This is a genomic window from Clostridium sp. (genome assembly GCF_050717535.1).
Classification (GTDB): domain Bacteria; phylum Bacillota; class Clostridia; order Clostridiales; family Clostridiaceae; genus Clostridium_AD.
Genome location: NZ_JBOITM010000079.1, coordinates 1 through 82721 on the forward strand (window position 1 = coordinate 1; position 82721 = coordinate 82721).

Sequence of the window (82721 nt, forward strand, 5' to 3'; positions counted from 1 at the left end):
ATCTTTCACTCCATCTATCTGCTACATTTACACCACTTGTTTTGAATAGTTTTGGGCTTCGTTTTGTATTGCAAACTTACCCACAAGCATATGCCTTATATGTAGTTTCTGTTCGTCAGACCAGAGTTTGGCCGCCGACTTCCTTCAGATTATCTGAGTAGTAGGATAATCTGAATTATCCGAGTAATACCCTTGTCTTAAGCTATGCACTTGGCACTATTAACCCGCGCTAGGGACTTTCACCCATTAGATTGCACCCATGCCGGGCGCACAACAATAAAAAAAGATTATACTTCACCAAGTATAATCTTTTTTTCCTCTTCACTAAATTGAAAATAATCATATAAATAATTTTCGTCCTTGCCCTTAAAATCAATCATAATTGGCATGCATAATTTCATTAAATTATTTGGATAATACTCATAAGCATCTTCACCCAGTTTTTTTGCAAATGTTTTAAAGTAAAATTCATAGATTTTACTATTTAATAAATACAATAAAAAATCATAAGTAAAGGGTACATCCTCCTTTAATATCAATGCATAAACATCAGCACTAAAATAACTTCCCTTGTCAAGGGCAAATCTATTACTACTGGCTTTAAATGGGAATACTATTTTTTCACCTTCAAATATGTTTTGCTTTCTGCCCCATTGAAGCTCATACCATTTCCTAATACCTCTTTGACATTCTCTTCTTTTTAATAGTTTTTCCCTATGCAACCCAATATGAGCTATTGCATTAGTATATTCTTTTGGGCTATGGATTAAATCTGAATATATTATATAACTATCTTCTCTTGAAACCAAATTTTTTTCTATATAACTACTTTTAATCCATGGTTTTACTATATTTTTTTCTATGTTTTCGCTTATAACAATATCATTTTTCATTACAAAAGCTTTATCACACCCTGTTATTATGCCTTGATAACTATTACACATATTACTTAGATGAGTAAAACTTCTTTCTTCAATTTTATTTATTATATTTCTCTCTTTTTCATCTATTAAAATCCAACCCTTGTTATTTAATTTGTTTTTATTAAGAAGAAAACTATTATATTCATTCCCATTTTTCAGAAATACACTATTGTAAAATTCTTTTCTGTTTTTGCCTTTTATGTTTAATGGTTTCACAACTTCAATTTCACTATTCTCATCTTGATTATTTGTTATAAACAAAATTACTGGATCTATCCCTATATTTTTAAATGGTCTTATACCATAAAAATCAATGATTTTGTCTATAGTACATATATCTTTTAAAACCTTCCTCAAATCTTCTCCACTTGGTGATTCTAAAAAGTATCTTGAAGTAATAAAAGTCAACTTTCCACCCTTATTTAAGTCTTCTAATGCCTTTTTAAAAAAACAATAGGATAAATCTCCTTTATCTCTATACACTTCCCTATACCTAATTTTCAAATATGAGGCATATTCCTTATCTATAGATTTTTTACCAACATAGGGTGGATTTCCTATGAAAATATCATATTTGAGTTCATTTTCATATAATAAAAAATCAACATTTAAAATATTACTACATATTCTGCCCTTACTTAAATCATATAAATCTATAGTTAGGATTTTTACAGCTATATCGTCAATATCAAAACCATATAAGTTATGTGCTATTATATGTTCATCAATACTTTGATGGTCTAAATTCAATCCATTTTTCTCATTTATTTTGTTTAAATTATCCATAAATAAATTTCTAAGAAGTTTAAAACAGCAAATTAATATATTTCCTGTACCACAAGAGGGATCCACAATTTTTATATAAGGATTCTCTATTATCTGCTTCGCTTTTATAGTTTTCTCTACCATATAAGAGGATATTGGTCCTGGAGTGTAAACTGTACCTTTTTCTTTATTATTTTTAATAAACTCATAATAAGCTTCACCAAAGCTTTTCTGATGTGTGAATTCTATTTCCCGTTTATAATTTTCTAATGCAGTTATTTTAAACATATCATCTATTGGACTTAAAATGATATTATATAATTCACATATTTTTTGTTTGAACAAATCCAACATTTATTATTCCCCACCTATCTGAAACTTAAAAGTCTTTTAAAGTATATCATAAATGCCCACTATGGTGAACTATATAGTACTTAATTTATTTTCATATACCTAATAGTAAATCATCATTTTCTATTATTAAATGTCAATAAAAAACTGCGAACTCATAGTTTTTACATACTGAAAATTCACAGTTAATTATATTTTATTAAACAACTCTTACATGCTTTCATTAACAATAGATAATATTTCATCTCTTTTTATTCTTCCTTTTTTTACTAATTCATCACATTTTGTTTTAATCTCGCGTTTATAAGTTTCATCTTTGAGACTAGAGAGATTTATTTTAACATTCAAAATTGCACTTTCAATGGATGCTTGAAGCATTAAAGCAGAAACTCCAGCATCTGATATTGCATTTTTATTACCTAACTCTGCTGCAGTTTTAACATATCCATATATTTTGTATGATTCCTCTGCAACACTTAAAGGAATTTCCAATGCCTTTTGATATCCTTCTTGAATTTTTGCGCTTCTTACTTTCTTTTGATCTTCTGTTTCCTTTGGAAGTTTAAAAGCTGCCATTAGAATTAAAAAGAACTCTGTATCTTTGTTCATTAGCTCTAAAAATTTGTCCTCATGCATAAGACATTGCTCTAAATCTTTGTCCACAAGCATTTTATCTTTATCGCTATATTCATTGTAAGCCTTCTTACCTACAGTTAAATTGAACACCATAGCACCTAATGCACTGGCCAGTGATGCACCAAGAGCCGCAACACTTCCACCTCCTGGTGCAGGCGAATTCGAACCTAACTCATTAATAAATTTTTTAACAGTTTTTTCATCTAACATGCTGTATTCTCCTTTCTCAAAACGCAATTCGTTTATTGTTTTAATTTAAACTAATACCTTAACCTTTTGTTCAACTCTTTCAACAATAGAACCATCTGCAATTAAATTAGTAACCTTATCTAATTAATATACATAACTTTATCACTTTCAATAAAATCCACATTTTCCCGTACAACTTTATAAGCTTCCTTTGTCCCTAACCCTAGTGTATATCCTTCCCTAAAGTCTATAGCTTGGCAGGCTTCCATAATCTCAGTTGCTAAAACTCTTTGAACATTTTCAATAATATCTCTACCTTTTCTTGCTGCTATAGTTCCCATACTTACGTGATCCTCTTGATTGGCAGATGAGGGAATAGAGTCAACGGAAGCTGGATGTGCTAAAATCTTGTTTTCAGACACTAAGGCTGCTGCAGCATATTGAGTTATCATAAACCCAGAGTTTAAACCACCTTCTTTTACCAAAAAAGCTGGTAAATCATTTAATTGGTAATTGATAAGTCTCTCCAGTCTTCTTTCTGAAATACTTGCCATCTCAGCCATTGCTATTCCTAAAAAGTCAAAACTTATTGCCATAGGTTCAGCATTAAAATTCCCTCCAGAAATGACATCTCCCTCTTCCGTAACTATTGGATTATCTGTAACTGAATTAATTTCAATTTCAACCTCATTTTCAACGTATTTTAATGCATCTTTGCTTGCACCATGAACTTGAGGTACACACCTTAATGAATAGGCATCTTGCACTCTAATCTCGCCTTGAGAGGTTATAAATGTACTTCCCTCAGTAAGATTCAGGATATTTTTAGCTGTTTGAATCTGACCCTTGTGAGGCCTTATGTCATGTGTCCTAGGATCGAAGGCATCTTTTACACCCCGTAGTGCTTCTATGCTTAATGCTGCAGCAATATCACTTATTTTCAATAGATTTATACTATCATATACTGCTAGCGCACCCACTGCAGTCATAACTTGTGTTCCATTAATAAGTGCCAACCCTTCTTTAGCTGTAAGCTCTACAATTTCTATATTTGCTTTTTTCATAGCTTCTTTTCTTGGCAAGATATTCCCTTCAAATTCCGCTTCTCCATCTCCAAGCATTGGTATAACCATATGAGCTAATGGAGCTAAATCTCCTGATGCTCCAAGTGATCCCTTTTCAGAAATTATTGGATTTACGCCTTTATTAATCATTTCTATTAATGTTTTTACTGTACTTAGCCTTATTCCAGAATATCCTTTTGCAAGAGCATTTGCCCTTAGTAACATTATAGTTTTTACAATTTCATTTGAAAAACACTTTCCCGTTCCACAAGTTGGAACAATAACTTTAAATAAGTTATAAATTTAATTATTCTCTTGTTAATATAAATACAGACATTAAAATCAATATACTTCCAATTACAATCCTAGCTGATATAGACTCCCCTAAAATTAGTATTCCTAATGTTAATGCAACAATAGGTTCAATTGTGCTAAAAATTGACGCCTTAGATGGACCTATAATTCTGACTCCCTCTAAAAATGCCATTAGTGCAACTACCGTAGATATTAATGCTAATAATAAAATTGCTACCATTGCATAAAAAGATATATGCATATTGAAATTACTAGTAGAAATTGCTGCTATAAACATTACAACTGCGGACGCACATGAGATATAAAATGTTAAAACGTAACTGTTAATACTCCTAAATTCTTTATGAGATGCACCTAGCACATATAATGAATATAGCACTGCAGCTATACCTGCCAGTATTACCCCTAATAAATTGAAAGTATCACTCCCACTATCAATTAAAATAAAAATACCTATTGTGGAAATAATCAAAGATATGATTTTTCTAGTGTAGATTTTTTCTTTATAAAACAAATATGAAAATAAAGTAACAATAGCAGGATATGTATAGAAAATCATAGTTGCCATTCCAATACTTATATAATTATAGGACATAAATAAACTTGTGGACGTAAATGCAAATCCAAACACACCTATTATTAGCACTAAAATTATTTGTTTTTTAGCTAATTTAAGTGATATTCCTTTAGATTTCAAATAATATAAAAGCATAATTGCTGCAAAAAAAAATCTTAAAAATAATGTGGTATATGTATTAGCACCTCCTCTATACGATAATTTTGCAAGTATTGGCATAATACCAAAAGAAATAGCAGATAAAACAATATATAAAATTCCTTTTGTTTTTTCCAAAGTAATCCCCCCATTTTAATAAAAGATGCATAAAATAATAATCTCATGCTTTTAAATTGTATCATCTTTATATTAAGTTTTCATCTTTTAATCATAAATTTATAATTAATATTATTAAAGCGCTTAAAAACCCTAGGCCTGCATGCAGACCTAGGGTTTTTAAAAATCAACCAAAACCTTTTTTAAATACTTCTAAGAATAAGCATTATCCCATGTATTTAAAAACACAAAATCACTGACAGCTTTTTTATCATTATGTTCTTTACTTTCAGCAATTTCTCCAATAGGTGTCATGGCAACTACTTTGTATTTTTGTGGAATGGATAAAGTGCTTTTAATGATATCTTCATGGATTGCAGCAATCCAACATGTTCCATATCCCTCATTAGTAGCTGATAAAACAAAATGTTCTAAAGCTATGGCACTATCCACTAAATAATACTCTTTGTTTTCTACTTGGCCAGAATCATTAGGATCTGAAACTATAACTACAGTCATTGGTGCATCTAATATTGACTGAGCTGCAGAATTATCCTTATTAATTATAGACTTTGAAATTTGTTCTAATTTCTCTTTTTCATCAACTAGAATAAGCTTATAAGAAGTATTGTTTTTCCATGAAGGGGCCATCATTGTTGCATTAATCATTCTAGCTAATTTTTCATTATCTATTGGGGTATTCCTAAATTTTTTAATACTTTTCCTTGTTTTAACTACATCATAAAATTCCATAAAATCACACTCCTTTAATTTTAGTATGTGTAATTTTCAAACAAAAAATGTAATTATTTTTTTATTATATTTTTATAAATTTTTAGATAACTTTCCCAAAACTTTTCTATGGTGAATCTTTTTACAACTATATTATATAAATTTTCACCTTTTCCTTTTAAATTATTCACATCAAAATAGGCTGCTTTCATAGCATTATAAATACTTTCATTACTTCGGCTTTCTATTTTATATCCACTATTTACATCCAATATACACTCTAAATCTCCAACCTCAGTATAAATTGTGGCTTTCTTTACAATTCCTGATTCTAAAACAGTTAACGGTGGTGCTCCACCCTCACTTAAAGAAGCCAAAACACTAACATTAGAACAATTTATATAGTCTATAGGGTTTGTTACATTTCCAACCATAATAACTTTATTTTCTAGTTTTAAATCCACTATTAATTTTTCTAGCTGGGGTCGCAACTCCCCCTCACCAACTAAAAGCAATTTTACATCATCAAACTGGAGTGTTAATTTACTAAAGGCCAGCATTACTCCCCTATGGTTTTTTATAGGATGTAATCTTGCAACCATAGCATATACAAAATCCAGTTGGTTTAATTTTAAATTATTTCTCATATCTTCTGCTGAGGTCACAATATCAATTTTCTTTATATCTATGCCGTTGTTTACAACCGCTTTATTTCCTTTAAATTTTTTTTCCTCTAATAACTTCTTTAAATTATTGGATACACAAATATAATTATTAAAGCTCTTTAACCCCTTAATACTAAGAGGAGTAAAAATATAATATTTTATTTTATTATTAAGAAAATCATATCTAAAATCACTGTGAACTACAGCTACTGTAGGTACCTTTATTTTTCTTTTTAAAATTAAATGCATTAAAAATGGTTTTGCTCCATGAAAATTTACTATACTTATGGAATTATTGTTTATGAATTCAATAAGTTCCATATTATTAAGCTTTTTAGTGAAAAGTTTATATCCAATATCCATAGCTTTAACTTTTGAGTAAAGTGGACCTTCTCCTACACAGCCAATTATATTTTCAAAATTACTATTACATTTATTGCATATGTTTAATACGTGGTTTCCACCCCCTCCATTGTCATTGCCAGATATGATATGTAAAACTTTAATGTGGCTCGCCTCCTCATACTCATCTTTATATTTATTCTCGCTTGTACTTATCCTTTAAAACCATTAAAATAAACTTAGGTATAGATACCAATCTTTTAATTCTAAAGGGCTCTTTTACAACCCTATATAACCATTCCATTCCTATATTTATCATCCATTTTGGTGCCCGCTTAAGGTTACCAGCTATAATGTCAAAACTTCCTCCAACTCCCATAAACACACTGCATGGAAGTCTGTCCATATACTTTGCTATGAATAACTCTTGCCTTGGGCATCCCATTGCGACAAATATTACTTTAGGACTAACTTTTTCTATTTCCTCCAATAATTCTTCACAGTTGTCCAAATCGAAATATCCATCATGACTGCCTAAAACATTTAATTTCCGATATTTGGTTTGTAAATTAATATTACACATATCAACTGTTTTCTTTGTAGAACCTAACAAATATATCCCAAGGTTTTCCTTTTCACATTTTTTCACTAAACAATCCATGAGCTCTATACCCGCAATTTTTTCTTTCACAGGTTGCCCTACTATTTTTGAACATATTACAGTGCTAATTCCATCTGGAATAATGATAGAACTTTCACTAGTGAAATTGTCTAGCAAGATATTATTTTGTAGTCCGCTGTTTAGAACCTCTGGATTTCCTGAAACAATATGTACTTTTTCAAAATTATTTATACTCCTCAGTAATGCTTCTATGTTGTCATTAAAAATTTTATATTGAAAAATCATTGTTGTCATAAAACTCCTCCAAATAATCTACTTTTTTTTAAAAACTTCAGTATATATAATGTTTAAACTAACTATTTTTACAATTATTAATAAGCTCCTTCTTTTTTAAATACAGATAACACTGTTAAAAAGAGAATCTTTATGTCAAATACCACAGAGAAATCCATAATATATTTCAAATCATAAAAAATAGTTTTTCCCAGTTCAATTTCTCCTCTTCCACTAATCTGTGCAAGCCCAGTAATCCCTGGTAAAACTAGAAATCTTTGACGATAGCTTTCTGGATAATAATTAACTACTTCTGGTATTTCAGGTCTCGGGCCTACGAGACTCATTTGTCCAAACAAGACATTAAAAAGTTGTGGAATTTCATCTAAGCTACTACGTCTTAAAAAGTTCCCAAGCTTAGTTATTCTATTGTCAGACTTACTTTGAAATACAAAATTTTCTAAATCATTTGGATCTATATTGAGTTCTCTTTTACTTTCAGCTTGAACTATCATAGTTCTAAATTTAAAAATAGTAAAATCCTTACCATCCTTACCAACTCTAACTTGTTTAAATATAGATGGTCCTTTAGAATCTAATTTAATAGCAATAATAATAATTAAATATATAGGTGATAATATAATTATACCAAGCATTGATAATATTATATCCATTAATCTCTTGAGAGTGAATTGAAACTTTTTATTCTCAATGTATATTTTCTTGTCTATATTTATAGTGTTACTATTATTCATCGTTTATTCCTACCTTCTCCTGCATATTTAAGTGAGATATCAATTTTTTTACATTTATTTGTACACTAATAATATCATATTTTATTATTTACAACAACTATCATAACATCAGTGGTCACATCAAAATAATCTCATGTTTTTTTACGAAATACAACAGACTAGACAATTCAAAAGGGGTATATCAAAGTAAGACATACCCCTTCTGAATTATAATTAAATTTTAATGTATGATTCAAAATTTAATCACATCTTTGTATACTTCCAATAATTTTTTTGAAACACAGTCCGGTGAAAACTTAAGCTTTATCTCAGCAGATATCTTTTCTCTATCAAATATCATATTATTTTTATATATATATACCATGGCTCTTACTAATGCATTAAAATCATCCACTGGAATCATACAGCCATTCTTTTCATGAATAAATACTTCAGGTCCACCACATTTAGTAGCTATTACCGGAACTCCAGAGGCTAAGGCTTCAATATAAGCAACTCCAAAGGTTTCAGAACGCGAAGCTAAGACAAAACAATCAGTACTTTTTAGCTTTTCCGTAATAACTTCCCTAGAACACATACCCATAAGTACAACTCTGTTCTCTAAGCTATGCCTTTTTATAATGCCTTCTAATTTAGCTCGCTCCTCACCTTCCCCAAATATTGTTAAGGTCACAAGAGGTAAATCATGAAAAGCAGTATAAAATGATTCAATGGTCAAATCCATTCTTTTCCCATAATTTAAATTTCCAATTGATACAAAATTAAATGTCTCGCCTTCTCCTCTTATTGCACAGGTGAATAAGTCAGTATCAACAATATTAGGAACATACAGTACTTTTTTATTAAATTTATCTCTTATACCATTTGCAAGCGCTGGGCTTACTGCAATGACAGCATCAGCTTGTTCATATGCCACTTTAGCAATGCTTAAAAGTTGTTTCTCTATTACTGGCTTATTAATAAGTGAAGAATGTTCAGTTATTACAAGAGGAACATTTATTTGTTGTTTCAGTTTCACTGCTGCATAACCTAAATCAGTAAAATGTGCATGAAGTATATCTGGTTTACCCACTTCTTTTAATATAACTTTATAAAGAATACTCAGACCTATACTAGTAATTTTGTACAAAATTGCTTTAGGCAGCCTTCCTCCAGGAATGTTTATCACATAAACATTAACACCATCTATTTCATGTCGTTCCATCCCCCATTTACGCCACCGTCTTATGGAGCGCATATCGATTGCGGCAAAAACCACTTTTGAGCCAGCTTTAGCTAATGCCTTAGCCTGGTCAAATTCAAATATACCATTCATCTTATATTTATTTGTTGGAAATCCCCGCGATATGATCATGATATACATTATATTTTACTCCCCTCATATATTCCTTTAGGGCGATTGTTTAACAATGCTTCTACAGTAGCTAATAAGAACCAAAAATAAGTTGTCGCTTTAGGTACAAAAAATAAATTGTCAAAAAAATTCATAAATAGAAAAGCAACCATACCTGCCATTACACCCATGTAAAATGGTTTATAAAATCTATCTTTAGTTGTATTATACAATTTTTTCACTCTACATAGAGCTGTTGTCACTATTCCTAAAAAGGAGACAATTCCAATTATACCAAGTTCACTTTGCACCTTCAAATATGAATTATGACCTGGGTAATTTTGATATTCTTGATATTTCAATTCTTTATATTTTTTTATATATTCATTATATCTAGTAACAAAATTTCCATTACCAACACCAAAAAGTGGATGTTCCTTTATCATCATTATAGCTGTTTTCCAAAGTTTAATTCTTGATTCATCTTGAGATAAATTAGTAACATCCTTAAGTCTTTGAAAAACAGAAGGAATGAAAAACATTAAAATATTAAAGCCACCAAGTGCAAAAATCAACTTAATACTATAAATTAGTGCAAGTACTAATACCCCAAGCCCAAAGCCTAAAAATGCATTTCTAGAAAGTGTCATCAATAAATTAGTAAGTAATAATATTGAAAGAAAAGTATACACTATTTTTTTATATTTATTTTTTTCATAAATGCAGAGCATAATCACTGGAAAAATTATCAATATTAAATAGGCACCATAAGTATTTGGATTAAATAGTGTGGAAGCAATCCTTATACCTGTTCCAAAGGCGCTTGGTTTTGTAAATTTTTCAGTAAGTCCAAACCCTGTAAAATGCTGATAAATCCCTATACAACTTAGTATAAGGGAAGTAAATATATAACATTTTAATAAAGTTTTTATTTGCTTCTTATTATTAAATTCATATTTTATAATAAAATACATAAAGATATAGGTTATAAACCTAGCACTTTCGCTTAATGCTAATGTTTTGTCTACAGCATACATAGTAGATACTAGCATTATAGCAAGAAGTATTGCTATAAATATACTTAGTTTATCTGTAAAAAAATTTACAATACCATTGATAAAATTTTCTCTACATTTTTTAGAAACAACTATACTTATTATGTAGACAAAAATCATTAATGCTAAAATTAAATCAGTGAAACCTATTCCATTAAACATAATATCATCTGGAATTAAAGGTAATAACATAATATAAACGCATGTTAATATAAATAGTGTTTTTTTATAAAACTCCACTTTAACTCTCCCATCTCATTTCAAAAAATACAAAATCATCTTGATGATTTTGTATTTTTTTCAACGGCTTTATTAGATCTCAAACAGTAAAATACTATTAATCCCTCTAAAAATCCAATTCCATAGCTTAAATGTAATATCAAGAAGGCTGTTATCATTCGAGGTACATACTTAAATTTTCCACCCGAAGCTTTTAGTGAAAATGTAATAGCACCTAATAAATACACTATTAATTCTGTTAAAAATAGATATCTAGCTACCTTAAAGAATGGACTTACTATAGTACCTAAAATTAAGCTTAGAACAAATAGTAATGGAATTAAATGTCTTACTGCTGCTGGCTTTTTATGTTTTTGAATAACTCTAACTTTCCAAAAGCCATACTGAAAATATTGTGTCCAAAGCTTACCAAAAGATCCCCTCGTATAATAGTGAGATATTATATTTGGAGCTAGAAGTATCTTATTACCACTCTTTGATATTCTAAAATTCAATTCATCATCTTGATTGCGTACAAGCTCTTCGTCAAAATATCCTATTTCATCAAATATACTTCTTCTATAAGCGCCAAAAGCAACAGTGTCCACAAGCTGTTCTTTTTCTGAAAATCTAAACAATGCATTTCCTACACCAAATGGCGAACCCATAGAGAAAGATATGGCCTCTGCCATACTATTTTCACTAATATTTATGATCCTTCCACCTACGCAAGCAATATCAGAACCATTTAATTTTTCTACGCAAATTTTGATATAATCACTATCCATATAGGCATGAGCACCAAAAATTACAATTATCTCCCCCGAAGAGGCTTTTATTCCTAAATTCATTGCTGTAGGTGCTACTCTTTTTTCATTTACCACTAATTTTATCTGCGGATATTTAATATGATATTCTTTTATTATCTTTTGAGTGTTATCATCTGAACATCCATCACAAACCATAACTTCAATATTATCTATATCGTAGCTTTGATCTATTATAGATTGTATACATTTTCCAATATGATTTTCTTCATTTCTGCAAGGAATAACTACAGAGACTTTTACATTCCCTTGATCATCCATTTTATCTCTCCTTATTGCTCTTGTGCTAATTATTATTTACCAAAGCTAAACTCCTAAAGTATAATATTTTTAAGTCAGTTTTTCATTTAGGCAATCTTCTTTGTTATTTATTTCTACTATTGCAAATATTAACCACATAATTAATGTTCCTGTAATTACACCTTTATGATCAAATTCATTTCCTGTTAACACTGAATAAATCATATATATTATAATTGTAGCAAAAACGCCTCTGTTTTCACTATAATTTTTGAAAATAACCTTTAATCGATTTATAATTATAATAAGAAATAAAATTGAAGTTATTAATCCAAACTCCACCGCAATTTGAAACCATAAATTATGTGCATTTTCCATAGCATAATTTGCAACAGGTGCATTTATCCTAAAAGATTCTGGAAAAACTAAATATGCATTCATAGCAAATTTTTTATATAATTCTGCAAAAGTTGCTCCCCCTGCACCAAAAGGATATTTAATTACAATTATACAGCTTGCAATAATTGCTTGCAATCTTGCCATTATAGATTCATTCTTTAATATATCCACACTTACTTGCCCTCTTTGAAGTATAAATGTGATAAGCCATTTTGATGAAATTAAAAAAGCTATCCCAAAGAAATAAAATATTTTCTTGTACTTTTTACTTATTAACATGATAAAAGTTACTATAATAAAACAAAGCCAAGCGCCTCTAGTAAATGTAATAAATAGTGCAATCATGTTTATAAATAAGGAACCATATACAAATATTTTTTCCTCTTTACTAAGTTTTCTATATAATACTAATTCTAAAACTATTGGTACAATCAAAAGTATTATGCCAGCACCTATATTTACATTGTGATATCCAAAAGTTATAAGATTTCTATTACGCATTACATCTCCTAAACTCATCCTGTTTGTAATCACTTGAGAGAATCCATAAAAGCAGCTGAAATCTATACTTACTATTAATGCAAAATAAATTTTTTTTACATCTTCACTTTTAAAATTAGCTAAAATGATAAACATAAACATAACTGGTACAAAAATTGATATATATGTACTACTTAAGCTTGTTAATATATGTTCTGAAAATATATTACTATTAGTTGCAAGCAATACAAAAATTATAATCAAAAATATGAATTTACTGCTGTGTGATTCTTTATTATATATTTTACGTTTAATTAATTTCCCGATTTTTTTTATATTTAATATAAACATTATAGCAATATAAATACTTTCATAGGTTACTTTTATAAACAACACATCAAAATAAACAACCTTTCTTGCTGTAACAAATATTGGAAAAGATACTATAAATAAAAGCAAAGATTTTTTCATGTCAATGGATGCATAATATAAATCAAATATTAACATCGCAGTGGCCAGTGAAACCATTCCAGAATCCTTTATTCCAATTTTCTTAAATAAAACAAAAAAAACTATTATAGATATAACGATTATACTGCATAAAATAATATAATTTTTTCTTGAAAATTCTTTTATACTCATATAATTTTTCTTTAAAAATTCTTTAATATTCATCTTGTTCTCCTTACTACCTAAATTTAGCTAATTACTTAACTGAAAATATGATAACTTATTATTCCCTAAATTCACTAAAATCAAAAGAATAATTATCTTTCATGAATTTACAGTACCCAGCATAATTTGTATTCAATTTCTTTATAACAATATCTACCTTTTGTTCTCCCCTAATAGCATCATAAAATAATTGTCTTGTTACTTTTTCTTTGTAACTTATGAAAGAAGTGGGATCGAATAACTCATTTCTAAAATTCTTACCATTATTATATTCTTTATAAATGTCATTTTCTTGAACTTGTTTATCCATAAAAATCGGAAGTGCCTTTTTAGTAGCTAACACTTGTTTATTTATTTCAGGCTCTAGAAAAAATTCATAAACTTTTTTAATAGCAGCTTTATTTTTATCTTTGTTTTCTACGTCACTATTTACTACAAGACAACTATAATCCTCTGTATAAAAGTAATTTTGGGAATCCTTTAAATCTATCTTTGGTAAATTGGATATACCCATATGAAAATTAAGGGGCATAACATTGTCAAAATAGTTTTTATCTTCAAAAGTGCTAATTATCATAGCAGTCTTTTGCGATGCAAAATCTCTTCTTAAATTCCCTTTATTTTTATCAGCAAACTCTTTATCGAGTAAACCTAATGAATACATCTTACTATAAATATTTAAAATATCCTTTGAATAATCAAAATTATACTTTCCTGTTTTGTAATCCCAAAAGGTTGTATAAATACTACCTTTATTTACACTCATTTCACCAATGGCTATTTGAAGTTCTCCAATAGTAGTAGCAGGGAATTCAAAGGGGACAACATTCGGGTATGCTTTTTTAATTTTTATACCATAATTCAATAATTCTTCAAATGTTTTAGGCTCTAATTCTGGCTCTATTCCAGCACCTTTTAACATTTCCTTGTTCCATATTAATTTTACATTATTACCTAGTATTTTCACTCCCATTGGTTTTTTCTTATAATATAAAAAATTTTCCATACCAATTTTGTCAATATCCAATCCAAACTGCTTCATATCCATTATTCTATCATATTTATATAAATCAGAATATCCATACTCGAAAATATCAGGTTTATCTGATGTAGCTAATGCCGTTTTTAATAAGTTATCATAACTTTTACCCTCTACTTTGAGATTTATAAATATATTGTCCTTATTTTCATCATTATACCTATCTATCTGATTTCTCCTGGTTTCTACCTCTGTGGAGTCTTTTAACCATACGCTTACTATAGTTTTGCCTATATTTTCATCATTTTCTACCATTTTTCTATTGTCTTCAACTAATTTAAATTTATAAGCATAAGCCATTCCTAAAAAAACCAATACCAGTACTATATAAACTTTAAACTTAAAAGGAAATTTTCTCAAAATTATCATCCTCTTTCTTTTTTAAAATATTGTTAAACTATTGTCTCTTTTTTAATGCCTTAAAAGATAGTATAAACTCTAACTCTTTCACTTTTAATATTACAAGGGAAATGGTATAACATACAGCCCCTATTACAGTAACTAAAAGCATCTTAACTACTAATAAAACAGTACTATCCCTGGGAATAAATGTGTTTATATATTTGTAGGATATACTTACTACTAAAATCATAAAAGCACCTGAAATAAGTGATTTAACAAGCACCTTTGTGATTTTTATAAATTCCACATTTTTCATTTTAACTTTTAATTCTACAAGCATAACTAGGGCCACAATGGTAACTGAGATTGTGCTTGCCAGTGCAAGTCCAACAACTCCAAATCTAGGTGCAAGTATCACTATTAAAATAAGGTTTAGAATAATTAATACAAAACCATTAATCATCGGAGTTATTGTATTTCTTGTAGAATAAAATACTTTACTTAAAATATCAATTAATGAATATCCCAAAGCTGAAAAAGCTAAATATTTTAAACATAATGCTGTGGTCAAAGTTGCAGCAGCATCAAACTTCCCATGTTCAAGGGTCAATTTCACTACTGGGGTACTTAATGCTGCCAGGCCAAATACAAGAGGTACTGCAACAAGAATTACAACATTTACAGATTTAACAAATAGATTTTCAAAACCCTTGTGGTCATTTTGTGTAAATTTTTCTGTAAGCATAGGATAAAATACTGTTGTCAATGAAATAATAAACACTTGATTAACCAAGGTACTTAGCTTACTTGCATAATCTACAACAGATATACTACCCACAGGCAGCCTTGATGCATAATTGGATGCCACTATAACATTAATCTGGTTTACTGCGGTGCTAATTATTGTGGGTATAGCTAGCTTTAACATTTTTCTTACATTTTCGTCTTTAAAATTAATATACATTTTATATTTATAATTTGGCATAAATGGTCTCTGTACAATGGTTTGTGCTGCTGAACTAATAAGAAAAGCAATTACAGCTGCAATAATTCCATACTTATAAAACACGACAATTCCTATAATGACCACAATACTAGAGACTATTCCAGTAAGTGCTGGTTGAAGAAATATACCATAAGACTGCAAATACCCTGTATATAATCCACTGGCAGTAAGAAAAATGATAGAAGGCATAGCTATTTGTGTCATAGTAACCGTCTTAGCTATTTCAGCTCCTTTAAATCCACTTACCATTGTTTGTGTTAGCTCCGTAGAGAAAACCATCCCGAGTAATACTAGTATAAAAGAGAATGCAAAAAGAATATTTAATATATTATTAAAAAATTCATTAGCTTTCACAGTATCATGCTTTACTCTTGCAAAAATCGGTATAAAGCTTGTGGTAATTGCTGCGCCAACACTTGCATAAAATATATATGGTACTCGAGTTGCTATTTTGAATATATCTGATTCTATACTTGCTCCAAACTGAGCTGCAATTACAAATTCTCTGACTGTACCTATCAGTTTACTTAGAATAAGAATTAAAGCAATCATAGCACTATACTTGGCTACATTTTTTGTTTTAGTACTCATTTAATTCTCCTCGCTATTTACTGTAAAAATCATGTATTAACTGTTAGCCTTAATAATTACTTAATCTTAGAATTATCTTGTAGTATATCTTTATACAAATTAATCAGATTTATTTTTTCAGCTTCCCAAGATAGTGAATTTTCAACTATACATCTGTTATTTATCCCAATCTGCCTTGTTGCTTCAATATTTTTTACTAACTCGTGAATCTTGTCTGCCATTTCTTTAGGTTTCTTTGGATTTACAAATATAGCATTTTTCTCAAATGCTTCCACCCAATATGGAAAATCAGACATCAATATAGGTAGTCCACATGCCATATATTCATAGGCTTTTACTGGCGAACTTTTTATATGATTAAGAGTTGGGTAAAGTGTACAAAGACCCAAATCTACACTTTTCATGTACGAGTAAACTTCTTTAACTGGCTTAAACCCCAAGAAATTCGTATATTTCCATCCTTCCAGTCCTTCACACTCTTTTTTAAATTCAGGATCATCCCACTTACCTAAAATTAATAATTCTACTTCACCATTTAAGTAATTAACTGCTTGTATAATCTCCCTTATACCTCTTATTTCAGTAAGTCCTCCTGCATAAAGCATAGTAAATTTTTCGCGTTTTACTTCTAACCGCTTGCTTTCATCTATTATAACTACAGAAGGTAAATTTCTTAATAGTGTGGTTCGCTTATTCATATAAAACTTTTGAACTATATCATCGGTAACTGTCACCACACCATCAAAATATCTACATGCCCACTTTTCAAAAGCATTAAATAATTTAGAAATTATCTTTCTAATAAAAAGACTACCAAGCCAATCTTTATTCATAATTTGTGCTGGTACATCTTCATGAACATCATATATTACTTTTTTTCCTGATAATTTTAGTTTAAGTCCTAAAAAAATCAATTCTGGATCATGAAAATGATAAATCTGAGCATTTATTTCCTTTGCTTTTTTTAATGCAATTCTTTTTTTAGTTACAAATCTATATAACCGACCACTCTTTTGAGGAAGTGGAATAACATGCACACCATCTATCTCTTCTTCATTATCATGAGGTGCTATTAAATATACCTCATACCCTTCCCTAGCAAGTGTTTTACACTCTTTGTGAAAAATTCTAACATCAGCTGATGGATGAACTGTAGTAATATGACATACTTTTATAGGCATAATTAAATCCTCCATAATACTTAGATAAAAAAATATACTATTTACTCAAATAGAATATAATAGCATCTTTAATATTCTTAATTAATTTGCTTCTATTCATTATATTTTATACTCTATGGTATTTCATTCTTTATTTTTTGTAAAACTTTGCTTCATTAATAGTCGAAATAAAGCAACTCTTATTATATAATACATATTTAACATATGCAACTTATATATGTATCACAACTATTGTGAAAAAATCAAATTTAATACGTAGAAATACCCTGTAGTGTAGCTTTTATATTTGGTCTACACTATAGGGTACATTTTAAAGTAGCCTACTAAAACATACTTTCTCTTATTGATTTTTAAGTAGTTGTTCCTTAGGAACATCTCTAAACACTTTAGCAGGATTTCCAACTACAATTTTGCCTGCTGGCACGTCTTTTGTAACTACACTACCTGCTGCTACAAAACCATCTTCGTGTATAATTTTACCTGGGAGGATAACTGCTCCGGCTCCAATTCTTCCACCTTTTTTAATTGTTACCCCTTTAAATTTTCCAAACCGTTCTTTAGAACGAGCTGCATAATTATCATTGGAAGTTGTAACACAAGGAGCAATAAATACATTATCACAAACCTGCGAATAAGCTGTTAAATATACATTAGTTTGTATTTTGCAGTTAGACCCAACTGTGCAAAAATTTTCAATAGTAGTTCCACGACCAATAATTGTTTTAGATCCTACTGTAACATTTTCTCTTATTACAGCGGTGTCAGCAATAAGTGTTTTGTCACCAATGACGCAACCACAATAAATTATTACCCCTGCACCTATAAGACAGCCCTCGCTTATTTTAGCTGGAAGCAATTTTTCCTCATTCTTAAAAATACTGTTTACGGACCTCATCGGCTCCTTACCTATTACTGTATTATCATCTATTCTAACATTGCTACCAATAATAGTACCTACGTGTATAACTACATTACTGCCTATAATACAATTAGAACCTATAACTACTTCATCATCTATTACTACAAAATGTCCCATTGTTACATTGTTTCCCAATTTACTTTTCTCTGATATATAATTCATGAAAATAACCTCATTTCATATAATATAGCTAAAACTATTTTTTCATTTGCATAGTTGAAAAATCTCCCATTGGGAATTTAACTGGAAGTCCTGTAAGTCTTGATTTATAAGCTGCAAGTATAATAGACATACCTTTTTTACCTTCTTCTCCATTTATAAGAGGTTGTCTATCCATATTTATAGCATCTATCATGTCTTTATATAGTGGTGTGTGTCCAAAGCCATAAACCGAATCTGGGTCTCCCTTTTGATTACTTAATATTTCCTGCTCATTATCCACGTTATCTGCAAATTTCCAAGTTTCTATAGAATTAACCGCTAGTCCTCCTATACAAACTGTACCTGTTTCACCAAAAATGCTTAAGGTCTCTTCTAAATTTTTAGGATATACACAAGCGGAACCTTCAACTATACCTATAGCTCCATTTTTAAATCTTATCATTATTGCCCCAAAATCTTCAGCTTCTATATCATTAATAAAAGTATCACACTGAGCATAAACAGTGTCTATTTCTCCACCCATCATCCATTGCAACAAATCAATATTATGAATACATTGATTCATTAGTGTACCACCGTCCAGTTTCCATGTTCCTCTCCAAGGAGCTTGCTGATAGTATCCCATATTTCTATTCCAAAGGATTCTAGCTGTACCGTTAACTAATTTCCCAAATCTATTTGAATCTACAGCAGCTCTTAGCTTTTGTATTGGTTCATTAAATCTGTTTTGGTGACTAACACAAAGTTTTACATTATTTTTTCTTGCACACTCAATCATTCTATCTGCATCTTGAATAGATAATGCCATTGGTTTTTCTACAAGTACATGTTTGCCCTTATTCATGCAATATATAGCTATTTCTGGATGATATCCGCTTTCAGTAGATATAGAAACCATATCTATATCAGTACTCTCAAGCATTTCTTTATAATCTATATAAACTTTTACATCTACATTTTCCCCTAGTGCTTTTATGTACTCAGCTTTTTTAGCCATAGCATTAGCTTCTACCACATCACAAACTGCAACTAGCTGAATTTCAGATTTGTTTTGAGTTATAGCCTCTACATGTTTGTAAGATATTCTTCCACATCCTATTATTGCTACTCTTAATTTTTTCATTTGAATTCCTCCTTGATGATTTTCATATAATTTTGGCATGCAATATCATAAAATAGTTTACAATGTTTGCATGCCATAATTTTATTGCAGTTACTATTAAAGTTTATTGATCTTTTCTCTATTGTTTACAACATGCTTTGTAGCATTTCTAGTATCATATAATAAACTAGCTTCAGCTACAATTTTTTCATAATCATAAGAGCTATGATCCGTTGTTATTATTACTATATCTGCATTTGCTATTTCATTTTCCCAATTTACTGTTACATATTCTTTGCCCTTATGAGTAAATTTAGGAATAAATGGATCATCTATTATAATATCAGCACCATTCTTTTCTAATTGCTCAATAACCTTTAGTGTTGGTGATTCTCTCATATCATCTATATCTTTCTTATAAGCTGCACCCATAAGAAGTACTTTTGCTCCGTTTAGTGCTTTTTTCTGACCATTCAAAAGTTTCATGACATTTTCAAGCACAAATTCTGGCATATAATCGTTAATTATACCTGAAGCTTCTATTAATTTTGTATGATAATCAAACTCTTTTGCTTTCCATTCTAGGTAGAATGGATCAAGTGGTATACAATGTCCTCCAAGTCCTGGACCTGGGTAGAATGGCATAAACCCATAAGGCTTAGTTTTAGCTGCATCTATAACTTCCCAAATGTCAATGTTCATTCTTTTACATAAAATTGCCATTTCATTTGCTAATGCTATATTTACATTTCTAAAAGTATTTTCCAGAATTTTTTCCATTTCTGCTACCGCTGGAGAAGACACTTCCATTATATCTCCCTCTAGCACACTTCTGTATAACATTCCTGCTACCTCAGTACAGTCTTTTGTACATCCTCCAACTACCTTTGGAGTATTTTTTGTGTTAAATTGTTTATTTCCTGGATCAATTCTTTCTGGAGAGAAAGCTAAGAAAAAATCTACTCCACATTTTAAGCCTGATTCTTCAAGTATTGGTTTTAATACTTCTTCAGTTGTTCCTGGATATGTAGTGCTTTCCAGTACTACCAGCATTCCTCTATGTAAATACTTAGCTACACTTCTAGTTGAATCTACTACATAAGATAAATCTGGTTGTTTATATAAATCTAGTGGTGTAGGAACTGCGATACATACTGTATCAACATCCTTAACAAAACTAAAATCTGTAGTAGCTTTTAGTTTTCCTTCTTTTACTAATTTAGCTAAATCTGTATCTACAATATCTCCAATATAATTAATTCCGTCATTTATCATTTGAACCTTTTGATCTTGAACATCAAAACCTATTACTTCATACCCTACTTTAGCCTTTTCTACAGCTAGCGGTAATCCCACATAGCCCAGTCCAACCACACCTAGTTTAGCTGTTTTATTTTTTAATTTTAATAATAACTCATCTTTTAATTGAAACATTTTGTTACCTCCTATAACCTTAAAGGTCTAATATAATACTTTAATTTATATCTTTTTTGCGATGTTAGATTTTTTTTAATAATTTTCATAAGACAATTTAAATAAAATAATATCGCAAAGTGTTAATTTTTTTAGTCCGGCTTTCTTTTATAAGTTGGAACTTTTTCTTCCATTAAAGCAAATACAGCATCTTTGTCTTTTCCAACTACAATTTTAAAATCCTCAATAGATTTTTCAATAAAATCTATATCATTTCCTATAGGCTTTTCAACATAAATTTTATTATGAGAAGTGGATGTTAATGCTACCTCATCCATCAGAAGTTCTTCATATAGTTTTTCTCCAGGCCTTAGTCCAATAAATTCAATTTTTATATCTACATCTGGTTCAAGCCCTGAAAGAGTTATTAAATCTCTAGCTAAGTCAACTATTTTCACAGGTTCTCCCATATCTAAAACAAATATTTCTCCACCTTTTGCCATACCTCCAGCTTGAATAACTAATTGTGCAGCTTCTGGTATTGTCATAAAGAATCTATTTATTTCAGGGTGCATTACAGTTACTGGACCTCCATGAGCTATTTGCTTTTTAAATAATGGTATTACTGAACCATTGCTTCCTAAAACATTACCAAATCTTACAGCCACATACTCAGTATCACTAATTGTGTCAAAGGCTTGAATTATGAGTTCACAAAATCTCTTGGTAGCTCCCATGATGTTTGTAGGATTTACTGCCTTATCTGTACTAATTTGAACAAATCTTTTTACACCAGCTTCATGACTACATTTTACAACGTTATAAGTTCCTATTACATTATTCTTAATAGCTTCTGCTGGGTTATTCTCCATCAGTGGCACATGTTTATGAGCCGCTGCATGGAATACTACATCAGGTTTATAGGTTTCAAAAATTTCTTTTAATCTATCAATATCTCTAACAGATGCAATGATAAACTCTTTATTTAACATAGGAAACTCATAGTTAAGCTCCATTTGTAAATCGTAGGCATTGTTTTCATAAATATCTAGAACTATTAATTTTTTAGGATTAAACTTAGCGATTTGCCTGCATAGTTCGGATCCTATAGAACCGCCACCACCTGTAACTAGTATTATTTTTTCTTTAATATATTTATCAATGTCTTCAGTATTTAATTTAATTGCTTCTCTTCCTAAAAGATCCTCAATATTAACATCACGAAGCTCGCTAATGTTTACTTTCTCGTCTACAATTTCATAAATACCAGGAATTGTTTTTAACTTGCATTTAGTCCTTTTGCAAATGTTCAGTATTTCTGTTTTAGTTTTAAAATCTGCTGAAGGCATAGTAATAATTATTTCCTCAACGGACTCTTCCTTGCAAATTGAAATTATCTTATCTCTACCACCTAATACTTTAATACCGTTAATTATTTTATCATTTTTTAATTTATCATCATCGATTAATCCAACAACATAATATTTTAATTCACTATGCTTACTAATCTCTTTTACTAGCATTACGCCTGCATCTCCGGCGCCAACAATAAGAATGTTTATGTTCTTATCACACTGTTTATTTTCTCCTTTTTTTTGCTCTGATATTCTGTATATAATTCTAATTCCACCCAGGGTAATCACACATAGAAGCCAAAATATAATATGTACAGTAAAAGGGAATCTATAATAGTGGCTTTTAAATAAAATATGACTAACTAAATAGCTATAAATCACAAACACTATATTGGCCAGGGTTATTGAATATACTATAGAAAATAATTCTGAAATGGATGCGTATTTCCATATACTTCGATACAATCCAAATATCATATTAAATCCTATTATTAAAATCAACACTGGGATAATTGAAATTTTAAAAAATTCAAGGTCTTTTATAGGGATATTAAAATCAAATTTCAACAGTAAAGTTAAATATAACGAAGCCAAAATACAAATAATATCCACCGCAAAGACCCTTTTATCCGTTTTCATGAAGTTCACATCCTTTATTTAGTTTTAAACCCTTTGCTATTCCCTTAATCATTTTACCTCATTTCAAAAATTATTCAACATATTTCTTCTCTTCTATTATTCAGTATCTTTGCATATATTATTATATCCTAAAACCTTGTTTTTGTATAATTTAATGGAGTTTATTAACTATTTATTTATAATTCCCACAAAATGTAGATATTTAATGTAGATAAAATTAAAAGGACCTAGCAATTAATAATTAACTAGGTCCTCTTTATTTTTATTAATAACAAATTCAGGATATTAAAAATTTTTCATCTTTCATACTTAATTAGACTATTTTTTATCATCATTACATTCATTGTAGATTTCTTTAAACATATCGTTGTTCTTGATAGTTAAAAGATAATTCATAAAAGTTTTTTTAAGATCATCTCTTTTAAGCGCTTGTTCAACAGTAGCTTCTAGAAAACCTTCTTTGTCGCCTACATCATATCTTCTACCCTGAAATTTATAAGCATACATATCTTCCTCTTCTATTAAAGTCTTTAGTGCATCTGTAAGTTGTATTTCTCCACCCTTTCCAGGCTTCGTATTTTCTAAAATATCAAATATTCTAGGTGTTATTATATATCTCCCTAGTATTGCTATATTAGATGGTGCTTCGCCTGAATTAGGTTTTTCAATAACATCTTTAACTTTATAAACTCTATCATCTATTGCAGTTCCATCAACTATACCATATTTAGAAACTTCACTTACAGGTACCTCTTGAACCCCTAAAATTGAAGTCTCGTATTCACTGTAACAGTCTATAAGTTGTTTAAGACAAGGAATCTCACTATCTACTACATCATCACCCAGCATTACAGCAAAAGGTTCATTACCAACAAAGGTTTTAGCACAACTAATAGCATGGCCTAACCCCTTAGGTTCTTTTTGGCGTATATAATAAATATTAGCCAAATTGGATATATCTTCTACCATTTTCAATACATCTTCCTTGCCATTTTGTCGCAATTGATACTCAAGTTCAATAGATTTATCAAAATGATCTTCAATCGCTCTTTTATTTCTTCCTGTTATAATTAGTATTTCCTCAATTCCAGAGGCAACCGCTTCCTCAATAATATACTGTATTGTTGGCTTATCAACAATTGGTAACATTTCTTTAGGTTGCGCCTTTGTAGCTGGTAAAAACCTTGTGCCAAGTCCTGCTGCAGGTATAATAGCTTTTTTAACTCTCATAGTTCTTCTCCCCTCAAATAAAATACTCATAGATTACACCTTATTTTAAAACTTACTAAAAATATTACAAAGTGAAAATTTTCTTTTTTTAGTTTTTATTTCTAATAATTCCGTAGTGGTTTTGTTATTAATAATATTAATTTGATTTTGAGAAATCCAGTTATACATGGGTTCATTTTTATCTTTTATTATATCAAATGCTGGTTTTATAATCGTTTTTCTACTTGTGATATTATGTCCATCACTGCCTAAAATATGTACCATATTCGCTTTTACAAATTGCTGAGCAGTCTTTTTTATTTCTTTTCCATAATTGCCTAATAAACTAGCAGAATTTATTTGCATCAATACTCCTTGTTTAATTAAATTAATAATCAAATCATGATTTTCCATAATCTTAATATTTCGCTCTGGATGAGCTAATATAGGTTTAACCCCAAGTAACATTAATTCATAAAACACATCTTCAGTATACCTCGGAAATTGGCCCATTGGAAGCTCAATAAGCATATATTCTGAGCCATTAATTCCCCAAATCCTCTTTTCTTTATAGAGTTTTGGTAAATTGGGATGCATATAAATTTCTAGTCCAGATAAAATTTTAATTTTAAAATTCTCCTCCCTAGATGCTAAAACTAGGTTATTAAATTTTTCAATATATTTTTCTCTAGTAATTTCATATTCTTCAGCTATAAAATGAGGAGTAGCACAAATGTACTCTACCCCTTCACTTTCTGCAATTTTTAACATTCCAAGAGACATATTTAAACTTTTTGCTCCATCATCAACTCCATGAATTATATGACTATGAAAATCTATCATATACTTGCACCTTCTAAAACCTTATTTTTCTTTATCATAATACCCTTTGTAATATTTCCCATAATATCCACTTACAGCTTCAGGTACTTTATTGAATACAATTCCTAGTATCTTTCCACCAACCTTATCGATTAATTCTTTTGCGTCTACTAGTGCGTCCTTTTGAGCCTCACCGTATGATGCTACAAAAATCACTCCATCTGCTATTGTAGCTAAAATTTGGGCATCTGTTACTGCAAGTACTGGTGGTGCATCAATAAGGACTATATCATATTCACTTTTTAGGATTTCCATAAAATTTTTCATTTTTTGAGTTCCCAATAACTCTGCTGGATTTGGAGGTATTGGTCCACTAGTTAGTATAGAAAGATTATTAACATCTGTTTTAACAATACATTCTTCCTTTTTAACATCTTGAACTAATATATTTGTCAGTCCAACTGAATTTGTAATTCCCATTTTCTTATGTATTGATGGTTTTCTAAAATCACAATCTACAAGAATAACTGTTTTGCCACTTTCAGCCATAGTTATCGCTAAATTTGACAAAACTGTGCTTTTTCCTTCTCCGGCACCCGATGAAGTAATTACTATGGATTTAAATTCTTTATCTAAGGAAGAGAATTGAATATTAGTTCTTAATGTTCTAAAAGCTTCTGCTGATCTAGATTTGGGATTTTTTAATGTTATCATTTTTTTTAACATATTCTCACTCTCCTATTTTTTTTCTTCTGTTAAAGGAATTATCCCAATAACCGTTATTCCAGTTAGCTTCTCTATATCCTCTTGACTTTTTACAGTGTTATCTAAGTATTCTAATAAAAATGCAATACCTAGAGAAATCATAAGTCCAATAAAAAATGCGATTGCTATATTTAGCTTTGGATTTGGACTATCTGGCACTGTAGGTTGTAGTGCTTCATCTAAAAGTTGCACATTATCTGATTTTTTCACATCATTGCTTATAAATTTTAATGACTTAGCTAACTGATTAGCAATATCCATAGCTTCTTTAGGATCCTTAGCTTTAACAGTTATAGTTAAGAACTCAGTATCTCCTTTTGGTTCCACTGTTACCATGCTTTGAAGTTCACTAGGTTCCATTTTCAATTTAAGTGCTGTAATAACATGTTCTGAAACCTTTCTAGATTTAGCAAATTCGCTATAAGTTTTAACTAATTTTTGATACATAAGCACATCATTCATGCTAGCTTGTGGTACCTCAGTTTTATTTTCTACTTTTCCAATTATTACAGATATATCAGCTTTGTAAGTAGGTGTAATAACAAAATAACTTAATACTCCGCTAAGTACCGTTGCTCCTAGTGTAATTAAAATCACCAGTAGTATCCGTTTTTTTATTATCGTAAAGTATTCCGTCAATTCCATTATTTAGCCTCCATCATTAGTTTTTCGAGTTCTATCACAATTTCATCTTTTGGATCAATTTTTTTAGCCATATCTAAATGTATCCTTGCTGCATCTAAGTTTTTAGTATTTATATAACACATAACAAGATTTGTACATACCTCTATAGACTTTGTAACTTCAAATGCATTTCTAAAATATTGGATAGCTCTCTCGTAATTTTCAAGAAGCGCATAATTAATTCCAAACTCAATTATTACCTCTATTAAATTCTTGTCAATTGCTGCTGCTTCATTTAAATAGTATATGGCCTTCTCGTAATTTTGTAGTAGTCTATAAGCTACAGCACTATGATAATATATATCTGGGCTATCTCCTAGCTGCTCCATTAGCGGAATTAAGATTTGTAATGCAGCATTAGGACTTGTAGCCACTAGTTCTTTTCCCTTTTGAAACCTTGTTATAGTTTCCAAAGTGTTTTTAAGGTCTATAACGTCTGTTGTTTGTTCGCCACCATTTATTGCATAATTACTTAAAGCTACTAAAGCTAACTCATGCTCCATTTCACTATTAAAAACTAATGCCTCATATAGATACGGCTTACTATAATTAGTTATTTTTTTAGCCCTTTCTATAAGCTTTAGTTCTTCATCTTTAAACATAATATTAGTGACCCTTAGTTTGTCTACCAGCAAAAAAATCTTATCATAATTCTCAATATTTTCTTCTATTGTTAATAATCCACTTAACATAATATAAGCTTCCTCATAATTTTCATTTTGAATTTCTTTAAAAATCACACCCTTAATAAATCCAATTGAATTTGGAATAGACTTTATTATTTCTTTATATACTTTAGTATACTTAAAAGATTCATCTGCTCCAATAACATAAAACATTCCTTCTATAAACAGATTAACTGGTATATTTTCGAAATCTTCTTTTTTCTTTACCTTTTGAATTATTTCATTAGTTCTCACTGGAAAATATATGTCATCCAATATAACAAAATCATTAATTTTACTATTCTTCTTTATTTCCAGAAAAAGAATAGCTGATAATTTTTCTGAAAAATATGTTTTAATATCCATGCTTTCACCTTCCTACTAATCTTAAATATTTATGCTACAACTACTCCTAATAATAATATAATGAGGGTGATTTGTAAACCACACTTTAGGTTATGCTTGCTTTATCAACTATTAACATAACATTTTCTTTCAATTTAATTGTTTTTTTAGATGTATCTTCTTGACTGTTTCCTTTAACGGATAAATAGATTTTCATTTTTGGTTCAGTACCAGAAGGTCTAACTACAAACCAAGACCCATCTTCCAAAATAAATTTTAGTACATTTGATTTTGGTAGTGAAATTGTTTTTTCAGTATGTTCTAATAAATTCATCTCTAACCCAGCTCTATAGTCCATTTTTTTTACAACTTTATAATTTCCTATGAAATCCTTCATTGAATGTCTTAAATATTCTAAAATATTACCTATTTTTTCTGCACCATCTTTCCCCTTTAGTTCTATTGAAACTAAGCTCTCCTCATAATACCCATATTCCTTATAAAGATCCATCAATGCATCATATAAACTCATGCCCTTACTTTTATAATAAAGTGTCATTTCACAAATCAATGTTGCCGCTATAACCGCATCTTTATCTCGTACAAAATTCCCAGCTAAATAGCCAAAGCTTTCTTCAAACCCAAAGATAAAGTTTTTTTCACCTTTTTCTTCGAACTCTTTGATTTTTTCGCCAATATATTTAAATCCAGTTAACACATCTAGTACTTCAACGTTATATTTTAGTGCAATACCCTCTACCATATTAGATGTAACAATAGTTTTTATTACCACACCATTCTTAGGCATTTTTTTTGTTTCACTTAATGAATTCAAAATATAATTACACAATAATACCCCAGTCTGATTTCCTGTAAGAACCTTGTATTCACCGAATTTGTCTTTAACTACTACTCCAATACGATCACAATCAGGATCTGTCCCAAAAATAATATCTGGATTAATTTTTTCTGCCATTTTAAGAGCTAATTCAAATACCTTTGGATCTTCTGGATTAGGATAAGCTGCCGTTGGAAAATTACCATCTGGCATTTCTTGCTGCTTTACAACAGACACATTCTCATAACCAAGTTCACTTAAAACTCTTCTAACAGGAATATTTCCAGAACCATGAATAGGAGTATAAACTACTTTTAAATCCTTGGCATGTTTGCTAAGCAAATCTTCTCTCAGTGTCAAATTTTTAACCTTATTGATGTATGATAAATAAAGATCTTCTCCAATGATTTTTAACATTCCATTAGTTTTGGCTTTATCAGCTTCTATAGTTTTCACTTTAGAAAAATCTTTTATATTTCCTGCACAGGTTATAATTTCGTTGGCAACCTCATCAGTAACTTGTCCACCATCCTCCCCATAAACTTTGTACCCATTATATTCTTTAGGATTATGTGAGGCAGTAATAACAATACCCGCTTTACTTTTAAGTTGACGAACCGCATAAGATAAAATTGGCGTTGGTGTTAATTTTTCAAATAAATTAACGTAAATACCATTTCCACAAAGAGTTTTTGCAGCAGCCATGGCAAATTCTTTTGACATATTTCTTGAATCATAGGCTATGCACACTGATGTGTTTCCCGTGTATTTTGAATTTAAATAATCAGCTAACCCTTGAGTAGCTTTACCTATGGTGTGTATGTTCATCCGGTTTGTTCCCGCTCCCATTACTCCTCTAAGTCCCCCTGTACCAAACTCTAAATCTTTGTAAAATCTATCTTCAATTTCTTTTTCATCAATTAACTGTTCTAACTCTTTTTTTAATTTCAAATCTATTAAATTAGAGTTAATCCAAATTTTATATTTTTCTTTGTAAGTCATAAATTTTCCTCCTTATATTCTTTTGAGATAACAAATATTTGCTAGGCTCTTTGCCATTACCAAAACTCTCTCTTTAGTCTATAACATTATACTATCAACCCATTATAAATAAAAGGAACATTAAGTGTCTTTATTATAAACTATTCTTTTTATGATTTATTTGACAATTTGAAATTATTATTGCATTTGCATATCTAATCCTCTATAATTATAAATTGGCCCAATGAATTTACTAACAATAACTATTTTAAAGATTAGGAATATTTAAGTAACTAAGCGAGCATAATTTTTCTTGTTTATTTTAATATTCCACAAAATAAATTCACTTGAAAGGGGTGTATAAATGTATAGATTAAATCAAAATGAAACTCCATTATTCGATGCGTTAATGGAATATGTTGACAGAGATACCTTGCCACTTCACGTACCTGGCCATAAAAAGGGAGTAGGTGCTGATGAAGAATTTAAAAATTTTATGGGGGCAAACCCTTTTAAAATTGATGTTACAGTTTTTAAACTTGTTGATTCTTTGCATCACCCAACCGGACCTATTAAAAAGGCCCAAGAGTTAGCAGCTGATGCTTATGGTGCTGATGAAACATTTTTCTCAGTTCACGGAACTTCTGGTGCCATTCAAGCTATGATTATGTCTGTGGTTGGATCTGGCGATAAGATAATTGTACCTAGAAATGTTCATAAATCTATAACCGGTGGAATCATATTGGCCGGTGCTGTCCCAGTTTATATGCAACCTGAACTAGATAAAAAAATAGGGGTTGCTCATGGAGTATCTCCAGAAACAGTGGAAGCAACACTAAAAGAGAATCCTGATGCAAAAGCCGTGCTTATAATAAACCCTACATATTATGGAGTTTCCACTGATATAGAAAAAATTGCAGAAATGGTTCATGAATATGACATTCCGCTTATAGTTGATGAAGCCCATGGTCCTCATCTTAATTTTAATAGCAGATTGCCAATGTCAGCAATGGAAGCTGGTGCAGACATATGTGCACAAAGCACTCATAAAATCATAGGTTCATTAACTCAAACTTCGTTACTACATGTTTGTTCAAATCGTGTTAACCCAGCTAGAGTTAAACAACTGATGAATTTACTGCACACAACTTCACCTTCCTACATATTAATGGCCTCACTGGATTGTGCTAGGCGTCAAATTGCTTTGCATGGCACCGAACTTTTAGATAAGACTATTGATTTATCTAATTATGTAAGAAGTGAAGTAAATAAGATTCCTGGTTTTTATTGTTTTGGGGAAGAGGTTTTAGATGGTTTTGGAGCTTTCGCTATTGATCCAACTAAAATTACAATAACTTGTAGAGATTTAGGCATAACAGGTTATGACTTAGATATGATTCTCTCTAACAAATATCATATACAAATGGAATTATCTGATCTTTATAACGTACTGGCAGTTGGATCCTTTGGTGATACAGAAGAAGGAATGGAGCAGTTACTTACGGCTTTAAGAGAAGTTAGTAGTGAATACTATGGCAAAGGCGCAAAAAAATCTGATTTTATTGATATTCCTAGTATTCCAGAGCAAGTTCAAATTCCTCGTGAGGCTTTCAACAGTGTAAATACTGCTGTAGAAATTAAAAAGAGTGTTGGTATGATAAGTGGAGAATTCCTAATGGCTTATCCACCTGGTATTCCAATACTTTGCCCTGGTGAGAGAATAACTCAAGAAATTATAGATTATGTTGAAAAATTAAAAGCAACTGGCTTATATGTTCAAGGAACTGAGGATCCAGAAGTTGAATATATAAAAGTTGTTCGTGAAGAAGATGCTGTGTATATAACTGTTGAATAGAAGCAAAAAGAACTCCAAATTAGGAGTTCTTTTTGCTTCTATTGAGTTTTACTCTAAGCTCAATATTTTCTTTTTCAATAGTGCCTAAGTACTTAAAATATTGAGTATCCGACATTTTGCTTATTGTTTCACAGGTATCCACCAATTTAATAAAATATCCCATTGTATAACTTATCTTCATTAGTGGCTCTGTTAATTTGTGATTAAATCTAATAGACATTTGTTTTTTCTTTTTCTCAGAAGTTTTTTTAATATTTGTATAGCAATCCTTGGCAGAATTTATAAGTCTTATCTTTTGAAGATTTATACTTAGTGCATCTCTATATGTTGGTAATAGCTCTTCCAACATATTGAGATTAAAATATTTTTTTTCTTCTTTACATTTATAAGCATCAGTCATAAGCTGTTTTAAAGCTAAATTGTTGTTCTTTCTAATTCCTGGTAATTTAACAACAATTTGTTTTACTTGTTCCGAATCCACAATTCCCTCTTTAGTTAGGAAATTTAAACCTTCAACTACTAATTGATAATCTTTCCTATCCTTTTCAACTTTACCTTCCTCTTGATATGCATTGATTATACAGGTTCTACTTTCTTTATTATAAAATATCTCAGAATAATAAGCTAATTTTGCTAATTTTTCTTGTAGAGATTTTTCCATAACAATTTCATTTTTTTCATTAATATAAAGATACCCCAAATTCTCTTTCCTTAAATTTTCAAACATTTTTTTAGAAAATGTAATCTCTCTATATAAAATATTATTATATTCCAAAGCATCAGAAATTCTAACTACTTCTCCTCTTTTTATGTATTCTTTTATGCACCCTAATATTTCTTTAGATGCTAATGAATATAGTGGCATTTTTATTCCTCCTTGTCGGCCTCTTGGTATAAAACAATTATTAATTGTTTTGCCTCATGTAGTTCTTGTATAGTACTTATTTATATTATAGCGGATTTTTAAAAATATCCTACAAAAATGTACATTTTTCTATAAAAAACAAAAACAGGAGCTCTAACTCAAAGCTCCTACTTTTATTAATGCTAAACTTCCATTCCTGCTTTAAATGCCTTCTTATTTATTTCTATAGCTTTGGGAGGCACTATATCACTAATAACCTCATCCCAATTTATATTTTCTAGTTTAAGCACTTTAATTAATGCTCCTAATAAAACTACATTTTGTGCTTTAACATTTCCAAGCTTTTCAGCAATTTCAACTGCATTAATAATTACAATGTTATGCACTATTTCTGATAGCTTTTCATTTACATTTTCAGGGTATTTTTCTTTGCCTATTAAAACTGGTATTGGATATATTTCATAATCATTAACTACCATGTAGCCATCTTTCTTTAAATAAGGTAGGTATCTAGCGGCTTCACTCTTTTCGAATGAAACTATTACATCTACTTTACCTTTTTCTACTAGTGGAGAATAAACCTTTTCTCCAAATCTTACTTGTGTGGTAACACTTCCACCTCTTTGAGCCATGCCATGAACTTCTGACATTTTAACATCATATCCACTTTTCAAAAGTCCTTCTGTCAAAATTTTAGATGCTAGAATTGTTCCTTGTCCACCTACACCTACAAATAATACACTTTTATTTTCACTCATATTATTCACCAACCTTTTCTATAGCTTTAAATGGGCATACTTGCAAACATATTCCGCATCCATTACACATGGTAGCATCTATAGTTACAACTCCATTTTGAAATTTTATTGCTGGGCAACCTACTTTTAAGCAAGCCTTACACTTTTTGCATTTTTCTTCATCTATAACACACTTTATTCCCGCTCTAACTTTAAGCACATCTTTAATCAATGCACAAGGTTGTTTTGTAATTATTACAAAAGGCTCTGTGCTATCATGCGCCTGCTTTACAGCATTTTTTGTCTCACCTAGTTTATAGGGATCTACTACTCTTATATTTTCCGCTTTAATACCACAGGCAATAACTAACTTTTCTATATCAATCATTGGTGCAGGATTCTTTTGGAGGGTTTTACCTGTGCCAGGATTTTCTTGATGTCCTGTCATACCAGTAATTCTATTATCCAAAATACAAATAACAATTGGAGTATGATTATATACTGCATTTACAAGCCCTGTTATTCCTGAATGGAAGAAAGTTGAATCTCCAATAAAAGAGAAAACCTTTTTATCATGCCTATTAGAAACCATGTTAGCTCTTTCAATACCTGTACCTGCAGAAATTGAAGCTCCCATACATATAACTGTATCAGTTACATTAAGAGGCGCTACCATACCTAGGGTGTAGCATCCTATATCCCCTGAAGATATTATATCTTTATATTTTGATACTTCATAAAATATTCCTCTATGTGGACACCCTGGACATAATACTGGTGGTCTTGAAGGTGCTTGTATATCTGTTGTATAAGCAATATTATTAACTTCACCTAAGATGGCCTTTCGCACGATGTCAGGATTTAATTCGTCACAAATAGGAATTATTTCTTTTCCTATGCAGTTGATTCCCATTGCCTTTATAGCAGTTTCTAAATAAGGGTCATTCTCTTCTATTATATAAAGTTTTTCAACCTTAGCTGCAAATTCTCTAATCATTTCATCTGGAAGAGGATAACTCATACCTATCTTTAGATAAGACGCATTATCACCTAGAACTTCTTTAGCATATTGATAAGAAATACCACTTGTAATTATTCCTATTTTACTATTACCCATCTCCACTCTGTTTAATGGAGTATTATTAGAAAATTTTCTTAATGCTTCTAATCTTTCTTCTACTTCATAATGTTTAGCTTTTGAATGTGCAGGTATCATAATATATTTTTTTACATTTTTTTCGTAAGGCCTTACTGCTACTGAAATCCTCTCTCCAAGCTCTATTACTGATTTTGAGTGACATATCCTTGTAGTAACTCTAAACAAAACAAGGGTATCAAATTTTTCACTAATCTCATAAGCTGCTTTCATATAGTCTAAACATTCTTGTGAATCAGATGGTTCTAGTAAGGCCACTTTAGCATGTGGTGCATAGTATCTATTATCCTGCTCATTCTGCGACGAATGCATTCCAGGATCATCTGCTGTTACCACAACAAATCCTCCATTAACACCTTCATATGCTATTGTAAATAATGGATCTGCAGCCACGTTTAATCCTACATGCTTCATAGTTGTAAGCGACCTTGCCCCACCAATAGATGCTCCTGCTGCAACTTCAAATCCTACTTTTTCATTAGGTGCCCATTCTGCATAAACGCCTTCATATTTAGCAAAATTTTCAAGAATTTCTGTACTAGGTGTTCCTGGGTAACCAGAAGCTATATGACATCCTGCCTCATAGGCGCCTCTTGCAATGGCCTCATTACCTGACATAATTACTTTTTTCATATATAATTCCCCCTTTTATACTACTACCGCTCCAAGAGCTATAGAATATAATTTTGATTTTGCACTATCAGCCCTTGAAACCAATACTACTGGGCATTTCGCTCCTACTATAATGCCTGCACTTTCAGCTTTCGCAAAGTAGGTAAGAGATTTACCTAGAAAATTTCCCGCCTCTATACTTGGAACAAGTAATATATCACTATCACCTGCTACCTCACTAATAATACCCTTATGCTCTGCAGCCTCCTTAGATATTGCATTATCCAGTCCCAATGGACCATCAATTAAGCAGCCCTTTATTTGTCCTCTTTTATTCATTTGTGATAGTGATGCCGCGTCTATCGTTGCCTGCATTGAAGGATTAACAACTTCTACTGCACAAATAGGAGCTATCTTTGGAATATCTATCTCTAGCGCATGTGCTACTTGCACTGCATTATTAATTATCTCAATTTTTTCTTTAAGTTCGGGACAAGTAACCATACCTCCATCCGTTAGAAAAAGTAATTTGTGATACGCAGGTATATCATAAATCATAACATGTGATAAAAGTCCCGTGCCTCTGAGTCCTGCCTCTTTATTTAGTACTGCCTTTAGTAATTCAGAGGTTCCAAGCATCCCTTTCATTATGAAATGAGCCTCGCCACAGGATACAAGCTCTACAGCTTTCGCTGCAGCTCTTATGATGTCTTTTTCATTTACAATTCTAATATTTTGAAGGCTTAAATTTTCTTTAAGTGCAATCGCTTTTATTTTATCCTCATCGCCAACCAGTATCGCATCCACAATTTGTAATTTAACTGCTTCGACTACTGCCTTTAAAACTATATTATCCTGTGCCACAGCTACTGATAATATCTTTTTATCTTTTTTAGTAGCTAGTTCAATTAACTCATCAAGTCTTTTAACCATGATCTAACCCCTCTCTCATAACATCTATAATTTTAATTAATTGTTCCAATTCTTATACTATAAGTCATAGTACAATTGAAATTCTATTGGCGATGGAACCGGCAGTACCTTTTTGATTTCTTTTTCATATTTAAATTTAATCCAATTATTAATAAAATGTTCATCAAATACTCCACCTTTTAATAAAAAACCAGAATCATTTTTAAGCTCTTCCAGTGCGTCCTCCAGTGATCTAGGTAATACTTCAATTTTATCCCTTTCTTCCTTCGGCAATTCAAAAACGTTTACATCATATGGTCCGAAGCCTTCCGCACTAGGATTAATTTTATTAGCTATACCATCAATACCAGCCATAAGCAGTGCTGAATAAGCTAAATATGGATTTGCTGTACCATCTGATGGTCTAAATTCAAATCTTCTAGTTTTAGGATCTTTAACATATCCTGGAATTCTTATTACTGCACTTCTGTTTCCTGTAGCAAAACAAATTGATACTGGCGCTTCAAAGCCTGGTATTAATCTCTTATATGAATTGGTTGAAGGGTTAGTAAATGCAAGTAATGCTTTAGAATGCTTTAATATTCCACCAATGAAATGCAGTGCAGTTTTACTCATTTGAGAGTATCCATTTTCATCAAAAAAAAGATTTTTACCGTTTTTTCTAAGTAGCATATGAACATGCATTCCACTTCCTGCTTCTCCAAATAGTGGTTTAGGCATAAAAGTAGCGGTTTTGCCATGGGCTACAGCTTCATTTTTTATTAAGTATTTTGCCATCATTGTAGCATCAGCCATTTTACTCATTTTCTCTAATTCAACCTCTATTTCAAGTTGCCCAGCTGATCCTACTTCATGGTGATGATATTTAACAGCGATGCCCATCTCTTCTAGTTTTAAACACATTTCACTTCTTAGGTCATTATTTAAATCATATGGTAATCCCAAATGGTAACTCTTTTGAAAAGGTGCCTTATACCCAAAATTATCATCCTTATTATTACTATTCCATGGGGCTTGCTTGGAATCTATACAAACTTCTTGATGATGATTTGTAACTTCAAAATTTATATGGTCAAATATATAAAACTCAAATTCAGGTCCTATTACATATTCATCAGCTATTCCCATATCTCTCATATATTTTTCTGCTTTTTCAGCTATAAATCTTGGATCCCCAGAAAATCTTCCTTCATTTTTGCCAAGAGTGTACATATTGGCAATCATGCTTAGAGTTGGTATTTTGCAATATGGATCAACAAACGCTGTAGTCATATCAGGAAGAAATCTCATATCTGAATCCTCTATAGTTGAATATCCATAGCTTGAACCATCAAATCCTATTCCCTGTGAAAAAGTCTTTTCAGATAGTCTTTCAACAGGTATAGTTAAATGATTCCATCTACCTGCCAACGTCACTACCTTAAAATCTACAAATTTAATCTTATTTTCCTTTATAAATTCTTGTACTTCATTTATATTTTCAAACATTTGTAAGACCCCCTGCATTTTATGAAAATTTTTAATATTCTTAATTTTAGTATAATACATGAATTTTTTTTGTCAATTCAACCTGCTAAAGGAATTAGAGGAAATCAAAAAAAGCCACAATATTTCTGTGACTTCTTTCAAACTTTTAATATAAAATTCTATTATTTACATGTTTTATGGATTTGCATCCTGTAAGTACCATTGCTGATTTTAATTCACTTTTAAGGTAATCAATGTAAGATTTTACTCCTTCTGCCTTACCTCCAAAAGAAGCTGTTACAAATGGTCTACCAATAAGAACTGCATCTGCACCTAGTGCTAACATTTTAAGTATATCTGGTCCACTTCGGACTCCGCCATCAGCTAAAATAATTACTTTTCCCTGGACAGCCTGAGAAATTTCCTTAAGAACGTCTGCAACACCAGGAGTTTGATCAAGCACTCTTCCTCCGTGATTTGACACAACAATGGCAGCTACCCCTGCATCCACTGCAAGTTTTGCTTCATCAGGCGTCATTATCCCCTTGAGAATAAATGGAAGCTTTGTAGACTTAACAATTTCTTTAATCTCCTCTACATTTTTAGGCATAACTGGCTTGCCATGAAGCGCCAATGTAATAAGTCCACAAGCATCTATATCCATACCTATAGCAAATGCACCTGCCTTTTCTGCTAATTTAATTTTTTCTATAACATTTGCATTTTCCCATGGCTTTATGATTGCAATGCCATTTCCACCTTGTTTTTCTAGTTCCGCCAGGTTAGTTGTAAAAAATGAATCTACAGCAGTATCACCTACCATAGGGAAAATTCCTCCATCTAAACATCCACTTATAACCCAAGATATATACTCTTCTTCACTAAATTTTCCACCCATATTTAAAGTAGTTCCAGATACGGGTGCAGCGAACACGGGCATATCCATTTTTCGCCCAAATAGCTCTATAGAAGTATCGGGATCTTTTGCATCATGGATAGTTCTCATATTAAGTTTATAAGCATCTAATGCCTCTATATTAATTTTAAAGGCATCTCCAGTTCCTTTTCCACCCATTCCAGGCACCTCGCCTGCACAAGCCACTCCATTACATATAGGACAAACTCTACAGCTTTTGTTTAAATTTTCTTTAGCTTCTTTTAAAACATCTTTATAATTCATTTATTTCCCCCTTAGTTATAATCTAAATGTCCAAATCATCTAAATTATCTTCTGTAAAAACTTTTATGCCTTTGGTTAATAATAATTCTGCTGTAACTCCATTGCCGGGTCTTTTAGTTCCACTAAAAGTTCCATCGTATATTTGGGACACTCCACAAGAAGGACTTCTTGACTTTAAGATAGCTATACTGGCCCCTACTGCCTCTGCAATCTTAAGTGTTTCATAAGCACCTTTTATAAACTCCGAAGTCACATCGTCATCTTTTGGGCCCAAAGTTCTAGCTTTGCCCATTAGCACATCTGCCCCATTACCATTTACAATTTCATGAGGAGCCCTTGGAGTTTGCTGTCCACCTAGTTGCTCCGGACAAACAGGTATTGCTTTTCCACCTTTTAATAATTTAAGTACACGTGCATCTAAATTATTACCACCATTATACTTACAGTTAATTCCACATAAACAAGCACTTACAATAATCATAGTTTCACCATCCTTTATTAAGGCATGTAAATTAACTCCATGCTATTTAAGTTCTACCATAGTAACTCCACTACCACCTTCACCATAATTCCCTAGTCTATAGGCTTTAGCATGACCATGCCTCTTTAACATATCCGTAATAGTGTTTCTTAAAACTCCCGTGCCTTTACCATGAATAATAGTGACTTCTTTAAGTCCTGCTACATAAGCCTCATCTAAATATTTATCAACAGTATATATGGCCTCTTGCGCGTCCATACCTCTTAAATCAACGGAAGTTGGTACATTTTTTAAATTTAGCTTAAGTTCTCTTCTATTAATCTTTGCCTTTTTCTTTTCTTCTTGCGTAATCTTGGATTTACGCAGATCATCTACTTTAACATTTATCTTCATAATACCAGCTTGAACTTGTACTTCACCTCTACTATCGGGTTTTGAAATTACAATAACCTTTTGGTTAAGAGAAGGTAAATATACTTCTTCACCCTCCTTTACATTTTTAAGTTTTTCCCCAAGTTCTTCTTCATTTTTCTGAACATGTTTATCTAAGCTTTCAAGTTTATCTTTGATTTTCGTTCTTTCCTGTTCAAGCATTTGTCTTGCTTCAGATGGATATCCCAATTTTTCTAGTTCTCTCATATTTTTAAGAATAACATCAGATTCTTCCTTAGCATTTCTTATTAACCTTTTTGCTTCTCTCTGAGCTTCATACATAGCATTTTCTCTGATGTTTTCCATTTTATATAATTTTTCCTGATATTTATCTTTTAACTTACTAGCTTCTAGTTTTAAAACCTCTGCCATCCTAGCATCACTTTCTGCTTTTATGCTCTTTTCTTGTAAACTTTGAACTAATTCTTCAAACTCTAAGGTTTCACTAGAAATGTTTTCTTTTGCACTTTTAATAATATAATCAGGTAATCCAAGTCTCTTAGAAATTTCAAAAGCATTGGATTTACCGGGCACTCCAATTATTAACCTATAGGTAGGACTTAGTGTGTCTACATTAAATTCTACAGAAGCATTCTCCACCCCTGTGGTTTTTAGTGCATATCCCTTTAACTCACTATAATGTGTTGTTGCTACTACTTTTGTACCTCTTGCTCTTAAATTTTCTAGAATTGATACAGCAAGTGCTGCTCCCTCTGTAGGATCTGTTCCTGCTCCTAATTCATCAAATAAAGCCAATGTTTTTTTATCTGCTTTTTCAATTATATTCACTATATTTGTCATATGAGAAGAAAAAGTAGATAAGCTTTGTTCTATACTTTGCTCATCACCTATATCTGCGAAAATTTCATTGAAAAAGCTTACCATTGATCCATCTCTAGCAGGAATTAAAATTCCACTCATAGCCATTAACTGAATTAAACCTACAGTTTTTAAAGTTACTGTTTTACCTCCAGTATTAGGTCCTGTTATTACAAGTGAGGTAAAACCTCTTCCTAAGTAAATATTACTTGGCACTACTACTTTAGGGTCTATTAAAGGATGCCGTGCCTCAATTATATCTATTATTCCCTCGTCATTAACACTGGGAATAACAGCATTAATTTCTATTGCATACCTTGCCTTTGCAAAAATAAAATCTAATTCCCATACTATATTTGCATTGCTATCAACAATATTTATATTCTCGTATACCTTATATGATAATTCAGCTAAGATTCTTTCGACTTCAGCTTTTTCTTTTAACATAATTTCTTTGATCTCGTTATTTAAATTAACTAAACTCATTGGCTCAATGAATAGTGTAGCACCAGAGGAACTTTGATCATGCACAATACCTGGAACACTACTTTTATGTTCTATTTTAACAGGGATTACATATCTATCTCCCCTTATAGTATAAAGACTCTCTTGAAGATATTTTGCATTTGATCTAACTAATGAATTAACCTTTTCTTTTACGGAGGCATTCTTTTCTTTTAATGATCTTCTTAGCTTAAATAGCAAACTACTAGCCCTATCAGAAATTTCTTCATCACTTATTATAGCTATGAAAATTTCATCTTCTAGTTTTTTTATTGGAACAATTCCAATACATATATCTTCTAAAACTCTATAAGTTTCTGCCCCTTTGTTGCCTACATAATTTTGAAATAATCTAGCACACCTAAGCATTTGAGCTATTTGAAGCAGCTGTGTGGGCATAAGTGAAGCACCTTTAGATGCCCTACTTATAGCATCTCTCACGTCATATATTCCCTCAAATGGTGCACTTCCTTTTTTTGATAAAAGAAGTAGTGCCTCATTAGTTTCTTGTAGGTGTTCTTTTACTTCATAAAGATTAGTATATGGCTCTAAATTCTCTATAATATCCTTACCAGCTGTAGTATGGGTATATTCTTTTATTTTGTCCTTAATTTTAAAATATTCTAAAACTCTTAATGATTTTTTATTCACGATTTCACCGTCTTTCCTTTATTCCACGCCTCTTTTATAGTGACCCCTAGTATAATTTTTAAAATCTGCACTCCAAGTTCTTTTAACGTAATTCCTAAGAACCTCTAGTGTTTCTTCATAATTTTCATGGATAAAATCCAATCTAAAACAAGAAATATTATTTTTTATTATTTCTGTCATATTAGAAATCAAATTTACTGGCACATTATTGTATATATAACTTCTACAATATTTGTCAGTATTAATTCTAAATTCTTCGCCCATTCTATCTTTAAGTGTATAACATCCATTAGTACATTTCTCAATACACCCACTATTATTATCTTTATTACCAAAAACACTTCCTATAGCACAGTATTCACTAACCATAAGTTCATATTTCCCATAGACCATAATTTGCAGTGGCAATGAACTTTTAGCCCCTATTTCTTTAATTTCCTTTTGATTTAATTCAGCACTAATACATGTTCCAGTAAGGAAATCCTTGTAAAAATCGCCTGCATAACTATTAAAAATATTTAACTTATAATCTCCAATTATACTTATTTTTTTGCTGAATCTACTGATTATCCCTAAATTAGCTGTAATAATACCTTTTATGCTACCTAAGTTATTTTCAATAAATTCACAAACACTTTCAAATTCACCTTTGATAATATTAGGTACTTTCAGATAAATATTTACATCATACTTATTAAGGCTAATATTACACTCTCTCATAAATGGGTTAATTGCAATATTATCAAAACCCATTTCCATTACTGCTCTTAGCTGCTGCTCATTACTTACATATATAAGTGTTTCTGGTATAATGTTATTTTGCTTTGCCACACTTTCTATAAAGTTATTTTCCACTTGTATACTCTTTTTTTTCTCATAATTAATCTGTTTACTATTTTTTTCTCTTTTATACTTTCCTATTATATAATTTTGAATATTATCTGTTAATTCTCGCCTTACTGAATTTAATGCAGCCATTGGCAGGAAGCCATCTTCAAAACTTTCAAAATTCACTTCATTTATCTTGAAAGGAGTGTCACCTGTCTTAGATAGATTTTTAATAATACGTTCTCTATCTAATGGTTTATTTACAGCTGCTTGAACAATCTCTCCAACAGCATAGAAGTCCTCTCCCATGTAACTAGCATTTATATATAGTGGATTATTTACACTAAATTCTATTGAAAGATTTAATTCTATTTTCCTCTTAAATGCATCAATATAAGTTTTCGAAAGCTCATTCATGAGTTCAGCATCAGAAATTTTATATAAAAGGTCTCCAGCTTTATATTTAGTTGGTTTTAATAAAACCCTATCTCCCCTTACTGCCTTTTGAACCTCTATTCCCTTCGCAATAATTTTTGATATGACAAACCCGTCATCACCAAACATTATACCATCTTTTAATTCTACTTTTTCTAAGAGATTCACTGACAAATCAGAGGCAACTTTTCCTATTGGAAGTCCACAATTCTTTGGAATCTTATATGCCATCATATCTTTCCCACTATTTCCATATAAATATGCCTTTGAGAACCCTTCTCTATTAAATAATTGAGTTAAGACTTTAGTATCTCCCTCTAAATTTTGCACTTTATTGTTATAAGTATTATCCAGTGCTCGTCTATATATATCCACCACACCTGAAACATACTCTGGTTTTTTCATTCTTCCTTCAATTTTCAATGAAGAAGTACCTGTTCCCACTATGTCTTTTAAGTTATCTAGAGTACAAAGATCTTTAGGACTTAAAATGTATGCCTTATGCTCCCTGTTAGTGTTTTTATCTATTAGCGTATAAGGTAATCTACATGGCTGGGCACATCTACCTCTATTTCCACTTCTACCTCCTATAATACTACTCATAAGGCACTGCCCTGAATAACATATACATAGTGCTCCATGAACAAAAACTTCTGTTTCAACTTTTAAAGTATTAGATATGTAATCAATTTCTTTTAAACTAAGTTCTCTTGAAAGAACTATCCTAATAAATCCCATGTTTTTTAAAAACAAGGCACCTTCACCATTATGTACTGTCATTTGTGTAGATGCATGAAGCTCAAAATCCGGAAAATTATTTCTTATTAAATAAATAAGTCCTGTATCTTGAACTATAAGTGCATCTACTCCAATGCTATATAAAAATCCTACATACTCCATAATTTCTTTTATTTCATTATCTTTTACTAAGGTATTCAAAGTAACATATACGCGAACTCCATATAAGTGGCAATAATCTACTGCGCGAGTAATATTATCATTGTCAAAATTAAACGCATAGGCTCTTGCTGAGAATTTGCTTCCTCCTATATAAACTGCGTTTGCGCCCATTTGTACCGCTGCAGTTACGCTTTCCATACTTCCAGCAGGGGCTAGTAATTCAATTTTATCCATTTACATCTCTCCTAATAAGTGTTCTATGTCTCATTATACAATAAAAGTTGTAATAAATTAAGTTATTATATTATTTTATATTAAAATTACTCATATTTCACACTCATATACACAAGAACAAAGTGCCACCCACGTGGCAAGTGGCAAAATTGACAAGCTCTAGTGTATAAATATTATCCACTTCCGTAAGCTGTTTCCTATACAATAAAAAAGTAAAAAAATTATCCACATTGCTTTCCGCAACCTGTTTCCTATATAATAGAAATAATAGAAATAACAAAAAATTTGTTTAATGGAGATATAAAAATGACAGTAAAGAATAGTATTAGAAATATTGGAATAGTTGCCCATGTAGATGCTGGAAAAACAACTTTGACTGAACAATTACTTTATCAAAGTGGCTCTAGTAGAATCTTAGGCAGTGTAGATAAAGGTACAACCCATACAGATTCTTTAGATATTGAAAAGCAACGAGGTATTTCAGTAAAAGCTGCTGAAATTGACCTTATTTATAAAGAAATTAATATCCATGTTATAGATACTCCTGGGCATATTGATTTCAGCTCAGAAGTGGAGAGAAGTATAGGTGTTCTAGATGGAGCTATAGTTGTATTGTCCTGCGTAGAAGGAGTGCAACCTCAAACAGAGGTATACTTTAATGCTTTAAAGGACTCAAATACCCCCTCAATATTCTTTATAAATAAACTAGATCGTATAGGCGCCACGCCTTCTAAGACTATCATGGATATGAAAAAGCTTCTAACAAAGAATCTTATACCACTACAACTCGTCTATGAAAAAAATAACGAGTTTATTGTATGCAATTTATTTGATAAGATAAATTTTGCAAAAAATATTTCAGAAATAAAAGAGCCCACTCACAAACAATTACTTGAAGATATAATCGATATACTAGGTAATTACAACGAAAATTTTTTAGAGCAATTCTTCCAAGGTACTTTAACCCTAGGCATAATAAGTGACGAGATAGCCCTGCAAGCAATTAAAGGCAAAATCTATCCTGTTCTTTATGGCACTGCACTAAGAGGTGAAGGAATTCAGGAGCTTCTAGACGGCATTATAGATTATATTCCAGGTCCAAAAAATCTAGATAATTGTGAGCTCTCGGCACTAGTATATAAAATTTCCCATAATAAAACTTCAGGCAAAATAGCTCATATAAAAATTTTTAGTGGATCCCTGTCTACTAGAGATGATATTTTTAATGTAACCACCGGCAAAAGTGAAAAAATTACAATGATAAAAAAACTGATTAATCAAAAACAAATTGATGTACCCTCAGCTAGCAGTGGTGATTTGGTAATGGTGAGTGGTCTCAATTGTAGTACCTACGATATCCTTGGAAGCAAAACTCATATTCCAAGTCTTAAAGCAATTACAACCCCACTTCTTACATTAAGAATTTTTCCAAAAATTCAAGAAGAGTACACAGCCTTAGTTGAAGCTTTAACATTACTACAAGAAGAAGACCCCCTTCTTAATATGCAATGGATAAAAGAAAAAAAGGAACTTCATCTTCGGATTATGGGTAAAATACAAATTGAATATATTGAAACTATTTTAATGGAAAAATTCAACCTAGAGGTAACCTTTGGTCCACCATCTGTTATCTACAAAGAAACTCCTTTATCAAGCGGATATGGTGAGTCTCGTTATACTATGCCAAAACCCTGCTGGGCTGTAGTCGAATTTTTAATTGAGCCACTGCCAATAGGAACTGGTCTTATCTATGAATCTAAGGTGAGAACTGAAAAAGTAAAGTTAAAGTATCAAAGAGAAATAGAAGATAATATAGATCAAATTCTAAGTCAAGGCATATACGGTTGGCCAGTAACAGATTTAAAGATAACTTTCACATGCGGTGAAGACCACGTTATGCATTCACGCTCAGGAGACTTTGCCACCTCTGCAGCCATGGGCATCATGAGAGGTCTAAATGAAATAGGCACTACACTCCTCGAGCCAATAATTAAGTTTAGAATTACCGTTCCTGAGAATGTAGGTGGACGAGTTTTAAATGATATTATAAAAATGCGTGGTAGCTTTGACACTCCATTTATACACAATGGTTCTTTTACTATAGAAGGAAAAATGCCTGTATCCACATCTCTTGAATATCCAGGAGAATTAGGAAAGATTTCCTCAGGCAAAGGAATAATGTCAACAGGATTTTCGAATTATGAGCCTTGCTGCTTAGAACTAGGATCCATAAGAGAAAGAATTGGTGTTAATCCTTTAGATAGAGCTAAATATATACTTTATGTAAGGAATGCAATATAAAAAAGAATAATTAACTTCCAATAACATATCATTTAAATGGTAGCAATTTGTGAAAGGTGAAATTAATTTGAAAGTTATAATTATTGGTGGAGGCTGGTCTGGCTGCGCTGCTGCAATTACTGCAAAAAAAGCAGGAGCCCAGGTGGAACTATACGAAAGAACCGATTTACTTTTAGGTCTTGGAAATGTTGGAGGAATAATGAGAAACAATGGAAGATATACAGCTGCTGAGGAACTAATAAATTTAGGAGCTAAGGAACTATTTCTTATAACTGACGCTAATAGTAAACATAAAAACCTAGACTTTCCTCACCACAAGCATTCTTCTTTATATGATGTAGGAAAAATCGAACCAGAAGTATCAAAATTATTATTAAATATGGGCATTGAGGTAAAGCTTAGATCTAGGATAGTAAATGTAGAAAAAAAAGAAGACAGTATAAAATCAATTAAACTTTATGATGGCAGTTATGTAGAGGGTGATGTTTTTATTGATTGTACTGGTTCTACAGGTGGAATGGCAAATTGTTTGAAATATGGCAATGGCTGCGTTATGTGTATTCTAAGATGCCCTACCTTCGGGTCTAGAGTTAGTATAAGTGAAAAAGCAGGGATTAAAGATATAATCTCAGAAAGAGATGATGGAAGCATAGGTGCCTTTAGCGGTTCTTGTGAAATACCCAAAGATTGCCTGTCAGATGAAATTATAGCTGAGCTAGATAAAAATGGAGTAGTGATACTAAAGACCCCTCCAGAAGACATTAATTCTAGTAAGTTAAATTTAAAAGTATGCCAACAATATAATTACAGTGAATTCGCTGAAAATGTAATTCTGCTTGATACTGGGCATATAAAGCTTATGACACCATATTATCCCTTAGATAAATTAAGAAAAATAAAAGGACTTGAAAGAGTTAGATTTATGGATCCCTACTCAGGTGGTATAGGTAATTCTATTAGATATTTAGCCGCTGCACCTAGAGGAAATGATATGAAGGTAACTGGAATAAAAAATTTATTTTGTGCAGGTGAAAAATCCGGATTTTTTGTTGGCCATACTGAAGCAATTTGTACCGGCTCCTTAGCTGGTCATAATGCAGTTAGGTTTTTATTAAATCTTGAACCTCTTGTACTTCCAAATACCCTATGTACTGGAGACATTATTTCATACTCTAATTACTTATTATCCACTGAAGGCGGAAAAAAAGTTAAACTTTCTTTTTCAGGCTCTGAATACTTAGATAGAATGGAGCAATTAGGCTTATATTCTATAGATAACGAAGAAATTAAAAATAGAGTTAAAGATTCAGGTTTAGAAAACATCTTCGACAAGCAGCTAATTTAATCACATATGTTAAATGAAGAAACTTAATATCCCAATTATAAGAAAACACCTTATACAAAACTTATAAGGTGTTTTCTTGATAATAAAGATATAATCAAAAGCAAAAATATTATAATCAATAGTACAATTATTTTTGTGGATACAATAACTGTAACTCACAAATGTAGCTAATTAATTTTTAGATATTTTTGTACCCAATACTTGAATCTTCTAATTTAGCCCCTAAACAATTATCAATTGTTTAGTTCCCTAGATAACACTCTTCATTGGAAACTAATCCCCCTCTAAAGTCGTTAATATTACATCCCAAAAGTGATTATTTAATTAACTACATAAATAATAGTATTTATAAACATTATTATAATAATTTTCATTTTTAGATATTTTTTCTTATATTATGCTAACAAAAGTATATATTGCGCAGAATGCTTTGAATAAGCCTTAGTAATTCAAAATTTATTTTATTTGTAGATGCGTTAAGAAACCCGCATGTTTGAGCGAAGCGAGTTTGCGGGTTTTAGCATCTGCAGATAAAATAAATTTTAGAATTACTTGGCGAAATGAAAGCATTCCAGCAATATATACTTTTCGTTAAAGCATAATATAAGAAAAAACTTCGTAATAGTAGATTATTTTATAATTTCTAAATAGCTTTTATATAATTCATTTATCGATTTCTCCCAATTATAATTTTCATTCACATGATTTTTAAGCCTGTTATCCTTTCGTTTTTCAAATCCACTCTTTACCGCACTTAATATACTATTACTATCATATGGATCACAATATAGAGCCATATCTTTAAAATATTCACTTGCACAGCCCTCTTGCGTTGATACTATATTGCATCCACTTGCTGCTGCTTCTAGTGAGGATAAGCCAGGCATTTCTACAAAACTTGGATTAACATGTACTTTAGCAAATCTATAGGCATTATATACATTATAACTATCCATAAAGCCTAAATATATCACATTTTTAAAGTTAGTACATTTTCTAAGATACTCATTGTCATCTACACTTCCTATTAAAACTAACTGTTTCCCGAGTTTATTACATATGTTACATAATTCAAGTTGATTTTTACCCTCACAAATTCTCCCCACGCATAAAACATAGTTATTTAGGTTATATCTCTCTGGAAAATTATATAATGGTATGTCTTCATTTTCTACTTGTACTCCACTATATATAACTCTATAATCCGTATTTACACTAAATTCACTTTGAATAAGATTCTTTTCTAATTCGCTATTGCAAAATACAACTTTACTTCTTTTTAAAATTTCATTTTTGTAAATACTACATCTTTCATATAATTTCATACTTTCAATTTTATTATTTATCCTATGATACTTTTTCATATCCCAGTGCATGGGAGATATTACTAGATTTTTCTTATAAAAATGAGCGATCTTATAGTATCTATATGTTTCTCCTGTAGTAGCAATATTAAATAAATGTACTATATCATAATCAGAATAGTCATATATGCCACCATCATTTATATCCACAGTTACACCTAATTTTCGTAGGTATTCAGCTGTCTTAATTACCTGCATAGAATCTCCTGCAAAATTTCTATAATAATCTTGTCTAATACACAATAGAACTTTCATGGCACAAATCCCCCTATAGTTTGCTACTTTTACCATATAACTATGCTAAGTTATGTTTATTTATAACATTTCACTAAACATAATATTAGTTTTATTTATTTTGTTTTATTTATATACTATTAATTTATATTGTAAAAGTTCCTACCTACCTATATAAATTTCAATATAATATTTACAATTTCATGTATATCCACAGATAGTCTCAGCATATTTATATTATATATACTAAGTTATGTCATAAGGAGATTAATATGATTATTAATAATGAAGAAATAACCACATTAAAAGCTAAGATAACAGAGCATGAACAAGAAATTATTCAAAACCATAAAACATTAGAGCTTAACAAATCAGAAATAACTTTTCTCCAAATAAAAATTTCTGAGAAAGATAAAATTATAAATTTCTTGGAAAATAGAGTAGACGAGCTTACTATAATAAATAAAAACTATGAAGATCAATTTGTTTTACAAAGCAAAAAGGTAATATCTTATTTAGAAAAAATAAAACAATTACAAAATAACCTACGCACATTAGAAACAAGCCTTGAAGATGATACAATGAGTGCTAACACTTCCATATTAAAACGTATTTTTAAAAACATTAACTAAGGCATCTATAATATATAGATGCCTTACTGTAGAATATTAGGATTGCATTTTCCAAATGTACTCCCCTAATTTATTAATATATCCGATTTTTTTTCCAACTTCAACTCTTGCCATTCCATCAAGAAATTCATAGGCTTCTTCAAAAAACGGCTCTATAACTATTTCTCCTGTACAATCTACATAACCCCACTTTTCTCCTACTTGAACCGCCATTAAACCTTCACTCATAATATCCACATCTTCAAACGTAGTCGGTATTATAATACTGCCATTCTTATCAATACAACCATACTTTTCATTTTCTGAAATTGCAGCCGTACCATTATAGAATCTATCTGCCCATTGAAAGGTCGGTTTTATAATAAATTCGCCCTTACCATCTATAAAACCATATTTTCCTCTCATTTCAATTGGTGCTAATCCCTCATTATACTCCCCTGCTACATTATATCGAAGTGGTATAATCACTCCTCCACTCTTATTTATATAGCCATATTTCCCTTTAGCACAAACAGGTGCTATGCCGTCATTAAATCCATAAGCATAATCATAAATTGCATCTATTATAACTTTACCGTCTTTGTCTATGTATGCTATTTTACCTCCTATTTGCACTGCTGCTAAGCCTTCACTATAATCACTAGCATCTAAAAAATTCATTGGCACTACTTCCTTACCTTTAGCATCTATATATCCCCACATATATCCACTTTTTACTGCAGCTCTTCCTTCAATAAAAAAATTAGCTTCTTCATATTTAGGCTCAACTATAACTTTCCCAAGTAAATCAATATAACCTTTCATACCTTCTAATTTTATTGCTGCTAACCCTTCACTAAACTGTTGCACTTCGTCATAGACTAATTCTATTTCAACTTCTCCAGCTTTATTAATAAAGCCATACTTTTCATCTTTACCTACTATTGCTAATTCGCCTTCGAATTCCTCAGCATAATCAAATTGAGGTTCTATAACAACATTACCTTCTTTATTTATGTAACCATGTTTCTTTTTTATCTTCACTGGGTATAATTTTTTCTCATTATTCATAATTCTCTCGGCTGATGACTCATAACTTCATTTATGAGAATAATATCCCTTGTTGCAAGGACATTCTAATAATCAGCCTATCTCCTTTCTTATAATAATTTTTTTTGCCTATAATTATTATACACTAAAATGTTTTAGATTTATTCTATATTCTTTCTTTAATGATTTATTTAACAGTTTATTTAATGATTTATTTAAATGCATTAAATATTATTGTAATATTTTTCAATCTATCAGTTAATATGTCGCATGAAATATAAGAAAACATAGTTATTTTTATTGTATTATACAATATTATGTATTATATTGTATAAGTATTATTTAAATATAGTTACCCAGTGACATAGAATCAATTTAATTATTATAGAAAACCATTGTGTTTTTCAACTTATTAAATTGAGTTTTATTAATTAAAATACTATGTTTATATACTCAAAGTTTGAAATAATTCGATTAATGTAAAAAAAAACAAGGGGGAACAATTTATTATGAAAACTAAAACTAAAACTAAAGCTAAAACAAAATTTAATCACCTATCTTTGAAGGTAAAAATAGTAACCTCTTCACTATTAGTACTTCTTACAACCTTACTTATTTTTTGCATTATTATGGTATCAATTGTAAAAAGCAAAATGGAACTCCAAATGAAAACAGACGGAGACATAATTGTTAATCAAATTCAGCAAAGACTTGTTTCAAATAAAGCTGTTTCAAAAGAGCTGGATACTCTACTAGGCGAAAAAATTATCAGTTCATCCTATATTATTGGTACAACATCTAACATCACAAATGAATATCTTACAAAAATATCAAAAGAATTAAAAATCGAGGAAATTAATGTAGCTAATGCCAATGGAGTCATTATATTCTCTAATATGCCAGCTAATTTAAAATATGTATATGCAAAAGACAGTGCATCTCAAAAAATGTTGAAAGAAAAAAATACACGAGTACTTGAAGCCATCCGCCCAAGCGGAAATTCAAAAGACAATTATTTCAAATATGGTGCCGTTGCTATGAGTAATGGTGGATTTATTCAAATTGGAATTGATGCGAATAAAGTTAATGCTATTCTTAACTCTGTAAGTCCGCAAGCCCTTATTGATGAAATAGGCAATGATAAAAGCATAGCCTACGGTTTAACTATATCAAAGGATTTAAAAGTACTTACACACACTGATAAGGCTAGAATAGGTAATACATTAAAAGATACAGGAAGTATATCTGCTGCCGTAAATGGCAAAGCATATAATTCTACTTTTATGTATAAAGATGTGGAAAAAGTTTATGATGTATTAATTCCACTTTATGAAGATGAAAAACATATAGGTGCTGTAGATATAGCTCTTTCTATGGAAAATGTTGATTCTGCTGTTGCTTCTGTATTAACAAGTTCTTTTTTAATTACACTAATTTCATTTTTATTAGGTTCATTAATACTATTATTGTTAGTATCAAAATTTATTAATCCATTAAAAAAATTAGTAATCCTTGCCAAAGATGTTTCTAATGGAGACTTAACAAAAGAGATTGAAATAAAATCTAACGATGAAATAGGCCTTTTAGGAATAAGCTTTAATGAAATGATTGTTAATCTTCGTGGTATGACTAAACAAATTAGTAATATTTCTGACCTACTGTTATCTTCTGCTGACCAACTTTTAAACTCAGGTGAGCAAAGCTCCATGGTTTCAAATCAAATTGCTATGGCAGCGCAGGAGTTAGCTTCTGGTTCAGAAAAACAATTTATCGCCACTGAAGATATTTCAAAAAACACTAAAGAGATTGTAAATAATATGGATACCATTAAAGAAGAAATATGTGCGGTTGTCCAAACTACAGATGAAACAAGTACTCTAGCTAATGATGGACGAAGTAAAATGAATGATCTTATAATTCAAATAAAAGTTATAAAAAGCAAAGTAGATTACTCTGCTTCAATAATACAAACCCTTCAAAAAACTTCAGATGAAATTGGAAATATTGTGGCTTTTATAGACACTATCGCTTCTCAAACCAATTTACTAGCACTAAATGCATCGATTGAGGCTGCAAGAGCGGGTGAGTCAGGTAGAGGTTTCTCTGTAGTTGCCGATGAGGTAAGAAAACTAGCTGAGGAAACCATGGACTCCTCCAGTAGCATAAAAAAACTTATACAAAGTACTCAACAAAATACTAAAACTGCACTATCCTCTATCGAAGAAGGAAGTACAGAAACGCAAAAGGGCACAATCAATGTACAAAATGTTGACAATGCACTTACTAAAATTCTTGAAGCCTTTGACCTCACTAAAAACAAGTTAAGTATTGTAACAAAAAACATACTATATTCAAATGAAATTATTGAAAATCTAGCAATGAATTCTGAGAACATAACTAGACTTTCAGAGGAAAGCGCTGCTGCTACAGAGCAGGTTGCCGCATCTATCCAGGAGCAATCAACTACTATTGATGAAATGTCAATTTCAATTAGGCAACTAAGAGAAATGGCTAAGGATCTTGAAAATAGCATTAAAATTTTCAAAGTATAATATATTTTCTCTTTACAATCCCAAAAAAATATTTTTTAATTAAGAATCTCCCTTTAAAAAAGAGTATTTGCAGACAATGCATCTGCAAACTCTACTTTAAATGGAGATTTATTTATTTCTATAAAATAATGCACACAGGACAATGATCCGATCCAATAACATCATTTAAAATGTCAGCTTCCTTTATTTTACTGATTAAATCCTCAGTTACAAAGAAATAATCAATTCTCCATCCTACATTTTTTTCTCTAGCCTTAAACCTATAACTCCACCAAGAATATTTTTCTTCTTCTTCATGTAGATATCTGAAAGTATCAACATAACCAAAGGATATAAATTTATCCATCCAAGCTCTTTCTATTGGTAAGAACCCTGAATACTTTTCGTTTGCCTTTGGATTTTTCAAATCAATTGCAGTATGGGCAGTATTATAATCCCCACAAATAATCAACTTTTTCCCTTTTTCCCTAAGTGCTTCACAGTAATCTAACAATGCATCGTAAAATTCCATTTTATACTTTAATCTAAATTCATCTTTCTGTCCATTTGGAAAATATATGTTTAAAAGTGTAAAATCTTCGAACTCGGTTATTACTATTCTACCTTCACTATCAAACCGCTCTATTCCAATACCATAAGTAACAGATATAGGTTTTTGCTTAGTGTATGTAGCTACCCCACTATAGCCTTTCTTTTCTGCACAAGAAAAATATGAGTAATATCCTTCTATATTCTTAAGCTCTTCACTTATTTGAACTTCTTGAATTTTTGTCTCTTGAAGACATAAAACATCTGGTTGCTCCTTAGTAACCCAATCGATAAACCCTTTACCTTTTATAGCTCTTATACCATTTACATTCCAGGAATAAATTTTCATAAAACACCCTCCTATAATATTTTTTTCATATATTACCAACCTATATATTTTTGATTTAATATTTTAAACCTCATAAATAAATATCTTACCACTAATATATCATACTATTAGATATTATAAAATTAACTATTGTAATTATTTCTTAACAACGAGTATTATAAGCTTATTAATAAAAGCACCTAGTTCAAAACGAACTAGATGCTTGCTATAATAAAATTTTATTATATTTTAAATTTACTAATACTTTCTCTTAAATTATCAGCAAGAGCATTTAATTTTTCTGCATCACCTACTATTTCTTCAAGTCCTGCAGCTTGCTGCTGCGTAGATGCACTTACCTCTTCTGATGTTGCCGCCGTCTCTTGTGACACAGATGATGCATTTTCTATCTTTTCACTTACCTTATCTTTATAATTATTTATTTCTTTTAGTGAATTATCTACACTATTCATATCATTTTGAAGTAATTCCATTGCGCATTCAATCTTCTTGAATGTATCATTAGTAATTTGAACACTTCTACCAGTTTTAGTGTCTAACTCTTTAGAATATATTATTTGCTCCAGCACACCATTAACACTTGTCCTTATTACGTTTATTACCTTATCAATTTCAGAAGCTGAAACCGAAGATTGCTCTGCAAGTTTTCTTACCTCATCTGCAACAACTGCAAAGCCTCTTCCTGCTTCTCCTGCTCTTGCTGCTTCTATACTAGCATTTAAGGCTAATAGATTTGTTTGCTCCGTTATTGCTTTTATAGTATCAGTTATTGCGCTAATTTTATTTGAATTTTCAGCTAAAATTTCTACCTTCTTAGCTACTTCATTATTAGCCACAGTGTTTTCCTCAAATACAGTTCTTAAATTATTAACAACAATAATGCCTTCCTCAGTGGATTGTTTAACCTCTAAGGATGCTTTAATCATATTTTTAGCATTAATAGTAGTTTTATTTACTTCTTCGCCTAAAGTAGTGGAATAATTAACACTCTCCTCTAAAATCTGAGACTGCTCATTTGCCCCTTGCGCAATTTGTTGAACTGCTCTTGCTACCTCATCTCCCACAGCATTTGATTCCTGAGTCGTAGCCGCTAAAGACTCTGCTGAATCCTTAACTTTATTTGAACTATCTACTACATTTCTTAAAACTATAACCATATCATCTATCATATTATTTACTGATTCAATAATTTGTTGTACTTCTAAACTAGCATTTTTATTTTGATCCACCCTTTGAGTAAAATCTCCATCCTTAATTTTTGCTAAAACTGCAATTAATTTTTCCATAGGCTTTGTTATTTTACCAGAAAATAATGTTCCTACGACAATTACAAATATAAGTGATAATATTAAAACTATAATTGGTATTGTTAATCCTTCTATTATCTTTGCTACTTGTTCAGCTATTGGGATAAATCCTACTATCGTTAAATTAGTTTTTGCATCTAGCTCCTTATAAATTAGATATTTTTTCCCATTTACATTCAATGTAAGTTTGTTTTCTTTAGAATCCATAATGTTTTTTATCCATGGTTCTTCTTTTGAATTTTTTCCTAATAAAGCTTTATCTTTATATGCCGTTATTGTTCCTTTGTTATCTAGTACTGCTAAATAACCATTTTCACCTAATTTAATATTCTCAACCATAGCAGATATTAATTCTAAGTCTACATCTATTCCAATTACACCTACAAGGTTACCTTTGAGGTCTTTAACTGACTTTGCGAAAGTCACTACATATTTTTTAGTGTCTGTATCCACATATGGATTAGTAGAAATTGCCTTGCCATCATTGCTAATTGCGTCTTTGTACCAGCTTGTTGAAGTTGGATCAAAAGTTGAAGGTAAGTCAACCTTAGGTTCTAGGTACATCTTCTTATCTGTAGTTCCAAGATATACGTGTAACATATCAGGATGAGTTTTTGCAAAGCCCTCAAAACTTTTTATTAACCATTGTGCAGAATCAGGATTTACCTTAACCATTGTTGCATTTGGATCATTTGATAACATATCTGTAGATTCAAAATTAGCTTTATATAATGAATCTATAGCCTCATTGACTCTCGATGTGCTTTGATTTGCATCGCTGTCAAATTCGCTCTTTAAATTCTTTGATAAACTGTAATATGTTCCCATAGAAACTAATAGTATAGGTATAATTGCAGCCACTATAAGCAATGTTATTATCTGGAAACTCAGTTTTTTTCCTTTCAGTTTTCTTGAATCATTTTTCTGGAACATTTTTTTTTTCATAAAATAACCACCTCTTCATCTTTTGGTATTATTATATATTTCGATTTATTTTTCTTATTCTTTAGTACTTATTTTATATTTTATTTCAAGGCTCTTATGTTAACCTTTTTTCCTATATTTATATATATATCTACCTATTAATAATATAATCGATAAAACAACTAGATAAGGTATCAATATAGATAAAACTACTACAAATCCTTTACTAAAATCAACTAGGGACTTCACTGAGGAGACAAACCCATTTGCAATTTTGTCTATAAACGACACATGATTTTCTTTAATTTTATGAACTTCAGTTATTTCTATATTTAATGTACAAAAGTCTATTAAGTTATCCCATTTTTTTAAATTGCCTGTTAAACTTTCAATTTCATATCTAACACTAGTTAATTCCTTTTCCAATACTATTATATCTTTGAGTTCACCGGTTTTCTTTAATAATTCTATTAATCTTTCCTCTTGAATAGTTAGTGATTTTAAATGAGCTTGAGTATCAAAGTATGCAGAGGTTACATCCTCCGTTGAAATTTGCTTACTTGTAATGCTCCCTAAGCTGCCAATATCTAATATAAAGCTGTCAAATTTCATCTTAGGAATCCTTAGTATAAATGTACCTCTTCTGCTTTGCTCGGATAACTTTGCCTCAATACCTGTACCTGATACATTAGAACTTTGCACATAAGCTCCCATACTACTCGTTTTACTTAAAATCTGCTTTACCGATACGTCAAAGTTTAGTGTTTCCATCTGTATTATTCCATTTCTTATTATCTTACCCTGGCCCTCTAAAGATGGGTTTAAATTATTCTTTGAATTGGTCTTTGTCTTAGCAGTTTCATTTGAAGTTGCAGTACCACTGTTTCCAAATCCACTATCCCCCTTTGAAACATCCTTGCTAGCCTTGTTTTCAATGCTTGAAGTTGATTTTTTAGCCCCACACCCAGAAGCTACAACACCAATTATTATCATTGACATTAGTATTGCTGCAATACTTTTAAACTTTCTTTTCATAAGATTCCGCGCCCCCTTTAAATTATACATATATAGATTATACGTAATATTTTTGTAAAAAGCCAAAGTTTCAAAAAATAAAAAAATGATTATATCACCCTTATGCATAATTATGAATATTAATATATTGAAGGGGGTACTTTATGTTTGACTTCTAGAGAAAAAACTGTCAGAAACAAAAAAATAATTTTATTGATACTCGAAGATAAGCCCTTTGAGTTTTAATAATTTTAAGTTTGCATTCCTCAAATATGTAAAGTATATATTAATTAACAAAATCATCTATTAACTATAATATCTTGCGATAGTTTTCTTTTCCTCAATGTCCAATAATGTCTCTATAGCAAATTTAAAAGCGCTATTCTGTTTAATTACAGCATAGTGCTTTTTTAAAATCTATTTATTATTTAACTCTTCATGTTTATAGTCAGTATAACTTTAGCATGTTGTGGTATAATTCTCTTAGACATTTTTTTAAAAAAATTTGAATTATACTGTAACAAAACAGTCAAAGTTAAGAGGTATAAAATGAGCTTTATTAAACTTACTAAAATCGTTGGATATATGTATCAATTGCATCGTAGAAACTTTAAGTTGTACTTTAAACATATTCTTACTCCATATTCCGAGCCCGTAGTAAAAAATTCTATCCATTGGGTGGGTCATGCCACTGTAGTTATTAATTTAAATGGAAAAATCATAGTAACTGACCCTGTAACCAGTATAAACCTTGGTCAACTAAAAAGATTAATTAGACCATCTTTAAACTTAGCTTCCCTTAATATTGATTATATAGTGCTGTCTCATGGCCATATGGATCATATGAATTACACTACTCTAATTAAACTGAATAAAAGTGCCATAGTTATTGCTCCTCAAAATTTAAAGTTTCCTTTAAAAATTTTAGGATTCAAGAAAGTAATTCTTCTAAAGGCAGGGGAAATATACAGTGATAATTACGTAAAAATAAAAGCTTTAAAAGCAAATCATGATGGCAGAAGATATCCTTGGGGCACTAAAGTTGATAGTAATTCCTATATAATTGAAAACACTGTAAAGAAAATTTTTTTTGCAGGTGACACTGCTTATACTGATATATACAAAGATTTCATGGCAGATATTGCTATTATGCCTGTAGGGTGTTATAAGCCCGATGAGTTTATAGAGATGCATTGCTCTCCCGAGCAAAGTTTCAAAATGTTTAAGATGACAAAATCTAAATTTATGATTCCAATTCATTATAAAACCTATATTTTAGCTCAAGATGATGATGAGGTTACCTGTGATACACTAAAAAGAATAAATGATGGAAGCATAAAAATTATTGATATCGGTCAAACTGTAAAATTTTAAGCAAAAAACTGCCCATGGGTAGAATTAATCCATGGACAGAATTTTAATAAAAAATCATTACTTAAACTTTATTTAAACAAATAAAGCTTGTATTTCATTTTGGCTCATCTGAGATAGAAATAATTCTGCTCCTGTTTCATTATTAATAACGCTCTCAATAATTTCACTTTTCTTTTGTTGTAATTTGAATATTTTTTCTTCTATAGTTCCTCTTGCTATTAATTTTATCACTTCTACTGTTTTCTTTTGTCCAATTCTATGTGCTCTATCCGTAGCTTGAGCTTCAACAGCTGGGTTCCACCAAGGGTCAAAATGTATCACCATATCCGCCCCTGTAAGATTTATACCCATACCACCTGCTTTTAGCGAAATTAAGAATACCTCTGTATCTCCTTCATTGAAAGTTTTAACCATTTCTATTCTTTTTTCTGCCTTAGTTGAACCATCTAAATACATATACTTTATTTCTTTATCTTCTAGCCTCTTAGAAATGTTTTTTAGTACTTTAGTAAACTGAGAAAATATTAATATTCTATGTCCCTGTTCTAAGCTATTTTCCAGGATTTCATCTAGAGCTTCCATTTTACCACTACCTCCAACATAATTATCTATGAAAGTAGAAGGGTCACAACATATCTGTCTTAACCTTGTTAAAATTGATAGTATTTTAAATTTACTTTTGTTATATCCTTTTTCTTTTATATCACCTTCTAATTCTCCTTTTGCATCCTTTAAATAAGCCATATATAATTTTTTCTGATCCTCCGTCATTTCTACTGAAATTCTATGTTCTATTTTAGCTGGCAATTCTTTTGCCACCTCGAGTTTAGTACGCCTGAGTATAAATGGCTTTACATGATTGTTTAGTTCTTCAAGAGCCTTATGACTACCATCCTTAACAATTGGGATTTCGTATCTTTTAGAAAAAGCACTGTGTTTTAAAAGATACCCTGGCATTATAAAGTCAAAAATTGACCAAAGCTCAGTGAGAGAATTTTCAATAGGAGTCCCTGTAATTGCAAATTTACCTATGGCATTTATATTTTTTACAGAATGTGCATTTAACGAATTAAAATTCTTAATTTGCTGCGCTTCATCTAAAAAACAATATCTAAAAACTATTTTCTCATAGTCATCAATATCGCGCCTTATAAGTGCATAAGAAGTAATAACTACATCCGCAGCCTCAATGTTTTGCTTTTGCTCTTCCCTCTGGCTTTTATTCCCTGATATTACAATACAATTTATTGATGGTGCAAATTTTTCTATTTCTTCCTTCCAATTGTATACAAGTGAAGTAGGACATACTACTAGTGATGGTTGTTTGTTCTCATTTTCTTCAACTTCTGATTGGATAAAAGCTATGGCTTGCAACGTCTTACCAAGTCCCATTTCATCTGCTAATATCCCTCCAAATCCACACCTGGCAAGAGTTTTCAACCAAATAAATCCAGCTTTTTGATAAACTCTCATTGTACCTTCTAACGTTTTAGGCACCTCCGCTTTGATTGCCCCTAAATCTTTTACATTATTTATAAGCTCCTTAAATTTATTATTTGTAGCTACAAAATCCATCTGTTCTCGCCTTAATTTTTCTTCTATATATATGGCATTATATTTAGATAGTAAAATCTTATTCTTTGAAATATCTCTATCCTTTATATTTAGATAATCTATCATTCCTGCAACATTAACTAATTTATTTGAATCCAATAATACAAAGCTACCATTTTTAAGCCTATAATATTTTCTTTTTTCTCTTAAGGCTTTAAAAATATTGCTAAGCTCTATATTATCTACCCCCTCAATACTAAAGTTAAATTCTAAAAGGTTTTCCTTGTTTAATTTTACACTTGACTTATATCCAGAACTTCCATGAACCTTAATTTTCTTGAATTCTTCTGAATAATATACCTCTGCCACTTTCTTAAGTTTTTCAAGCCCTGCAACTAAAAACTCTAGTAGCAAAGCTTCATCTTTAACTTCAAACCCTGTATTTGTTTTAACAAATCCAAATTGATTAAATAAATTTATAATTTTCATTTCCTTCTCTATGTCTCTTATAAGTACCCTTCCCTCTTGTGATTTGTTTTCACTAATGTTAAAGGGGTTTAATTCCATATCTCCATACTTAAAAGTAATAATCGCCTCTACATTATCATCGCTTTTTTCAAAATAAACAATTGCCTTCAACTCTTCATTATAAAATTCACTTTCTAGTGATGCGTCTACGGTAACTCTATCACTTATCTTTTTTAAAGTAGGAAGTAAAAATGATGCTACATTCGCTTTCTCTTCTTCATAAAATTCTATGTAATTATTATTTTCTTCTTTAAATCTAGTGTATAGTGGTAAATATGCATTCCTTTGCTCTTTAGGTATTTCATATATTTTATCTATATAAAAGAAAAATTCACCATCATTGCATAATGCATTAGGCATATGCTGCTTTTGCTTTAGTACAAATTTATCATTTTCTCCATTAATTTCGAATTCTAGTGGCATAGACTCCTGTATTACATGTACATTAGTAAATACTTGGTCTTTTATTACAGCGGTTATAACCCTATTGCCTAAACATTTAAATAGTCTTTTAACCATGCTCTCTGTAAAATAAGCTCTTTTACCAGATAAGAATCTTACTACACTGCGTATATTTCCATTCTCAGTTGCAGCCACCTCAAGTTCACTAGCTTCATTAAACAACTCAATGATTTTTAAATCTTCTTCTTTAAATAAGTGTATATATGGGTTATAAGTAAAATTTTTACCGAATTCCATGGTTTCAGAGCCCTTATTGTAACAGGCGAAAAATTCTTTTATGTTTTTAACTACATAAAGCTTATCCTCCCCAATTCTTAGCTCCACACAAACTTTTCTGTTATTACTATTACAATCATAATAATACTTTAGGTCTATATTTAAATATTGTTTTGCTATTGAATTGCTGCTTATATTTTTGGTTATTTGTTTTATTAAGCTATTTGTTTTATCCATCCTTTGTTTTTTAATAATTTGTTCTTTTTCATGGAAATACTTTAATAATGTGGCCACTACATGTTTACACATGCTTGTCTTACCAAAATAGCTATAATATGCATTACATTCACAATGATAAATTATAAACGGAGCAATATTATTAAAACTTGCATTTACTTTATACTGTGTCAAACTAGACGACTCAACATTTGAAGTTATCATAGTTTCCTCGTAGTTTTCTTGCTTTTTTATTTCTATATCAATGTGTGTAACCTTATTACTTAAATAATACTCTGCCCCTGTTTTATAAGAATCACTATTACTATATTCCCGTATAACCTCTTCATTAATATCCATCAAAAGTTTCACCCCACGAATTTTTCTAGTCCTTGTATCTTATGATTATTAGCATTCGTTACTATTATATACTATTCCTAACTACAAAAACACACTCAAAAGATTAAATGAGTGTGCCAAAACATTATAATTTCTACTATGCTATTGTCCTAAAAATCACCTCTACATCTTTTGAACATTTATAGCTTGTAGCCCTTTAGGTGCATCTACTACATCAAATTGCACTTCTTCACCTTCATGTAAATCCTTTTGAGGTCCTTGCTCTTTTATTGCTAAATGATGAACAAATACATCTTCGCCCTCTTGAGCAGATATAAATCCATATCCTCTTTCAGTATCATACCACTTTACTATTCCTGTTATCATATATCTTCCTCCTTATCGTTCTCTGAAGTAAAAGGATTCAAAGTTTAATTATAGTATTAGCTATAACTGTCTAACTAATACTTTTAAATGTACATAAATTCTTTACATAAGTAATAAAATCATTATTTTTTTTGAAACTTCAACAAGCTGGAAATACTCAACTGAAATCTGGCCCATTTATACCTTAAAATAAATTGCATATAAAAAAAATAATCCCAGCATAAATAAAATTTATGCTGGGATTATCTATATTAATCATAGTGATATTTTACTATTTTATATTTGCCTGAAAATATTTGGCTGGGGTGGAAGGATTCGAACCTGCGGATGCCAGAGTCAGAGTCTAGTGCCTTACCACTTGGCTACACCCCAATGAAAAATAAAATTAAATGGTGACTCCTAGGGGAATTGAACCCCTGATTCCACCGTGAGAGGGTGGTGTCTTAACCTCTTGACCAAGGAGCCTGATTAACACTACAAGATTTATTATATCCTCTTTTGCAGCATAAGTCAAATTAGTTTACCAAATAGATGATTGATTAACTATTATATATTCAAATCCTGTGTGTTTACAAATAATTTAATTCAAAAAAAAGATAGGTTATGCGGCTTTTGCTGCAGACCCTATTTTGCCTAAAATTATAAATTTCTTTCGTATTATTCTACCATTTTCTTAACCATTTCTCCACCAACTGAACCACATTGTCTTAATGTTAAGTCACCATTATAGTCTGTAAAGCTTACTCCTAACTAATTTGCAGTTTCCATTTTAAATTTATTTAATCCTGCTTTTGCTTCTGACACTAAATTTCTGTATGACAAACTTATATCTCCTTAAAATTCATTTGATTATTCTTGTACTAATATAGTACACATGTTTAATATCTTTTATAAGATTACTTTCATGGTAACACTGGTAAAAAAAGTGTTATATTTTTTTCAGTACTATTAATTACTTACCTTTAATAACTCATGAAAATAAAACAAACAACTTAATTTTTGACTTGTTTGTTTTATTTATTTCCTACTATCTTCAAAGTTTTTAATAAGTTCTTTAAGTTCGTCTATTTGTTTTTGTAAATCAGCATTGTTACAATTAGAATTACTATTTTCATTATCTGTACTTGAATTTTCTGCAGGTGTTTGAATATATTGAGCCTGAGCTGCACTTAATAACAAAATCTGTCCCACCCCTTCTAAAAAATTGCCCACTACATTCTGCTGATTAACATTATATTTTGATGCAATTATAATTCCTATTATTGCTGCTAAAGTAGCTAATTCATTAGGGGTGTAATCTTCTAAGGTTTTCATACTATTCACCTATTAAAAAATATTATATTCTATTATATTCATTTTATAAAAAATGTGTAAATTAAGTTTATTTATATAATATATAACATTTGTTTTTATTAATCATATATTACTTATAAGAGGTGGTCTATATGGATATTCTTAATAATGCAAAATTTGCAGATGCGGTGTTTGAAGGTGGTGGAGTTAAAGGTATTGGCCTTGTAGGTGCCTTAAAAACATTTGAAAATAATGATTATCATTGGAAAAACATTTCAGGAACATCAGCTGGCTCCATTGTTGCTACCCTTGTTGCCGTAGGCTGCTCAGCTGAAGAAATAAAAAAACTAATGTTACAACTAGACTTCAAGAAAATTGCCGGTAAAAATTCTTTTAATATACCTGTATTCTCTAATTTTTACAATATGATTTTCAAGAAAGGAATTTTTAATGGAGATTATTTCAAAAACTGGATTGATGAAGTTCTTTCAAATAAACTTTTGATTAAAGGCAAAAAAAAAGTAACCTTTGGAGATTTAATTATTCCAGAGGAAGTGGGAATTCTTTTAAATAATAACAAGTATAAAAGAAAATACAAACTGCATATTATCGCCACTGATATTAGCCGAGGAAAGATGTTAATACTTCCAGAAGACATCGCAGAATATGGTATAAACCCAGATGACCTGGAAGTAAGTTTGGCAATAAGAATGAGCATGTCTATTCCCTATTTTTTTCAACCAGTAAATTTGATGGATGTAAATACTAATAAAAAATCTTTAATTGTTGATGGTGCTATTTTAAGCAATTACCCAGTGTGGATTTTTGATGTAAATGGAATCCCTAGATGGCCAACTATTGGTTTTAAACTAGGAGGAAACAAAGAAATACGCGAACATAAAATCACTAATGTCTTAAATTTCACTAGTTCAATTATTCAAACCATGTTAGAAGCTCAGGATGATATCCATATAAGAGAAATGGATTATCTACGTACTGTAAAAATTAATACTTTAGATATTAAAACCACGGATTTCAATATTTCTTATAAAAACATTATGAATTTATATAATTCTGGTGAAATCTGTGCAAGTGAATTTCTTAAAAATTGGGAAATTAATTATAAAAAACATGAATTCCTTAGGGGTAATTCTTCTAAATAATAAAGATCATTAAAATGACTTTCACATGGACTTTGAAACATAAAAAAGCACGTAACAGGTAAGGGGGTACCAGCCACGTGCTTTTATCTAAAAAGGTTATATTACCACCTTAAAGTGGACATCACATTTCTTTTTTTATACCTCTGCTTAAAGTATTTTCATAATCAATAAATTCATATACATCTCCATTAAATAAATCACTAAAACTCTTAAGTTCTTCTAAGTTCAAATCTTCTATAGCAGTATGCTCTTGTTCACAATGTAACACAATAGAACCTATAACCCCATGTGCATCTCTAAATGCCATACCCTTACCTACAAGATAATCTGCAGCTTCCGTAGCATTTAAAAAGCCTCTTTTAACTGCATTATGCATATTATCACTTTTAATTTTTAAGCTACCCAACATTTTATTCATAACCTTTATGCATTTTAAAACTGTATCCACTGCATCAAAGAAAGGCTCCTTATCTTCCTGCATATCTTTATTATAGGCCAAGGGAATTCCTTTCATCGTAGTAAGAAGACTCATTAAATTTCCATATACTCTTCCAGTTTTTCCTCTTATTAGTTCTGCTGCATCTGGATTTCTCTTTTGTGGCATTATACTACTACCTGTAGAAAATTCATCGCTAATTTCAATAAAATCAAACTCTTTAGTAGACCATAAAACTAATTCCTCACTTAATCTACTAAAGTGCATCATTATTATAGAAAAATTGGACAAAAGCTCTAATAAATAATCTCTATCACTTACTCCATCCATAAAATTATCTACTGGTTTTTTGAACCCAAGTTCACTTGTTGTAAAACCTCTATCTGTGTCATAGGTTGTTCCTGCTAATGCACAACAACCAAGAGGATTTTCATCCATATTTTCTATAGCACTTAGAAGCCTTTTTTTATCGCGACTTAGCATACTATAGTATGCCATAATGTGCTCCTTAAAGGTTACCACCTGAGCTCTTTGCATATGTGTATACCCTGGCATTATAACAGCATTATCAATGCCTACTTTTTCAATAGTGCACAAAATAGTATCTAAATTATCAATAACTTCCGCTGCTTTATGTTTTGAATATAATCTCATATCAACTGCAACCTGATCATTTCTACTTCTTGCTGTATGAAGCTTTTTACCTACATCGCCTACAAGCTTTGTAAGTTGTATCTCCATAAAACTATGAATATCTTCATAGTCACCTTCAATTTTTAATTTACCTTCTTGAATATCTAAAAGAATAGAATTTAGACCATTAACTATGGTTACACTCTCTTCATTTGTTAAAATGCTACATTTAGCAAGCATTTTAACATGAGCTATACTACCCATTATGTCTTCATAATATAATCTTTTATCAAAGCCAAGAGAACTATTAAAGTCCTCCATAAGCCTGCTTTCTTTTTCAATAAATCTTCCACCCCAAAGTTTCATATATATCACCTGCTAAGCCTTCTATAAATTTTTGTATTTCACCTTAAATATTGTTTAAATGTTTGTATGCTTTAATTTTGCTTGGCAATGAAAATAAGTTTATAAATCCTTCTGCATCCTTATGGTCATATAAATCACTTGCACCAAAAGAAGATATACTCTCATCATAAAGAGCATAGGGTGACTGCTTACCTGCCGACATGATATTTCCCTTATAGAGTTTTAATTTAACAGTTCCTGTTACTGTTTCTTGCGTCTTATCTACAAATGCATCAAGAGCTTCTCTCATAGTACTAAACCAAAGTCCATTATAAACTAAATCTCCGTATTTTTGTGCTATTGTATATTTAAAGTGCAATGTATCTTTGTCTAAAGTTATTTCCTCTAACTCTTTATGTGCTGCATAAAGAACAGTACCACCAGGAGTTTCATATATTCCTCTTGATTTCATTCCCACAAGTCTATTCTCTACTATATCTATAACACCTATTCCATTTTCTCCACCAATTTTATTTAACACAGTAACTATGTCTATTGGCTCTAGTTCTATTCCATCTACTTTTTTAGCAATTCCCTTTTCAAAGTATATTTCTACATATGTAGCTTCGTCTTTAGCTTTTTCTGGAGGTGTAACCATAAGATACATATTTCTTTTATGTTCATTACTTAAATCTTCAATATCTCCACCTTCATGACTTACATGCCACAAGTTTTGATCCATTGAGTATATTTTTTCTTTAGTTACTGCTATTTCTATACCCTTTTCATTAGCATAATCTATAGCATCTTCTCTTGATTTTATATCCCAAATTCTCCAAGGAGCAATAATCTTTATAGAAGGATCAATAGCTGCTATGCCAACTTCAAATCTAACTTGATCATTTCCCTTACCAGTACATCCGTGACATATATATTTTGCTCCTTCTTTATGAGCAATCTCTACAAGTTTTTTAGCTATTAATGGTCTTGCAAAGGCTGTCCCTAATAAATAAGTTCCTTCATACATAGCATTTGCTTTAACTCCTTTAAATACGTAATCTTTTATAAATTCAGCTGTTACATTCTCAATATAAATTTTTTCTGCTCCTGAACTTAGAGCTTTTTTCTCAATTCCCTTCATATCGTCCTCTTGTCCTACATTAATACATGCTGCTATAACATCAACATCATAGTTTTCCTTAAGCCAAGTTATTATTATAGAAGTATCGAGTCCTCCTGAATATGCTAAAATCACTTTTTCTTTAATTATTTTTTCCATTTTAAAATCTCCTCTCAATTTTGCTTGTTTTATATTTAAAAGATTATTTATTTTCATAACCCTAAAGTATCTTATTTAAAAACTCTTTAGTACGCTGCTCTTTAGGAGCAGTAAAAAAATCTTCTGGTGTTCCCTCTTCTACTATTTTTCCTCCATCCATAAAAATCACTCTATCCGCCACTTCCTTGGCAAACCCCATTTCATGGGTTACAACCACCATAGTCATACCATCTTTTGCAAGGTCCTTCATTGCTCCTAAAACCTCTCCAACAAGTTCCGGATCTAATGAAGATGTTGGTTCATCAAATAGCATTATATCAGGTCTCATAGCGAGTGCCCTTGCTATTGCTACTCTTTGCTTTTGCCCTCCCGATAACTTTGACGGGTAATCATCCACTTTTTCTTTTAAACCTACCTTATCAATAATTCCCTCTACTCTCTTTAATACTTCTTCTTTGTTTTCATGCTTAACAGTAATTGGAGCCTCAATTACATTTTGTAGCACTGTCATATTATGAAATAAATTGAAGTTTTGAAATACCATTCCTACTTTTTCAATGGTATTTCTCATATGCTTTTTGTTTTTAGAGTCAAGCTTTTCTCCTTCAATAAAAACCTCTCCTGCATTAGGCTCTTCGAGGTGATTTAAACATCTTAAAAATGTACTTTTTCCTGAACCCGAAGGCCCTATTATAACTAGAACTTCTCCCTTTTTAACAAATACATCTAAATCTTCAAATACCGTTAGGCTACCAAATCTTTTAGTTAAATTTTTAGCTTCTATCATATACATTCTATATCACCTCTACTAATATACTGACAGTTTTTTTTCATAATATGAAAACACTGTAGTAAAAATTGTTGTCATTATAAGATATAAACATCCTGCTATAAAGAAGGCTTCCATAGGTCTAAAACTTGAGGCATATAAAAGCTGCGCTGACCTCATAACTTCCACCATAGTTATAGTAGCCACTAAAGAGGTGTCCTTAAGCATTGTTATAAACTCATTGCCCACAGATGGAATAATTATTTTAAAGGTTTGAGGTAACACTACTCTTTTCATAGTATCAAAATAGGTGAAACCCAGCGACTTGCAAGCCTCAAACTGCCCTTTATCTACTGAAAGTATTCCGCCTCTTATTATTTCTGCCATGTAAGCCCCTGAATTTAAACTAAGTCCTATTATGGCTGCTTGAAAGGCTGTAAACTTAATTCCTACAAAGGGCAATCCAAAATAGAAAAACCATAATTGAAGCAGCATGGGTGTACCTCTAAAGAGCCAGGTGTAAAAGCCTGCAACAGTAGCCATTAACTTATTTTTCGAGAGCTTTAATATGGCTGTAAACATACCTATTAAACTTCCCAAAACTACTGATATAAGTGTTAATTCCAATGTTATCAAACTTGCTTTTAATAACACAGGGAACATATCCTTTAAAATATTTATATCCATTGTCGTTCCTCCTAGCTATCTATTTCTTATATGCGTCAAATCCGAACCATTTTTGTGAAAGCTTAGAAAGAGTTCCATCTGATTTAAGTTCATTAAGTGCCTTTTGCACAGCTTCTTTTAATTCTTTATCTTCTTTCTTAAATCCAATTCCTATTGGTTCTTCACTAATTCTATCCTGTAGAACTTCATACTCACCTGGTTTTTTTGACACATAATATCCACCAACTTGAGCATCCATAACTACCGCATCTACTCTCCCAGATGATAATTCTTGGAAAGCCTCTGTAATTTTGTCATACTTTTTAACTTCTTTTAATCCTTTTATTGCAGATGCTGCACTATCCCCAGTAGAGCCTAGCTGACAAGCTACTATTTTACCCTCTAAATCTTTCAAACTTTTTATGGATGTATTCCCTTGCTTTATAGCAATAACTTGTCCACCCATTAAATAACTGTCTGAGAAATCTATACTTTCTTTCCTTTTATCCGTAATACTGAGAGCTGCAAGTATAACATTAAATCTTGAAGAGTTAAGAGCTAAAAGTATCCCATTGAAATCTGTAGTAACATACTCTGTAGTTACTCCTAATTTTTTCCCTATTTCATTTCCTAAATCTACATCAAAACCCACTAATTCGTTTTTAGAATCTCTAAATTCCATTGGAGGATAAGAATCATCCAGTCCCATTGTTAATTTACCTGCCTTTTGAACCGCTTGTAGAGAATTAAGTTTTTCCTCTTTTTGACCACAGCCTGCAAGTAAAACACCTGCCATAGTAACCGTTAATACAATTGACATGATTTTTTTCATTTGTACCACTCCCCATTTATAATATATTTTAGTTTGTGAATATTTATACATTTTTATGTATATTGAATATTTCTCTTATTTACATGGTGTTTAGTTGTTAATTAATATTCATCATTGATTTAACTAGCTTGTTTTTATTTATTATATACCCGTTTTTATAATAATGCAATGCTTTTTATTAATATATATTCATTTTATATAATAATTATGCATTATTAGCAATAAAAAATCCACGTAAACGATGGAAATTTAACTGTTACGTGGTTTTTTCAGACTACTTTTTTCGCTACTCTACAATATTAAACACTTCTAAATCTGCGATCATAATGTTCTTTTTCATAAGGTCTACTATGGCTCTTGCTGTATCCAAGGAAGTTATAATTCCAACATTATTTTCTATAGCTGTTCTTCTAATTCTAAAGCCATCTGTTTTTGAATCATTTCCTTTAGTAGGTGTATTTATTACTAAATCAACCTGTCTTGTCTTTATTACATCAATTATATTGGGGATTCCTTCTGTTATTTTTTTAACCTCCAAGGCATCCATGCCACTTTCTTTTAATAACTTAGCCGTACCCTTTGTTGCTATAAATTTATAACCTAGTTCACTAAAAGTCTTGGCTATATACAAAAACTCTTCATAATCCTGCGGATTTATGGTTGCCAAGATAACTCCTGTTTCTCTTTTGATTTTCATTCCCGATGCAACAAAACCTTTATATAGTGCTTCATCAAAGTTCCTTCCTATTCCCAGAACTTCTCCTGTGGATCTCATTTCTGGTCCTAGGCACACCTCAACTTCTGGTAGTTTTTGAGTTGAGAACACTGGAACTTTTACTGAAACCAATTTAGACTCTTTATAAACTCCACTACCATAACCTAAATCTTTTAATTTTTCTCCAAGCATTACCCTAGTTGCCAGCTCTACTATTGGCACTTTACTAACCTTACTAATGTATGGAACCGTACGACTAGCTCTTGGATTAACCTCTATTATATATAATTCATTTTTAAATTCTATAAACTGAATATTAATCATTCCTATTACTTCTAGTCCTATTGCTATTTTCTTAGTATATTGTAATATCTTTTCTTTTATAGCATCTGATATATTTTGACTTGGATATATTGTAATACTATCTCCCGAGTGAACTCCTGCTCTTTCTAGATGTTCCATAATACCTGGTATTAATATTTCGGTGCCATCACAAATAGCATCAACTTCTATTTCTCTACCCAATAAATATCTATCTATTAAAACAGGATTTTTCTTATCCTTTTCAAAAGCATTAACTAAATAATGTTTAAGTTCTTCTTCCCCATAAGTTATTTCCATTCCTTGCCCACCTAATACATAGGAAGGTCTAACTAGTACTGGGTAACCTATGATTTTAGCCTCTTTTAAGCCTTCTTTTAAATCCCAAACTGCTTTTCCTTTTGGTCTATTAATGTCTAATTTTTCTAGCAGTGCATCAAATTTTTCTCTATCCTCAGCTGCATCTATTTGCTCAGGCTTAGTTCCATATATAGGAATATTTTTTTCCTTTAAGAACTCTGCAAGGTTAATAGCGGTTTGCCCTCCAAATTCAAGTATAACCCCATCTGGATGCTCTTTTTCAACAATGTTCAATACTTCTTCCTCTGTTAATGGTTCAAAATATAATTTATCTGAAATATTAAAATCCGTACTTACTGTTTCCGGGTTGTTATTTACTATAATAGTCTCAATTCCTAGCTTTCTAAGAGCAATAACGCTCTGAACAGATGCATAATCAAACTCGATTCCCTGTCCTATTCTTATAGGACCTGAGCCTATAACCATAACCTTCCGTCTATTGCTTACCTCCACCTCATCATATTCATCATATGTTGAGTAATAATAAGGTGATAAGGCTTCAAATTCGCCAGCGCAAGTATCTACCATTTTATAGACAGGCTTAATGTTCCATATATTTCTAAGTTCGTATACTACATTTGGCACAACCCCTAATAAATCTGCAATGCCTTTATCAGAAAATCCTTTTTTCTTTAATAATTGTAACCAATCTTTATTCATATCTCCTAGGGTGGAATTTTTTATCTTTTCCTCTTCGTCCACTATCCACTTGATTTTATTTACAAAGAATTTATCTATACCTGTAATTTCTGAAACCTTTTCCACCATATACTCACGTCTCAGCATTTCAGCTAAATAAAATATTCTCTCGTCATCAGGGGCCATAACTCTTTCCTTTAATTCCTGAAGACTCTTTTGTGCTAAAGCATCATATTGCAGTGAATACTTTCCGATTTCCAGTGAGCGAATTCCTTTTAATAAAGCTGCCTCAAAATTGCTTCCAATTGACATTATTTCACCTGTAGCCATCATCTTTGTACTTAAAACTCTATTTGCTCCTTGAAACTTATCAAAAGGCCATTTAGGAATTTTAACTACCACATAATCTAGGGATGGTTCAAAGCAAGCATAAGTTTTTTGTGTTACTGCATTTTTTATCTCATCTAGTGCATAACCTAGTGCTATTTTTGCTGCTACTTTCGCAATGGGATAGCCTGTAGCCTTTGAAGCTAGTGCAGAAGATCTACTTACTCTTGGATTAATTTCTATAACTGCATACTCAAAACTTCTAGGATTAAGAGCAAGTTGAACATTACACCCACCTTCTATACCTACATTGTTTATAATATCTATAGATGCACTTCTAAGCATTTGATATTCTTTATCCGAAAGAGTCTGGCTTGGTGCTACCACAATACTATCCCCAGTATGTATTCCTACTGGATCTATATTTTCCATGTTGCATACACAGATACAATTAGCACGGGCATCTCTCATAACTTCATATTCTATCTCTTTCCAACCCTTTATGCTCTTTTCTAAAAGAACCTGCCCTATAGAACTTAATTGCAATCCAAGTTCTAAGATTCCAACTAGTTCCTCCTCGGACTCAGCAATTCCACCACCACTCCCACCTAGTGTATAGGCCGGTCTTACAATTACAGGATATCCTATTTCGCCTGCAAATCTTAATCCGCCTTCCATGTCTGTAACAATTTCACTTTCTACAACCGGCTGGTCAATCTCCTGCATAAGATTTCTAAAAATTTCCCTATCCTCACCTTTTTTTATTGCTTCTATGGAGGTTCCGATTACTCTTACATTGTATTTATCTAAAATACCGTTATCAGCTAATTCCACGGCTAAATTCAATGCCGTTTGCCCGCCCATTCCTGCTAGTAAGCTGTCTGGTCTTTCCTTGTCAATAATTTTTCCTAGAAATTCTAAAGTTAGTGGCTCTATGTATACAATGCCTGCCACTTCTTTATCTGTCATTATTGTGGCTGGATTACTATTTACAAGTACAACCTCTACTCCTTCTTCTTTTAATGCTTGGCAAGCTTGGGTTCCAGAATAATCAAATTCAGCAGCCTGGCCTATTATTATTGGACCTGATCCAATTACTAATACTTTTTTAATGCTTTTATCTAATGGCATATGAACCCTCCTTCGTTTTGTCTGAAAGAAATTTATCAAAAATCACATCTATATCCTTAGGTCCTGGGCAAGCTTCCGGATGAAATTGCACAGAAAATATAGGCAAAGTCTTATGTCCCATTCCTTCGATTGTTCCATCATTTACACTTACATGAGTAATTTCCATATCTTTAGGAAGTTCACTTACATAATACCCATGGTTTTGTGAGGTAATATACACTTTATTCTCTTTTATATCTTTAACTGGGTGATTACACCCTCTATGACCAAATTTAAGTTTTTTAGTTTTACCTCCAAGGGCTAAAGCTAAAAGCTGATGACCTAGGCAAATTCCAACTATAGGTTTTTTACCTATAATTTCTTTTAGCATCACAATTATCTCTTGCAAATCTTCTGGATCCCCAGGTCCATTTGATAAAAATATTAGATCTGGATTAACCTTTAATATTTGCTTAGGTGTTGCATGCGCAGGAAATATTGTTATTTTACAATTTCTCTTGATAAATGAGCGCAATATATTTTCTTTTATTCCAAAGTCTATAACAGCTACATGTTTTCCAGTACCATAAATTGTGTGGCACTCTTTTGTAGTAACCTTCATCACTGCATTCACATTATTAAATGTAGAAAACTTTTGCTCTATTTCACTTTGTGATAATTTCTTTGTAGCAATAATTCCTTTCATAGTACCATTAGTTCTAAGTATTTTAGTTAATGCTCTTGTATCTATGCCTTCAAGGCCTATTATTTTATTTTGCTTAAAATATCCCTCAAGATCCATCTCACATCTAAAGTTACTAGGAGAATCACATTTTTCTCTAACAATAAAACCTTTAACCTTCGGCGAGCTTGACTCTACATCTTCTAAATTAATTCCGTAATTTCCAATGAGCGGATAGGTCATAGTTACTATTTGTCCATAATAGGACGGATCCGTTAAAATTTCTTCATATCCAGTCATGCCTGTATTAAAAACTACTTCCCCCACACTTTCTTGTAAGTATCCAAATATATTGCCTTCAAATATTATTCCATTCTCTAAAATCAACTTGCCCTTCATCATAAAGCCTCCTAAATCAAAATAAAAGTATATTTTTTTATAAAAAAATAAAGAATAACAAATAGATTATTTAAATAATCACTTTATTATTCTTCTTAATATAATAATCGCATTTATTAACAAAATAGAACTCACATTTTGAGTTTTATTTTGAATATTGATAATTGTATCATATTTAATAATATTAAATTCAGAATTTGCGACACAAAAAAAACATGGCATAATCATCTATACTCCTTTCTAGCCTCACAGGACTAACTTAAAAGTGTACTTCGCTTTTAGTTTTAGTTTATAATTTCTTCTTAGTTTAGTTTACATTCTACAATTTGTCAATGCATAAATATATTTTTTTGTTGCAAATTTATTCAAGTTTGGTATGAAGTTATAATTACAGCCGTACTTTATATTCAAAATACAGCTGTAATTATTGATATTATAAATCTGTCTGCGTATAATACACAATCCCCAATGCACCCGGTCCAACATGAGTTCCTATTACAGGCCCTATTGGAGCTATATCTATTTTTTCACCTATACATTTCTCAACTATTTTTGCAAAAGCTAATGCTCCCTCTACATCATTTATGTGATGTATCATTACCTCTCCTAGTCCATGTTTTGTTGTATCTTCAATAAATTTATCTATCATAGTTTGTATAGCACGTTTTTTAGTCCTTACTTTATTAAACAATCCTGTTTTTCCATCTACTACAGTAAGAATAGGCACAATTTGAAAAATAGTACCCAAAAGCGCACTTGCACCACCTATTCTACCACCTTTTTTTAGATATTCTAAAGTATCAGGTATAAATAGGAATCTACTTCTCTTTATATTATCTTCTACTATAGAAACTACTTCACTTATTGATTTCCCCATTTGAGCCGCTTTCGCACCTGTTAATGCTGCAAATCCCAATTGCATGCAATTTGATCTAGAGTCTCTAATCTCGATTAATGCATTGGGATAATTTTCAAGGATCATATTTTTTGCAAGACACGCATTTGAATAGGTGCCGCTCATATCTGATGAGAGAAACACACCAACCACTTCATTATTATCTCTTACGTGCTCTTCTAAAACATTATACATTTCATCTAATGCTGGTTGTGATGACGTTGGAATAACTTCGCTTCTATGTAGTTTTTCATAAAAACTTTCATTCTTAATATGAATTTCTTTAAACTCTTCATTCTCAAAAATAACACTTAGCGAAACTATAGAAATCTCAAATCTTTCTCTTAGTTCCTCACTTATGTATGAAGTACTATCAGTTACTATTTTTACAGTCATTACTCATCACCTACTTATTAATTAATAAGTATATTATACTACAGTATTGTACTAAAAAAAACGCTAGTACCTCATAACATCATTATATTGACTAAAATTAGCACCATATATTTTACATTGAGTTAACCACTGAAATCTTCTGCTAAAAATTTAATAAAATCAACAATTATATTAAATTTTTAGCTATAATAAATGTAATATATTTCACAAAATATTAAATTACTTTAAACTCCTACTAATATTACTCAACCACCTCACCATATGTTATACTTATAGTGTAAAAAGTGGGTGATATAAATATATATATGGTCTTTTAGTTTAAATCTATAATTATTAAAATTAGAGCTTTAATATACCAATGTCAACTGCCAGCTACCCTAAACGGATAGTGATTTACACTTAAATTTATAAAAACAAAGGGAGGTGCTGCAAAATATAGGTTAATTTTTAATATACCTACCTATATTTGTAAGCAGGTTAAAAATGAATGATGATAAAAAAATAAATAAAGATACAAATGAAGAAAATAGTGAAATTATTAATAATTTATATTCAAATATCAAAAAATCAAAAGAACAAGACTCTAATGCTGAGCATAATGTTTTTTCTAAGTTGAAACGGTCCGATGAAAGTGGAAAGTACATAAAAGAAATGCATGATTTATCCGACAAAAATGAACTTAAAAATAATTTAATTGTTTTAGGACTTTTTATAGTAGTAGTGGCTATAATTATATTTTCTATATTAATGAACACTCCTTTTATGAAACCTAAAACAGATGCAGTTGCAACTAAGATAGTTACAAAAGACACTATTGATAATACTGCAAAACCTATTGCAACCCATCAGAAAGTTTATGAATTCTTAAATATAAAAACAAACAGATTGTCATCATTAAAAAAAGCAATCCAATTAAATGGCGGAAGCAAGACTGGTACTACTGTATATGTCTTGTCAGAAGTTTTGAGATCTAATGCCATTGCTGTGCCAAAGGACACATCAACTGTTAAACAGTTGGTAATTGATTTAACTGCACTTGGTTGGAATAAAAATACTGACGTTACAAAATTAGAAAAAGGGGATATTTGCTTTACCACACATATGCCTAACAAGGCTGATACGCCTTCTCATTCATATGTATTTATGGGTTGGATTGAGGATGGCAAAACCGACTATGCAAATATATGTGATGGACAAATTCAAAATAATGGCGATATACTTCATAAACGAAATATATCTATTTCAGTTGATGATAAAGATAAATTTAGCTTTTTTCTTAGAAAATAAATAAAAATAATAAATTTTATAATAAAATAAAAGGATTGCTCCACATTATCAATACCTAATTGATAAAAACACTGTGGAATAAGACAAGAGCCATATTATACATGTATAATATGAGCTCTTGTCTTATTTTTCATGCTTTATTAATTACAAGTATTTTTCTTACTTGCTCACCAATATCTTGATCTGTGTATTCATAGTAATGTCCAGCTTCATCAGGTTCAGGTTCTTTGCCAAGATTCTCAAGAATAATATTCTTCATGTTCTCTGATATATTTAAGAATGATTTATTACTTAAATTTTGTATATATTTTTTTGTAATAATCATAATTTATCTTTAATAAAGAAACTATATAAACTCATTAAAGATCCACCTCATTCCTTCATTATTTCTTTATATACATATCATATCTACTGACAATTATATGCTTTTATATATCTCTCCATAATTAATTTTAACTTGTTCTTTTATTTGCTTATTTTCTTCACCAAGTTTTTTAATCTTCCTTTTAAGACTTGCAATTATTGCATCTTTATTATTTTCATCCATTCCTCTTTTAACTTGAGCTGGAGTGGGTACTTGAGCTTGTTGATTTCTTAAAGTTTCAATTCTTTCTCTAATATCAGCATTATTATATAAAGTTGCTTTGGTTAATCCTGCTTCCTGCGATACACTATTAAAATTTATAGTCTTATTTATTCTTATAAGTAGTTTTATAGCCTCATCAACTTTTTTGCGAGTATTAGCCTTCCTTGCAGCATGAAGTTGTTCTAAGTGCTTTTTACGGTCATATTCGCTCATATGTATCACCTCACTAAATTAATCTTTCTAATCTACCATATACAGTATTCCCATTTTTTATTGTATTAAATATTTCTTCATAAATATTTAAAAGATCTTCATTTTCTTTTACCATATATTTACGATTAAATTTTTTAGCCTGTTCTATAAGAGCCTTTGTAGAGTTAATATGAATCTCATATTTATTAACATCACCTTCAAAATTACCTACTCCCAAGTCTTTACAAGGCTTACCTGCATTACAAGTTAAACATGGAGGTTGTTTTGCAAAAGTACATTTACCTTTACTTCGTTGAAAACAAGTACCGTAAGGAGTGTCTATAGCATTTAGTTTATGATTTGCCCAAAGCATATCAAGTATGTCCTTAGGTATCTCTCCATTTGTTTCTTCACTGAGTTTGCCATCTACATTAAAACTAAAAACTCCTTGCTTTATTACATTATCAAATACTTTTCTTTTATTATCATCAAGAAGTTTTGCGTATCTCATAGTCATTTCTGGTGAGGCATGAGCTAATAATTCTTGGACAGTTAATATGTCAGCGCCACCATTCAGCATTTTTATAGCATAAGTATGCCTAAATGCATGGTTTTTGAAGTGATAGAGATTTCCTAGTTCATCTGTTATATTATATTTTCTAGCAAAAGCATTAAGATTATCTTGTATCCATGTTTGCGAGTAAGGCCTACCTTTTCTAATACCTGTATATCTATTAAAAATAAAAAATTGGGGGTTATTATCTTGATTACTGTTTTGCTTTGAGGTATGGATTAAAAATGCTAATATATCTGCAAGTGCATCATCAATAGGTATTCTGTGACCTTTAACATAAGTCTTTTCTATATCAGCTTCTACCCAAAACTTATTGTTAATTTTAATTAAACAATCTTGTTTTAATCCTAAAACATCAGATATACGAAGCCCTGTTTTATACATTACCCATACTACAGGAACTATTTCGTTATTAAGGTTATTTATATTGTTGAATAATTGTTCTAAAACATAATCTGGAACATAGTCTATTTGGTCATAAGGCTTTTTCTTTATAGTTGGTTTATCTTCTGGGTAAATAAGTATTCTTACATTTTTAACAGGAGCAATTTCATATTCTCTTATTTGAATATCTGATAAGAATTTTAGAATACAATTCAAAGCTTTTAGTTTATATCCCAGTGGATCTGCATTTTTTTGATTCAAATTATTTTTCGTATAAGAATTCAACCATTCAATATACATTTCTATATGTTTTCTTTCTAAATTCTTAAAATCATTCCAAGTAGGTTCTAATTGTGATATGTAGTTTATAAAGTCACACAAATAATTTAAAACAAACACTGCATTTCCAGTTGAGAATTTATTATTACATAACAATCTTTGTTTAAAATATCTCTTAACTTCTTTTCTAATGTTCTTATTTTTTATTGAAGTAAAAGTTATAAAATAATGGGTTTTTGATTTATTAAAACCTATACCATATTGTTCGAGATTTCTTACATCCCAAATGTCTTTATGCCACTCTTCTCTTGTATCGGCAAGGCTTACTAACTCCTTATAAACTTGGTTTAATAAGTTTGATATCCACATTTTATGTGAATATTCTTTACCATTGCATTTAGAAATGGCATTGCATATTGTTTTAGTTCCATTATTTACAAGCCAATCTACCCATTCAAAATTGGCTTTATCTTTATCTAAATTTAAAATAGAATTTAGCGTGGGATACTTCTCATTTATAAAGTTTGATAATTGTTTAAACATAGTATTGTTTACAAAAGCAGTAGCGAAAGACCATTCATTATTAAAAACCTTATGATAGAATATAAATTTAATTTCCGTATTAATATTAGGATTGTTAAATTTAAAATATATATTCTTGTTTGTGTACTTATACCTTTGGCATTGCTTTTTAAACTGCTCTATACCATCAAAGAAATCCATATTCCATTTATCATTATCTATAAAATATGATGTGCTAACTTTCTTATAATTTACTGAACCATCAGCATTAATAAACTTTTCTGTATAAATTGATAGTTCTTCTTCGATTTTTTGTTGGTATTCTGTTACTGTATTGTATCCAAGTATGGTTAATGCATTTATCATTTGTAGGCATCCCCCCTATTTTCAATAGTGCTAATTTTGAAAGCTGATTGTGCTATTTCCCACCCTGCCCTTATATCTTCATCCGAAGGGTGTAAATACATATTTATTGTTGTTTGTATTTGAGAATGTCCTAATCTCTCCTGCACTTGTTTTATATCTTTTGTTTGTCTGTAATAGATAGTTGCATGAGCGTGGCGAAAAAGGTGAGGGTGTATATCTATGCCTGTTTTCTCTTTAAGCCTCTTAAATAATGAACTCACTTCAAAATAACTCATAGGCTTACCTTTATTTTCACCTTTTAATTTTAAAAACACAAAATTAGTATCTATTTCTAACTCGTCTAAAATCTCATACTCATAGTCATCAAACGAGTTCATTAATTCCTGAGATATATGTATCTCTCTTTCACCAGTTTTTAGTTTAGCCCCATTAACTAATTCGCCTCTATCAACTAACCTTATTTTATGACCTCTATTATAATCACATATAAAATCTTCAATGTAGAGTGATAAGACTTCACAGATTCGGAGACCTGTTTCAAATAGAAGTCTTATTAAAAATTTATCTCTAATATTGCTCGTTGCATTATATATTTTTTCAACTTCTTCTTTACTAATAACTTTTAGTTTTTTTCGTGGTTCCTTAATTTTCAATATGTTTCTATTTGAAGGTTTATCTTTATTTACATGATATAAAAAATCCTTATATGCTCTATGACCACCTGTATATACTTGTTTCATTAATTTATCAATCACATCATTATCAATTTCTTCTGACCTAAATAAATAATCATAGAAATTAGTTACAGCCGAAATGTATAAGTTTACTGTTTTTTCTGTTCGCTTCGATTTAGTTGCCTTTAATATAAGAACCTTACTACTCTCATATGGATTTCTTAACCAACCAACGAAATCTGATAAATTATTTATATTTACATTTTTATAATCTTTATCAATCTCTTCTAAATATTGAAAATATAATTTAAGAGCGTAGCTATATGTCTTTTGAGTATTAAAGCTCTTCCCCGTATTATCTATGTGCTTTAAGTATTTGGCTACTGAAATAATAGGTGCTCCTTTACTATTTAACAATAAGTATCTCTTTTTATTATCATCCAATATCACTTCTTGAACTTTCATTTTCTATCCACCTTTCTTTCCTTTATCATGTGTTAATCTAAACTATTTATACTAACAATTTATTATTGTTTTAATAATTATAGGTAAAACAAAAATATACCGAGTAGATAGTTATTTTAAACTATCTACTCGGTATTTATAATACTCTATTTAACAAAAGGCGGTCCTTTTATTTTGCAATTAAATCACAATATAGCTGGAAATTTCTACAGAATTTTAGTAAACTATATCTAAAATGAAGTAAGGGGGAACTAATGAAAAATTCAAATGTTTTAAAAACATATTCTGGCTTACCTCGAAGTATTTATGTTGTATTTTTTGCTAGAATTATTAATAGTATGGGTAGTTTTGTCCATCCCTTTCTAACACTATTTCTTACTATCAACTTAGGTCTTGGCACTGAAACTGTAGGTCTCTTTTTAATGATGGCAGCACTTTCTTCCATACCTGGTTCAATAATAGGTGGAAAGTTATCAGATCATATTGGCAGAAAGAGCATCATTATTATTTTTCAGGGTTTAGCAGCGCTATGCCTTATACCTTGTGCCTTTATGGGTACCTCATTAACAATACCCTATCTTCTAATTCTATCATCCTTCTTTGGAGGAGCTGCTCAACCGGCAAACAGTGCTATGATGACTGATTTAACAAATACAGAAAATAGAAAAGCAGCATACTCCCTTTTATATTTAGGAATTAATATAGGTTTTTCCCTTGGACCACTAATTGCAGGGTTTTTATACAATAATCATTTGAAAATTTTATTTTTAGGCGATGCTGCTACAACTATATTATCCTTAATACTAGTTTCTGTATTTGTAGAAGAGACACTTCCCTCTATATCAAAGTCAGATGCTACAGCCAATACTTATTTATATAATGAAAATGAAAGAGCTCAAGAAGGTAGCATGATATTTGTGTTATTAAAAAGACCTTACCTTATAGCCTTTGCCACAGTTTCAATGATTTTTTCATTTATGTACTCTCAATTTGGATTCATTACACCAATGCAAATGAGAAAACTTTTTAGTATAGATGGCCCAAAGCTTTATGGCTCTATAATGGCTATTAATGGACTAGTAGTAGTAACTATGACCACCCTTATAACAGCCCTTACAAGAAAATTCAGGCCAATATTTAATGTTACCCTAGCCGGTTTATTTTTCTCTATAGGTTTCGGAATGTTATTTTTCGCAAAAACATTTACCTTCTTTATTATTTCTACAATCATATGGACAATTGGCGAAATACTATCTGCCACTAATTCAGGAGTATATATTGCAAATCATACTCCAATGTCCCATAGAGGTAGGTTTAATGCAGTTATACCATTAATTACTGGTACAGGCTTTGCGGTGGGCCCCTTTATGATGGGTTTATTTATTAGGAATAGGCAAATAAACTCCGCATGGCTGCTTGTATTTTGCTTTGGTATATTAGCTTCAGCTTGTATGTATTTACTATATCTAAATGAAAAGAGAAAAGAAATATAGATTTCGTAATTGTTGGTGTCCAATCGAGTAGGAGCTAAATAATTAATTTATTTAGCGACCTCTCACACCACCATGCATACCGTTCGGTACACGGCGGTTCAATAGAAATTAATGTTTTAATAAATATGTCTCAGATATAGAAACT

At 30.7% G+C, this 82721-nt stretch carries 62 protein-coding genes, 2 tRNA genes and 2 pseudogenes; 9 read left to right on the top strand and 57 right to left on the bottom strand.

Annotated features, from left to right (window positions below):
- Nucleotides 1–287 precede the first annotated feature (287 nt).
- From ACREVU_RS15765 to ACREVU_RS15885, 25 genes and pseudogenes are all read right to left on the bottom strand, one after another.
- A complete protein-coding gene (locus tag ACREVU_RS15765; protein WP_431552561.1) occupies nucleotides 288–2042 on the bottom strand; it encodes an Eco57I restriction-modification methylase domain-containing protein in 1755 nt (584 codons plus the stop codon).
- A 207-nt stretch (nucleotides 2043–2249) separates the two neighbouring features.
- A complete protein-coding gene (locus ACREVU_RS15770) occupies nucleotides 2250–2885 on the bottom strand; it encodes a cyclodeaminase/cyclohydrolase family protein (protein ID WP_431552562.1) in 636 nt (211 codons plus the stop codon).
- A gap of 45 nt (nucleotides 2886–2930) precedes the next feature.
- Nucleotides 2931–4213, bottom strand: a pseudogene (hutH, locus tag ACREVU_RS15775) (histidine ammonia-lyase); the annotation flags it as partial.
- Nucleotides 4214–4235: 22 nt separating this feature from the next.
- Nucleotides 4236–5096, bottom strand: coding sequence for a DMT family transporter (locus ACREVU_RS15780; RefSeq protein WP_431552563.1), 861 nt, complete (start codon nucleotides 5094–5096; stop codon nucleotides 4236–4238).
- Nucleotides 5097–5288: 192 nt separating this feature from the next.
- Nucleotides 5289–5828 (bottom strand): nitroreductase family protein, encoded by a 540-nt coding sequence (locus ACREVU_RS15785; RefSeq protein WP_431552564.1) that lies wholly within the window; start codon nucleotides 5826–5828, stop codon nucleotides 5289–5291.
- 53 nt (nucleotides 5829–5881) lie between these two features.
- Nucleotides 5882–6835 (bottom strand): glycosyltransferase, encoded by a 954-nt coding sequence (locus ACREVU_RS15790; RefSeq protein ID WP_431552565.1) that lies wholly within the window; start codon nucleotides 6833–6835, stop codon nucleotides 5882–5884.
- A gap of 175 nt (nucleotides 6836–7010) precedes the next feature.
- A complete protein-coding gene (locus ACREVU_RS15795) occupies nucleotides 7011–7730 on the bottom strand; it encodes a WecB/TagA/CpsF family glycosyltransferase (RefSeq protein WP_431552566.1) in 720 nt (239 codons plus the stop codon).
- Between the two features lie 77 nt (nucleotides 7731–7807).
- Nucleotides 7808–8464, bottom strand: a complete 657-nt coding sequence (locus ACREVU_RS15800) for a sugar transferase (RefSeq protein WP_431552567.1) — start codon at nucleotides 8462–8464, stop codon at nucleotides 7808–7810.
- Between the two features lie 232 nt (nucleotides 8465–8696).
- Nucleotides 8697–9827 (bottom strand): glycosyltransferase, encoded by a 1131-nt coding sequence (locus tag ACREVU_RS15805; protein ID WP_431552568.1) that lies wholly within the window; start codon nucleotides 9825–9827, stop codon nucleotides 8697–8699.
- On the bottom strand, nucleotides 9827–11092 hold the full coding sequence (locus ACREVU_RS15810; RefSeq protein ID WP_431552569.1) for an O-antigen ligase family protein: 1266 nt from the start codon (nucleotides 11090–11092) through the stop codon (nucleotides 9827–9829). Before ACREVU_RS15810 ends, ACREVU_RS15805 begins: the two co-directional genes overlap by 1 nt.
- Nucleotides 11093–11127: 35 nt before the next feature.
- Nucleotides 11128–12159 carry a glycosyltransferase family 2 protein gene (locus ACREVU_RS15815; protein ID WP_431552570.1) on the bottom strand — a complete coding sequence of 344 codons (1032 nt, stop codon included), beginning with the start codon at nucleotides 12157–12159 and terminating at the stop codon, nucleotides 11128–11130.
- Nucleotides 12160–12228: 69 nt separating this feature from the next.
- A complete protein-coding gene (locus ACREVU_RS15820; RefSeq protein ID WP_431552571.1) occupies nucleotides 12229–13692 on the bottom strand; it encodes an O-antigen ligase family protein in 1464 nt (487 codons plus the stop codon).
- 58 nt (nucleotides 13693–13750) lie between these two features.
- Nucleotides 13751–15091: an ABC transporter substrate-binding protein gene (locus ACREVU_RS15825; RefSeq protein ID WP_431552572.1), complete on the bottom strand. Its 1341-nt coding sequence runs from the start codon at nucleotides 15089–15091 to the stop codon at nucleotides 13751–13753.
- A gap of 37 nt (nucleotides 15092–15128) precedes the next feature.
- Nucleotides 15129–16670: a murein biosynthesis integral membrane protein MurJ gene (gene murJ, locus ACREVU_RS15830; RefSeq protein WP_431552573.1), complete on the bottom strand. Its 1542-nt coding sequence runs from the start codon at nucleotides 16668–16670 to the stop codon at nucleotides 15129–15131.
- Between the two features lie 56 nt (nucleotides 16671–16726).
- Entirely contained in the window at nucleotides 16727–17851 is a 1125-nt protein-coding gene (locus ACREVU_RS15835; RefSeq protein WP_431552574.1) for a glycosyltransferase family 4 protein, read from the bottom strand.
- Nucleotides 17852–18191: 340 nt separating this feature from the next.
- Complete coding sequence (locus ACREVU_RS15840; protein ID WP_431552618.1) at nucleotides 18192–18938, bottom strand: acyltransferase; 747 nt, start codon at nucleotides 18936–18938, stop codon at nucleotides 18192–18194.
- Between the two features lie 28 nt (nucleotides 18939–18966).
- On the bottom strand, nucleotides 18967–20055 hold the full coding sequence (locus ACREVU_RS15845) for a Gfo/Idh/MocA family protein (protein WP_431552575.1): 1089 nt from the start codon (nucleotides 20053–20055) through the stop codon (nucleotides 18967–18969).
- Between the two features lie 96 nt (nucleotides 20056–20151).
- Entirely contained in the window at nucleotides 20152–21468 is a 1317-nt protein-coding gene (locus tag ACREVU_RS15850) for a nucleotide sugar dehydrogenase (RefSeq protein ID WP_431552576.1), read from the bottom strand.
- Nucleotides 21469–21599: 131 nt separating this feature from the next.
- Entirely contained in the window at nucleotides 21600–23441 is a 1842-nt protein-coding gene (locus tag ACREVU_RS15855; protein ID WP_431552577.1) for a polysaccharide biosynthesis protein, read from the bottom strand.
- A 318-nt stretch (nucleotides 23442–23759) separates the two neighbouring features.
- Nucleotides 23760–24671 carry a UTP--glucose-1-phosphate uridylyltransferase GalU gene (gene galU / locus ACREVU_RS15860; RefSeq protein ID WP_431552578.1) on the bottom strand — a complete coding sequence of 304 codons (912 nt, stop codon included), beginning with the start codon at nucleotides 24669–24671 and terminating at the stop codon, nucleotides 23760–23762.
- A gap of 45 nt (nucleotides 24672–24716) precedes the next feature.
- Nucleotides 24717–25493 (bottom strand): tyrosine-protein phosphatase, encoded by a 777-nt coding sequence (locus ACREVU_RS15865; protein ID WP_431552579.1) that lies wholly within the window; start codon nucleotides 25491–25493, stop codon nucleotides 24717–24719.
- Nucleotides 25494–25514: 21 nt separating this feature from the next.
- Nucleotides 25515–26198, bottom strand: coding sequence for a CpsD/CapB family tyrosine-protein kinase (locus ACREVU_RS15870; RefSeq protein WP_431552580.1), 684 nt, complete (start codon nucleotides 26196–26198; stop codon nucleotides 25515–25517).
- Nucleotides 26199–26210: 12 nt separating this feature from the next.
- Nucleotides 26211–26882, bottom strand: coding sequence for a YveK family protein (locus tag ACREVU_RS15875; protein WP_431552581.1), 672 nt, complete (start codon nucleotides 26880–26882; stop codon nucleotides 26211–26213).
- Nucleotides 26882–27952 carry a tetratricopeptide repeat protein gene (locus tag ACREVU_RS15880; protein ID WP_431552582.1) on the bottom strand — a complete coding sequence of 357 codons (1071 nt, stop codon included), beginning with the start codon at nucleotides 27950–27952 and terminating at the stop codon, nucleotides 26882–26884. The genes ACREVU_RS15875 and ACREVU_RS15880 overlap by 1 nt, the downstream gene beginning before the upstream one ends.
- Nucleotides 27953–28037: 85 nt before the next feature.
- On the bottom strand, nucleotides 28038–29771 hold the full coding sequence (locus ACREVU_RS15885; protein ID WP_431552583.1) for a phospho-sugar mutase: 1734 nt from the start codon (nucleotides 29769–29771) through the stop codon (nucleotides 28038–28040).
- 343 nt (nucleotides 29772–30114) lie between these two features.
- On the opposite strand from ACREVU_RS15885, the gene ACREVU_RS15890 reads away from it, so the two are divergent.
- Nucleotides 30115–31605 (top strand): aminotransferase class I/II-fold pyridoxal phosphate-dependent enzyme, encoded by a 1491-nt coding sequence (locus ACREVU_RS15890; RefSeq protein ID WP_431552584.1) that lies wholly within the window; start codon nucleotides 30115–30117, stop codon nucleotides 31603–31605.
- A 19-nt stretch (nucleotides 31606–31624) separates the two neighbouring features.
- Here the strand turns inward: ACREVU_RS15890 and ACREVU_RS15895 are convergent, their stop codons facing one another.
- The 9 genes from ACREVU_RS15895 to ACREVU_RS15935 form a co-directional block, all read right to left on the bottom strand.
- Entirely contained in the window at nucleotides 31625–32470 is an 846-nt protein-coding gene (locus tag ACREVU_RS15895; protein ID WP_431552585.1) for a hypothetical protein, read from the bottom strand.
- A 182-nt stretch (nucleotides 32471–32652) separates the two neighbouring features.
- Nucleotides 32653–33228, bottom strand: coding sequence for an indolepyruvate oxidoreductase subunit beta (locus tag ACREVU_RS15900; RefSeq protein ID WP_431552586.1), 576 nt, complete (start codon nucleotides 33226–33228; stop codon nucleotides 32653–32655).
- A 1-nt stretch (nucleotide 33229) separates the two neighbouring features.
- Nucleotides 33230–34996, bottom strand: a complete 1767-nt coding sequence (gene iorA / locus ACREVU_RS15905) for an indolepyruvate ferredoxin oxidoreductase subunit alpha (RefSeq protein ID WP_431552587.1) — start codon at nucleotides 34994–34996, stop codon at nucleotides 33230–33232.
- A 15-nt stretch (nucleotides 34997–35011) separates the two neighbouring features.
- Nucleotides 35012–35908, bottom strand: coding sequence for a phosphate butyryltransferase (locus ACREVU_RS15910; protein WP_431552588.1), 897 nt, complete (start codon nucleotides 35906–35908; stop codon nucleotides 35012–35014).
- 57 nt (nucleotides 35909–35965) lie between these two features.
- Nucleotides 35966–37396, bottom strand: a complete 1431-nt coding sequence (gene glnA, locus ACREVU_RS15915; protein WP_431552589.1) for a type I glutamate--ammonia ligase — start codon at nucleotides 37394–37396, stop codon at nucleotides 35966–35968.
- Between the two features lie 145 nt (nucleotides 37397–37541).
- Complete coding sequence (locus tag ACREVU_RS15920) at nucleotides 37542–38555, bottom strand: alpha-hydroxy-acid oxidizing protein (protein ID WP_431552590.1); 1014 nt, start codon at nucleotides 38553–38555, stop codon at nucleotides 37542–37544.
- Between the two features lie 22 nt (nucleotides 38556–38577).
- The gene (locus tag ACREVU_RS15925) at nucleotides 38578–39036 is read right to left on the bottom strand and encodes a 2-thiouracil desulfurase family protein (RefSeq protein WP_431552591.1); all 459 of its coding nucleotides are present in this window, start codon (nucleotides 39034–39036) and stop codon (nucleotides 38578–38580) included.
- Between the two features lie 42 nt (nucleotides 39037–39078).
- Entirely contained in the window at nucleotides 39079–41442 is a 2364-nt protein-coding gene (locus tag ACREVU_RS15930) for an endonuclease MutS2 (protein ID WP_431552592.1), read from the bottom strand.
- Between the two features lie 18 nt (nucleotides 41443–41460).
- Nucleotides 41461–43839, bottom strand: coding sequence for a U32 family peptidase (locus ACREVU_RS15935; RefSeq protein WP_431552593.1), 2379 nt, complete (start codon nucleotides 43837–43839; stop codon nucleotides 41461–41463).
- A 306-nt stretch (nucleotides 43840–44145) separates the two neighbouring features.
- Between ACREVU_RS15935 and ACREVU_RS15940 the strand changes: the two genes are divergently transcribed.
- Together ACREVU_RS15940 and ACREVU_RS15945 are read left to right on the top strand one after the other, a co-directional pair.
- Nucleotides 44146–46140: a GTP-binding protein gene (locus tag ACREVU_RS15940; RefSeq protein ID WP_431552594.1), complete on the top strand. Its 1995-nt coding sequence runs from the start codon at nucleotides 44146–44148 to the stop codon at nucleotides 46138–46140.
- A gap of 67 nt (nucleotides 46141–46207) precedes the next feature.
- The gene (locus tag ACREVU_RS15945) at nucleotides 46208–47485 is read left to right on the top strand and encodes an FAD-dependent oxidoreductase (protein WP_431552595.1); all 1278 of its coding nucleotides are present in this window, start codon (nucleotides 46208–46210) and stop codon (nucleotides 47483–47485) included.
- A 629-nt stretch (nucleotides 47486–48114) separates the two neighbouring features.
- On the opposite strand, the gene ACREVU_RS15950 is transcribed toward ACREVU_RS15945, so the two are convergent.
- Nucleotides 48115–49104, bottom strand: a complete 990-nt coding sequence (locus ACREVU_RS15950; RefSeq protein ID WP_431552596.1) for a glycosyltransferase family 4 protein — start codon at nucleotides 49102–49104, stop codon at nucleotides 48115–48117.
- Nucleotides 49105–49355: 251 nt separating this feature from the next.
- Here ACREVU_RS15950 and ACREVU_RS15955 point away from each other — a divergent pair, with 251 nt between their 5' ends.
- Nucleotides 49356–49715: a hypothetical protein gene (locus ACREVU_RS15955; RefSeq protein ID WP_431552597.1), complete on the top strand. Its 360-nt coding sequence runs from the start codon at nucleotides 49356–49358 to the stop codon at nucleotides 49713–49715.
- Nucleotides 49716–49751: 36 nt separating this feature from the next.
- On the opposite strand, the gene ACREVU_RS15960 is transcribed toward ACREVU_RS15955, so the two are convergent.
- Nucleotides 49752–50765: a WG repeat-containing protein gene (locus tag ACREVU_RS15960; protein WP_431552598.1), complete on the bottom strand. Its 1014-nt coding sequence runs from the start codon at nucleotides 50763–50765 to the stop codon at nucleotides 49752–49754.
- A 488-nt stretch (nucleotides 50766–51253) separates the two neighbouring features.
- Here ACREVU_RS15960 and ACREVU_RS15965 point away from each other — a divergent pair, with 488 nt between their 5' ends.
- Nucleotides 51254–53296: a methyl-accepting chemotaxis protein gene (locus tag ACREVU_RS15965; RefSeq protein ID WP_431552599.1), complete on the top strand. Its 2043-nt coding sequence runs from the start codon at nucleotides 51254–51256 to the stop codon at nucleotides 53294–53296.
- Between the two features lie 118 nt (nucleotides 53297–53414).
- On the opposite strand, the gene ACREVU_RS15970 is transcribed toward ACREVU_RS15965, so the two are convergent.
- The 3 genes from ACREVU_RS15970 to ACREVU_RS15980 form a co-directional block, all read right to left on the bottom strand.
- Nucleotides 53415–54173 carry an exodeoxyribonuclease III gene (locus ACREVU_RS15970; protein ID WP_431552600.1) on the bottom strand — a complete coding sequence of 253 codons (759 nt, stop codon included), beginning with the start codon at nucleotides 54171–54173 and terminating at the stop codon, nucleotides 53415–53417.
- A 221-nt stretch (nucleotides 54174–54394) separates the two neighbouring features.
- Complete coding sequence (locus ACREVU_RS15975) at nucleotides 54395–56425, bottom strand: methyl-accepting chemotaxis protein (RefSeq protein WP_431552601.1); 2031 nt, start codon at nucleotides 56423–56425, stop codon at nucleotides 54395–54397.
- Between the two features lie 99 nt (nucleotides 56426–56524).
- Nucleotides 56525–57439, bottom strand: a complete 915-nt coding sequence (locus tag ACREVU_RS15980) for a DUF4349 domain-containing protein (protein WP_431552602.1) — start codon at nucleotides 57437–57439, stop codon at nucleotides 56525–56527.
- Between the two features lie 528 nt (nucleotides 57440–57967).
- Here ACREVU_RS15980 and ACREVU_RS15985 point away from each other — a divergent pair.
- The gene (locus tag ACREVU_RS15985) at nucleotides 57968–58792 is read left to right on the top strand and encodes an MBL fold metallo-hydrolase (protein ID WP_431552603.1); all 825 of its coding nucleotides are present in this window, start codon (nucleotides 57968–57970) and stop codon (nucleotides 58790–58792) included.
- A gap of 72 nt (nucleotides 58793–58864) precedes the next feature.
- On the opposite strand, the gene ACREVU_RS15990 is transcribed toward ACREVU_RS15985, so the two are convergent.
- The 6 genes and pseudogenes from ACREVU_RS15990 to ACREVU_RS16015 all read right to left on the bottom strand — a co-directional run bounded on the left by ACREVU_RS15990 (nucleotide 58865) and on the right by ACREVU_RS16015 (nucleotide 63808).
- Complete coding sequence (locus ACREVU_RS15990) at nucleotides 58865–62128, bottom strand: SNF2 helicase associated domain-containing protein (RefSeq protein ID WP_431552604.1); 3264 nt, start codon at nucleotides 62126–62128, stop codon at nucleotides 58865–58867.
- Nucleotides 62129–62290: 162 nt separating this feature from the next.
- Nucleotides 62291–62494 (bottom strand): cold-shock protein, encoded by a 204-nt coding sequence (locus ACREVU_RS15995; protein WP_431552605.1) that lies wholly within the window; start codon nucleotides 62492–62494, stop codon nucleotides 62291–62293.
- 297 nt (nucleotides 62495–62791) lie between these two features.
- Nucleotides 62792–62866, bottom strand: a tRNA-Gln gene (locus ACREVU_RS16000).
- 18 nt (nucleotides 62867–62884) lie between these two features.
- Nucleotides 62885–62959, bottom strand: a tRNA-Glu gene (locus ACREVU_RS16005).
- 192 nt (nucleotides 62960–63151) lie between these two features.
- A pseudogene (locus ACREVU_RS16010) lies at nucleotides 63152–63316 on the bottom strand (alpha/beta-type small acid-soluble spore protein).
- A 195-nt stretch (nucleotides 63317–63511) separates the two neighbouring features.
- A complete protein-coding gene (locus ACREVU_RS16015) occupies nucleotides 63512–63808 on the bottom strand; it encodes a hypothetical protein (protein WP_431552606.1) in 297 nt (98 codons plus the stop codon).
- 131 nt (nucleotides 63809–63939) lie between these two features.
- Between ACREVU_RS16015 and ACREVU_RS16020 the strand changes: the two genes are divergently transcribed.
- Complete coding sequence (locus ACREVU_RS16020; RefSeq protein WP_431552607.1) at nucleotides 63940–64950, top strand: patatin-like phospholipase family protein; 1011 nt, start codon at nucleotides 63940–63942, stop codon at nucleotides 64948–64950.
- A 121-nt stretch (nucleotides 64951–65071) separates the two neighbouring features.
- Here the strand turns inward: ACREVU_RS16020 and argH are convergent, their stop codons facing one another.
- The 8 genes from argH to ACREVU_RS16060 form a co-directional block, all read right to left on the bottom strand.
- Nucleotides 65072–66385, bottom strand: coding sequence for an argininosuccinate lyase (gene argH, locus ACREVU_RS16025; protein ID WP_431552608.1), 1314 nt, complete (start codon nucleotides 66383–66385; stop codon nucleotides 65072–65074).
- A gap of 43 nt (nucleotides 66386–66428) precedes the next feature.
- On the bottom strand, nucleotides 66429–67631 hold the full coding sequence (locus ACREVU_RS16030; protein WP_431552619.1) for an argininosuccinate synthase: 1203 nt from the start codon (nucleotides 67629–67631) through the stop codon (nucleotides 66429–66431).
- A 73-nt stretch (nucleotides 67632–67704) separates the two neighbouring features.
- On the bottom strand, nucleotides 67705–68436 hold the full coding sequence (locus ACREVU_RS16035; RefSeq protein WP_431552609.1) for an amino acid ABC transporter ATP-binding protein: 732 nt from the start codon (nucleotides 68434–68436) through the stop codon (nucleotides 67705–67707).
- A 15-nt stretch (nucleotides 68437–68451) separates the two neighbouring features.
- Nucleotides 68452–69099, bottom strand: coding sequence for an amino acid ABC transporter permease (locus tag ACREVU_RS16040; protein ID WP_431552610.1), 648 nt, complete (start codon nucleotides 69097–69099; stop codon nucleotides 68452–68454).
- A gap of 19 nt (nucleotides 69100–69118) precedes the next feature.
- On the bottom strand, nucleotides 69119–69910 hold the full coding sequence (locus ACREVU_RS16045; RefSeq protein ID WP_431552611.1) for an ABC transporter substrate-binding protein: 792 nt from the start codon (nucleotides 69908–69910) through the stop codon (nucleotides 69119–69121).
- A 286-nt stretch (nucleotides 69911–70196) separates the two neighbouring features.
- Nucleotides 70197–73403 carry a carbamoyl-phosphate synthase large subunit gene (gene carB, locus ACREVU_RS16050; protein ID WP_431552612.1) on the bottom strand — a complete coding sequence of 1069 codons (3207 nt, stop codon included), beginning with the start codon at nucleotides 73401–73403 and terminating at the stop codon, nucleotides 70197–70199.
- Complete coding sequence (locus tag ACREVU_RS16055; protein ID WP_431552620.1) at nucleotides 73390–74463, bottom strand: carbamoyl phosphate synthase small subunit; 1074 nt, start codon at nucleotides 74461–74463, stop codon at nucleotides 73390–73392. Before ACREVU_RS16055 ends, carB begins: the two co-directional genes overlap by 14 nt.
- 433 nt (nucleotides 74464–74896) lie before the next feature.
- A complete protein-coding gene (locus tag ACREVU_RS16060) occupies nucleotides 74897–75754 on the bottom strand; it encodes a DegV family protein (RefSeq protein WP_431552613.1) in 858 nt (285 codons plus the stop codon).
- Nucleotides 75755–76237: 483 nt separating this feature from the next.
- On the opposite strand from ACREVU_RS16060, the gene ACREVU_RS16065 reads away from it, so the two are divergent.
- On the top strand, nucleotides 76238–77041 hold the full coding sequence (locus ACREVU_RS16065; RefSeq protein ID WP_431552614.1) for a hypothetical protein: 804 nt from the start codon (nucleotides 76238–76240) through the stop codon (nucleotides 77039–77041).
- 130 nt (nucleotides 77042–77171) lie between these two features.
- Here ACREVU_RS16065 and ACREVU_RS16070 read toward each other — a convergent pair whose 3' ends face one another.
- From ACREVU_RS16070 to ACREVU_RS16085, 4 genes are all read right to left on the bottom strand, one after another.
- Nucleotides 77172–77366, bottom strand: coding sequence for a hypothetical protein (locus ACREVU_RS16070; protein WP_216162921.1), 195 nt, complete (start codon nucleotides 77364–77366; stop codon nucleotides 77172–77174).
- Between the two features lie 93 nt (nucleotides 77367–77459).
- Entirely contained in the window at nucleotides 77460–77840 is a 381-nt protein-coding gene (locus ACREVU_RS16075; protein WP_216162919.1) for a DUF6262 family protein, read from the bottom strand.
- 13 nt (nucleotides 77841–77853) lie between these two features.
- Nucleotides 77854–79944, bottom strand: a complete 2091-nt coding sequence (locus ACREVU_RS16080) for a tyrosine-type recombinase/integrase (RefSeq protein ID WP_431552615.1) — start codon at nucleotides 79942–79944, stop codon at nucleotides 77854–77856.
- On the bottom strand, nucleotides 79941–81083 hold the full coding sequence (locus ACREVU_RS16085; RefSeq protein WP_431552616.1) for a tyrosine-type recombinase/integrase: 1143 nt from the start codon (nucleotides 81081–81083) through the stop codon (nucleotides 79941–79943). The genes ACREVU_RS16080 and ACREVU_RS16085 overlap by 4 nt, the downstream gene beginning before the upstream one ends.
- Before the next feature lie 254 nt (nucleotides 81084–81337).
- Here ACREVU_RS16085 and ACREVU_RS16090 point away from each other — a divergent pair, with 254 nt between their 5' ends.
- Nucleotides 81338–82576: an MDR family MFS transporter gene (locus ACREVU_RS16090; protein ID WP_431552617.1), complete on the top strand. Its 1239-nt coding sequence runs from the start codon at nucleotides 81338–81340 to the stop codon at nucleotides 82574–82576.
- Nucleotides 82577–82721 lie beyond the last annotated feature (145 nt).

What these genes read in the sequence shown, in the direction of transcription:
- ACREVU_RS15765 (WP_431552561.1), bottom strand. Translation starts at nt 2,042, where the DNA reads ATGTTGGATTTGTTCAAACAAAAAATATGTGAATTATATAATATCATT.
- ACREVU_RS15770 (WP_431552562.1), bottom strand. Translation starts at nt 2,885, where the DNA reads ATGTTAGATGAAAAAACTGTTAAAAAATTTATTAATGAGTTAGGTTCG.
- ACREVU_RS15785 (WP_431552564.1), bottom strand. Translation starts at nt 5,828, where the DNA reads ATGGAATTTTATGATGTAGTTAAAACAAGGAAAAGTATTAAAAAATTT.
- ACREVU_RS15790 (WP_431552565.1), bottom strand. Translation starts at nt 6,835, where the DNA reads ATGGATATTGGATATAAACTTTTCACTAAAAAGCTTAATAATATGGAA.
- ACREVU_RS15795 (WP_431552566.1), bottom strand. Translation starts at nt 7,730, where the DNA reads ATGACAACAATGATTTTTCAATATAAAATTTTTAATGACAACATAGAA.
- ACREVU_RS15800 (WP_431552567.1), bottom strand. Translation starts at nt 8,464, where the DNA reads ATGAATAATAGTAACACTATAAATATAGACAAGAAAATATACATTGAG.
- ACREVU_RS15805 (WP_431552568.1), bottom strand. Translation starts at nt 9,827, where the DNA reads ATGTATATCATGATCATATCGCGGGGATTTCCAACAAATAAATATAAG.
- ACREVU_RS15815 (WP_431552570.1), bottom strand. Translation starts at nt 12,159, where the DNA reads ATGGATGATCAAGGGAATGTAAAAGTCTCTGTAGTTATTCCTTGCAGA.
- ACREVU_RS15820 (WP_431552571.1), bottom strand. Translation starts at nt 13,692, where the DNA reads ATGAATATTAAAGAATTTTTAAAGAAAAATTATATGAGTATAAAAGAA.
- murJ (WP_431552573.1), bottom strand. Translation starts at nt 16,670, where the DNA reads ATGAGTACTAAAACAAAAAATGTAGCCAAGTATAGTGCTATGATTGCT.
- ACREVU_RS15835 (WP_431552574.1), bottom strand. Translation starts at nt 17,851, where the DNA reads ATGCCTATAAAAGTATGTCATATTACTACAGTTCATCCATCAGCTGAT.
- ACREVU_RS15845 (WP_431552575.1), bottom strand. Translation starts at nt 20,055, where the DNA reads ATGAAAAAATTAAGAGTAGCAATAATAGGATGTGGAAGAATATCTTAC.
- ACREVU_RS15850 (WP_431552576.1), bottom strand. Translation starts at nt 21,468, where the DNA reads ATGTTTCAATTAAAAGATGAGTTATTATTAAAATTAAAAAATAAAACA.
- ACREVU_RS15855 (WP_431552577.1), bottom strand. Translation starts at nt 23,441, where the DNA reads ATGAAAACGGATAAAAGGGTCTTTGCGGTGGATATTATTTGTATTTTG.
- galU (WP_431552578.1), bottom strand. Translation starts at nt 24,671, where the DNA reads ATGAGAGTTAAAAAAGCTATTATACCTGCAGCAGGACTTGGCACAAGG.
- ACREVU_RS15865 (WP_431552579.1), bottom strand. Translation starts at nt 25,493, where the DNA reads ATGATAGATTTTCATAGTCATATAATTCATGGAGTTGATGATGGAGCA.
- ACREVU_RS15870 (WP_431552580.1), bottom strand. Translation starts at nt 26,198, where the DNA reads ATGTTAAAAAAAATGATAACATTAAAAAATCCCAAATCTAGATCAGCA.
- ACREVU_RS15875 (WP_431552581.1), bottom strand. Translation starts at nt 26,882, where the DNA reads ATGGAATTGACGGAATACTTTACGATAATAAAAAAACGGATACTACTG.
- ACREVU_RS15880 (WP_431552582.1), bottom strand. Translation starts at nt 27,952, where the DNA reads ATGGATATTAAAACATATTTTTCAGAAAAATTATCAGCTATTCTTTTT.
- ACREVU_RS15885 (WP_431552583.1), bottom strand. Translation starts at nt 29,771, where the DNA reads ATGACTTACAAAGAAAAATATAAAATTTGGATTAACTCTAATTTAATA.
- ACREVU_RS15890 (WP_431552584.1), top strand. Translation starts at nt 30,115, where the DNA reads ATGTATAGATTAAATCAAAATGAAACTCCATTATTCGATGCGTTAATG.
- ACREVU_RS15895 (WP_431552585.1), bottom strand. Translation starts at nt 32,470, where the DNA reads ATGCCACTATATTCATTAGCATCTAAAGAAATATTAGGGTGCATAAAA.
- ACREVU_RS15900 (WP_431552586.1), bottom strand. Translation starts at nt 33,228, where the DNA reads ATGAGTGAAAATAAAAGTGTATTATTTGTAGGTGTAGGTGGACAAGGA.
- iorA (WP_431552587.1), bottom strand. Translation starts at nt 34,996, where the DNA reads ATGAAAAAAGTAATTATGTCAGGTAATGAGGCCATTGCAAGAGGCGCC.
- ACREVU_RS15910 (WP_431552588.1), bottom strand. Translation starts at nt 35,908, where the DNA reads ATGGTTAAAAGACTTGATGAGTTAATTGAACTAGCTACTAAAAAAGAT.
- glnA (WP_431552589.1), bottom strand. Translation starts at nt 37,396, where the DNA reads ATGTTTGAAAATATAAATGAAGTACAAGAATTTATAAAGGAAAATAAG.
- ACREVU_RS15920 (WP_431552590.1), bottom strand. Translation starts at nt 38,555, where the DNA reads ATGAATTATAAAGATGTTTTAAAAGAAGCTAAAGAAAATTTAAACAAA.
- ACREVU_RS15925 (WP_431552591.1), bottom strand. Translation starts at nt 39,036, where the DNA reads ATGATTATTGTAAGTGCTTGTTTATGTGGAATTAACTGTAAGTATAAT.
- ACREVU_RS15935 (WP_431552593.1), bottom strand. Translation starts at nt 43,839, where the DNA reads ATGGATAAAATTGAATTACTAGCCCCTGCTGGAAGTATGGAAAGCGTA.
- ACREVU_RS15940 (WP_431552594.1), top strand. Translation starts at nt 44,146, where the DNA reads ATGACAGTAAAGAATAGTATTAGAAATATTGGAATAGTTGCCCATGTA.
- ACREVU_RS15950 (WP_431552596.1), bottom strand. Translation starts at nt 49,104, where the DNA reads ATGAAAGTTCTATTGTGTATTAGACAAGATTATTATAGAAATTTTGCA.
- ACREVU_RS15955 (WP_431552597.1), top strand. Translation starts at nt 49,356, where the DNA reads ATGATTATTAATAATGAAGAAATAACCACATTAAAAGCTAAGATAACA.
- ACREVU_RS15960 (WP_431552598.1), bottom strand. Translation starts at nt 50,765, where the DNA reads ATGAATAATGAGAAAAAATTATACCCAGTGAAGATAAAAAAGAAACAT.
- ACREVU_RS15965 (WP_431552599.1), top strand. Translation starts at nt 51,254, where the DNA reads ATGAAAACTAAAACTAAAACTAAAGCTAAAACAAAATTTAATCACCTA.
- ACREVU_RS15970 (WP_431552600.1), bottom strand. Translation starts at nt 54,173, where the DNA reads ATGAAAATTTATTCCTGGAATGTAAATGGTATAAGAGCTATAAAAGGT.
- ACREVU_RS15975 (WP_431552601.1), bottom strand. Translation starts at nt 56,425, where the DNA reads ATGAAAAAAAAAATGTTCCAGAAAAATGATTCAAGAAAACTGAAAGGA.
- ACREVU_RS15980 (WP_431552602.1), bottom strand. Translation starts at nt 57,439, where the DNA reads ATGAAAAGAAAGTTTAAAAGTATTGCAGCAATACTAATGTCAATGATA.
- ACREVU_RS15985 (WP_431552603.1), top strand. Translation starts at nt 57,968, where the DNA reads ATGAGCTTTATTAAACTTACTAAAATCGTTGGATATATGTATCAATTG.
- ACREVU_RS15990 (WP_431552604.1), bottom strand. Translation starts at nt 62,128, where the DNA reads ATGGATATTAATGAAGAGGTTATACGGGAATATAGTAATAGTGATTCT.
- ACREVU_RS15995 (WP_431552605.1), bottom strand. Translation starts at nt 62,494, where the DNA reads ATGATAACAGGAATAGTAAAGTGGTATGATACTGAAAGAGGATATGGA.
- ACREVU_RS16015 (WP_431552606.1), bottom strand. Translation starts at nt 63,808, where the DNA reads ATGAAAACCTTAGAAGATTACACCCCTAATGAATTAGCTACTTTAGCA.
- ACREVU_RS16020 (WP_431552607.1), top strand. Translation starts at nt 63,940, where the DNA reads ATGGATATTCTTAATAATGCAAAATTTGCAGATGCGGTGTTTGAAGGT.
- argH (WP_431552608.1), bottom strand. Translation starts at nt 66,385, where the DNA reads ATGAAACTTTGGGGTGGAAGATTTATTGAAAAAGAAAGCAGGCTTATG.
- ACREVU_RS16035 (WP_431552609.1), bottom strand. Translation starts at nt 68,436, where the DNA reads ATGTATATGATAGAAGCTAAAAATTTAACTAAAAGATTTGGTAGCCTA.
- ACREVU_RS16040 (WP_431552610.1), bottom strand. Translation starts at nt 69,099, where the DNA reads ATGGATATAAATATTTTAAAGGATATGTTCCCTGTGTTATTAAAAGCA.
- ACREVU_RS16045 (WP_431552611.1), bottom strand. Translation starts at nt 69,910, where the DNA reads ATGAAAAAAATCATGTCAATTGTATTAACGGTTACTATGGCAGGTGTT.
- carB (WP_431552612.1), bottom strand. Translation starts at nt 73,403, where the DNA reads ATGCCATTAGATAAAAGCATTAAAAAAGTATTAGTAATTGGATCAGGT.
- ACREVU_RS16055 (WP_431552620.1), bottom strand. Translation starts at nt 74,463, where the DNA reads ATGAAGGGCAAGTTGATTTTAGAGAATGGAATAATATTTGAAGGCAAT.
- ACREVU_RS16060 (WP_431552613.1), bottom strand. Translation starts at nt 75,754, where the DNA reads ATGACTGTAAAAATAGTAACTGATAGTACTTCATACATAAGTGAGGAA.
- ACREVU_RS16065 (WP_431552614.1), top strand. Translation starts at nt 76,238, where the DNA reads ATGAATGATGATAAAAAAATAAATAAAGATACAAATGAAGAAAATAGT.
- ACREVU_RS16070 (WP_216162921.1), bottom strand. Translation starts at nt 77,366, where the DNA reads ATGATTATTACAAAAAAATATATACAAAATTTAAGTAATAAATCATTC.
- ACREVU_RS16075 (WP_216162919.1), bottom strand. Translation starts at nt 77,840, where the DNA reads ATGAGCGAATATGACCGTAAAAAGCACTTAGAACAACTTCATGCTGCA.
- ACREVU_RS16080 (WP_431552615.1), bottom strand. Translation starts at nt 79,944, where the DNA reads ATGATAAATGCATTAACCATACTTGGATACAATACAGTAACAGAATAC.
- ACREVU_RS16085 (WP_431552616.1), bottom strand. Translation starts at nt 81,083, where the DNA reads ATGAAAGTTCAAGAAGTGATATTGGATGATAATAAAAAGAGATACTTA.
- ACREVU_RS16090 (WP_431552617.1), top strand. Translation starts at nt 81,338, where the DNA reads ATGAAAAATTCAAATGTTTTAAAAACATATTCTGGCTTACCTCGAAGT.